The organism is Bradyrhizobium genosp. A (genome assembly GCF_049949275.1).
Lineage (GTDB): Bacteria > Pseudomonadota > Alphaproteobacteria > Rhizobiales > Xanthobacteraceae > Bradyrhizobium.
The window spans coordinates 113,004-228,346 of the sequence record NZ_CP188196.1 but is presented as its reverse complement, the minus strand read 5'-3'; the positions used below and the strand labels follow the sequence as shown (position 1 = coordinate 228,346).

Genomic DNA, 115,343 nt, shown 5'->3' with positions numbered 1-115,343 from the left:
TCGATGTGCTCGACACCGCCTCATTTGACGGCTTTGTCGCCGGCCTTCCCGTATTGCCTGATGTCGTCGTCTCGATCGTCGGCCTGCTGGGCGTCCAGCAAAATGCCGAGAGCGACCTCGCCCACGCCACCACGATCATGCGCTCGAACTACGAGGGTCCGTCGCTGATCCTCGGCCTGTTCGCCGAAAAGTTTCTGGCGCGCGGCAATGGCACGATTGTCGGCGTGTCGTCAGTCGCAGGCGATCGCGGCCGCGCTTCGAACTATGTCTACGGCTCGGCGAAAGCCGGCTTCTCCGCCTTCCTGTCAGGCCTGCGCGCCCGCGCCAGCCGCGCCGGCGTGCACGTCGTCACCGTCAAACCCGGCTTCGTCCGCACCAAGATGACGGAAGGCATGAAGCTGATCGGCCCGCTCACCGTCGACGCGCCGGTCGTGGGCGATGCGATCCTCAGCGCCGTTGAGAAGAAGACCGACGTCGTCTATGTCAGCGGCAAATGGCGTCTCGTGATGCTCATCATCAAGACGCTGCCGGAGGCGGTGTTCAAGAAGCTGAAGTTTTGAGTTTGCAGCCACGGCGGCAGTCTGCTCCCTCGCCCCGTTCTTACGGGGAGAGGGTTGGGGTGAGAGGCCTCTCTCCACACGCGAGGCGGTCGAGAGACCTGTACCCCCTCACCCGGCTTGCTTCGCAATCCGACCTCTCCCCGCAAGCGGGGCGAGGTTAAGAAGAAACCTCACGCGCTCTTGCGCTGGAACTGGCCCGCGGCGCGAAAACGCCAGAGATATTGCGGGGCGATCGCTTCCAGCGAATCGGCCGCAATGCCGAGCCCTTCCAGCGTCAGCCCTGCGGCCTTCGCCGCATCCGACACGACATTGTCGCGTTCGAGCAGCGTGACCTGGTCCGGCGTCAGCTTCAGCGCCCCCGGGGCGAATTGCAGGAAGGCGGCCTTGAGGCGGGCGAGGCGGAACGACAGCGGCACCAGCGTCGGCTTGCGATCGGCGATCTCGACGATGGCCTCGATGATCTCGCGCATGGTCAGCACTTCCGGCCCGCCGAGCTCGTAGGTGGCGCCCGCCTTGGCCTTGCCGTCGACCGCATCGGCAATCGCGGTGGCGACGTCGCCGACATAGACCGGCTGCATCTTGGTCTCGCCGCCGATCAGCGGCAGCACCGGCGACAGCCGCGCCAGCGCCGCAAAGCGGTTGGTGAACTGGTCCTCGGGGCCGAACATCACGGAGGGACGGAAGATGGTAGCCGACGGCACGACCGCCATGACAGCCGCCTCGCCGGCCGCCTTGGCCTTGGCATAGCGCGAGGGCGATTCGGCATCGGCGCCGATCGCCGAGACATGGATCATGCGCGCGCCGACGGCGGCCGCCGCCTTGGCGACGGTCTCGGCGCCCTTGGCCTGGACGGCGTCAAAGGTCTGCCCGCCGCTCTCGGTGAGGATGCCGACCAGATTGATCACGACATCCGAGTCGCGCACCGCCGCCTCGACCGAGGCCGGGTAGCGCAGATTGGCCTGGATGGTGTGGACCTGCCCGACCTTGCCGGAGGGCTGGAGGTATCCGGCCAGTTCCGGCCGCCGCACCGCGACCCGGACCCGATAATCCCGCCGGCACAGCGCGCGGACGACATTCCGGCCCAAAAACCCCGATCCGCCGAAAACCGTGACGAGAGTTTCCAGATTCGATGCCATGAGATCTATTCCTGGGGTGCGTTCCTGCGGGAAGAGTGCGTGTTATCAGGCTTGTATCGGCCCGGTTTGCAATGCGCAATCGGCAAGCCGAACCATGAATTGACAACCGCGTCACCGAACCGTAGTAACCGCCTCCGTGCCCCAAACGGCATGCCCAGGTGGTGGAATTGGTAGACGCGCTGGCTTCAGGTGCCAGTGGCTTAACGGCCGTGAAGGTTCGAGTCCTTTCCTGGGCACCATCGCTCTTCTAAGAGCGTGAAATCCAAAGCAAATTAGCAGATTCAACGGCTTACCCGCTCCTCAGTGGTACAGAAGGGTGGTACAATTGCCGTTGGCTATGTCGCGTCCGTGGAAGCATCCCAAAACTGGAATCTATCAGCTCCGAAAGGCTGTTCCTGACGATTTGCGCAAGATCGTCGGCAAGCGCGAGGAGAAAGTAAGCCTTCAAACCCGCGATCCAGGCGAGGCGAAACAGCGCTTCGCGAAGGCGCTTGCCGAGCTCGAGGCTCGGTGGGCCAACCTACGCGCAGGGCCAAAACTTCTGGCTGAGCGTGAGGCGCATCAACTTGCCCTCGTCGCCTACGATCAGTGGCTGCAGATGTACAGGGATAACCCAAGCCAACAGACCGGTTGGGATGTCGTGGCCGGAGATCGGCTGTTTGGCCCCCCACAGACAAGGGAGCAGAGACTTGCTGCGTCTCAGCGGGTGTTGGATGGCGCCCCGGAATTGCCGGAGGACAAGATTTTCCGGATGGAACAGGCGTGTTTGGATGCCGCTGACGGCTATCTGACGGCCAACGGGACCTTTATCAATTTCGAGAATCGCCGAACCATGGCCCGCGCACTGGGCGCTGCCATGCAGCGCGCCAGCGTACTTTTGACAAAACTGGCAAGAGGCGAAGGCGGATACTCGCCCGATTCCCAAGCAATTCCGTTCCCGCAAAGGAATGCTTCGGCAGAGCGAGGAAAGACAGCCTTAGAGCCTGGCTCCTCGAACGGGTCGCTATCGGCGTTGGTCGAGGATTGGTGGAAGGAGGCGAAGGCCGCCGGTCGCAAGCAGAGTACCTATGAGAGTTATCAGAAATCGATGATGAAGCTCGTGGCCTTCCTGAAGCATGACGAGGCGGGCCGCGTAACGCCGGAGGACATCGTCCGCTTCAAGGATCATCGGCTGCAGGGCGGCGCAAGTGCGAAGACCGTGAAGGATAGTGACTTAGCCGGCCTAAAGACGGTGTTTGGCTGGGCGGTCATGAACCGCCGTATGCACTCCAACCCTGCCGAAGGACTTACCATCAAGGTCGGCAAACCGCGCAAACTCAGGTCAAAGGGATTTTACGACCGAGAAGCGTCCGCCATTCTCAAGCACGCCCGGAATTCTGCTGCTGGGAGAGCTGCTCCGAAGCTGGCGTTGGCCAAACGGTGGGTGCCGTGGTTGTGTGCCTTCACAGGAGCGCGGGTGGGCGAGATGCTTCAGCTTCGCAAAGAGGACGTTCGCCGTGAAGGCAAAGATTGGGTCGTGCACGTGACGCCCGAGGCTGGCCCCGTGAAGACGGACGAAGCCAGAGACGTGGTGCTGCATCGACAGATCATCGAGGAAGGTTTTCCAGAGTTTTATGAGAGGTCCTCAAGTGGCTATTTATTCATCGACCCCAAAGCCGGGGATCTTGGCGTTCGCAGGGCGGTGAAGACAGCGCGGAATAAGGTGAATGCCTTCGTGCGTGAAGTTGTGAAGGACCCGAACGTTGATCCGAGCCATGGCTGGCGCCATCGTTTTAAGACCATCGGCATTGAGCAAGAGGTGGCCATGCGCGTGCTGGACGCCATACAGGGCCACGCGCCGCGCAATGCTTCTGAGGACTACGGGGACGTAACCATTGCTGCGAAGGCGAAGGCCGTCGACCGGTTCCCAAACATAGACGTTAGTTGACGGCTGTGGGCATCTGCAGGATCAAGTCGGCGGCTGCGCTACGGGACACGACGGCCTCGCTGGTGATGGAGGAAGCCGCCGCGGAGTACGGCGAAGTGCCGCTTGACGTCATGTTCTAGGATACTGAAGCTTCCGCGGTATCAGGTCGTGGCGGCCAAGATCCGCGATGGCCGCGTAGGCCGGAAGCGGCAGATGCAGGACGAGATGGCGTAGGATTCATTCGCGAACCCGCAAGCTCGCTGCACCGACGAAGTGGAATCTCGACTCCTTGCGGCTAACCTGCGTTTTGAATCCTCCCGATGAGCAGACTGCTGTTTCTAGAAGGTCGGCAACATGACCGGCTGTTGCTCCCCTGAAAATTCCAGATTCAGCCATTTCTTAACAGCGTGTGGATCGGCAAAGCCGTGGGCGCGCAGGATCCCGACGATGTCGGCTGCGGCAATCACGACGATGGGATGCTGATCTTCCTTGATCTCGCGATACGCCTGACTGTCGATGTAGCTGGTCGTCACAAGAATTCCGAATTGGCGATGACGCAATCTGGATATCAGCCTCGACATTTCGCGGACGCCAACAGAATTCGCTGGGTCGTAACACTTTGCTTCGAGAGCAAAGTTCACAAGGACCGCGCTGGGACCTCTGCCGATCTTCAGTTTTCCTATAGCATCGCGACCGCCATCGCGAGATGGGCGCGTGAGGTCCATGGCGACAATGTCCGGCATCATCATTCTTGCCAGGGCCGTGGCACAGCGCTCGAAGTCGTGAGGTCGGCCTGCGAAGCATTTGTGGATCGCCGAGATCATCGCACGGTCTTCCACTGTCGTTGGAAGCTGCTCTGCCTTGGGACGGTGTTCTATCGTCCGGACGGACTTCAGGGCCCGATAGCGACCTTTCTCCAGCCACTCCACCCATGGCGCCGGCGCCAGATCTAATGATTTGATACCGGTGGCGAGGGCGTCCAGCCAAGCACGCGATATCTTCGAAACGTCCAGTATCGTGAATCGGGCACGGTAATTCTGGAAACGCAGTCCCTTGCTCGTCCGCCAGACCGCTACCAGGTCGTCGTAGTTTTCTATATCGGCGCCACCCGGAACGGCGAGCCCGATGAAGCGGACGTCCCGCCATTCACCGGTCTTCGCGAACACGAAGATCGGTGGAATCCTGCTTCGGTCCGTTGACCCGGAATGCGCATATTCGAAGAATCGTCGCAACAATTCGTTGCCAAATCGAAGTGTTTCGTGAAGGGCACGGCCGGGGCGTTTGTTGTCGCCAAAATAGACGAAGGTGCCGGACTCGCGATCGATCGTATCAGGCCAATCAGGATCATTCAGCGATGAAACGAGTGCAACGAGGTCGAGCGAGTCGAGACTGCCTCGGTATCTGAATCCGCCCTGATTGGACACGCGGAGAAGGAGGGAGATCGGGTCGTCCCCATGGTTGCCCTTGCGTCCGCTTTGATAGACGGCGTCGACAACCAAGTCTGCGCTCGGAAGATCGGCGAAGGGAACGATTTTGCCGATTGGCATGAGGTGCGTCCCAGGAGCAGAAGCTCTCGCGGCATGAATGCGATTGCGAAACGACGGAGACTGCCCGATTCGTCCTATCGCGGAAACATTTTCCGGATCCGGCCTTGGAAAGCGGCACGGTTGCCGCCCAGTCCCCTAGTAGGACAGCGTACGCGCGGTGCTCATGTGGCTAGCGTTCAGCCGACCCGATGCTGAGGTGGCGCGACGCCGTGCGGGGATGAGGTCATCATCAAGGATGTCGCGGCTGCCAGCGCCCAACAGCGAACCGACGACGGCTCGCATCACAGGGGCACAAACGCCATTGCCAAGCACCTTGACCTTGTCGCGGCGGGTGCCCTGGTCCAGCGTGAACTGCACGCCATCCCCGTGCTCATCCTTCAAATGGGTCAGGCCCATGGCCCGCTTGAGCTCCGGCACCTGGAGCATGCGAAGCGTGGGCTGACCATCGATCCACTGCACCAGTCCGAAACGATCTAGTGTCGTGAGCGTCCTGAGCGGACGATCGAGGCGTTGCCAGCCGCCAGCCCGGTCCGAGCCGTAGTAGACGATCAGGAAATCCTTTCCGCGACCCAACTCCGCAATACCACGCTCGACCCGCGCAATCGTCGAGGCTGCTCGTTTTCCGTTATAGACAGGCTCGGCGGCATAGTTGCCCTCGCGCTCCAAAATGCACGATGCATCCCGTGTCGCCTTCAGGCCGGGCAGCGCGATGGTCGGCGTCACCAGCTGGTCGCCAACGATGAACAGGCGGCGTCGGTTCTGAGGAGTTCCGAAGTCGGCCGCGTCGAGAGACCCAATTCGCAGTTTGTACGTCTTTTTCAGAGTTGCGATCAGGTCGTCGAAGCCGGGCCAGTTCTTCATCGGCGTGACATTCTCGAGAACGATCCAACGGGGATCGAGCTTCTTGATGAAGTTCATGACATACCAGCCAGAGCGCTGGCTTTCCTCGTCGACCGGCCTGTTGCCGCGTGCGATCGAGTGGTGGGTACACTCAGGCGACGCAATCAGCATGTCGACCTTGCCGATGCGGCCGAATATCTCGGGTCCGCTCCGGTCGGTGAGTTTCGCGTTGACTACCTTGGCGCTAGGAAAGTTGTCGCCGTAGGTAGCCGCGGCGATGTCCCAGCCGTCCACGGCACCGACCATCGTGAGGCCAGCGTGGCGCGCTCCGGCGCTTCCGCAGCCGCCTCCAGAGAACAGGTCGATGCCCTTCATTTATCCCTCGATTGCCAGTCAAACATATCCATAGGTCGGAACGCTTTACTACCGTCGCAATAACTACTCTTCGTTAAGACGTGCAGCGTCAGCATGAACCCTTCGGCCCTTTGCCTATTGGATGGGTCTGTTCAGTGCATCCCGCACCACCCCCGGGAGGGTCTCATCCGCAGCGAGATCGAACTTCAGATAGATCGCTGACTTACTGGAATCCTCCGCTACGTCGCAAATCTCACCCAAACACTTTGCGCTCGCCACGGCGGCGGCCTTATCGCGGAAGAACAGCTGGATCAACATATCTGCGAGTTTACCTGAGTCGATGTCCGGGGCCTTGCACAAGATGACATCGGCAAAGTCGTGTCCGTTCTCGACGGCCGCTTTTCGAGCAATGAGCATCTGCTCATCAAGGTATTCGGCAGCGAAGTCCGCCAGGAGCGGTTCTCCCTGATTCGTCCTTAAAGCCGAAAATGATGCTTGGTCGTTGAGCTCGATGCCATCGTCAGTCAAAGCGCATGCCCACTCGATGTAGTTTCGCATAAGATTATCCAGGACGTCGGTAAACGGCTCTCAGTTCCCTGCGGGCTCATCCGGCTCCGGCGTTGATGGTGTCTGCATAAGCTTTCGTCCTGCGCGGCGACCTGATCGATCTCAATGAGCATGCCAGGCCCACCAGCCGGACGCCACGCCCTATCGACGCTGTACAGCAAGAATTCTCGCCAGGCATTCGGCGGGGTTTTTCTTGATTTGGTGCTCCCAGAGGCGGACCACCTTCCAGCCCGCGCGGCGAAGGGCCTTGAAGTTTCTTGCGTCGCGCAACCGATTGGCTTCGATCTTCCGCTCCCACTTTTCGGAAAGCTTCAATCGCCAAACCGGGAAACGCCAGCCGTGCCAGAAGTCGCCGTCCACAAAGATGACGACCCGGGCAGACCGAAGTACAAAATCGGGACGACCGCGGAGATCCTTGGCGTGCTCCTCCCAGGACAAGTTGGCTCCCGCCAGCAACTCGGCGACCACCTTCTCCGGCTTGGTGCCTTTGCCCCGGATACGGGACATCAGCGCACTCCGCTTCTCCGGACTCATGATGTCACCGCGATGCAACCTGACCGGCACATTTCCGGGGGAGTACGGATCATTTCGCTTGCCCGTTGCGGAATTCCGTTCAAGCTTTCTCAAGAATTTCTCCAGTCCGACCAACGATATATCGTGATATAAGGTAATATAATGCCTACCGAGGCTTATGAACTGGTGCCGCCGCCAGCACACGCAATGATCGAGTCGTTACGCGGCGTTGGATACTCCACGGAAGCCGCGATTGCTGACATCGTCGACAATAGCATTGCGGCCAAGGCACGTAATGTCCGGGTCCAATTCCATTTTGCTGGACGCGAATCCTGGATCTCGGTCACCGATGATGGGGTCGGCATGAGTGATGCCGATCTCAGGCGAGCCATGACCCTCGGCGGGACTCACCCGTGGTCCATACGCGCCGAACAGGATCTTGGAAGGTTCGGGCTGGGGCTAAAGACGGCGTCTTTTGCCCAGAGCCGCTGCCTTACCGTCGCGACCAAGCAGGTCGGCCAACGGTCTGAGCGATGCTGGGATCTGGACTATATCGCACGACCCGAAATCAACGATTGGCGACTACTGCCGAACGGAAGGCCAGGCACAGCAAAGCTGTTCGAAGCGCTCGACGAAATGACGTCGGGCACGATTGTCCTTTGGCAAGAACTTGATCGGATCACGGCGGGGATGCTTGCGAATGAACCCGCGTCCGAGGACGCATTCCTGACCACGGCAGAAAAAGTCGGCGAACACCTTGGCATGGTCTTCCACAGGTTCCTAAGCGGACCTCGACCGGAGCTGCAGATCTGGTTGAACGGGCAAAGAGTGAAGCCCTGGGACCCGTTCCTCGAAAACCATCCTGCCACGGAGGTCACGCCTGTCGAACGGGTCTATTCTTCTCACGGTGTAATCGAGCTGCAAGGCTTCGTGTTGCCGCACAAAGATCGGTTGACCGAGCAGGAAGCGAGTCTGGCATCCGGCCCCGCGGGGTGGACCGCGCAGCAGGGGTTCTACGTCTATCGAAGCAGACGGATGCTCGTGGCCGGTGGGTGGCTGGGACTCGGCACTCCGCGCGTTTGGACGATGGAAGAACCCTACAAGCTCGCCCGCCTTCGCCTGGAGTTTCCGAACTCAGCGGACAAGGAATGGGACATCGACGTCAAGAAGTCGGTGGCGAGACCACCAAGACTTTTGCGGCGGCGGCTAACCGATTTGGCTGACCAGGTACGAAGCAGTGCAAAACAGGTGTTTGCCCACAGGGGCGCCTATGGACGCCGTGCTGCGGTCCCCGATCTGCAGACTGCCTGGATCGGACGCACGACCAACGGTTCGACCTCCTACAAGATCAATCGTGAGCACCCGGCCGTTCTGCGAGCCGCCGAGGAATCTGGAGGAAAAGCGATCGAGCAGCTTCTTCGCCTCGTCGAAGAAACCGTGCCCATCCAGCGCATCTGGCTCGATACGGTAGAAAATGGCGAAATACAGAAGGAAGCCTTTGCCGAAGCCGCGACGCCGGAGGTCGCAGATCTGGCCAGGACGACGCTCTGGCATCTCGTCACGAAGGTCGGTCTGTCTCGTGCTACAGCTCTGGCGCGCCTCCGCAGGACTGAACCGTTTCAGAACTATCCGGATCTGATCGACAGCATCGCCGCCGAAGATACGCAGTAGGGATTCGTCTGTGAAGAAAACCGCCCAGCAAGCTGCACTTGAATATGCTCAGACGGCAATCGAACGTCATCGCGATGAAACGCCCATCACGATGGAGACGATCGCCTCCGTCGTACAGCAGGTACTGCTTTTGCCAAGTGCTATGCTTGCCGCGATCGAAGTGGACAAGCAGCTACTGATTCGCAGCCTCGAGGAGCGCTACAGCGTCTGGATCGGAAAAGCCGTGACGCTCGAACAGAACGACGACCATCTCGCCTGGCTGACGCCGGAGCGCAAGGTCGAATGGAGATTATGGCCGAGGTATCGACAATTTCTCGAGAAGAGCTGGTCACCAATAGCGGTAGATTCCCTTGAGGACACCACCAACGAAATATTGTCCAGACTCGAGGACCCGGCTCGTCCGGGCGCATGGAGTCGAAAGGGTCTGGTGGCGGGGCACGTCCAGTCCGGAAAGACCTCCAACTACACCGGTCTCATCTGCAAGGCGACCGACGCCGGGTACAAGGTGATCATTGTGCTCGCCGGCCTTCACAACAATCTCCGAAGCCAGACGCAGATGCGGCTGGACGAAGGGTTTCTTGGGTACGAAACGACCCCGCGCGACAATTCGGGTGCCACCCGGATCAATTCCATCGGCGTTGGGGAAATAGACTCCGATCCTTCCATACGACCAGACTACATCACGACACGGGACGAGAAAGGCGATTTCAATCTAGCCGTCGCACGGAAGTTCGGCATTGCCCCCGGCGGAAAGCCTCTCCTGTTCGTCGTCAAGAAGAACAACAAGGTTCTGAAGAACCTCCTGAAATGGATCGATAGCATATTGAACGGTCGCGCCATGCTTGAGGATCCACTGCTCGTCATAGATGACGAAGCAGATCATGCCTCGGTCGATACGAAGGAGCAGTCTGTCGACGAGAACGGCAAGCTTGATGAGGATCATGACCCGACAAAGATCAACGGACAGATCAGGCTGCTGCTGAAGAAGTTCCAGAAGACGGCGTATGTCGGATACACGGCGACCCCTTTCGCGAACATCTTCATCCATGATCAGGGCAAGACCGAACTGCTCGGCGAGGATCTTTTTCCGCGAAGCTTCATCATAAATCTGCCCGCTCCATCGAACTACGATGGGCCGGTTCGCATGTTTGGTCTCGAACCTTCCGGCGATGACGACGGTGTGCCCGCTCTTCCTTTGGTGCGAGTCATCGATGATTTCGCGAGGTCATTGGCGCCGGACGAGACCGAAGGATGGATGCCACCCAAGCACAAAAATGGATTTGTGCCGGCCTATGACGGCAAGAACGAGGTTCCGCCAAGCCTCAGGAAGGCGATCCAGGAATTCGTGCTTGTCTGCGCAGCGCGGCGAGCGCGGGGTGAAATCGCCGTGCATAATTCAATGCTTGTCCACGTGACCAGATTCACTTCTGTGCAAAAAATCGTGCGCGAGCAGGTCGAACTAGAGGTCAAGGCACTCCGGAACAGGGTCCGTCTTGGGGCAGGGTCCGGTGTTGTCCATCAGTTGCGTTCTCTATGGGATTCGAGTTTCGCAACAACGAGCGAGGTCGTCGCGAAACTTCTACCGGATCGGACCTTCAAAAAGATCACATGGGAGCAGGTTGAACCGCATATCCTCAATTCGATTGAGTCGATAAGTGTTCGCACGATAAACGGTACGGCTGGGGATATCCTGGACTATGAAACGCATCGCGAAACCGGATTCTCCGTCATCGCGATCGGAGGCGACAAGCTCGCACGAGGGCTGACCCTCGAAGGGCTAAGCATCAGCTACTTCCTGCGCGCCAGCAAAATGTACGACACACTGATGCAGATGGGTCGATGGTTCGGCTTCAGGCCGGGTTACCTAGACCTCTGTCGTCTCTATACGACTGCGGAATTGAACGAGTGGTTCGTGCATATCACCCAGGCGGCCGAGGAGCTGCGCCGCGAATTCGATCACATGCAGACCATCAATGGCACGCCCAAGGACTATGGGCTCAAGGTCAGGGCTCATCCCACCATGATGGTAACGTCACGTGTGAAGATGCGCAGTGCCACCGAAGTGGAAATCGACTTCGCCGGCGCCATACAGGAGACGATCGTGTTTGATCGCAATCCGACGGAAATCCACTCCAACTTCGTGGCGGTTTCCGGATTTCTCGCATCTCTGGGAGAGCCGAAGGAAATCACTCCAACGAGATTACGTACAGGGGAAGCACCTCATAGATGGGACGGGGCGAGGCTGTGGGCCGGCGTACCCGGCAAGCAAGTCGTCACGCTGCTGCGGGAGTACCGCACCCACAAGACCTCGTACCAGGTCAACTCGCTGCTGCTGGCGGAGTTTATCGAGGGCCAAATCGATCGGGGCGAACTCACTGAATGGACCGTCGGGCTATTCTCTGGTGACGGAACGCTAAAGGAAATTGCCGGCACGAACATGAAGACGGTTCATCGCAGGGAGAACGAACGTTTCATAAAGCGGGAAGTCCAGGTCAAGCAGGGCCGTTACCTCGTTCGCAGGCTTCTCTCGCCAAAAGACGAGGCAATCGACCTCGATGCCGGTGGCTACGATGAGGCACTGGCCAAGACAGTCCAGGAGTGGCATCGGGATCCTGGACGGTCGAGGCGCAAGGAGCCGCCGGAGACGCCGTCGGGCGGGGCGATCAGGCACGTCCGGGGCAGACACCCCGAGCGCGGGCTACTCCTGTTGTATCCGTTGGATCCCGCCGTGCCGCAGGTCGAGACGGAAGAACCCATTTTCGGGATCGGTGTCAGCTTCCCATCCAGCGACAACGCTGCCCCTGTCCGATACATGGTCGACAACATATTCTGGGAACAGGAATATGGAGCTGGCGCGTGGTAGCCATCTCCGACATCTGGACAGCGTTGGCCCAGGAGGGAAGAACAGAACCAGGTTGGCATGCACGCCGGGTCCATTCCCAATCGCCGTGTGATGTAAGAGCGGCCATTAGACCGGACGGGACTGTCGCGGTGCTCTTCGAGGTGCTTTCCAAGTCCATTCCACCTGGCGTAGATCTTCCGGACTGCCTGGGATTCCAACTTTCGATCGAGACAATCGCCCCCGGCCCCGGTGGAATGGCGCGCCTGTGTCTCCTGTTGAAGGACCGCCGTTTCCGCGACGTATTCACAACCCTGGCTGAAGATGTCGGCGCGGCAGTTGCCGCCTCGGCTACCGAGACAACCGGGGTGCGCGCCCTTCTGGCGCGGCTCAGTACGTGGGAACGGTTCATCAGCCGCTTCGGACCTGACCGTCTTTCCGACGAGGAACTTGTAGGGTTGTTCGCAGAGCTCCATTTCCTCAGAAGCGAGATAATCCCAGTTGTTGACCCCGCATCGGGAATTCGTGCCTGGCGTGGACCCCATAGGGAGCCGCAGGATTTTCGCTTCAGGTCTGTCGCGATCGAGGTCAAGGCATCGGCCGCGCGATCACCCAGTGTTTTCCATGTCGCTAATCTGGATCAGCTTGATGCAGGAAGCAGGGAGCTTCTGCTAGTTTATCACGTCATCATCGATCCAATAGCGTCAGCGGGCGAAACACTGCCCGCGATTATCGCAAGCATCAGATCGTCGTTGGCCAACGTTGATGCCGGGGCCGCAATAGACTTTGATGCTTCCCTCATAGAGGCCGGGTACCTCGACGTCCACGCCGAGGCCTATCAGCAATCCTTCTCGGTACGGCAGGTGCGATGGTTCAAGGTAACCGAAACATTCCCGCGGTTGACAAGAAGCAGCGTAGGACGCGGTGTCGCCGAGGCATCATATAGCGTTTCGATCGACGCGTGCCTGGGTCACCTTGTCGAATCCGCGGACGCTCGGACAAACATGCTTGAGAGGCTGTGATGTCGGAAAATGCACAATACTTCCTGAGCGAGATGCAGTCTGAGATTCTGCACCGTTCGAGTGGCCAGGACGGCTCGGAGCCGGATTTCACGGAAAACGTCTTCACTGAATACGTCATGGACCTTTTGTCAGGCGAAATCGGCGTCGTGGAAAATCCGGTCGCCATTCATTTCCTGGGCGAAGTGAACAGGGGGCAGGCGAAGATCAACGGGTATGCCCTGGCGGATGACGATCAGGAACAGGACGCCATCGACCTGTTCGTGTCGGTTTACAAGGGATTCAACGAACCCACCCGAGTTCCGGGAGACGAGATGCGGAAAGCAGCTGAACAGGCGGTCCGCTACTTCGTCGGCGCCCTCGGCGATCTCTACACTAGGCTGGATCCGTCGCAGGACCGATATCGAATGGCGATGCGCATAAACTCGGTCGCGTTGCGATTGAAGCGGGCGCGGCTGTTCATCCTGACTGACGGATTGACCGACCTGGCGCGCGAAAAGCCGAAGAAGCTTCCCATCAAGGACAGCGATATCGAGCTGCGGATCGAGTTCTGGGACATCGAGCGTCTATCGCGGGTGCTTGCGCACGATCGCCCTCAAGAGGAAATCGAGATCGACGTCGCTTCCATCTATGGCGAGGCGATTCCTTGCGTGACGGTCCCGATCGACGGAGAAGAATACGCCGCCTATCTGGCCATAATCCCGGGCAAGCTGCTCTACCAGATCTATGACGAATATGGACCACGGCTGCTTGAGCGAAATGTCAGGTCGTTTCTGCAGGCAAAAGGCAAGGTCAATCGCGGTATCCGGGATACGCTCAAGCAACAACCAGCACGCTTCTTGGCCTACAACAACGGGATCTCCATGACAGCCGATTCGGTTGAGACCGCGAGGCTAGCCGATGGGTCGTTGGGCATTGCACGTATCACTGGACTGCAGATAGTCAATGGCGGGCAGACAACCGCTTCCATCCACCGCGCAGGGAAATCTGATCACGCCGATCTTTCCAAGGTCTTCGTGCAGGCAAAGCTTACCTTAGTTCGGCGCGAGCTGCTCGACACGCTCGCACCGAAAATTGCCGAGTTTGCCAATACCCAGAATCCCATCCAGATGGCTGATTTCTCCGCCAACGACCCTTACCACATCGAGCTCGAGAGGCTTTCCAAGAAGATCTGGACACCCGACCAGCAAGGGCAATGGTTCTACGAAAGAGCTAGAGGCCAGTATTTCGTGGACCTCTCGCGAGAGGGAAGCACCGACGCGAAAGCGCGGCGGTTCAAGGAAACATTCCCGGCACACAGGAGGTTCACGAAGCTCGACATCGCCAAGTTCATCAATGCCTGGGATCAACTGCCAAACGTGGTCAGCATGGGTGGACAGAAGAACTTCGTGCAGTTCACGCAGCGGATGCGGGAAACCAAGGCAAAGTCGTGGGCGCCTGATGAGTTCTACTTCAAGGAAATGATCGCCAAGGCCATCATTTTCAACGAGACAAGGCGCATCGTGGACCAGGCGAAGTTCAAGGATCTGCGCTCCCAGATTACTGCCTACACTGTATCGGCATTGTCGTTCAGGACCGGCGGCCAATTCGACCTCATGACCGTGTGGCAACACCAGCGCCTCTCCAAGCCAGCCGAGGACATGATCGTGATTTGGGCGACCCAGGTCTTCGAGGGAATTCGTGGAAGCGGAGCCGCTCGGGGACTGAGCAATTTCGGCGAATGGTGCAAAAAGCTGGACTGCTGGAAGGCGATTCAGAAGCTCGATCTTACGTTTCCCGAGGCGCTGCCGCAGGAACTCGAGAAGGTTCAGCATAGCGGTGGAAGCTGGGGTGTTGCGCCGACCGAGACCCGTATCGCTCTCGATCCGGACGATCTTGATGCGCACCGTCAGTGCCGACAGATCAGCGCCGAAGAGTGGATTCGCATCATCAGTTGGGGTACCGAGAGCGGTCGTCTTGATCCGAAGCAGCGTGAGATTGCCTCCGAAATCGCCGCGCTGTCAGCGGGTGGCTGGTCCAAGGAGCTGACCCCGAAACGCGCCCGAGAGGGACGCGCGATCCTGAAGCTCGCAATCGACAATGGCGGTCTGGTTGACGCAGTCAGCGCGTGATTTCTAGGCGCCAAACGCGTCATTCCAGGCGTCGGAATCGAACAGCTGCTCGACATCGATCGACACTGCCTGCCGTCCACCATAAGCCTTGCCTGTGGGCAGTTCGCCAGATTGCCATCCGGCTATCGCGCGCGTCGAGTCTTCGGGATTAATCCAGCCGAGTGAAGTCTGGGCGCCTGTTCCTCTCAGCCCTGCAAACAAGGCGCCCAGCACCCCGTTTTCCCATGACAGCTTGCCGCACATGTGCCGTTCGGCGCAGGCTCGATTGAATGCCTGTATGCCGAGATCCGTCGCCTCGTGCTTGATCTGCCAGTCAGCTTCCGGTTGTGCAAGACCAGCCATCACCAGCAGCGCCAGAACGTCGGCTGCATCATGATTGTCGTTCTTCGAACCGGTCGCCCGATTGATCGCGAACCAGCTGATCCAACCAAACAGCGCAAGATGGGTCAGGACGGAAAACATCTGTTCGGGGTCAATGAAGCGGCTGCCAAGCGGCACCCTCCGCTCGGTGCCAATTTCCCAACGCGCCTCCTGCCTCTGAAGCTCCAGCCACGTCGCGGTCGTCGATTCCGGAGCCGGCCATTGCAACGGATCCGCCACCGAAAGCAACGAGCGATACAGATCCGTCGTGGCGTGGGCCTTGGCCCAGATACAAAGAGCCATTTCAAAGGATGGACCCCAAGCAGGATAGTAGGCGGCCGGAGCTCCTCCGTAACGAGCGTAACAATAGGTCCGGCAGTGCCGTTCATCGAGAAGACGCGGCTGCAGCTGTTCCTGCAGCTCGCTGTCGCCGTGGTACAATGCAAACGTCCCAGGCGCGACCCTGCGGAAGCAGGGGTTCGAGATCAAGATTACCCCGATGCTGGATTCCGCGATCGTGGCGTCTCCTGCGGCCGCCAAAACCAGATCCTTGAGATCCGATTGCCTCTGTGGGCCCTCTGTCGACAAGATGTTCGCGAGAAGTTTCCCGATCGTCCCCTCGGAAAAATCATCATCCTTGAACTCGCCACGCTCGAACGGCGGCGCAGGCACGAATTTCGAGGTAACTGCATTCATCGGAAGGCAGGCCAGGATGTTGTCGAAAAGCGGCGCAAACAGATGTGGAGCTTCGTCAGCCTGCATCTGAAAGATACGGGAACCGCAATTGTCGTCGGGATATTGCAGCCTGTAGGAACGCGCCAGCGCGCATATATCGAGCAAGCCATCGGGAAACTCTTCCTTGGCGATGCGATGCATCCGGACCAGCCTTTTGGCTTTCGCGCCAAGGTATCCGACACAAAGATAGCTCTCGAAAAATGCCCAATTCTGGCCTTCGTAGGAGAGGCTATGTCCGGCAGACAAGCCGGTGATTTCACCGAACTGCTCTGGAGTAACAGGCGTGGCGTATCCTTCGGTAACCGCCTGAACCGCTTTTTGGAAATCAACCAGACGGTTCGCGTCGGATTGATTTCGGAACCATCCACCTTGGAAGGAATGGGCAATCTTTGTCACCCATTCACGGATATCGACATGCAGCACGTCGATGGCCAACGCGACGTATGGGTCGAGAAGCCGCGATGCCTCGGAAAGTCGCGCTTCGTTGAGAGAAGTTGCGTCACCGCAAAGGGCTCCCCATGCCGATTCTTGCTCCGCATTTAACAAGGCCTCGAACACGGAGCGGTTTCTCTGCATCTTTTGAAGACGACCGATGGCCTTTTTCTCGACCTGCCGAACGCGCTCGCGGGTGACGTGAACACGAAGCCCGATGTCCCGCAAAGTTTGCGGAGCAGACCCGTCAAGGCCGTAGCGCTCGGTGAGAACCTGGAATTCCTTTTGAGAAAGGCCGCTGAGTATTTCCTGGATCCGCTGGCGCGGCGGCAGTGAATGATCTTCCGCAACCGACGGAACATCATCATCCGAATCCGAACGCACATTTAAAGGGTCGTCGATTCCATCTCGGCTTATTTCGGCATGGTCGGACAGAACCCTTATGGCTTCGTCCATTGTCTTCCGACCGGAATTGGTGGCCGACATGAATTTCTGCTTCACCTCGGTCGGGTCAGAGAGGAAGTCTCCGAGGGTAATATTGTCGAATTCTCCGGACTTCATCAGATTCCACAGGCGCGTGCTGATTTCCGAGTTCGTGAGAATGGCAGTTATGGGTTCATCAAGGACTGCCTGTTGGAATCCGGCGGTTGCGGTCGGCTGGACGGCAAATGAGGCGCCATCCATAGAGTTTTCGGCGACGCTAAGTCCTTCGATCGGCCAAGGCTTTTGGATGAAAAGATCGACAATACTGAGGACCTCCGCGGCCGTTTTCCTTCCAAGGTTTGGGCATTTGATCAGCCTTGATACGAATGCCTCGCGATCAAGAAGGATTTCATCCAAGGTGAATTGGCGGAATACTTCGCGATTGTTTATGAAGCAGTTGTTTAGGCGAACGCTGATGTCGGTCGAGTCGATAAGCCGATCGACGGTCAATGACTCTGCGGGGCCGGGCGGTTCTGAACCGTCGTCGGAAACTGGGTGATCGGGATCGACTGAAGGGATGGCGAGGGGATCCGCCTCCTCAATAGGTGGCGCATTCGCGGTCCATGGAGACGGAAGGCTTGCGGCGTTGGCTAACTTCAGCCGTTGCACAAGCTCGTTTCGGCGCTCTTCGGCCTGACGTTTGCTCTCCAGCATTGTTGCCAGCGGGTCGGATCGCAAGGGGATTCCAGTCGTCGATTTGCCCGTGCAGGGAGGAGTGTCTATTTGTCTCGCCCTGAACGTTTTGGCCCGAGCGCTAAAACCGCTTAGAGGCGGCGAAACGTGCCAATGATGCCACAGCAATCCTCAAGGCGGAAGATGCGCTGGCGTCTTCCAGGAAATTCTTAGTACAGCGATTCCTGCAGCTTTCCGGGAGGTGGAAGTGGCAGAGACGGCTCTTTTTCATCTTCGGTATGCTATTCCGCCGGTCGGAGATCATGCAGATTGATCTTTATGTAGGAAGACGCCGAGTCGTCAGAGAGAACGACCGGCAACCAAACTTCGGTCGGCTCCGCCGAGTAGCCTTTGATACCAGCCACCCTACGTGTAGCCCCATCCATTCGCCTGTCGATCTGCCAGGTTGCGGCTCTCAGAGACGCGCCGGAACGAAATACGTTCGGGATTTCTTGGATCGGAGTCTCGCTCGCGGAGCCCGACCCGAGGGCCAATCCAAATAGTTTCTTCTCTTTGTCTTGACAGAGCGGACAGCCTGAGGACACCGCTATCAATTCGCTGCCTTCGGATAGCTCGTGCTGACAGACTCATGATCGCTTTCGCGGTGCCGCGGTCGCGGCCGGCGAACTTGTGTCCGTGTCACCGTGTCGGGCGCGCGTCGGAGCGGCGTACGACGACCAAGGACACATTGTCTCGGGCGCCGGCCCTGAACGCCCTGGCCGCCAAATCGCGCACGGATCGTAGAGGGGCCTCGACCACTCTCAACGTGCTGCCGATCACCTCGCTGGCGACCATGTCGGTCAGGCCGTCACTGCACAGCAGCAGGGTCTCTCCGGGAGCAAGCGGCGGGTCGAGGGAGATGTGCGGTTCAACCGCGATGGGAAACGAAGAGCCGCCCAAGGCCTGGGTGAGGGCGTGGGACCGGCGGGGACCGATATGGCTGCGCTCGCCTTCGGGGACATCGTCGTGGCTGAGCTGCACCAATTGGCCCGCGCTGAGTAGGTAGCAGCGGCTGTCGCCGATGTTGAATGTGAGTAATTGACCGGCCTTCAGAACGGCTCCCACGAGTGTCGAGCCCATACCGAGCGCTTCCTCGTGTTTCCGCATGAGTTCGTAGAGGTGTCGATTGGCTTCCTCGATCGCTTCGGCGCAGGAGGCGGGATTTGAAAGCCGGGCCATCGCACCAACCAGATAATCGAGCACGGCGCGGCTGGCCATCGCGCCGCGCGCGTGGCCACCCATGCCGTCCGCGATCATCAGGAGGCAGCAATCGCCCGGTGACGTCATGACCATCGGCACGTCCATATCGCCGGTAAGGACACGGTCGTCGATCGCTATAGCGTCCTCATTGTCCGGACGCACGTGACCGCGATGGGTAAAGGCAGCAATGGTCCAGCTTGGCATACTCAAACAGTCGCTCGATCTATTGGGGGCACTTCGGTGGTCTGTTGCACGTTGAGCTGCTTGCGGCCATTGCCGTAACCCATCAGCCGGTTTTAGAGCTGTTCCTTCACTGAGTCCGGGACTTTTTCCAGGGACGGCTTGAAGTTCTTGTATTTCTTCTCGTTCTGTTTGACGCACTCTGCCAGCGCAGAAAGCATCGAACTTCCCCTGGTTTCAAAACTGATCGACATGTTGGGTACGTCCGCGGGCATCACAAGAGTGAAGTACCGGGCATTCCAGAGGGCTTGCGAGAAATTCTTTGGCTCGATTTGCAGGATCAAGATCGTGTTCTTGTCCTTGAGGACGTAATCGAAGTTTGCACCGTCGATGAGACCATTCTTTTGACCGTTGAAGAAGTTCCAGCGCAGCGAGCCTCGGTCGGGTCCTTGAATTTCCCATTCGGTGTCGTGGACAATGGCCCAGACCTCGCCGTCAACGAGGGAGCGATGGATTTGAATGAATGATCCGTCCTTCTTGTTCGCACGGCCGTAACAGGTGGCTTGCCCAGTCTCCGCGTTGGCTCCGCCGAAAACTGTCCACCATTTATCTGTCTCTTTTTCATAGAAGGAGGCTTCCTCCGCGTTGAGATATTCGATCCGAAAGGCCGAGAACAGAAGCGCAACAACAATAGTCAGTCGCAATTTCATTGTTCTTTCTCAACGTGAGGGGGTGGCGCCAAGCAGCTTGGCCTTCAGGCTGTCGAATTCGACCTGGGAAATCGCTCCCCGGACGAGAAGGTCATGAAGGCGCTCCAACTCCTGCACAGGCGACGTAGCGGGCCTAGGTCGGGGATCCACGATCTGAATCTTTTTCACGTCGTTGACGAACAGGTTGAGGCCGGACTCTCCGCCGCTGCTCATAGCGCCTATTCGGTGAGCCGCCCGCATCGCCCACGCCATCGCAACCCCCCATCCGATGATGGTGCCGCCGAAGGCGACATTGATAACAAGGATGACCCACCGGTTCGGGTGGTTGCGCCGGAATGCAACAAAAGTGGGGGCGATGTAGATTGCGCCAATGATCAGAAAAAGGACGCCGATGAAGACGAGATCGTCGAAATGGTCCATGTCAGAACTGCCCGAGATGCCGCTGGAATGTCGAATTTAGTGAGGGATCGACAGGAGCATGCTGATGATGAAGGACGCCACCCAGGCGTAGCCATAAGTCGGCGTTTGGCGCAGGCGCTTCGCCCTCAGGAACAGGTAGACGGGCGCCAGAAGAATTCCGAAGAGCGTGAGCCATCTATCGGCGTAACCCGCGCGTTTCAGTTGCTGCTCGTCTATGAGGCACAGTGTGGCGTTGAGCAGTAAGGGAAGACCCAGAGCGACGAACTGTGCGAAGGAGTGATCTTCGAGGGGATCCTCCATAATTTGCATGTCGCGCCATCCCGCGAGGAAAGCATAGCCGATCGGTGCAATGGCGAGCGTCCAGACAAGACTGTTGTTCACAAAGTTGGACGCGACTGGGGGAGGTGTATCCGGAAGATGCCCAGCTAACTCCGTATTTCGGAGCGGCTGCCAGTCGGCAAGACCCCTGCGCCAAACGGGCGTGTCGCCGCTGATTTTCTCTGCTTCCAACAGCTCCAATAGGTCGGTCGCGGTTATCGGGCCTTTGCGCTGGCCGTTCTCGGTGAAGTACCAATTGCTGGCGCTTGCGCCACCCGCCTCAATTGTATCGCTCATTACCGCCCCAGCTTCCTCGTTCTCTTGGGCATCCCAAGGATGTCGCCGGAGGGGTTCATCCAAAGGCCGCCCATGTTTCGCTTCAGCCCGAAGCGAATGTTGAAATAGGGGCAGTATAATCCGTGTTTTAAAGGACCGCAAAGCCGTCTCTTCTGCCTATGAAGGCGACGGCTCTGGTGGCTTGGAATCTTAGGCGGCTTCGCGTGAGGCGCGGCTTGTCTCAGGAGGCATTGGCGGTGGACGCCGGTGTTGACCGCTCCTACGTCGGACGGATTGAGCGAGGGGTTGAAAACCCGACGGTCGAAACTCTGGACCGGCTCGCGGCTGCTTTGGAGGTTACGGTGGGTGAATTGCTGCTAGCGCCCAAGCACGGTGAAAAGCCTCCGGCGACCCTTAGAAAGGGACGCAAGAAGAAGTGAGGTTTTTCGTGGGCACCATCGGCGGAGTTAGAAAAAGAGCCCCCGGTTGGGGGCTCTTTGAGCTTCGCACCTTGCAAGTCATCAGGCTACGTCACGCTTCCGAGTCCCTTACGTGCCGGTACCCCTCGTCGCTGCTCTGGGAAGATTCGCACGAAGCATCGCAGTTGATTCGTTTCGTAGGTCAGAATGTTTCGGCATTCGTCGGACTCGTCTAAGTGTTGCAAAAGCAATGGTACAAGGGCGACGCAATCGTTGCGGGTTAATCCGATGAAGATCCGTTAGCTTTGAAGGCCGATCCTATGCGGCCAATTCTATTTTGGAGGCGCCGTCTTGAGGAGGCGCGGACGAAGGACTGGGAGCGGATGGCGCAGTCGCCTTCGATACTGGTAAGGCGCCTAATCAGAGAGGCGGCCAAGTTCTCAAAGGGCCCAATCGGACACACCCGTTGCAGATCCTCATCCGAGGATGCACGACGGATGGGTCGCCGGCCGGTCACGTCGAGCCCAGTGAACGGGTCGTAAGCCACGCGACCGAGGCTGAGCGCCCGGGATGAAGCTTAGCATAGCGCGAAAAATCCGGTGATGTGGAATCAGCAAGCCGACTTCGGGGCGGTGCAATGGGAGTGGGCCGTCTGGTGGCGTTCACCTCTCTCCTTTACTCTTTGCGCTGAAGTGCAAAGGGTAGGGGAAGGTAGGGTGGGGAGGGGAGGTGGTGGGCGGATCGGCGGGGCAAAAAATATAGTGGGATGAGCAGCGCCTGCCGGCTGATTTTTTTGCGCCATAGGCGGAGCGATGGCCAACCAGCGCTCATTTAGACAAATAGGCGGTTCGTGCGAGAGGCGTCAGGACATTGTCCGGCGAGGGCCCAGACGTTGCGGCGAAGGCGAGATTGATGACCATAATCACTCCATAATCACTCAATGCCTCGGGCGAGCAGCCCAGATTGCTCCTCGCGGACCGCTGCTCCTTCGGGCCGGTCCTTCTGTCAATACGGGGACTGCGCGGCGAGTTTGTCCGGCCGCATGCGAACGAACCTCGGATGGCGAAACATGCCGTCCGGGGTGAGCATCATGCAACTCACCTCGATCATCTGCCCGACCAGCGTTCCGGCCTCAGCCTCAGCCCAGAGGGCCGCTCGTTCCTCCTCGGAGAAGCCGCTGCCCACATCGCCCTGCGTGGTGGTGACGAACCCCAGCCGTCCGACGTGCTTGCCCCCGCCCTCGCAGAATCCGGTGATTGCGACGTCGTGCGTCTCCTCCGGCTTGACCTTGATCCAGCGGTCATTCTGCCGAAGGACGACGCCCTCGTAACCCAATGATTGGGCGCGGCTGAGCTGGTCGAGGATGTCGTTCACGCTAGGGTCGGTCAGCCTGCCTTGGTTGAGCCGAGCGTCGAGCGGATCGAGCCCATAGAGGTGCTCGCGCAGGATCGGTGGGGTGCCGGGCTTCAGATGTTTCGTGCGGGTCGCCCTGATGGTGTCGCGAAAGGTGCCAACGTACACCTCGCAGTCGCGCGGGCCATCCGTCCACGGCGGGATGTTGTAGAGCTGCTTGTCCGCCCGGCTCAGCCAGCCGTGCTCGTCGTGCCAGATGGCGCGGACACCATCGATCTTCAGCGTTAACAGCCAATCGCCGTTCAGCGCCTTGCCGTTCCATGAATTTGGCTTGTTAATCTCGCGGTCTCTCATCCGCTCTTCACCGGTGTTGTCATCGATCCGGTCTCACCTATTGCGGTGCGCCGGGTCTATGCTGCCAGTCGCGGGATGGTGGGGCAGATGAAGGGAGATGTTCCGCACGCCTATCACATCGTCGGCTGCGGGCCTTGGAATTCCTGCTTGCATCGTCAGCGCCCGAGATAGTCGCAGGCGCAAGGAGCTATTTTTTGAGAGCGACTCGGGCTTTTATTAACTCGACAGTTCGGACATTCGTCGTCGCAGCCGCAGGACCAAGTGTCCTCCCAGACTGCCCCGCAGCCATCGCATTCGTAGTGATTGACGAAGGCGGGTTGGCAGCGGGGCTCGTGCTCCCATTGATGAGGGCATTGTTTCCTTTTACTAGGCAACGATGCGACCCTTGACTCGTGCTTCGTCGGCGTATGCCGAAATCGGCTTGTCCGCGGTGAAATGAAGGTCCCGTTCCACGGGAAGGCCGAGCCGACCTCTGATCTCCTTGATTTCCGTTAGCTGGACATACCCGAGCTCAGGACAATTGAGACCAAGATCGCAGAGGCCAAACAAGCGATCCGGTTCATCCGGGTCGCACTCGGTGAGTAACCACGTCGCGCCCGCGTCAGGCGTGAAGAGTTTGACGACCGGAAAATGATCCCGTTCGCCGGCCAAGGCGTTGACCAAGAGTCGAACCCGATCTTCGACGGTGAGCAGATCTATCTCAACCATGAGAGACCTCCGCAGGGTCGGAGACAGCGGCCTGGCCGTCCGGTTGAGTGCGTCTGGTGCGGGAGCCCGCTTTGCGAGGCCGCGTCTTCCTCTTGGCGTCGGCCGCGGGTGTAGCCATCGCAGAATTCGGTGGCTCGCTGCACTGTGCCTTTGGAGCAACGACTGCGAGCGCGGCATCATAGACGCGCTGGAAGTCGCAGTAGCGTTTCCAAAGCTGGTCCGCCGTCTCCTGGTCGCCTGCCATGTCGATGGCCTCGATCAATGTCTCCAGGGTGAAATGACGGAAATGAACCCTGGTGGGATCATCATCCGCGACCGGAAGCAGCTCGTTGGCGTAGACGCGGAAGGCGGCATCGACGCGCCGGTTGAGGCGGGGCCCAATGCCGATGAACATGGCTCGTGGTGTGATGCCGTGGTCCACGGAGAGCTGAGCCAGCATGTGTTCGCGCATCAATTGTTCGATCGGTGCCGATCGAAGGATGACGCTATCGGGGTTCTTGTAGAGACGAACCTCTTTCAGCGCCTGATCGTAGCGCTCCCGCCATCGGGCCACGGGCCCCGTCATCTCCTCAGAATACTTCACCTCAACGTAGACGATGCCAGCTTCGCCCTCGGGCGTCGTGATATGAACGGCGACGTCGAACGCGGAGCGGTCCGCAAGGAAGCGGTCGTCGCGCCGGCCGGGACTATGCTCGAAGGCGATTCGTTCGACGGAGTGGACGAATTCGGGCAACATTTGGCGGAAGACAGCTGTCGCCAACTTCGTGTCCAGCGCTAGTGGACCGAACGAATTGAAAACGAGCGGCATAGAACTCAACGTATTGCCGATGAGGCGATCCTCATCGATTGCCGCGTCCTCCTCACGAAGCAGAAGTTCACGGAGGGCAAGTAAGTGAATCTGGGGGGAGATGAAGTTCCGCCCGGATTCGGCCGCGTCGGCTCGAAGGTAGGAGCCAAGGTGGCCGCCGCGCTCTTCCACCGCAGCGTTCGGAATGCCTTGATCGCGCATCCACAAAATCTGGAGGAGGCGTGCCGCCCGCCGGAAGCGCGAGTCGATCTCGCACATGCCTCCGAACTGCTGGAGCAGCCGTTCCGGCACCCATGGTGTGCGCGCGAGCTGTCGATATTTGGATAGTCGCCCTCGGATACCTGATGAAGTGTAGGTCGGCGTCGTTGCTTCTGTGTTGGTCAAGGTGTCTCTCTCTTTGTTGTGGCCGTTGTGGCGAGAGAGATTCGGCGAGAAGACGACGATGTTGACGACTAGGAGATTGTGCTGCGATTAAGCTGGCCACAGATACGAGGGCTCGTTTGGCGCCGGATCATACACCTGAGTTTACGGTTCCTTGAGGACCTCGACGCCGTCATCTCGCTCGATTGCTTTGCTGATGTCGAAAGCTTCGGGCTTCTCCTCTTCGGTCCAGTCGACGTTGTCCAGACCGGCGAGGATTCTCCAAAGCCGGTCCAATTCCGAGCCTTGATCGGGTGATGAATGCAAAGGAGGTGCGCAGGTCGATTTCCGGCGGCGCGGCCTAGTACTCGCGGGTTTTCCACGCTCGAAATTGGTAAGGATCGTGAAGAGCCAACTCGCCTGATCGTCGCTGACGAAAGCTCGATCCCGATAGAGTTCGATTTTACGAAGTATGTTCTGCAGGAATCCCGCCTCTTTCGAACTAAGTCGTCCGTCGTAGAGGGCAGTAGTGACGCGTTGTTCCAGCCTCTTAAAGCCGTTCCCGATAATCATGCGGTGCGCTCCAGTTAGTTCGACTAGACGTGATTTGCGATATAGAAACTTGGAGCCGCGTCGCTGAGGTTCCAATCACTGTGGGCGGGACGGTAATTGACCGAGGGGTGTACGGAATTCGGAGATTTCGGATACGCGTCCCTGCGGATTCTCGAAACCTGGTGGACGTCGGAGGGAGGTTTCTGTGCCCGAAGGGCACAGCTTCGCCTGCGCGGGCGAAGCTGCTGTCGATGGGGTGTCCGAAACCCGGAGCCACGCCGTCGGTCAGTCTTTGGATAAGCGCACCCTGTTACGGGTAGGCCGGGGTCATTCTGTCGGCCTTTACGCGCCACTTCATATGACGGGGCTATTGGGCGACAGATCCATTAATCGCGCAACTGCTGTAGGTCGGGAGTCACCGGAGCCTACTCCTGCATTCAGTGTTCTCACTGTTTGCTTTGTCCGATGCCATTCGGTCTTGTCCGCGAGATCCCCATCTCTGGAGGCGCGGAGCCCATGAGGGGCTGGCTATGTATGTCCTTAGCCGGGAATAACGTGGGCGCGATCCGCCGGACTCGGTCCGAGCAATTGCAGGCAACCAGGTGCAGGGGTGCGTGTCTGTCTGTCTGTCTGACCTAGATAGGCCTAGCCCTACCTAGAAGGTATTTTGATACCAAGTCGCTGGCAAGTTGAACATTCTAAGTAATTAACTCCAAAAAATGCGCCCAGCGGCAAGCCGGCCTACAGCATCTGGGGGATCGTCCGGCAGTCCGTCTGAACAAGATGTTGAATAAGTGGAGAAAAGAGATTCATGAGCAAAACCGGGACCGATTGCCAGTGGGCCGTGTCCCCTAACCTAGAGGAGCCACACCGGCTTCTTAAATAATTGGAGGAGGCTTTAATGCCTGCGATCGATCTCTCGACCGATTCGGATCAGTTGGAAGAAATATCACACCTTGAGCAGATCTATGATGGAGAAGAGCTAGCTCACAACCTGGAGTATTCTGGTCTCTTCCCGTACGACCATCCCCGCGTCGAGGCCCTTTACCGGCGCGCGGCCTCGGGCAACGGCCGGCATGCACAAATGCTTCGCGCCTCCGGCATGATCTAACGATCTCTGCTCCCACAACAAGCGCCGCCGCAGCGATCGCGGCGGCGGTGGCAAGTGTCCAAATGCAACAAATTCAGAACAATCCCGGGCCGAGTGCAGCAGCCCCCGCGTCACCATTGTCGCCAGTGACCTCTCTCAACCGCCAATCCAGGGCGATCGAACCAAGCCTTCCTGTCTCGCCAGCCCGCATTGACGAACTTTTTCACGAAGGTGCGACAAACTTCGTGCGCCACTATTTGAACGCGCGCGAAATCGCGGTTCTGTTTGACGGTACCTTGTTTCTTCGCGGCCGCCCAATGCAGGCCATCACCCCCGACGCTATCGATGCCGTGCTTGCCGTCGACGCGCCCAACGTGTCGGACCTACTCGATGAGCTAGTTCTGCACGCCCGCCACATCGGCAGCCCTCTCAAGCGAGGAGATCTCTCAGCCGCGTTGCGTCAGGTCATGCGGCTGGAGAAGCATCGCCGCTACCAATCCGTGCTTCGACCGCTGTTCGATTCCTGCACGTTAATCGAGCTCGAACATGCTGGTGCCCAGTGGCAGCGGCTTGCCAGCCTGTTCGACATGGACGCCGATCTGGCGATCGCCCTCTTCCAGCACTTCTGTTGGAGCGTGAAGCAGAAGCAGCTTCGCCGCACCGTCGTGCATCATTGCATGCCCATCATCTTCAGCACGACGCAAGGCACCGGCAAGACCGTCTTCGTCAAAAAATTCCTCACGCCGCTGCGCGAGCTTGCTACCGACTCGGCGCTGTTCAGCGACCTCGCGGACCGCCGAAGCGCCGACATTTTCCGATTCCCGGTCATTTTGCTGGACGACATGGAGCGGATCCCGACGTCAATGGTGCCGGCGCTCAAGGCCGTGCTGACGTCCGATCGGCTTCGGCGACGCCGGCTCGGCACCTCAGCCTCGGATGCTGTCCGGCAGGCTTGCGTTCCGATCGGGACGTCCAATCAGATGATCCATGAACTGGTTGATGATGACACCGGTCATCGCCGTTTCGCGATGCTCCCGTTTCGAAACGGGGCCACGTTCAAGGGGGGAGACGCGTCGGTGTGGGACACCGTCAACGCGATCGACTATGAGCTGCTCTGGCGCTCGGTCGACGCGTTCGCGCCAAGTCCGCTGCTGCCGTTTCGCGACAAATTGCTCCAACACGAGCAAGCCGCTCCCAAGGCGGCAGGGGTGCTCGGTTGGGTCGCCGACCTAGATCTGGGATCGGAGCTGGTCAGGAATATCACCACTCGTCACGGTGTCCGCGCGCAAGGGCTGCGGGACCTGTTTATCGCGCAGACCGGCATCGAGATCTCGGCCCAGAAATTTGCCAAGGAGATGGAACGCTGCTGCTTGCGCCCCGAAGTGCCGTTCGGCGACAAAATCAAGATCGAAACCGGCGCGGTCTACCGATTAAAGTCCAGGCAATCGCCCGGTGCGACCGACCAGAGCGGACCGGGTAGGCGAGCCACGTCGGAAGTAGGCTCGCCAGCTTCGTCATGTCCGTCAGCTTCGTCATGTCCGTCAGGTTCGTCAGTCCATTCAATGCCCTCGGCTGACGACGACGCCTGCATGGTACCTGAATCATGATGTTGGCCGACAAGTACCGCCCCCGACGGTTCAAGGATGTTTGGGGTCAGGATGTGGTGGTCAAGCAGCTATCGGGGCTCGCTCGAGCGCGGCGAGGCAGTCACCTGTTACTTACAGGAGCCTACGGATCGGGGAAGACGACCCTGGTCAGAATTTTTGCCCGGGCGCTGAACTGCGAGGACCTGACCGAAGATGGCTCGCCTTGCGAGCAATGTCCGTCTTGCCGCGCGAGCGGAGATTGCCTTGTCGAATACGACGTTCCAGGCCGCGGTGGCGACAAGGACGCCATCCGGGCGTGGGTCGACGCGCATAATCGCGAAGCGACCACCACGAAGTGGAAGATCCTGTTCCTCGACGAGGCTCACGCCTTGAAGCCGGCCGCGGTGGATAGCTTGCTCAAGGACGTTGAAGAGCCGCGAGCTGGCGTCCTCTTCGCCTTGGCGACCACCGAACCCTGGGAACTCAAGCCTACCCTGAAATCCCGAACGCTCCCCTTGGAGGTGCGTCCGCTGAGTGCCCCGGACGCCGTCGACTTCCTGGAATCGATCGCGAAGCTGGAGGGCATTTCTTACGATCGAGATGCACTGCTGCTGCTTGGCTGCGTGAAGCAGGGCCACCCTCGCGATTTGCTCAATGGTCTGGGCCAAGTGGCGGGTCTCGGCCGCGGCGTGACCGTTGAGGCGGTCAAGTCGCTTTTCGCGGTCCACGACGCCGAGTCGTTGATCGAGTATTTTCTGGCGCTTGGAACGGGGGATGCGTCCTCACAAATTGCCGCCATGGGACGCTGGCGCGAGCGGCTGAGCTCTAAGATCCAAGCGGTACAGACGCTTCTGACGTCGATACATTACAATGAATTGCTTGGTCGCAAGATCGTCATCGACGCGTTGCTTGATACACTAAGCAACGAGCGGGCTAGGATCCTGGCGGCCTTCTGCTCGCGGCTCGGGGTCAGTGTACCAAGCGAGCTGATCCCGTACTGGACCGTGATGCTGGATTTCTGGTCGCGAGCGCGCTCCATCGACGAGGAAGCCGCACAGCTCCAGCTCTGTCTATTTGAAGATCTCGTAAACAGACGTTTGCAGCATGAAGGGCTGGAGTTCAAGCTCCGAAGTCTCCCGCGCAAGACTGGCGCGCGGTCACAGCTGGTATCCACGCCGCATTCCATCGAGCCGATCGTTGACGCTCCGGCGGCCGATATCGCGCTTGCCGGCCCAGGAGACCAGTACCTTGGACCTGCGCATGTTCGGGAGGTCATCAACAGAGCGTCGGCGTTTGTTCAGCACCATGGCCAGGCTTTGAACGCGGCGTTCACCATCTATCCATCGTGGCGAGCGCGGTCATCTGAAGCCAGCGCTATCGCGGCCATTAGGCGATTTCGCGAGGAGCTGAGCGAGAACTTCTCTCTGGCGAGCGCGCAGTTTGCCAGCGTCACGACGTATGAACGCGAGCTTGGTGGCGTGCTCGGACGCGTGGTCGCGCACTTGCCGGGGCTCGTCGAGTCGCCTGCGGCGGAAGATGCGCTTCATGCATGGTGCGAAAGCCTTCAATCGGACGACGGGGATGGTTTGTTAGTGCGTCTGAACGCGTGCCAAGGTGTGCCGGACGCGCGTGCCATGAGGTTCCATTGGAACTGCGTACTCACGCTTTGTGCCGTGGCCCAAGACGGGGAGGGCGGGTTCGGCAGCGCTCGCCGACTGCTGGATGATCTCCGGGTGCCAAGAGCGCTTCGGAGGCAAACGGGGCCGATACGACACCCCGTGTTGGAGTTTTCCGGCGCCCTGAGCTCGGCCGCGATCGAGGGCGCACGCGCGAGCAACATGGAGTTTCTGTCCGCATTTGACGCTCAAGCATGGCCTTGGATTCGCAAGGGCTGGGAGCGGAACGAATATCTTGATCGGCAACGAGAACTCGAGGAGCGGACGCGAAAGTTGTCGGACATTAAGCGATTGTGGTCGGACGCGGACAAGCGGCGGATCGAAATTGGAAAGCTCGAGGCTAGCTGGAGCCAGGGACCGGAGAGCCGCCCACGACGATGGCGTGGCTGGTGGCTTCAGTAGGGAATCGCCCCATGCTCGACGTCGGATTTCTGCTGGATCCTCCCGTCACTCTCGCACGGCCGCTCGTCTATCGTTATCGAAGCGGTCTGTTGCGCGGATCGGTCAAGAGGTCACTGCGCGCAATCGCGGAGCGGGATGGTGCTGAGGTGGCGCCCTGCACTCCGGTTGAACTGCCCTATCTGAGCGCTGGCGATGGCCTGTTCCCAAGCCTTGTCCTCTGCGATTGGCCAGTCGGGCGCAGCAAGATATCCGAGCTTGACGCCGTCCTAGGAGCCTTGACAGACCAAGACCGCCCTCTCGCTGTGCTCGTTCCAGAAAACCACGCCTTATTCAAGCGACCGTCATGGCCCGACGCCAGAGGAAAGTGCCTCGTAGTTGAGGAGCCGATCGTCTCACCCGAGACGTTGGATGCAATCCTGCGATATCTCGTGCGTGACGTCGCCGTCGCGGTTGACTGCCTATTGGATCAAAAGACATTTCGCGACTATTTCGAGAGGGTTGTCGCGGATGGCGGATGTCTGGACTTGCCTAGTCTCAAGCAAGAGTTCGACAGGGTGGTTCTGCTCCATGTCGATCCGGAAACCGGCATCTTTTCGAACGAGGGCGCGATGGCCGATCGGCGCGCGTCTCGCAACGAGTTGCTCCGACCCCTTCGCGGGCTAGTCGAGTCAAGCGAGCCGCTCATGTTGTCCGATCTGCTCCAAGGCCTCGCCGCTCGATTCCCAAGTGGCCGAACTGGACGCGAGCTAGCGGATGAGCTGGGGAGACTGTCCCAAAATCTCTTCGTGACGATGGCGCGCAAAGCGTCTCGTGGCGGAAGCGGCGGTAGTAGACGAGCGCGAGACACTTCTAACGAACCCGAGCGGCCGAAAACCAGCGTCCTGTTATGGACGGCCGTTCTTTTGGCTTGGACCCCTCGCTTTTGTGCCATCGGATCTCGGGGTTCCGCAATCAGGCCGCTAGCAGACGCAAGTCTCGTCGAGGTCGACCAATTGGGTCGCGAGTTCATCCGCCGATTGCCTCGACTACACGGGGGCGACCCGATGTGTGGCTTGTGGTCGGCGGTTGAGCAGGTCACCCGGCTTGCTCGATCAGAAGGGGAGGAGCCAGAGACCGTGCAAGGAGCCTTGGTGCGGGTCCTGGCGCGAGAGCTGGCAGAGGTGAAACCCGGCGAGCCACGTTGGGTCGCGCGCTTGCGGCTCCTTTTCGCGGACGAGCCCGCGGTGGATGACGACGAGGGCGGTGAACGCGTTCTACCGGAGGCGCACTGCTCTCAAAATGGGCCGACTTCTTTTGAGCAAGTGATCGGACACCAAGTCGCGGTGGATGGTTTGCGCCGACGCTTGCGGCACCCCGAGAACGGCACTCCGATCATTTTGTGCGGGCCAGAGGGCGTGGGCAAGAGAACACTTGGGCGGCTTTATGCAAAGGGTCTCTTGTGCGAGGACACCACGGGCGAGCCACCTTGCGGAACGTGCGAGTCATGCATCGAGTTTGAAGTTGGCCGTGCCCTGGATTTCATCGAATTTGATGCCGGCGCCGCTAATGCCGCCAACTACGTACAAGAGTGCCTGTTATCTGATATCCGCTATGCCTCATTTGCGCGTCATCGACCAATATTGATTGCGAATCCCGACAAGGCCCCGCGTGTGGTCGATATGTGTCTCAAGACGCTCGAGGCCAGATCGGACGTCACCCGTTTTATTCTTACGGTCACGAACCTGGAGGAAATGAGTTTAACGGGCCAGTCGCGTTCGGACATCTATCGCCTCGTGCCACTTGACCGGATCGATGCCGGCCAACTTGCGAAACGTTTCCTCGCGGAAGGTGGAGCGCCGAGTAGCGAGAGGATTGTCGACCTCATCACTGGTTCGGCCGGGGGCCTCCCGCGACGTGTATACGAGGCATGCCGGACCATTCACGTCACCGGCTCAGAAACGGTCGATGATGTCCGTCGCGCGCTGAAGCTGGACTGGGCGAGAGTGGCCATACCCTACTGCAGCACCCTGCTATCACGCGAAAAAATAGATGACGATCGCTTGGCGTTGCCGAGCGGATGGACCGCCTCGGAGGCAGTCAGCCGCATGCTAGCGATGCTCACCGAAATCTATCGGTCCCATACAACTGGACAGATTCAGCACCCAGCCCTCCTGCATCTCGAGGGCGAGTCCCTCCATGAACTCACAACTCTCCTGATGGCTCGCGCCGAGGAGATCGAATTACCGTTTCAAGATCTATGGAGCATGTTGGCCCAACATTGGGCCCGGGCGGAAATAGTTGAACCCATGGGTTTCCTGGAAGCTGCTCTAGAAGCGCGCGTCATGATCGGCGGCGAGGAAGGACCGATGATCTGAAACGGTTGCTTCTTTTAGCGGCTTGCCGGACTACTGGCGCGTAATGAGGAATGGCGGAACAGTTAATACTAGCTGCAAGGCCCTAATCCCGTGCACGTTGCAGTGCGGCTTGCAGCCGTTCTCTTTCCTTTTTCCACCGGTCATCCTCGGCGCGTGACCGCTTCTCGATGGTCTCGAGCTCGGCTTGGATAGCCGCTGCTTTTTTGCCATGCTCGCGCTCGGCCTTGTCCAGTGCCGCTTGCGCTTTGTCCATCGCCTTCTTGCGCCGCTCGCGATCCCTTTCTCGCGCGGCCTCTTCCCGCCGGCGCTCGGCTTCGCGGCGTTTCCTCTCCTCGAAGTCGGCCGCGGCCTTTCGGGATTCTCGTTCGCCGATCTTGAGAGCAGCTCGCTTCACCGGCTTCGGCCGATGTCTCTCCCGCCGAGACCGGTTCTCGCCGGATCCCAGGTCGGTCGGGAGATCGGAGTGCTCGGCGAAGCGCCCGTTCGATCCCGCCGGGCGCTTGAGCACCACGCCTGGCTTCGACATCGTTGCGGCGACCACGTCGGGGTCGTCCGCCTCCTTGGCGACACCCTGATGGAAGAGATTGCTGCCAGCACCCCAGGCGTCGAGCGCAGCCTTCATCGACGGCGCCGCGATCGCGAGATCGTAGAAACCCAGCGACGTCTGAAATGTCTTGAGCTTCCTTACCATGGATGTCGGCAGCCCTGCGGCCTGGTCCTAGCGCCCGCGCGCGATCCAGGTGCCGAGTAGGAACGCGACGAAGAGCGAGGACAATGGGGCCTGCACCGTCACCTTGCGCAGCCGCTCGGCCCAACGCAGTGCCGCCTCGGTCGAAGGCTGGCGCAGCGACCTTCGGGTCCCAGCCGATTCCGTCTGGCCGCTCGGCTGCGGTGCGCCGCCAGCGTCCGGGTCGTCGACCAGGCTAGAGGCTTCGGTCATCGCGGAAGCTTCTTTCACATCCATGCGGTCCTCCTATTCCGACCTCAGGCTGACTTCCGCTGCGGTTTGGCCGCCGGCTTCTTCGCTGCCGTCTCCTTCGGCTTCTTGCCCTCGATCGGCATCAGCATCTCCTTCTGACCACTCGATGCCTTGCGCGGTTTCTTTGCCGGCTTGGCGGCCTTCGCCGGTGCGGCCTCCCGGCCGACGCTCCGCCGCAGCGCCTCCATCAGGTCGACCACGTTGGTCGCCGCGGGCCGCTCCTTCGGAGTGATCGGCTTGCCGGCGCGCTTCCTGTTGATCAGGTCAATGAGCGCTGTCTCGTAGTGGTCCTCGAACTTCTCGGGCTCGAAGCGGCCCGCCTTCTGGTTCACGATGTGCCTAGCGAGATCCAGCATGTCCTTCGTCACCTTGACGTCCTGGATCTCGTCGAAATACTCCTGCTCGCCGCGCACTTCGTAGGGGTAGCGGAGCAGCGTGCCGACGAGACCCTTGTCGAGCGGTTCGAGCGCGATGATGTGCTCGCGGTTGGTCAGCACCACCCGACCGATCGCGACCTTGTCCATCTCGCGGATGGTCTCGCGGATCACGGCGAAGGCATCGTGGCCGACTTTGCCGTCAGGCCGCAGGTAGTAGGGCCGGATCAGGTAGCGGGGGTCGATCTCAGCCTTGTCGACGAACTCGTCGATCTCGATGGTGCGCGTGGACTCAAGCGCGATCTCATCGAGCTCCTCCTTCGTGACCTCGATGAACTGGCCCTTGTCGAGTTCGTACCCCTTGACGATGTCCTCGTTGGCCACTTCCTCGCCGGTGTCGGCGTCGACCTTCAGGTACTTGATGCGGTGTCCGGTCTGGCGGTTGAGCTGGTTGAACGAGATTTTCTCGCTCTCCGAAGTCGCGGGATAGAGCGCAACCGGACAGGTCACCAGGGACAGGCGCAGAAAGCCTTTCCAGTTGGCACGGGGGGCCATGAAACGCGGTACTCCGAAACAAGTGTGGCCGGATTCAAGACGAACGGCAGACCATGGTTCCGACAGCCGGACACAATGCAACACCATTTTTATGGCTAGGGCTCGACTCTCATGTTCTTGTTATGTTCTAGTCGGACATGGCCGATCGACCCGCGAGCTGGCGCATGCCGACCCCCAAGCAAATGGAAAAAATCGTCGCTGGCGTCCGCAAAAGCGTGCCGCCGAAACCCGAATTGGCTCCGGACGATGATCTGCCGCTGGAGTACTGGCGGGCACTTCTGGACGACCCCCGCGCCGAAACCAGGATGGCAAGCCCCTTCGGCGGGACGCTGCGGCTGAGCCAAATTGCTCAACATATTCTGAGGGTGGGCTGCCGCCGCTGCGCCAGGGTGGTCGAGATCCAGAAGGTAGATGCCGCTCGTCTCTATGGTTCGGACGCGCTCTGGAAGGACGTCGGACAGCGGCTGTTGGACAATACCTGCACCCAGCGGACCGGGCGCCACGAGGAAGACGGCTGCTGGCCTGTGTTCGAGTAGTCGCCGGCGCGTCCGGAACTGGATGCCGCCATGGCACCGAAACATCACCCGACGCCCCTCTCCGGAGGAGACCGCAAGGCGCTCACCAAGGAGCTCGGCCGGGCACGCGCGATGACGACGATTCTCGCGGGACAGGCCGCCGAAGCCCGGGCCAAAGGCGAAGCTCCCATCCGTCAGGCCGACAAGTTGCTCTGCGAATCCTGGAACGAGCGCATGTGGGCGAATGGCGGGCCGATTGATCCATCACCCACCGTCGACCAGGCCATCAACGGGGGGCTTTGCCTCCCTCGAGATCGAATGCTCGCGTTGCAAGATGAAACGGGACGTCGATCTGGCGGCGCTGCGCCATCCGCCGACCACATTTGTCCACGACTTGGGCAGCCGGCTCCGCTGCAGCAAATGTGCTAAGGCCGGGCGTCGGCCGTCCGCCACGCTGCTGCAACTGACGTCGCGCTCCCGCATCGCCGCTCCGGAGACTTGATCGTGTGCAATCTTTATTCGATGACAAGAAACGTCGACGCGATCCGTCGCCTGTTCAGCGCGCCGAACAGCGATGTCGGCAACCTGCCATCGATGCCAGGCATTTTTCCCGACTATCCTGCACCGATAGTACGCAATGGTGCCGAGGGACGCGAGATCGTCATGGCACGCTGGGGCATGCCGAGCTCGCGGCGGGCTTTGATGGACGCGACGAAGACGCGCGCTGAGAAATTGCAGGCCAAGGGCAAGACCGTCGATTTCAAGGAATTGCTCCGGATGGAGCCGGATGGTGGCACGACCAACATCAGGAATGTCAGCAGCGCTCACTGGAAGCGATGGCTCGGACCGGAGCATCGCTGCCTGGTGCCGTTCACTTCCTTTTCCGAGTACGACACGATCGACGGCAAGAAAGTGCCGGTCTGGTTCGCGCTGGACGAGACGTGACCTCTGATCGCATTTGCCGGGCTGTGGACCAATTGGACCAGTGTCCGCAAGGCGAAGGAAGGCGAGATCACCACCGACGTCTTCGGATTCCTCACCTGCGAGCCGAACGCGGAGGTCAAGCCCGTCCACCCCAAGGCGATGCCGGTGATCCTGGCGACCGCAAAGGAGTACGAGGTCTGGCTCCGCGCCCCTTGGGACGAGGCGAAGTCGCTGCAGCGGCCCCTTCCCGGACGGCGTGCTGCGGATCGTCGCCACCGGCGAGAAGGAAGACCCGGCACTCGCCGCGTGAGCGAGGCCATTTGGCAGCAAGCTGCCGCCAAATTGGAGTTCGCGGCTGTACACAAGCCGGCGGAACACGTGGACAAGCGGCGGCTCCAGCGATCTCGAATCCCTGCTCTGTGCTAATCGCCCGGAACGAAGCGCGCGGCACAAGGATTCGTCCGGGCGGGAGCGATCTCGATGCTGATGACCAAGGAGAGACGACCGGCGATCCGGACGCTGCGCGGCTGGGCGACCTCTGTGCTGCAGGAAGTCGGCGCTATCCGCGAATGCGAGGAACACGGCTGGATGCAGGATCGCGCCGACCCGCACGCCCGCGATCGCGCCTATGATATCGCTCGTCGGGATCCGCCGGCAGGCGTTTCTCCCGACGAAGCCACAGATTCGATCACAGAGCTCTTGGATTCGGTCGGCGATACCTGCCCCGAGTGTCCGCCCAAGGACTTGGTCTAAACTGCGACGGCTGGACGGCGAACGTCTATAATCTAGGGATGGTCCGGTCCGATCCAGAGCAAGGCGACGCGCCCCACCGCAAGATCATCCATATCGACATGGATGCGTTCTATGCGTCGGTAGAACAGCGCGATAATCCGGACCTGCGCGGAAAGCCGGTCGCGGTCGGCGGCTCGGCAGAGCGCGGCGTCGTGGCGGCCGCGAGCTACGAAGCCCGCAAATTTGGCGTTCGCTCCGCGATGCCCTCGGTGACCGCGAAGCGACAGTGTCCCGATCTGATCTTCATCAGGCCGCGCTTCGAGGTCTACAAGGCGATCAGCCGCCAAATACGAGAGATCTTCGCCGAGCACACGACGATCATCGAACCCCTGTCGCTCGACGAGGCCTATCTGGATGTCACCGAAAATCTTCAAGGCATCCCACTCGCCAGGGACATCGCGTTGCGCATCCGCGAGAAGATCAAGGCAGAGACCGGCCTCAACGCCTCGGCCGGCATCTCCTACAACAAATTTCTGGCGAAGCTCGCTTCCGATCACCGCAAGCCCAATGGTCAGTTCGTCATCGCGCCTGAGATGGGGGCGGCCTTTGTGGAGACGCTTCCTGTAGGCAAATTCCACGGAATAGGCCCCGCAACGAGCGCTAAGATGAATGCCTTGGGCATATTCACCGGTCTCGACATGCGCAACCAAACGCTGCAGTTTATGAACGCGAACTTCGGCAAGTCGGGCTCGTACTACTATTGGATTTCGCGCGGCGTCGACGAACGGCCTGTTCGAGCCAACCGCACCCGGAAATCCGTCGGCGCGGAGAATACGTTCTCGACCGACCTTACCGAAGCCGAGGCGATGGTCGCCGAGCTTGAACCGCTGATCGACAAGGTCTGGCGACATTGCGAATCGGCCGGCACGCGTGGGCGAACGGTGACGCTCAAAGTGAAGTTTGCCGACTTCGAGATCATCACGCGCAGCCAATCCGCCTCTTCGGCTGTGGCCAACCGCGATGGCCTCGCCGAAATGGCCATCGGCCTGCTGCAGGACAACATGCCTTTTCCGAAGCCGGTTCGGCTTTTGGGGGTGTCACTGTCTTCCTTGCAGGTCGGAAATGGTGCGGAGCCGCAACTGGATTTCGGGCTTTGATCCGGAATAGATTCACGGCGGTCGCCAAACCCGCTGCGCAGGTATGCGAAGGGCACTAAGAATCAAATGCTCGAAGCTGATTTAACTTTGGCCGCGATGGCCGAAAGGTTGGCCAAATCCGCCGACTACCGCGTCCTTCGGCGCCTGGTTCACCGCGAGACTTCCACTCGAATCACAGGTCAAAGCACCAAGACAGCCATCCTGCTGGACGTGGAGACGCCCGGCCTTGACCAGCGGAAGGACGAGATCACCGAGCTCGGAATGATCAAGTTCGACTACCAACCCGACGGTCGTATCGCAGGGCTCCGGGACGTCTTCTCGTCATTTAATGAGCCGTCCGAGCCGGTCCCGCCGGATGTAATCGCGCTCGTTGGGATCACGAACGGGTTGGTCGCGGGCCATCGGATAGATGAGGCGGCGGTATCATCGTTCGCAGAAGATGCCGTGATCGTTAACGCCCATAATGCCGGATTCGACCGCAGATTTGCCGAGCGCTACCAAAGCTTGGGGGTGTTCGGCGACCGAGATCGAGCGGAAGCATGGTTTCGAGGACTCGCGCCTCGTTGGGCTTTTGAGGACTCGTCCTCGTGGCAGATCTCGGATGTCGTTGCGCGTCGGCTTGACAGGGAGGCCAGTCTAGGGGCTATTCTCCCGTAGATTGAACTCCTCTCGGCAGCGTAGCTTGCAGTGGGTGAGGATCCAACCGCTGTGACACATCGGCAAAAAGGTCTGATTGCGGTACAGCAGGAAGAACTTGGTGCAGAGGCCAAGGTCCCGACAACTCGAATCGACCTAGGCCCTTTCGCTCAGCATTGCTCGTTCACGCTAGCTGCTGACGCGATCGACTCCCGTTTTTCGCAGGATGCCGCCGAAATCGAATCCGGCAAGCAGGAGAGGCCTCGCTCCCGGAAGAAATCGTCCTTAAGCGCGGGCTTTCGTAATCGAAACAAGAACTCCGTGCGGAATCTTGCGACCGAACGGAAGTACGTGTCGATTTTGCGAGCCGATCTGCATCGCTCTTCGAATTTGGTTACAGGGCTCGAGCTAGAGGAGTCAATTGCCCGCCTTGCACCGGCGCTGGAGCAAATGCGCAGAGCCGTGCACCAGTACGGAGGAATCATTCACCGTGAAATGGGTGATGGGCTTTTTGCCGTGTTCGGGGCCCCGGTCGCTAATGATCTGCATGCGGTCACTGCCTGCATGGCCGCGCTCGAATTGCTGCGCCTGATAGAGGCGCTTGGCGATGATGAGATCCGCGTGCGAATCGGTGTGCATTCGGGCTTGGTAGTGGCCGGCCCGCGACAGCTGGACTACACCAGCATGTATGACTTCGATGGTCCATCGTTGATCGTGGCTGAACGGCTTCAAGCTGCGGCGGAAGCCGGCCAAGCTCTCGCCTCCGAAGCGAGTCGGGCTCTCTCCAAGGACTACATCCGATTCGGGAATGCGGAAAAGCATTCTATGAAGGGCTTTCCAGATCCCATTCTGGTCCATCCCATCCATGGAATTGGCGAACTCTCAAAGTGGCGAGTTACCTTAGGTCGTCGTACCGCAGCATTCGTCGGCCGCGGGACACAACTGTCGCACTTACTTGCGCTCGGAGAAGGTAGCGAAGCCGTAGGCGGTCACATTGCAATCGTCGTCGGTGAACCAGGTGTTGGCAAGTCTCGCCTAGTCCGTGAGGCAGTCCAGGTCTTTTTCCAACGTGGCTGGCAAACGATCGAAGCAGAGTGCAGTCCTATCGTTGGCCATTCGCCTTTTTCTCTTATCAAGAACATTATTGCTAACGCCATATCGTCATTGAGTGAAGCGGAACGAGTGAAGCTCAAGGCGGATTTAGCACCCGCACAGTCAGCAGCAATATCGGTGCTCCTCGAGGGAGCGCCGACGGAAGCTTTCCCGGTCTGGGCACAACTAAGCCCTCGCGCAAGGGGGCGCACAATCGTCGACATGACCTGCGCGGTACTAACTCGCCACATCGAATTGCGGCCGACAATTGTTCTTATTGAGGATCTACAGTGGGCGGACGAGGCTAGTGCACCCGCGGTGGAAGCGATCGCTGCACTGACGAAGCGGTTGCCGGTACTCATTCTTCTGACAGCTCGGACAGGTGATCTGCCGACGTGGACTATGCGTTTGTCCGCTGCGCGTCTGGAACTATCATCCTTGGACCGTAGTGCGGGAATGGCCATGCTCGACCAGCTGCTTGGTCAATCACCTCGCCTTCAGGTCTTAAAGGGAAAGCTCCTGGACCATACGGGTGCAATGCCGCTCTTCTTAGAAGAGGTATGCCGTGGGCTGGTCGAGGCCGGCCAGCTGAAAGGTTCGTGGGGGGAGTTCGAACCTGCGGCACAGCAAGCTGAGTTAGGTGTTCCTGTGACGGTCCAAGGTGTGATCGCCGGCCGTATGGATCGACTTTCACCACGCGAGAAGCGTTTGTTGCAGGTGGCGGCAGCGATAGGGCCGCAGGCGCCAAGCCGTTTGCTCCAGGCCGTCTCGTCGTTAGAGGAGTCCGTCTTCCGGCAAATTCTTACCTCATTGCTTGCAGCAGGTTTGTTGAACTGGTCGCCCCTAGAAGACGAGGGTACGACCTCATTTCCGCACGAATGCATCCGACAAGTGGCCTATGACACCGCGCTAGAGTCCGATCGGATCACGCTGCATAAGCGCATCCTAGCGGAGCTAGACGCCGAAGCGGCAGGTACCGGCCAGGACCTGTCCGCGCTTATGGTACATCACGCGGCTCAGGCCAAGGAATGGTCGCGAACAGCCGAATTGGCGACGGAGATCGCAAGGAAAACTTTTGGACAATCAGCATTTTCGGACGCGAAGCGGTATTTCGAACTTGCCATAGCGTCAGTCGACAAGTTGCCGCCAAGCTCAACTCGAGATGCGACAGCCATCGACCTTAGGATTGAAGCCCGTATGGCCTACGGCAACATAGGCCAGGTGAGCCGGTGGCTCAAACTGGCGGAGGATGCGGAGGCTCGCGCGCTCGCGATTGGTGACCAGATGCGACGAGTTCCTGCATTGGCGATGCGGGCGGCGGCACTAAACTTTTGTGGGACGCCATCAGAAGCAATTGAGGCCGGGCTTTCTGCAGTGCGCGAAGCGGCCGCAGCTGGCCATTCGGGATGGCTTGCCTACGCAGAGTATGGGTTAGGTCAGGCGCGCTTCGTAGCCGGTCAGTACAACGACGCGGTCGACGTGCTGGAGCGGGCCTTTAGAAAATTCCGCTTCGAAGGCGCTTTGCCTCCACCCGGAGGTGGTGCGGCACAAGCTGCCCTGCTTAGCAGTATGATGATTTGTGTCTGCAAGGCTGCTTTAGGTGATGAGGAGGGATCTGCCGCGGCACAGGACAAGGCAGAAGAAATCGCTGCCGAGAACAAAACGCCTCCCGCCAATATCGCTGCCGGCTTCAGTCGTGGAGTGCTTCTCTTGTCGCGAGGGGAGATAGAGCACGCTGAGAAGTCGTTGACTTACTCACTGAAGCTTGCTCGCCAGCACGAGCTCCATTTGTTCGTACCTGTACTTGCAAATCAGCACGGGCTGGCTCTTCTGCAACTATCAAAACCGATGGCAGCCCGTGAAGCGTTCCAGTCGGCTTATGAGGAAGCCGAACTGCTGGGACATCGTTCGGCATCGTTACGCGCACAATTGGGATTCACGCTGTGCGATCTCGCTACTGGATCGCAACAACATACGGCAGCTGAAGCAATCACTCGTTGTGAGCAGCACGCCCGACAAGGCGGGTATCAACCCGTAGAGTTGGAAGCTCTAGTCATAAAGGCCGCGTTGTTTGAACACCTTGGTATGGATGCAACGCATGTGCGCAATGCGGCATGGGAATTGACGAAGAGCCTTGCTGCGATAGGGACGCAGCGCGACGTTTCTCGAATTGTCGCACGCTTACTGCGGACACCGAACTTGCGAAAAGGCGGGCAAAATTAAATTGAGTTAGAGCGTTTGTGAACTACAAGGAGGCAGTATGACTAGAGATGAAGAAGGGTCTGGTAAGCAAGCCGATGGCCTGGACCGGCGAATGGTACTCACGGGGGGCGCAGCCGTGGCAGCAACCACCGCTCTGCCGGTGGCAAGTGTAGCGCAGACCAGCCCGGGAACGCCTCCGCCCGCGGCAACTGAAGCTCTGAGAAGCCCGAACACCGTTCAAATGCTCGGAGCGATCTATAAAGATTTCGGGTATCTAAGCCATTTCAATCAAGACAAATATTCGCCGGGCAACATCAATGACGTTCACGATCACATCCGCGGGTTGAACGGCAAACAACCATGGTTTCCGAATAGGGGCGCTCTCAAATGGGGGCTTTATCAACAGCTCGTGGAACCCGACCTGAAAAAATGGGGCTCAACACCTAAGAAGGGTCAAGTCGCGTTCACCAATTGGCCTGACTTCTCTCAGGAGGCTCGTGATGATCTGGAAAAGCAGCCCGCTGCCTTTGCTGATCCGAAAAACGCGATGAACCCTTTCAACACGAGCCAGGTCGCGAACAATTTCTTAGAGCATCTCGATGAGGTCATTCGGATTGCACTTTGGGACTACGCAATACCGATGAAAATCTATGTTGGATCGAAAGAGGGACGCCACCATGGTTTGACCACTGAATGGCAGCCTGCACCGCCCTGGACGAATTCTCCTCCACCATCAGCTCAATTGTCCATAACCATGAGTTGTCCCGAGGGAGGCTGGGAGGGGTATGCTGTCTGGCGGAATCCATCGCCGAGCGCGGATATCACAAAGTTCGTGGCGACCTGGATAGTGCCACAGAATCCACAGGGGCAGGACGGACAGATCATATTCATCTTCAACGGTCTTGAGAGTGTCTCTGGCACAGACGCGGCTGGCAACAAGGTGACAGGAGGCATTTTGCAACCTGTCCTTCAGTATACTGACTCTGGAGACAACGCTGGATGGTACGTCCGGAGCTGGTATCTTACGGCAGCTTTTGACCCCGCGCAGTATTCAGTTCTTCCGCCTCCGGCAAGCTCTGTCGACCAAGCTCACCTCGCTCTCGAAAATCGCTGCTATTCAGTGGCAGTCCCAGTGAATCCCGGACAAACAATCACCGGCACCATAGAGGGTGGGAAAAACGCAACCACTGGGAAGTTCAACTACACGTGCTCGCTGGACATAGACCACCAGCATCAATCGGTCACCGAGTTGCAGCTCACCGATATTCCCGAGCCCGTTATAGCTGTGTGTGCCGTCGAGAGCTATGGAATAACGACTAAACCCAATGACTACCCTGCCGGTGCCATCACGCTGAGTTCGATCAGCCTGCAGGTGCAAGGCACCTCGGTAAGCCCAATTCAGTGGATTGTGAACAAGAACAACTTGGGCTTGGATTTCAAGACCAGTCACATGATGAGCGGGACCAAGGTAGAGTTTAAATTGGCGTAAGCAGCTTGCAATATTTCGATGTGCAAATTCGATCGTGGCATGTTCTCGCTTCGTCGCGATCACGCATTATCGGGCGCCGCTCGATAATGCGTGATCGCTCCAAAGGACCCAGCGCCGGAACAGGAGCGGAATGTCCTACGCTGGTCTCGGTTGCAGCTATGCAAAGCTATCGTGGTTACCCAGACCGACATTCCCAAGTTCGTCCGGCTTTTCCCCAGCACGTTGGCTCGGTCAAAAAGCGATGGGGGCTCAAAGAAAAGCGACGGAAGTCGCCTCCCTTGAAATGGGGACGAACGTCACGCTGAGAGAGCTTGCACCTGAGAGCGAAGCTTCTTGAGGGCGGCGTCCAATGTGTGGGCGTTTGTCTTGGATGACAAGGATTCTCGGCTCTTGCATCCCAAAAAATAGGAGATCCGCTCGGCGTTTGCCCCACTAGGATGCGGCAGCCCAGTTAAGACTCGCTGCCGGTCCAACAGCCCTCGTCCGGACAGATACTCCAGAGCTCGAGCCGCTTGGGGGCCGAGCGGAAGCCATACTGCTTTGCGCAAGGACAGTGCTTCTTCTACCAAGTACTTGTCGATCATCGATTTGAGTAAGGGCGTTTTCAGCATGTCGGGGTTACCGTTGTAGTTCGATTCGCCGACGAAGACCGGGTAACGCAGAGCGGAGGTGAAATGAACCAACCCGCATGAGGGATCGAAGATCTCAGCGCATGATGCTGCACCAAGCAAAGGAGCTAATCCGATATGGTCGAGCATCGAGACGAGACTTGTCCGCATGGATCCACTGAATCTGCCGGTCTGCTTGGCGAGCCGAGAGGCTTCGCTCTTTTCCTTGCCAGCCCTTAGAGCCGCGGACGCCGCCACGAGTGCGTTTACCGCCTGTGTTCGACCAGGAGTAATTCCAACCACGACGAGCCGCGCGTCAGGAGCGACGAAGTCAAACGGCGCGTAGCAAGTGGTCAGCAATCCGTCACGCGCCAGGGTGAGTTTTTGGAGCAGGTCTACCGCCAGCTCGCGAGGTGTCGCGGTGCCGATCGCCGAAGCGTAACGATCGAAGAGACTTACATTGTTCGAGTCCATGGGGAGGTCTCCAATTCGTCTTGTATTAGGGTCGGTTGAAGCGTCGAGTGCGACGAGCTGCTGTGACCAACCGACCGTTGTCTCCGACTACGATGTAGACGTTTAGCCATGGTTCGACCTGTTGTAGTGAGCGACGATCGCCAAAGTGATGTTCGAGCCGTCTGACTGCAGCCTTGTCGAAGAAGTACCTATCGGCTCCGCCGCACCGCATCTCCGAGCCGAAGCGTTCAAGTAGTTCCACCATGAAGGGTGGGATAGCTCGTTGTGCGAGGCGCACATCAGCGTGATGACTGAGGTTCATTGCTTGGCACCTTCGGTCGCGGCGAGCCCAAGTTCCTGAGCCGATCGAGGTCGAAAGCCAGCTGCGGTCACGATGCCCCAGTTGCCAGCAGAATTTGGGCGCCTCCAGTAAGCGTTCGGCTTCATCCGAGCGAGCGCGTCCAAAGCTTGGCGATAGTCGGTGAAGGTCGTCTCAGATCCCTTCGGTCCGAGTGTGTACTTGCCATTGCGTTGACACTTGGCCGGATCGAACTCCGTTTGATCACTGGCGAAGGGAACCCATAGGAGTTCCCCCCCCAGCGCAGGTTCAGTATTAGACGGCGAAAACACGTCCTCTGATGCCTGTTGCCAAATGGAGGACTTGAAATCACCTCGGGCGTTGAGCCATGTCAGCGCACTGGTTGCGGTGATCCTCCCGTCCTTCACTTCCAGGCCGGAGCCGCTCGATGGTGTAAGCGCATTGCGCATGCTTTTTTGACCGAGCCGCACCAGCGCAGCTAGTTCATCCGGCAGCAGTCCTGTTCCTTCGTCGAGACCAAAGCGAGCTTTGGCCGCCAACAGGGTTCGATCGATCTCTGCAGTCTCCTTGCCTTCGGGCTTACTCGACGCGACTGCAGTACTCACTGCTTCGATGAGGTTCTTAATGTCTGCGAGCGTGCAGGGCCCTCCATCGATGGGCGAGAGCCCAAAAAAGGCGTAGGCGTTAAGGCTTGTGAGCTTCTGAGACAGCGGCAAGTCAAGGAGTTCAATCGGCGTGGTTTCCTCCCAAAGAGTTTTCCATGAGACTTCGAGCATGCGATCCGAGGCCCGGTCTGACAAACCCAGCGTGCCATGCAGACAGGTCATCGCTTTTTTGACCGCCTCGGGATTCAGGCAGAGAGCTTCGAGACGTTCACCTGCGCGGATGATGAGTGCCGCAACGTCGTCCGCTTCGAAATCTTCATAGGCTCGGCCAAACTCTCGAAGCCGCTCAGCGTAGACAGGGTCCATACGATTTTCCCTTCAAAGGAGGAATGATAAGAATGATCCTTCAAGTCTCATAAAGCGCGAGGGTTTGCAAGGGATAAATGACGCCATTTATCCTTTCCAAACCAAAGTCTAATAGGGGGCCGATGGAAGTCTTCAGGCGAGCAGGAGAACGTGCCCCACGCGGGCGAATGCGGGTGCCGCGACGACACAGCAGAATGACACTGTAACGGACCGCCTAAGCCCTCGATACATCGCGCCCGTAGCGGCTCGCATTTATTGCCGGCCAGCCGGCTCGGCCAGTGCGGGCCGCAATGGCTGCAAGATCAACGTGCCCGGACGGCTTGCTATCGAAGCGAACTTACGACGAGGTTGCGGAGCGACCGTTGAGCCATCCGCAAGCCCCGCCTCGGGAGAACACGGCCGCCTCAGTAGGCTCAACGCGACGCCTACCTTTGCATAGCTTTCTCCGCAGATTGCCGGCGCAGGCCCGCTCAACCGGGCCCCTCCCCTTCGAAGGTCAGGGCGCTATGATACATTCCTGGCACAGACGATTCATCATGGCGGGGACTGGCGGATCAGACGGTTAGCGAGATGGTCACTATCAAGCGCTCCGAAATGCGTCAGATCGATCAGGTATTCGGGATGGAGGGCGGCTATGTCCTCGATTTCTCGAACAGGACTTTTTCTGAATTTTTCGAAGACGAATTCGGGATCAACATCTACGACGATAAGTACCACGTCCGCGGCTCGTCGAAGGCCAATCTGCTGCGCGGGTTCATCGACGTTGAGGACGTCTACCTTGTCGGCAAGGCGCTACGAAAGCTTTACGATTATCGCAGCGGCACGGTCGCGCGGGATGCTGCTCAGCTCCTGCCTGAAGACACACAGAAGCAGTTCTTCCACCTCGTAGCGAGAATTGAGTTGGGGGCAAATCCCCCCGTCCTCGGTTCGCTGTCCAACGCCGCTCAGGTCCTCAACTTCGATACTGTCACGCGGGATATCGAGCGGGCGCTGGCCAGCGCGGACAAGGACCCCGAAGACGCGGTTACGGCGGCATGCTCGACCGTTGAAAGCGTGTGCCGTTCAATCCTGATTGAGCTCGGCCTCGGCCTGCCCGAGAAAAAAGACATCAAGGGGCTGTTTGCCGCAGTACGCAAGCCATTGGGGTTGGGCACCGACCGCGACGACCTCGATCCACTAATTGCCGACGATGTACGGAAGGTCTTGAACGGGCTTGCGACCGTTATCGAGGGCATCGGTTCTCTTCGCACCCATGGGGGCGACGCCCACGGCAGGGAGCGGGGCTACACGAGAATTGACCGCAGAATTGCAAGTCTCGCCATACATTCTGCGAGCACCGTAGCGCTGTTTCTGATTGAGACGTGGCAGAGAAGGTATCCGGCCCGTGAGCTCAAACTTCACACAGCGGCATAGCGGCGCGTCACTCTTCCGGATCGGACTCTAGGTATCGATCAAGCCCAAATCTGGAACTGTGATTGGGACGACTAGAACACATTTGTTGCGGACGTCGATTTCGACGACAAGTGGTAATCCGACGGGTATTCCAGGACTCCACTAAGCCACGTTCGGACCATTCTCCACGCGGCTACCAACATTGATCGCTGTGTGTCCCCCGGTAGTGGGGAAACAACTTCCTGGCGGTAGGAAGGAATTGGAGGCACTCTGCTCCGTTCAGACGATTTCTTGTTCGAGACCTCGAGACCCATGCAAGGCGAGACTCTCCCTCGAAGCGGCTCGTTTTAAGGCAACGTCGAGGTCGAGCTCGATCCGCTCACGTTAGCGCTATCCCTGCGGGCCTGGTATGACTTCCGGATCTTCGTCTTCCTCGAGTTTCGTGCCAAGGCTGTAGCTATGCAGACGGGCGCTCCGGTAGCGGAATTTCGACCCTCGCATGACGACGAACTTCAGGCGCCCAGCGATCAGCATCTGGAGGATTGGCCTCAGCGCGTCCGACGGGATGCTTAAACTCGCAACCAATCGTTCCGGATAGGTCTCGATCGCTCCGACGGCGATCGGTTTGAGAACCTTCCGACGCTCCTCCTCCAGGCTGATTGACGGAAACAGCGACACCTCCATGTGGTCGGTCTTCAGTCCGGTCGGCCGCAGGAGCCGGCCCTTGATCTCCACGTGCCGGTGCTCGTGATAGGGATCGAGTGCGTTACGAAGGGTGTTGATCGCCAGCCAATAAGTGAAATTCCAGTTTTCGATATAGACGATGTAGTCAATGATCTCCTCCGTCAGCTTGCGCCGGCGCTTGACCTTTCTGGATGCCTTTTTCGTCGGCTCGGTGACCATCGCGGCGAGCTTATCCGAGTCGCCATCTGCTCGAGAATCCGATCATAGGATGCACCCTTCGCGCACCATTCTGCCAAGGGATGGCCAGCCATCCCTACGGGCAGACAAGATCCGGGTTGATGCTTTGGCTCCGAAGATTGACCGCGATCGGGATCGAAGCGCCCCGCCTTCTGGTTCACGATGTGCCTAGCGAGATCCAGCATGTCCTTCGTCACCTTGACGTCCTGGATCTCGTCGAAATACTCCTGCTCGCCGCGCACTTCGTAGGGGTAGCGGAGCAGCGTGCCGACGAGACCCTTGTCGAGCGGTTCGAGCGCGATGATGTGCTCGCGGTTAACCGGCATACCGGCCATCGCATCAAGTACCTGAAGGTCGACGCCGACACACGATCGCTCTTGATCTGGGAAGGCGCGCCCCAGCGTAGGCTTACAGATCGCTGGTCCTATTGATCGAGCAAATCCAATCGAAAACGTCTCCCAATTTTTTGCGGATATTGGAGGCAGTCTCAAGTCTGATGCGCGAGCGGTTGGCTACAAGGCCGTCTCGATAGTCGGTTGGCTGGCGTCTTTAGTTCGATTGAGCCAACCGCCCGCGCTTCCAAGGGTGAAGCAGGCTATGGCACGGCAGGCTCGATTTTTTGTTGTGCAGGAAGATGCGCCTTGGTCTGGCGCCGCCTATTGCATCTGCCCCACCGCCTTCGAGGTGGCGTCCAGCGATTTCAGGTATTTCTCGTTCTTCTGCGGGTCGGCCAGAAGAAGAACCTTGTAGTTCGTCACCGCGGTATCGATGGCGTTGCGTTGCACGGAATCAAGTTTCCCCTGGCTGCTGGCGCTGCGCGCAAACCCTTCCAGCGCGCTGGTATAGACTTCCGGAGGCGTTTTGGGATCCGCAGTAACGGTCAACGCGTAATTCATGAATGAAGGATCGTAGCGGCTCAGCACGTCAGCGGCTGCAGAACGGGTCTTCGGATCCGCATTGGTATTGAAAAATATCTTGTTTCGGACCAGCGGCCGATAGGTCGGGATGGAGCCGAGAACACCGATAGCGGCGACCTTCGCGTCAGGCGACCCTTCGCTCAAATATCCGAACACACAGGATCGGCCCGGGTTACTTACCGCCTGGGCGCATAACCGCACCGCCTCGGCATCGGTTAGCTCACCCTTCCTTGCGCTTTCCTGAACAGACTTGAGAGCGACCTCGTCGGAGAGCGAAAGCAGTGCTCGCAGGCTCGTCGCGCGGATATCAGGCCGAAGATCCGCCAGCCCCTTGCGCAAGGCGTCGCGAGCGAGTTCGTGCTGTGCAGCCACATATTTGGTCCACGGCGAAACCGTGGCGTCCGGCAGATGATTGCCGGCGTGGTCATCGTGATTTGCCATCACGACCGAATTAGACAACAGATTGACGGCATCGCTTGCCAACCCGGACGCGGGATCGTTCACGAGTTTCGCCGCCAGCGGGAGGGCAGCATCCTCAAACTTGAATGCCAGTTCGGCCAGCGCCTTCTTTCGCTCATCTTCGGCTGCAGCGGCGTTCTCGACGATGCCCTGTAGGCGTGTTATCTCTGCGGCATTTTCCCGATAATACGACTGGAGCCGGGCATCCGGATTGGCGATCGGCGCGGGCTGTGCCGAGGCGGGTCCAGTCGCAAACAGACTGCCGGCGACCGTGAGTGCGGTCAAATGTACGTAAAATTGGCGCCGCCCCGTCATGGTTAGCCTCTCAGGGTGAGACCCTCGCCGCCCCCTTAAAGTCAATATCATCGTAGCAATAGCCGAGCGCAAGGCCTTGGCCCCTTACATCAAGGTAATCAATCATACTACCAGGAGTGGGTTCGATTGGTGCCCCGCTGCTATGGCTGCTTTGCGGCATGGGATGGTTGGCTGGAGGCCACGGCGCCGATCCACCAGCGCTCGAGGCGCTCCACGGCCACATCGCGTCATCCTTGTAGACCCCTTTAGTGAAGCCGAAATCCGCCCCGGTGCCTGGGTACTTGCCTTGAGGAGCATAGGCCTTGTCATCTTCGGCGACAAAGCGATCATGCTTGGCCTGCCAATGTGCCCAAACGCGATCCACATTGGCGTGCAGCAAAAAAAACAGCGGGTCTGCCGGTGATGACGGCGAGCCCAGCCATCCGCCCACCGTACGATGGACGCCCTGATGGAATTGGCTTTCGAGCTGACCGCGGAATACCGAGTATTTTTCGTCAAATTGATTGGAAAGAGATTCGTTCACGAGCGCATTTGTGGGGGGGACGGCGGGTTCTCGGAACAAGCTTCCCAATTCAGGATCTAACCAATGATCGAACCAGGGTCCCGGAGTGAAAGTCTGACCCGGGACAGTCGTCCCCATGAAAGCCGGCACAAAGAGAGCGACCGACGCCCGCTCGAATTTCCAGTAAGGAATGCTGACGGCGGGATTGATCGCCTGAAGCCGCCGCTCGAGATCCAGCACAAAGGCCCGGTGCCACGGCAGAAACAGCGGAGCCTTGTGGATCTCATTGTTGTTTGCCGCGCGGTGCAGTCGCGCGTACGGCACAAATTGCGAATTGGCGGCATCTCCTGCATCGACATCGTGCAGCGTTCGCAGCGCGTTAAACAGATTGCTCACTTCGAGAGCCGTAAGCGCGTCGGCATTCTTGCGGACCCGCACCATCAAGGGAAGTGAGCCGAGGCTTGCGCCATCCTGGGCCTTGGCGACGATCCTGGTATCCTTGGCTCCACTGGAAGGCCTGTCGCCGGCTACCCAGAACGATCGCCAACTTCCGTCGGCCGGCAGATCGATGGTGAGGCTGGGAGTCGGCGCGTAGCTATCGCGGGTCGGCGGCGCGCCCTGAAATATCTGGAACTGGACGGCGCCCCCGCCCGCATCGCTTTCACTCGTAAGCGTTACTGTCTGTGTCGTTGCGTTGCCCGGGGCAGAGGCAAGCCGCGCCCTCGCCTTGACCGGCGTCCAGCACAGATAGTCGTCGTCCCCGGTCGCCGAATCGTTGACCTCGATCGCGACCGATTGGCCGTGGGCAAGCGAGGTACCGAGCGCCATCGCCACCACGATCGCGGGCCCGATTGGCCTTCGAACATTGGCACCGACGAAATGGCGGAACATGACACCTGCCCTCGCGAACGAGAACCGCAAATCGGCTGCACTTTCAAACAACGCCTCTAGTTGCGTCCGGGCGCCACGATCGCAGTGCTTGCTGTCGGCGAGATACCTCCGCTCGCCGGCTTGAAGCGCATAACAGTCCCCATCGCCTTGCCCGGAGCGCCGCTGGCGACGAACCAGAAAGTGTAGGTCGAGCCCCACCTGATCGCATTGGCGTTTTTGTCCTGGTCATAGCTCTTGGTAGACCACGTAACCGCTTCGGCATCGATCTTGGATTGCCATGGATCGTTCGACCATATCTCGCCATTGGAGGCTACCGCCTTGAAGCCGACGCTCGCGGCGTCGACGCCGTTCGCGGGGACGCTGAAGGACTGAACGGCGAGATCGCTGTTCATGTTGTAGACGGTGTAGTCGTAGCGGACTTTGCCCCCCGGCGCGGGACTGGCCTTGGAGCCGATCATCAAATACGTCTTGGCGCCGCCTTCCAGCGTTTCAATCTCGCCCAGCAAGGCGCCGGCGTCCTTCCACGCCGTAATCGCAGGTTGCGTCCTGATATTGTCAGTTTGGAATACGAGGGCCCAGGCACCCGATCGAAGAACGGGCTTTACTTCGCGATAGGTTACATTGTTGCGCGCATTCCCGGCCGCGGCGTCGTCAGCCGTGAGGTAGTGAGCTTCAAGGAAATATCTGGCGGTCGCTTGCTGCAAATCCGCTTCTTCGACAAGCAATACCCGCTCGGCATCCTTGCTCGGGGGATAACCGGTGAGGTCCTGGGCGGTGGCAGCGTCGAACTCAACCGTCGCCGCATTGGCAATCCTGCTTCTCGGACCAAGACGTTCAGGATCGGAATTCAGGTCCTCGGAATAGTAATCGGAGCATCCGGGCCGCAACTGAGTTCCGCCTACACCCGGCTGGCAAACGCGGTTGCCCATTTCAGGAATTTGCGCGCATTGACCTTGGTTGGTGGCAAAAAAGCCATGCTTTATCCAGGATTTCGCGAGTTGCTCCATGCGCCCATCCATCAACCGATAAAAGTTCAGCGTAATGGCAGGATGTTTGGAGGAGCCGGGAGCTGGCGCCGGCGGCGATAGCGCTAGCCAGTTCAGTGGCGCGTCACCAATATTGCAGGAGTTTGTCGAAGCGGTCAGGCCGATCTTCGTACCGACTCGGCTGAATTCACGTGCGTCGTCGACAAAACCAACGATGACATCCGGCCCAGAGGCAAGGCAAATTGTCGGCGCAAGCAAACCAGCGAAGGAGATAGCCCACTTGCAAAGAAATCTAGCCATAATGTTTGCTCCCATAAAACTTGTTGAGACTGTGTGCGGCCCCTCATTTTCTGCGGGGGCCAACGATCAAGTTCGGAACGGTAGTCAAGGTCGCGAGATAGGCAATGATATCCGCCCGGGTTTGCGGATCCGGAGTCTTCAAGGTCATTCGCGTCGTCACGTTCGGCTTCTGAAGAAAGTTGCTGAGAAACACCGGTGGATTCGCCAGAAATGGATCCAGTCGATCGGGAAGCCAGAGCAGCCCGCGCGTACCTGCCTCGACGAAAGCAGCCGAATACTGGAAATTGCTGACCGTTCCGCTTTGGCGTCCCGTCACGCCGAACAGCGACGGGCCAAGCCGGGTCTCACCGGGAAGCGGCGAGTGACAGCTGTTGCACCTGCGTTCAAATTGCCTCTGACCATTTGCTGGATCGCCATCGGCAAACACCGTCGTCGCCGTGACGCCAGCCATAAATGCTATAAGTAATAGTCGTTGAAAAATCATCATGCACCTTAAGGTAGATAGCTCAACACTTCGACTGCGCCCCGTCAAGATCGGAGCGGTAGCCAACCACTGCCGCCAAATTGGGCGGTCAGGCGAAGGCCTTCTCCGGGCGGTCTTCTTACGGGGTGCTGAGACAACTAAAACTATTTAGACATGGTCTTCACTTCTCATAATCTGCTAGGGACGCGCCAACCGCGTTTATCGGCGACGCGGGCGGTCCGTCACTGTAACGGCGCGGTCGACGTTCTGATCGATATCGACCCTACCTTTACGAATTGTTTTGGTGGTTCGCCGGGCTTCCCTTTATGCTGAGCTTGAAAGACGATCCGCAGACCATTGGCGAGTTCTTGGGGGCTCGACAGGCCGAGTTCCGAGAGTACGTCCTTCAGCGGAAATGTAAGCGTCACTGGTGCTAGATTTCCCCCGTGAGCGCCGTGGCCCCCGTCATCGCCGGGCCAGGTGAAGGTGCCGAGTTGCCCTATTTTGACTTGCCGAACTCCTTGTTGGCCGTCAGGCAAAGTCGCCAGTATGTTGAAGCTATAGCCGCCGTTGCGGCCGTCGGCACCAATCTCGACATTTTCGAGGACGAGCCAGGCTGAGGTGATAGCGCCGGGGCCTGCCGGGGCGCCGGCGGTCGTAAGACTATGGAGCTGCGTTTGGGCCGACTGAGGCAGCTTCAGGTCAACTGCCACCGAACTGGCGCCAAGCGGCACCGGATTCGCTGCGGCGACGGTTGCCATCGCTGTATTGGCCGTAGCGCCGGGCATCGGCATCGGAGCTTCGCTCTGGATGGTGGCTGCTGCAACTACGGCCGGTTGAAAGGTCGTAAGCGGCGTTTCGTTGTCGTAAAGATATCCCAGGGAATCTTGGCTATCCACCACCGTGCCGGCCGTCTGCCGCATGTCTCCCGCCTGATCGTACGTAAAACTCTTTTGCCTCCATCCGGCGTCGTTCGGATTGGCGTGACCGGCCGTCTTGGTCCACACGGTCCAGAGGCGGTCAATGTTTGCATGATGCACCCAAAACACTGGATCTCTGGCCGAAGTCAGGATGTTTCCCATGTCGCCGCCGATGAGATTATGGACAGCACCGTGGGGATCCAGCTCCAACGGGATCGAGAAGCACTTCCGCCAGTCCGACGGAGAGGGCGGCAGCAGGACCTTTTGATCGAACGGCGAGCGGGACAACGCACCGCTGTTTACGCTCTCATTTGCCCTGGGGTGCCTGAGCGGATTGGTGGCGTCGCTGCCTTCGGTGAAGATGTTCGGAACGTCGCCGTCTTCATACCAGTTCCAGTAAGGCAGCTCGAACGGGGTCGCCGCGCCGGCCTCTTGGGCGGCACGCTTGAGCGTTGCCTCGAAGAAAAAGAGAAACGGCCGGTGCCAGGAAATGAAGTGCTCGGCCACCGCGGCAGGGCGAAACGGGTTAGGCTTGAAGCGTGTGTGTTCACATTGATTGTAGGTGTTGCCCAGATTGCCAGGGTCGTCTGTTGTGCCGTGAACCGCCGACCAGTAGTACCACCCGAGAGGATCATCCCGATTGGCCTGCGTTCTCGCTTTCATCTTGCCGACGCCAGCACGTAAGGCGACCACTTTCTGAGGGTCTAGGGAGAACGCTTGAATGTTCTGGCGCGTCCTCACCGCGCCGGTTTGGGCTTTGGCCGCGGTCTGAATGAGAACTTCAGGGAGACCGATAAGCGCGGCGTAAGAAAGTATGGCCCTTCGCGTGACAGTCATCTTGGCTCTTCCTGCGAGTTGGGAACGTCAATCGGGGCACCCTTGAGTGATCCAGTCCTCAATCATTTGGATCTGATCATCCGGTATGAAAGGGCCGCCTTTCGGCATGCGCAAAGCAGGACTGTCGATGCCTGTCCGGAGGTCGATCACTAGGTTCGCGGCGGCTCCGTTTTGCCCGATGACTTCCGGTTGAATGAGGTGCTTTCCGTGGCCCGATGCCGCGAGAAGGTTTGCCTTGGTGTCCCATTTGAAAGTCGCGCCGTGGCCCTGCAGATTGGCCGGTCTGCCTTTTGCCTGCACCCAGGCCGCCATAGCTTGGTCGAGAATGCCTTTGACTTGGTCAAAACTCATGTCGCCTCCCTCCGTCACTTCGAGTCGATGACAAACTTCGAGAAAATGTGGCTGACGTTCAGCTTCTTTGGTTGCAGAATAACGTTGCCGCCGATGTCCGTTACCGCTTGCGTATCGTGACAACTGAAGCAGTTAACGAAACTGTTCTGCGTGAACGACTCCATGGCCATGCTGGAGAGCCCGTCTTCGCCCGCGACGATCGCAGCGGGATTGTCTGTATCCATACCGACCGGATTTGCGATCGGCATGTTCGTAGTCAAAAGCCGCGGCTTATCCATCCAGATCGCACCCACAAGTCGATAATTCCTTCGGGTGTCGTCGGGAGCGTTTTGCGCGAATAGCGACGTCACGGACTTGTTGAGATCCGCGACATCTCCGTCCTCATCCGTACCTGATCCGACCGACTTGGACCCGGGGAAAATCCGATAGATCGACGTTTGGACCGGCCTCCCGTCGCTGAGGAACGATTGGGACTTTTCGTCGAACGAGGATGCCATCGTGGCGTCCGAAAGGAATCGATTGGCTGCCGATGCGAGGGTTCCGCCCTTGTACAGAATAAAATTTTGCCCGCTGATCGGACCGTCCACGCCACCAGGTAGTCCGTTATCGACGGAGGGTTGAGCTGCGGCTGCGGGCGCCAGATCGCGCACTCCGTTGGCGTCGACGTGCTCGAACGTCGCCCAGACGAATTCGGGGTGTCCTTCGGGTATGAACACAACGTGAAGTGCGAGGAGCGCGACGGTCTCCGTCCGAGGAGGAGCCGTCTCGTCGATTTCCAAAAGTTGGCCATTGCGCTTTAGCGTCGGGACACTTGCCTCGGCTACGGTTATGTAGTTCGAAGGTACGCTATCTTTTGGAACTACCCGCCAAGCCGATTTAAGCTCAACCGCTCCTTTTGGAAGTTCGAGATTGGGGTCGGCATTCTCGACAGCGGCCTTCGTCGTCAGTTTGTTCGCGCGGACGAAGTCTGCGAACGCCTGGTTCATGTGTATCGCGTAGAAGATCGGTTGGCCGTTTCGATCGATCAATAGGCCCGCAAATCCCGCTTGACGAACCCCCGCGTTTATCGAGCCGGCACTGTTCGGTCCTGGAAATCTCGCCGCGTCAGTGAGAGTGTTGTTGGACCCTTTCAGCGCGCGCGGCGCGACGGCGAGCAAATTCAGCCTCTTTGCGGCGAACCTCGGTGCGGAAGCGGACCCAAACAGATCACCGATAGTCGGGTAAGAGAGAAAGGCCGGACTTCCGTTCGTAGGCTGGACAGCGAACAGGAAATTCTGCCAGGCCGGCTTGTAGAAGACGCAGTCCGGCTCCGGATGAGGCGGGGGGCGCTCGAAAGTAGGAGGCGGCGTGCGCGGCAACCAGTTTAGGTCGGCTAAACAGTCTGCGTGACTTGGACTTGGCAGGAGAACCCCAAGCGCGATCAAAACGGAGCAACGGAAAGAAATGAAAAGAAACGCATTCGAGGCCACGACAACCTCCAAGATGCTAAAGAAAATAAGTTTGCCCAGTCGCTGAAACCGGCCACGCGCTTAAGCTTACGAACGGGGACTCCGTTGTAAGCGGAACGCGTCCGTCAAATCGAAATCCGTTCGAAAGCCAGCACAGACCAAGTTTCAACGCTGATATAAACTACCAACAATGCGATTGTTATGCCGTTGTGCGGCAATTTTCAATTGTATTTTTGAAGAAGATCCAAAAGTGCTTGCGCCTCTCGAGACGGTTGTTTCTCGCCTCTCAGATCATTGGCTGCTCAAATTCGGCAGCGGGCGTTCGCCCCATCGATCGGCCGGCCGCACCAACAAGTTTCGATTTTGGTCCTCCAAGTAGGATTATGAGCGGCCGATGCGGTTCCGCTTCGAATGCCTGAAGACAGCAAACGGAAAGTTGGCTCGAAAGCTACGCGTAATTGGCGCAAGAGACATATCCGCCTTCCGAAACAATGTGTTCTAAAAATAGGAAAGGGACTTGGGCAAATGATGCGTCCCGCGCCGAAGCGCGTAGCCGCTGGCAACGTGCACGCGCCAACCGATTCGGTGAGCTAACGGTCGGTCACCGCCTTGGAATGCGCGATATCGGTCCTCCAACACCGACATTTGGACCGTATCATTTTTTGTACGACGAGACAGGTTCCTTGTGGTCTTTACATTTCTAGGTTGTTGCGACATCCTCCAGCGCCGGGATGGGGGGCAAAATGAAAAATGTACTCGCGTTGTTCGCCGCACTTGGCTTGTGCGGTTGCGCGTTGCTTCCTTTGGACGAGCGCCACGGCGCCGCGACGATCGAGACGTTCAAGCAGAGCATTCAATGCGAGGTCGCGGCCGTCGCCACAGACCCGCGATATGCAAACTTTCAGCTGTCGAAATGGCTGGTAAAGTCGTCGCTGGATATGACGCTGATAGATACCCTGTCCGGAGATGCGAAAGCCACCGTTCCCATCCCGAATCCCACGCTTCCCAACATCTTTCCGAACGGGTCGCTCAGCGGAAAGTTCACGCATACTGGCCACGTGGATTTCGCCGTCTCGATTCCAGAGGCGATCTCAATCTATGGCGACAATTGTCAAGGACCGGACCCGTCCCAGACTCACCTTGGCCTTGCGGCCTGGATTGCCGCAACGCTTGATCAGATCCGGCCCGAGAACCACGGAGGACTGAGTTACACCGTCGATGTCGACGTGGTCGCCAGCGTCGGGTCCCGATTTGGATTCGTCTTCAGCATCGTCAACACCGTGGACTCCGGTGCCGGCTACACGCGCGAGGGCGTACATCACCTCGTCGTAACGATGTCGGAGCCGACCCCGCCGTCCGGACCGCTAGCAGTTCGGGTCGTCGGGCCGGTACGTGTGGTCGACAACAAACCGGCAAGACAGCCGGAGCGGCAGCCTGACGCATCGTCAGGTCAGCAAGGCGAGGTCCCTCCCGCGCCACCACCCGTCGCGAGTAAACCGAGAGTACGGCGGGCGCCGCAATTCCCCTCTCGTAACCCAGCGCTCGAAGATCCCAATTTGAACAGGATGCTTCAGCAACAGGCTCCGGTCAGGCTCGCCCCGGGCACCGTGTTGAGATGACCGTCCTATTCGACTGAAGGCGGTTGCGTGCTCTCCAAAACGACCGCGCGGCCTAACCCTCTCACGAATTGCTCCTTCAGGACGCCCTGAATTTTCACCTTCTTACCTAGGTAGTCGGCTTGGGTCGGCGGGGCGCTCTGTTGGTCCTTCGGTGGCCGCTGTACCTCGAGGGGTGTCTTGAGTCGCACGATGACCGATTCATCCGAACCGGGTTGCTTAATGACCAGCCGGGAATTCGTGAAGTAGTTGGTGCCCGCATTTTCAAGCACACCCTCGACTACGAGATTGTTGTTCAAGAGTCTGTCTTTGTTTCGGATCACCTGCGACGGGGTGAGTGCTTGGGCCGAGTCGGTAGGGCCGGATGTCTGACCACGCGCGAAGGCCGAGGCTGCGAGGATCAGAACGAGCCCGGTGAAGCTTGTGATGCGGCCGAGCATGCCAAATCTCCTCAATGAACCCATTGACAGAGCCATCGTTTTAAGGTTGCGTCACGTCCATACTACAACGAGTTTCATGGTGCGCGGATGGGTTTGTCATGCGCAAATTTCTCCTCGTCAGCTTCACTTTTGCCGCGATGGCCGTTTCGACGCCGATCGTATGGGCTACCGAGCCGCCGGCGGGTGGAGGCGAATATCCGAACACGGAATTCGCCGATCGTTTCCGTAGGTTTACCACCAAACGGGGCTTCCTGAACCTCACAAAATCGATTGTGGCCAATCGCGTCGCCGTGGAGACAGGCATACTGACCGTCGACGCGGCGGATGAACGTGGAGGTACCCTGATCAGGGGCCGCAGGTCGATCCCCGTGATCGCGCTCAAATACAAGGACACGGCGCAAGACCCCTATTCGGTCTCCGATCTCGAGCAGGAGCTGTTCAAGGGTCCTTGGCTCACCGGCACCATGTCGGATTTCTACAAGCAGATCTCGTACGGGCAGTTTTCTGTGGAAGGGCAAGTGCTTCCGTGGTGGAAAGCAAGCAAGCCGGGGTCCTACTACGAAGGCGTCGTGCAGGAACAGCAGCAGGGCGGCGTCACGAAGAAGATCCCCTGCAATGGCATGTGCCCGACGGCAAAGCTTGGCGAACTGCTCGTCGCCGGGCTTACCGCCGCCGAAAAATCCCTCGATTTCTCGAAGTACGACAACGATGGTCCCGACGGTGTACCTAATTCCGACGACGATGACGGTTACGTCGATTTCGTCGCGTTCGTTCATCCGGGACGAGGAGGCGAGTGCGGTGCTCCCGACGGCCAGGTCAACAACAACATTTGGTCGCACCGTTTCCGGCTCACGGATCTGAACGGCAAGGACTACGAGACGAAAGCGAAGGCGAAAGATGGGCGCCGCATTAGAATAGACGATTACGTCATCATGCCTGCTCTGGATTGCGACGGAAAACGCATGATCGAAATCGGCGTGTTTGCTCACGAGTTCGGCCATGCGTTCGGTCTTCCCGACCTCTACAACACCGGCAGGCCAGCTAAATCGCAAGGCGTGGGCAACTGGGACCTCATGGGAGCGGGGTCCTGGGGAGGCGACAACAAGACGCCGGAGCGGCCGTCACATATGTCGGTGTGGTCGAAGGCGTTTCTCGGTTGGGTATCGCCGCTCGTAGTGACGGAGGATATGACACATGCGACGCTTCGGCCGGTTGAGGACTTCCCGGACGCATTGAGGATCAACGTTACCAACGACGTCTATTATCTCCTCGAGTACCGTTCGAAGAGAGGCTTCGACGATTCCTTGACGGGTCCTGGCGTCGTCATATGGCGGATCAATAATGCGGTGACCCAGGTCGGTTTGCTCAACAACACCGTAAACAACGATCCCAGCAACGAAGGCGTGGCGGTCGTTCAGGCCGACGGTTTGCTCCAGCTCGAAGACATCAAGCAGTCCAACAGAGGCGACGCCGGCGATCCGTATCCGGGTACTTCGAACAACATCGCTTTCGAGAATGGCAGCAAGCCCGCCAGCACCGGCAAGATCGCGATCTGCAACATCAGCCTGACTGCGGCAGCCGCATCATTCGACGTCCATGTCGGGTCGGGCTCTTGCCAGAAGTAGGTGCAGCGGGCAGATATTCCGTTAGCCCGCACGTCTTCATTCGGCGAGCCGGACTAAGTTAATCTCATTCCCGGGACGAAATCGAACAATTCGCTCCACGGAATGGTTGCGGTGTCGCCCGTGGTTTGGTCGATCATGATCCCGGGTCCCGCGGGAGAGCAGAAGAACGGCCTAACGCGATGGTCGTCGTTCTCGTAAAGCACCCTGATATGCGACGCGTCCTGCGGTGGCACAGTGACCTTTCGAACTCTGTTCGCCTCGAGTTCATCTCTATCGGAGCACAGCTTGACAAAATTCTGCCTCCTCCACTTTCCGGTCAGCCAAGGCGCGTTCTTATCCGACCTTTCGACGACGTCTTCATAGATGCTGACTGCCTTCACAGGGTCGAGAATGCCTGCCGCCACGACGAGCCCGTCCAATTTCGGCACATACCTCGACGAGGCGATGAGCCGATTCTTTATCGCGTTCGGGTTTTCGATGCCGAGCGACTTTATCAAAGCTGCGGTGAACGAGACGTAAGGGGCCGCTACCGAGGTTCCAAAATTCTTGACGCTCGCACCTTGTCTGGATGTCTGAACGATCGCGCAGCCAGGCGCGGCAATATCGACGTATTCCGAAGAAAAATTCGAGAAATTCGCTCGGCGCCCATCCGGACCGTGCGCAGCGACAGTGATGGCCTGATCCTGCAAACGCCCAAGCTGGCCACCGAAGAATGCGGGGTAAAGCGGCTTAATATTGAGGTCTTGCCCTCGATTTCCGGCGGCTATGACGAGGAGAAGGTTCGGATAACCTCTCGCGGCGGTGACGACGTTGTCCATACTGTTGGGTGAGCCGACGCTGAGATTGACGATGTCCGCGTAGCTCGAGGCATACTGAAGGCCGCGCAGAATCGAGCCCTCGCGAATTTCAAATTTATTCTGATCAGCCAGGACCAGGTTGACGACCTTCAGACGAAGGTGCTGTGCGAGAACGGCCTGTTGCTGCCGGGTCCTTACTCCACCCGTTGCGAGATCGGCGACGTACCACCCGTGCTCGGCGGCCTCGTAGTTGGCGGCGGGTGCGATCTTCCCCAAGCCGCGCGCATCTATTCCGTACACGTCGTCGATGAAGCCGTTTCGGTCGTCATCGACGTTGTTGTTCGGAACTTCGAGCAAGTTACGTTCAAGCAACTGAACGGGAATTTCTGCCGAAGGCAATTCGACGCCAGTGTCGAGAACCGCTATGCGGGCCGGCTTTACGGTCGCGCCGGCCGCCTCCAGGGCCAGTCTATTTCTCGCCAAGGCCGCCAAAACCGCCCCCTCGTTGATCGGCCATGCGGCATTGGGGTCGGCCGTGCTGCAATCGGATTTGTCGACGAATCCTGTGACGAAGTTCAGCGGTTTGATGAGCTCAATGTCCTCTACTCCGGGAGCCGCGGCCTGCGCTTGCACGTTCGGTGGGGCGGCAGCGGTCGTGGCGGTAAGTTTTTCGAGCTGATTGACGACGGTTTCGGGCGGGGGAGCGGCTTCGTTCAGCTGAATTGTCGTGAACTTGCTAACGACGGGCAGCACGACTTGCTTCGCGTCCTTCGGATCATCCAAGTTGAGGTCCGGATTGAGAATGCGGACTAGTTGTCGAATGGTCTTGTTGCACCGGAGGTCTTTATCGTTGGCCCCGCAAGGCTTCAGTACGGCCTCGGAGTCGGTGCCTATTTCTCGCTGGATGACTGTGTCGATCGTGTCGTTCGGTCTCAACGGTACTTTGGCATCGCGAGCCCATTGCACGCATCCAGGCACAAGGACGTTTCGTGGCCTGTTCACCGGCGCTCTCTCGAAATTCACGCCGTTGAGCTTGTAGAACTCCTCCTGATAGGTATTGGACAGACCGCCGCCACAGAATGCCCTCATGAACGTCTCGGGTTTGACGCCGGCAGGTATCGTCAATTCCTTAGGTTTCGAAACGCCCGCTAGGTATTGGACCGCCTGATCGGACAGCGCTGACGTCGCGCGAACGGTCACCGTTTGAGTTCGGCCGGCCGAGGTTGCCGAAAAGAAAATCAATATCGAAACCGCGACCGCCAGAAACCTCCTCATCTGCATCCATCCGGCGCGTTGGGCAAGCCACAGATACGCTGTTCGACTGCAAAATCCGACCATTGTTTGATCCAAGCCATCGCCTTGTCTGTCGTCAGGCTTGACATGTACGAGCGCCGCTGCGACGGGGACACCCGAGAGTTGACAGAAGCCACTACTCTGGCGGAGGACATGTCGCTTTCGATGAATGCGGGGCCTCCGCTGTCTCCGCGGCACAGGATCGCATCCTCGACGACCGTGGCAGTTGTGATGATGCTGTTCGGCTCATGGGGCAATTCACCTGGCAGTGCCGTCACCGGAGAATTGCCGACGCGGTATATGTCGTCGACTGGTCCGGTGCCGCTTATGCTGACGCATCCAAAGCCGGTTAAGCGAAGATACATGCCGACCTTGAGAGCCTTGGGGTTGGTGTTGATGCTCTCGTAAGGAACACCCGGTACCGGCTGTGTCATCCTGCATAAGGCATAGTCGGCGCTCGGGTCCGTGGGATAGTCGGGGTGGTGGATACATGCTCCAGAATAGGGCACGCCCTCGACTTTGATGGAGGCCTCCTGTCCCGGCCCGACGCAGTGCGCAGCGGTCAGCAGAGTTTGTGGCCCAATCAGTGTGCTCGTGCATCCGTGTCCCGTGGACTTCGAATAAAAGGAGGCGCGCCATTCGGTGGGGTCTGCGATTTCCGCGTTTCCAAGCCGTGGGCCAGTGGAATCCTGAGCCAGCTCGCCGACCGACTGAAACGAGATGCCGCCCGAATTTGGCGGCGTCATCGTCATAGGCGCATCGGCGGCATTTGCGTGGAAAACGGGAATGGCCACCGACATCAATGCCAGCGAGAACGCTGGAACGTACCTGGCTGCCCGAAGCGTGAACCATACGACAAGGAAAAACATCTGCAATATCGTCGGAAATGAAATGAACCGGCGGAATGTAGCACATTCGGGTACAATATCTAGTTGCATTCTGTGAGTCGGACTGCCATAGGCCCTAACCACTTGATGATTGAAGGTGTTGGTGGATCGCGGAAATAACCACCGATCGCTCGCCGACGCAGGACGCGACCCGCTCGACCGATCCGGCCCTCACGTCTCCCACCGGCCTTGGTGCTCGCGGGTGTCGAACGTGCCGCTGCTCGAGCTCATTCAGCGTATCTTTCGGGTTGGCGGCTCGAGCGGGTCGACTACTCGATGAAGGTGGGGTTCCGAAAGGTAATCTCGTGGCGCGCTGCCCACGAGCACGAGCCGGCTGGCCTTCGCCGGCCATCTCGATACCGTCACCGACGCGGGCTGGACGACCGAGCCGTTCGCGGCCAACCTCGAAGGTGCCATGTTGGCGGCGGCGACCGGACTACCTCAGGATGTCGGCCGTTGATGGTGCTTACAGCGGACGAAGAATCCAAAGGCGTGGAGTGCGCGAGGTTCTTGGCCGGAGCGAAACGTTGCGTGAGTTTCGACCGCACTGCTTCATCGTGGTCGAGCCAACGAACTTTAGGCTCGTTCGGGGACATCGCGTTGACGTCCAATTCGTGTGTCACCGTGCACGGACGCCAGGCTCGCTCCTCGACCGGCAAGGGATTGAACGCCAATATCAAGCTCATTCCGTTCCTGACCGAACTCCGACGGATCCTCGCTGCAAAGTGCGGGAAACTGAGGATGCGCGCACCTTTCTGGGTGCGCTGCTCCCCCAAGTGCCTAGAGCGGGAGCATACTGACTGAAAAGCGCGGCAAATCAGGTTCCGCGAGCGCCCGTCGCGAGGAAACGGTCCGCTTTGAATGGAGCGCGCGGCATTCGACGAGTTTCTCGCCGATGTCGGTCTCGCCTCAGTGTTCGACGCGGCGTCGAGTCAGGGGGCAGGAAAAATCACGCTGCACAACACAGCTCCTTTTCTGATCAATGCGGAAGTCGAGGCAATTAAGAAGTCTCGTGCTTGGCGGCTGCGCTCATATAACGAGTACCGGGAGCGCTTTGGGTTGCAGAAGTTAACATCTTTTGATGAGCTGACGGACGATCGAAAGCTGCTGATGGAGCTCAATACGCTGTACGGGCATGTCGATCGCGTCGAACTGCTTGTCGGTCTCTTGGCTGAAAGCGACGAGGACACGGTGCTCGGCAGGCTGATGACCCTGATGGTCGGCGTCGACGCTTATTCCCAGGCACTAACCAATCCTCTGCTTGCGGACACCGTCTACAACGAAGACACGTTCACAAAAATCGGCCTCGAGAGTATTGCGAACACCTCTTCGCTCGCGGATATTGTCCATCGCAACAAGGTTGCTGCCAATGCAAAGGTCGCCTTCGCGGGCGAGGATCCGCCCGGCTCCTACGGCTGTCCGCTGGTTGGGCCGCGTGGGGCCTGCTCGACTTCTCCTTCATCAGCGGGTGGTTGGAATTCCTTCGGAAGCGTCAGCGCAAATACGGAAAGACAGCTTTTAAGACAAATCTATTTGGCCCGACGATCATCGCACTAGATTATCGCGCCATTGTGTCCTTGTTTGCCTCCAAAGACTTGGTGCAAGACCATCCGGTCGCCGGTTTCAAGTTCCAGCTTCCACCGCTAGCGTTGGTAGGCAATGTATCGCCCAGCATCTATGAGGCCGGACCGGAACACGATAGGCCGAAAGCCCTATACCTCGATTTATTGAAGACGCGTTCGACAACTCTCGCGGCCTCTTTCGATGCGGTTGCAGACGAATTCTTCAAGAAATGGGCGGCAAGGGAAACCTTCAACTTCCGCGACGAGATCGAGGATTTCGTCGTCGTGCTGATCTTCGAGTGGATGCTCGGCCAGCGACCGGTATTGGCCGATGTCCGTGAGCTCTACAGCGCCATATTCACGCACACCTTTCTATCGGTCACGCGCTTCATTCCCGGATCTGCCTATTCTAGAGCACTGAAGATCTTTCCAAGGCTGCTGGACTTCGTGAAGCAAACGCCGGCGTTCCCCCAGATCGTGGAGCTTGCCAAGGCTCACGATATCACTGACGAGGATGTGCTCGCCAAGCGGCTGACATTCTTGTTTGGGATGAATTCCTTTCTTGGAACACAGTCACTCCTGAAGTCGATTGTTGGAGAGTTTGGGCAGAGACCGAAACTGCGAAAGGACTTGTGCGACGAAATGGATGCGGTGATCGGGTCGGATCCGAGGATCGCTGACCTGCGCTGCCTCAACAAACTAAAAATGCTAGACCGTGCGCTACGCGAAATTCTGCGGCTACATCCGCCCGTATTTTTCATCGCTGGACGCGCGACTCGCGATCGCATCCTGGATTCGAGTTCAGGAACATTCCGCATTCGGAAGGGTGAACTGGTGCTGGGTGTGCTACCGTTGGCGCAGAGGGACGAAGCGAATTTTCCGCGGCCCGACGACTTCAGGTTCGAAGACCCACAAGCCTCGCAACATCTGATTTGGCCGCGCGGGCTTCACGACGCAGTCGTCGGCCCGCAGGACCGGACCTGTCCAGGTAAGGACCTCGCGCTGGTCATCGATAAACTGTTCTGCATTACCCTGCTGCGCAAATGCTCGTGGCAGCTGAAGCAACCGCCGACCTGGAACACTAAATATTTCAGCAATGTCCCTGCTCTCGAGGGAGACCTAAGTGTCGGCGGGTTCCAATATCGCGAATTTGGAGCTTAGGTGGAGGTGCTTGTGTTAGCTCACGGCGGCGGCAGGTAAGACTGCCGAATGAGGTACCGGTGTGGCTTTCCGGGGGGTGAGTTCACTCCTTCAGATCCAAAAGACAAATCGGGCTCTCGGTCGAACGATGCTTCTAGCTTGGCCTACCTTCCCCTCCTGACCTGCGTGAGGTTCGCTTTGGGGATGACTTGGCTTGACCTTCGAGAGCAGAGGTGGCGGCCTCCGCGCCCGCGAGAATAAGGGTGGTTGCGATCTTCGCGTAGGCTTCTCGGGTGAGGCCCTTGCCCTCGCGATACCAAAGAAAATGCCAATTCAGCATCGCGAACAGAGACATGGTCAGCGGCGTCAGCGCGTCGCGCCGGTTTGCTAACGACGGTATTGCCCCCGCAATCGCTTCCGAGACGATGGCAACGAGTCTTCGTTCCAGCGACTTGAGGACCTCTTGTTGCGCGGGGGGCAGGAGCTTCAGGCTCGAGATTTGAACCTGGTGCTCGGCATCGGCGCCGCGATAGGCGTCGAGCAATGCCGAAGAGATCGCGAATAAGCGTTCCCCCGAGCTGCCGGCCGATCGGGAAGCAGCTTCGGCAACGTCGAGAAGATATTTCAAGTGATGGTCCAGGATATCGAAGAGAACGTCAACCTTGGAACTGTAGTAGTGGTACATCAGCGCCTTGGAGACACCGCAGGCCTCCGCGATCATCGCAGTCGATGCGCCGCCATAGCCGTTTTCCGCGAACAAGCGCGCAGAACGCGCAAGAATGCTCAAGCGCTTTTCTTCGTAGTCGCTTGCTCGTGGACGGGCCATTTCACCTCGGGGGGCAGCGATAGGGGACTGGCACAGTGGCATTGACCGTCCGACTGGTCAATTTTTCTTCAACCTCTTTCACAGGGTTGACTCGTATCCTTGGCTACGATCGGTCTTAGCAACCGGATGCCGGGACAAATGCACGCAGATCAACCTCTTGCAGGATAGCAAACGCGCTTGGTTGAGATACAGCTATCCGTCCTTCAATTTCCTGATCGATTGCTACCGCGGTTCTAAGCGGAATTCGCTGCACCCCCGCTTATCGCGGCTTCGCCCGTGAATTTTGGCGGACGTTTTGCAATGAAGGCGTCTACGCCTTCGGCGTAGTCAGGCGTGCGACCTGCCTCGCGTTGCAGGTCGCGTTCCAGGTCAAGCTGCGAATCGAGGGTGGCGGTCGCGGAATGGCCGAAGGCGCGCTTGATGAGGGCAAGGCCCTGGGTAGGCTGACTGGACAGATGAGAGGTGAGCGCTTCGGCTTCGCCGCGGAGCTTGTCATCGTCGACCGCGCGCCAAATCAATCCCCAGCTCTCGGCCGTCTCGGCGGAGAGGGGATCGCCGGTCATTGCCAGGGCTTTGGCGCGCGCCTCGCCGATCAATCTCGGCAGAAGCCAGGTTCCCCCCGAGTCGGGCACTAGGCCGATTTTGACAAATGACTGGATGAACTTGGCTGAACGCGCGGCGAGAACTATGTCGCAGGCTAGGGCGATGTTGGCCCCCGCACCGGCGGCTGTGCCGTTGACGGCGCAGACCACCGGCTTGTTCAACGAACGAATACGACGAATGAGCGGATTGTAGAAGCGCTCGATGGTGACCCCGAGATCAGGTGGGGCATCGCCGGCAATATCGCTCAGATCTTGGCCAGCGCAGAAGGCGCGTCCCGCGCCGGTCAACAAAATTGCACGGCAGCCGACATTTTCAGCCGCTTCGTCGAGCGCCTTGGCAAGCGAGCGGTGCATCGGATCATTGAACGAGTTGAGCCTGTCGGGCCTGTTCAGGGTGACGATGCGCCATGCTCCGCGGTCATCGATCAGGATTGAACCCATGGTGTCCTCCCTCGCTGTTTCAAGTAATTCAGCAACTTTCGCTTGAATTAATCGATCGGTCGGTTAATTAATAGCTGCGGCGGGGCGGAGTCAATCGGAAGACCGGCGGAGATTGACCGTCGGCATTGAGCGACGATTGGGAGGAGATCGATGACTATCAACTTGCAAAGCCTTGCGTTTGACCGTTGGGTCACGCCGACCGGTGGTTTTGTCGACATTCCGAGTGCAATAGACGGCCGAGCCGTCGCGCGTCTGTCGAGCGACGGATTGGACTTTGCGGGGATGGAGAACTATGCGCGCAGCACCGGCGGTTCCGCCCTGCGCGAGCTCACCTTCCATGCGCGCGCTGACAAGTTGCGTGCGCTGGCGGCCCATCTCGGCCAACACAAGGAAGTGCTCTACCGGCTCTCCGCCGATACTGGCGCCAACAAGCGCGACAGTGCCATCGATATCGAAGGTGGGATCGGCACCTTGTCAGCCTATAGCTTGCATGGGCGTCGCGATATGCCCGATGAAAAATTTGTCGTCGAAGGCGACGTGCAGGGGCTCTCGAAGGGCGGCACGTTCGTCGGCCAGCATCTACTTTCGCCCTTGCACGGGGTCGCGATCCATATCAATGCCTTCAATTTCCCCTGCTGGGGGTTGTTGGAGAAATTCGCGCCGGCGTTTCTCGCGGGCGTTCCCGTGATCGCAAAACCTGCAACGGCGACCGCTCATGTAGCTGAGGCCTTGGTGCGGTTGATGCACGAATCCGGGATCCTACCTCCTGGCAGCCTTCAGATGATCTGTGGCTCGGTCGGCGATCTGCTCGATCATCTCACCGGACAGGATGTGGTGTCGTTCACTGGATCGATCGAAACATCGGAGAGGATCCGCAACCACCCGAATATTGCGAAGCATTCTGTTCGTTTCATTGCCGAGCGGGATTCGCTCAATGCGAGTGTGCTTGGCCCCGACGTGACTCCGGAACAACCGGAGTTCGCCCTGTTTATCCGTGAAGTCGTGCGTGAGATGACCGCGAAGACCGGCCAGAAATGCACCGCGATCCGGCGGATCCTGGTGCCCAAGGCGCAGGAGGCTGCGACCATGGCGGCCTTGAAAGCTAGTCTGGCAGAGGTCCGGCTCGGCGATCCGCGTACTGATGAGAAGGCAATGGGGCCCTTGGTGAGCAGAGATCAGCGCGCTGCCGTATGTCGTCAGATCGCAAAGCTTCAAGCTGAGGCGGACATCGTTTTTGGCGATCCTGGGAAATGTGAGGGAGAAGGGATCGATGCGGAAAGCGGCGCCTTTATCTCCCCGGTTCTCCTGCGCGTCATCGACCCTTTAACAGCACAAAGGGTTCACGACACTGAAGCATTCGGGCCAGTCGCGACGGTGATCGCCTATGATGGCATAGGCCAGGCCGTCGATCTCGTCAGGCGCGGCGAGGGCAGTCTTGTGGCATCAGTGTTCACCTACGATCGCGAGGTGGCGGAGGCCATCGTGCTGGGCATCGCGCCCTATCACGGCCGTGTTCTGATTGTTGATAGAGATTGTGCAAAGGAATCGACGGGGCATGGTTCGCCGTTACCCGGCCTCATCCACGGGGGACCCGGGCGCGCGGGAGGCGGCGAAGAGCTCGGCGGGTTGCGCAGTGTCTACCACTACATGCAGCGCACCGCGGTGCAGAGTTCGCCTGGCCGACTGTCGGCATTGACGGGAGCCTGGTGCAAGGGCGCGGCGACGCCTCTTGCGGACGTTCATCCCTTTAAGCGCAACTACGATGAACTCGTTGTCGGCGATACTATCGAGACCTCCAGCCGTCCGATCACGCTTGATGACATCGAGCACTTTGCGGAATTCACCGGCGATACGTTTTATGCCCACATGGATGAGGTGGCCGCGAAGGCGAATCCGTTTTTCCCAGGGCGCGTTGCGCACGGCTATCTCATCCTCGCATTCGCAGCCGGGCTTTTCGTCGATCCGGCGCCGGGACCGCTCCTGGCGAATTATGGTCTCGATAATCTACGGTTCCTCAAACCAGTTTCTCCAAACGATAGCATCAGGGTACGTCTAACGGTGAAGCAGAAGTCACCCGCCCGAAAGCCGGAGTATGGCGAGGTGCGATGGGATGTCGAGGTCATCAACCAAAACGGCGAACCTGTTGCTCGCTACGATCTTCTCACCATGAGCACGCGAGCAGCATAGGTTCATCCGCGAACCCCGCGATAGAGCCGAAAGCTCCGACTTTATCGCGGATCCTGTAGCGCAGATTTGAGCCGGCTTTCCGCTCTTGGTATCATTCTTCGCCGGCCTCATCGGGCGGAGGTCGCGCGTGTCGCGGCTGAGGGTCTTGAGGTTCGCTTTGCTGAGAAGCTCCAGGCAGCACCGTCGGCGCCGCGTTGAGCCGATGAGACGGCACCGCATCAACCGATAGAGTAGTCGCGTTTGGGATTGTCGCGCTCATTGTGCTTGAGCCATGCATCGTCGAATTTGGTGGTGCCCATTCTGTAGGCTTAGAGCAAACAAGCCGCCACGAGCCGAGCGCAATGCGAGCGGATGCTTCAGCGCACCTTTGAGCGCTTCCGCGCCGCAGCTTGGGGTCTGACTTCGGGACCCATAAAAATGTGTCCCAATTGCCCAGCAATATCGTCGATCGACATTTCGCCCTTTCGATCATACCACTGATACACTGAGTTCGCAGCGGCGACTAAAGCGAAGGTCATAACCGTAGGTGATACCGGGGGCATAAGATCGGCGGCGCGCAGTTTCTCGATATGCCTGCGATACAACTCGAAAATCTTGCGCTCCTTCAAGCGCACGTGGCGCGCATATTCTTCGGCTAGAAGCTTGCGGTCTTCAATGAGAAGTTTCACTTCTTTCGCGTAGTCGCGGTTGATGGTGACGTGGCGCCTAAGCGCCGATCGTAACGCCGCCACGAGGTCTGTAGGGGCGTCCAGCTCTTCTTTGATGGATTGCAAAGCCATTTCAGTAAAGCGGTCAAGTATGCTGAAAAAGATCTCGTCCTTGTTCTTGAAATGGTAGTATAGCGCTGCCTGCGTAAAGTTCAGAGACTTGGCGATTTCGCGCAAAGCTCCGTTTTCAAAGCCGCGCTCGTAAAAGAGGTCGGTGGCCACCCTCAGTATCTCTTCGCGGCGCTCGACGCCATTGCGGACCTGCGAAGGGGCGGGGGCGTGTTCGGCTGGCTTCTGGCGCAATTTGTGCATATGCGATCTGTATAGTTGCTGCTCGCGTGACCGGCAAGCGCTCAAACAGGCCCCCTTGCGCCTTGGCAGACCGGTCCGGCAACGGTCCACATGGCGTCGCCCCGGAGATCGAAGTCGGTCCGCCGAACTGAACCGTTTTGAGCATCTGCTGCGATCCCGCGCGACCCCGAGGAGGGTACATGGACGCGATCACGATCAGAGCCTTTCGCAATGGGCGATCGCCCGGCGTGTCGTCTTGCGGCAGGCTCTCGAGGGAGAGAAGAACACGAGCAGCCTGTATTCCCGGTCCATCAGACGAAGTCCTCGAACAAGGCGCTGGCCGACGGTTCATCTTGAATATTCTCGACGCGCTCCATGAAGCGGTCTAGCGTCTCGGACCGTATCGTTCGTCGAGCGTGGGCAGCGCAATCTTCCAATTTGATGCGCAACATGTCGTTCGGGATCGGGTTTGAAGGCCCTCCGAGCGGCCTTTCGCTGCTCAGCTTGATCGTTTCACCCGAAACGGTGTGGACCGCGAGATCGGTGCGGCCGACGACTTCGCCGGTGCGATTGCGTGCATCCGAAGCGACATGGATCCGATCTGCGAGCGCGAGTGTTCGCCGATCCGTCAGACAGTCGTGTGCAGTTGCTCCGAGCCCTGCGCGACCCGTCAGCAAAGTGGTCGCAACCATGAAATGAAGCGAGAATTGCGCAGCAACGCTCGTCTGGGGTCGCAACTTCGCTTCGCGCGGGCAGCCGACGAGATGATAGACCTCGGGCGAGACGGTGAGATCAACGCGCTCGATCTTTTCGGAGTCGAGAATCCCGTATCTTGCATGAACGATTCTCGCGATATCAATCGCGGCATGCGTGCAACGGCAGGCAGCATAAGGCTTGACAGCGATGCGCGTACCCTCGAATCTCGTGCCGAGCTCGGTGAGGAGCGGGCTCAAATCATGCTCGGGCTCAAACGCCGTAAGATATCCGTAGCGGCCGACAAGGAATTCCCTGGGGCCGGTGACCCCAAGCTTCGCCAGCAAGCAGCTGGATAGCGCGCCGTGACCGGTATTCCCGAATTGCACGCGCAGCGCCATCGAGCCATCAAGCACGCACTGCGCGTCGCCCGCTCCGTAGGAAGCCGAGATGCCGAGGGCATGGAGCGTTTGTTCCTCGTCCAGGCGCAGCGCAGCGGCCACTCCCGCAGTCGCTGCAAAGATGCGGAAGACATTGTTGCGACCGGTCTGCATTGCGTTCCGCGTGATCGAGAGGCCGAAGCGGATCTTCAGGTCCTGCGCGATCACCAGGGCGCGAACTAGATCCCGACCCGACAAAGGCGCGATGTCTCCAGACGCGAGCAACACCGGAAGCACTGCCGCGGTTGGGTGAAGTGGCAGCGTATCGGTACAGTCGTCCAGTTCGAGTGCCCTCATTTGGGCGCCGTTGATCCATGCGGCGACGGGAGCAGAGGTGCGTCGCCCAGTCCCATAAATGTGTGCTTCTGGATTCCCGCCCCAGCGTTCGGCAAGGGATAGCATCGCGTCTATGCCATCGGCGTTCCGGCCGGCAATAAGGGCCGCTATTCCGTCGGCGATGCTGCGCTTCGCAACCGCAATCGCCGGCTCCGGAATCTGCTGCTCCGAACACGTCGCGACATGGCGAGCGATCGCCTGTTCTGGCGTCATGACGAGCGAACTCCTATTGCGAGACGACCGCGTCTCTCAGTTCGCACACAACTTACCACCTCACAGCTTAACAGTCGATCAGTAAGTTATTGCCATTTGTTTGGCCCCGCTTCATAGTCGGGGGCTCGGTTGTAACGTCGATTGGAGATCGGAAGGGCTATGCAGCAGGACAATAGGGATATCTGCGTGGAGCGCGTCGCAGGCGTGATGTGGATCCGCCTTTCCCGCCCACAGGCGATGAATGCGCTCAGTCCTGCCATGCTGGATGTTATCGGCGATGCGATCGACGCCGCGGCGAGCGACGACGGCGTGAGATGCGTCGTGTTCGTCGGCGAAGGCAAGGCATTCTGCACTGGCGCGGACCTCTCCACCGTTCCGGGTGGGGAGAGCGGCCTTGAGGCCTTCGTGTCCAAAGCTTCCTTGACCATGAGCCGGATCGAGGCGCTGGAAAAGCCCGTGATCGTCTGTCTGAACGGGGTTACGCTCGCCGGCGGTTTGGAGCTGGCTCTGTGCGCCGATATCGTGGTCGCGTCCGCATCGGCGCAAATCGGAGACGGCCATGTCAATTTCGGGCTCTTGCCCGGCGCAGGAGGCTCTGTACGGCTTGCGCGCGCGATTGGTCCCGGACGCGCGCGCTATCTCCTCTACAGCGGTCTGCGCCTGTCAGCGGTGGATATGGAACGGTGGGGCTTGGTGCAGCAGGTCTTCGACGATGCCGAAGCGCGCCAGCGAACCGCCGCCCTCGCCGAGCGGATTGCTGGGCACAGTCCGCTGGTGCTGCGCCAGCTTAAGGCGCTTGTTCGGAGCAGCCTCGGCGGCGGGATCGAAACGCTCTTGGCGGAAGAGTTGGCGGCGAACGTCGCGCACGCCAGCTCGCGCGATATGCAAGAAGGACTCGCGGCGTTCGCCGAGAAGCGCAAGCCGGTTTTCGTGGGTCGATGAGTTGGCCGACTTATCCACTACGGAGGGGCGTAAGCGGACCGCGCGGTGCTTCGGCGGCATGCCTTCGGAATCCGCCGGACTTCAAGGCGCTGCCGCTCGGCCGGATCGCCCACACGGCAGGCCGATAGGGCTGCGCGCAAGGCCTTGCATCTCAGGTGTCTTGAGGGAGTAGACAGGAGGCGGTAATGCAGTCCCTTGATGGCAAGATCGCGATCGTGACGGGCGCTGGGCGCGGGATAGGGCGCGCGATCAGTATCGAACTCGCCGCGCACGGTGCGACCGTGTTCGGTGCAGCGCGCAGCGCCGGCCAGTTAGAGGAGACGCGCCAGATCATCCAGGCCGATACGCGAGGAACATTCGTCCCAATCCCGCTCGATGCCACGCGGGAAAACGAGGTCCAGCACTGCTTCTCTGTTGCCGAAGCGCAGGGGCCAGTCGACATCCTCGTCAACAACGCGGGCGGTGGGGCGCCGGCGGCCCTCCTCGACGTCAGTTTAGCCGATTGGGAACAACAGATGGCGGTCAACGTCCGCAGCATGTTTCTCTTCACCCGCGAGGCGGCGCGCGTGATGCTTCCGCGTCAGCGAGGTGACATCGTGAACCTGTCGTCGCTGGCGGGCAAGAAGCCGATACCAGGCTACGCAGCCTACACTGCGTCCAAATTCGCGGCAGTTGGGTTCAGCGAAGCGATCGCGCGCGAATTGCGGAAAGGGGGTATCCGCGTGCTCTCGATCTGCCCTGGAGCCGTGGCGACGGACATGCGCAAGCAGGTGGCGCGGGAAGAAAATCCGGAACTGATCACGCAGCCAGGCCAGATAGCATCGCTGATCGCCTTTTTCCTAACACGGGGCGTCGGGGCGCGCGACCTCTCGTTCGATCTCTTCTGAGGAGGATTCAAGGAACGAGCCGATGCCCGGCCAGTACCGACAACAACGTCTCTTTCTTTTGCTTGACACTTAACGGTCGTTTAGTAACTTAGGCTGGTACGCTAGAGCTTCGCCGTCGCAGGTTCCCGGCAATCGAGAAGCAAACTGAACCTGCGGCCGACCGCCACACAAAGGAGCATCGATTGACCTCCTCTCTTCCGAATATCGCGGATGCAACCGCGGCAGAACCGCTGCCCTTCATGCCGGAACTGTTCAAAACCACGGCCGAAAGGGGCACTGTTCTCATTGCCGGGCGCTGTGCACGCTGTGGAACGTATTCCTTTCCGCGCCGCTCGATCTGCTCGCGCTGCGGTCCGGGCCCGAACGTGATTCCTGCCGAACTCGACGGTCAAGGCCGGGTCTACGCGAGCACGGTCGTTCAAGTGCCTTCGCCCGTGGGGCTGAAGCCACCGTACGCTTATGGCTATGTCGATCTCGACGCCGTGCCGCTGAGGGTTTTTGGTCTTTTCGCCAAAACGGAGGCGAAGGGCATGAAACCTGGAACACCCGTGAAGCTCATCGCCGAACCGCTGTATCCCGATGCGTCAGGCCGTACGCTTCTCGCTTACAAATTTGCGCGTGCAGAAGGAGGAGAGACATGAGGCCGGTCTACGTTGTGGGTGTCGGCTCAACGACTTTCGGCAAGCACCTCGATCGCAGTCTCCGCAGCCTGGGTGCCGAGGCGGTCGGCAAGGCGCTGGCCGATGGTGGTATCGATCGAAATGAGATCCAGGCTGGTTACTGCGGAAATGCGTTGGGAGCCATGCTCCAGGAGGAGACGGGAGTCGGCCAGCACGTCCTCTGGGAAGCGGGCATGGCGGGCTTGCCCATCATCAATGTCGAAAATGCCTGTGCTTCCGGCTCGACCGCACTCCATCTTGGCTGGCAAGGCGTGGCGAGCGGTCTCTACGATGCTGTCATAGTCTTTGGAGTCGACAAGGCGGTGATGCCCAAGGGGACGCCCCTCAAGGTCGGCGCCGCCGACATGGAAGTGCGCCTCGGCGATATTTTCCCAGGCTATTTCGCGATGGTCGCTCAGAAGCATATGGAGCTCTATGGTACGACGCTCGAACAGCAGGCCAAGGTCTCGGTCAAGAATCACGACAACGGCTGCCTCAACCCCTATGCCGAGTTCAAGAAGCCATTGACCATCGAGGAGGTGATCGGCTCCCCCATGATCGCGGAGCCGATCACCCTCTTCTCCTGCTGCCCGAACAGCGACGGTGCGGCCGCGGCCGTCCTCTGTTCCGAGGCGATGATGCGCCGTCTGGGCGCGCGCCCCATTCGCATCGCCGCCTCTGTGCTGGCGACGGGGCTATACGATAACCAGCGTGATTTTACGCGGTGGGAGATCGAGGAGAAGGCCGCCCAGCAGGCCTATGCGCAAGCAGGCCTGGGTCCGAACGATCTGTCGCTGGTCGAGGTCCACGACGCCTTTTCGATCTGCGAGATCGTCCACTATGAAGGACTCGGACTCTGCGCGCGCGGCGAGGGCGGGCGGCTGATAGATGAGGGGGCGACCGCTATCGGCGGCCGCATTCCGGTCAACCCGAGCGGCGGTCTACTGGCCAAGGGCCACCCGATTGGCGCATCCGGGGTGGGACAGATCGCGGAGATCACGTGGCAGCTTCGCCGCGAGGCCGCTGGTCGCCAGGTCGAAAACGCCCGCGTCGCGCTTGCCCAGATGATGGGTGGCAGCAAGGAAGCCGACGCTCGCGCCTGCAATATTCACATCCTGATAGCGGAATAAATGGTCAACGGAGTAGAAGATGGACGAAGCGCGCTATCGCGAGTGGTTTCCTAAGGTCAAAGACCTCATCTGGAAAGATCTGCCCCAATACATCGACCGCATCGAGCGTCAGGGACACATTCCTCACAGTGAGGTGATCCCGAAGCTGGCCGCGCTGGGACTCTATGGTTGCTTAGTCCCCGAAAGCTATGGCGGGCTCGGGCTTACGGTGAAGCAATATGTGCCCGTGCTCATCGAACTATCGAAGATGTATGCGGGCCTGCGCGGTTATCTCCATGCGCACGTGTCGGCCAGCAAGCTACTGGAGTTTGCCACAGACGAGCAGAAGGCGCGCTTGTACCCCGGCGTCGCCAGCGGAAAGATCCAGCTCGGCTTCGCCCTGACCGAGCCCGACAACGGTACAGGGATCGATATCTCGACAACGGCGACCCGCCTGGGCGACATCTATCAGGTCAATGGTCGCAAGCATCTGATCAGTAACTGCGACATTGCCGACTATCTGATGCTTGTCTGCTATACGGACCGGAGCAAGGGGCCGGAGGGTATCAGCGTCCTGTTGCTGCCGAAGGATGCTCCCGGCTTCACGTGGGATCCAGTCGGCGGACTGATGGGCTGCAAGGGTGCGGAGCATGGCCGGTTGAACCTGGACAATGCGCAAATTCCTGCCGCGAACCTGCTGGGCGGCGTCGAGGGCAAGGGCCTGCACCACGCGCTCGAAGCACTCGAGGAGAGCCGGGTCTTCATCGCATCGACATCGTTGGGTACGGCGGAGCGAGTGATGGAGCTTTCGCTGCAGTATGCGAAAGAGCGCGTCACCTTCGGGAAGCCGATTGCGACCCGAGAAACCATTCGGACCTATCTGGCCGAGATGGCAACGGACATCTATGCGCTTCGGACCATGCTGACGGACGCGATCGGCAAGCTCGACCGCGGTGAGCGCATCCCGGCCGAAGCGGCAATGTGCAAGCAGTTCGGTGCGGAGGCCGTGTGTCGCGTCACGGACCGCGCGCTCCTCATTCATGGTGGCGTTGGCTATACGACGCAGCGCGACATCGAGCGCCACTATCGCGATTGCCGGATCAACATCATCGAAGAGGGTACGCCCTCGATCCAGCGTACCGTCATCGCCAGAACCTTCCTTGATGGCTATCGGTTCCCGGACTTCGGAGGGCAACTCTAGATGCGCGTTCTCGGCGATATTGCGCGGCTCAACGCCAAACGCTTCGGCGACGAAACGGCCTTGATCTTCGAGGAGCAAGCGCTCAGTTTTTCTGAGCTAAACGCTTGCGGTGACGGGATCGGCCGCCGGCTGCTCGAGATGGGCGTGCGGATAGGTGACCGGGTGGCCCTTCTCGCCGAGAACTGTCTTGAATTCTTCCCGATCTATTTCGGGATCATGAAGATCGGTGCTGTGATGGTGCCGCTCAACTATCGCTGCACCGTCGCCGAACTTGAGCACATGCTGCGCGACAGCACCCCATGCGTGCTGTTTCACACTTGCGCCCTCGCGACCCAGGCTCACGCGCTCTATGGGCGGATCGACGCCGGCTTCCGACTGGTCGAGATCAGTCGTGCGCTTCTGGATACGCAGGCGCCGCCAGTGGACGAGCTTCCCGCAGATTTTGACGAGCGCGCCACCGCCACCATCATGTACACCAGCGGTACAACGGGCACGCCCAAAGGCGCAATGCTGCCTCATCGCGCGCTCCTGGAGGGAACAGCTGCCACGGCGCTGGCCGCACGCATTCAGCAAAGCGATCGGGTCGTCGTAACCGTCCCGTTGTTCCATGGTGGCGGGATGTATGTCGTGTCGCATCCGCATCTCTATGTGGGTGCGTCCATCGTGCTCACCGCCCGTTTCGAGCCCGACGAACTATTCGACCTGATCGAGCGCCGGGGCGTGACCACGTTTTTCGGCGTGCCGGCTCAATATGCCGCGCTGCTCGACCGCCGCGCGCAAACAGACGCCCGCACTAGTCTGCGGAGCGCCTGGTATGGCGGCGCTCCGATGTCGACCGAACTCACAAGACGGGTACAGGCGCTTTGGCCCGGTGTCCAGTTTCAGCAATGCTATGGACAGACGGAGACCACGCTGATCTCCGTTCTCGGGCACCAGGATCATGATCGTAAGATGCACACTGTCGGACGCGAACTTCCGCATCTCGAAGTCCGGGTTGTCGACGAACAGGGTGATGATTGTCCCACTGGTGTGATTGGCGAGATCGTAGTCAACAAAAACGCCGGCATGACTGGTTACTTCAACAATCCTGTGCAGACGACTGAAACCATTCGCGACGGCTGGATCCACACGGGTGACTTGGGCTTCATCGACGGAGATCGCTTCCTGACGCTGGTAGATCGAAAGAAAGACATGATCATCAGTGGCGGTGAGAATGTCTATCCAAAGGAGATCGAAGAAGCGATTTTTGAGCGCGAAGGCGTCGTCGAAGTGGCGGTGGTCGGTGCGCAGGACGCCAAATGGGGCGAGGTTCCTGTCGGCTTCGTTGTAGTAGGCAAGGGGAGCGGCATCACTGCATCCGAGCTGCAATCATGGTGCGAGGAACGGCTGGCGCGATACAAAGTCCCGCGCCAATGGCGTTTCGTCGACGAGTTGCCCAGGACAGCCAACGGCAAGGTTCGGAAGACCGCGCTCCGCGACCTGTTGCGCGAGTCGGTCACCACAACTCCAACGAGCTGATGAAGGCTCCTCAGCGATGACCCAAGCGGAGAAATCAAGATGGACATTCGGGACAAAGTGGTTGCGATCAGCGGTGGTGCTTCCGGACTCGGTGAGGCGGCTGCACGCCATTTCCTCGCGCTTGGCGCAGGCGGCGTCGTCGCACTGGATCGGGACGCCGCTCGCGGTGCGGCCATCGCAGCAGAGCTAGGGGACAGGTATCTTCCCTTTGTTTGCGATGTGAGCGATGAGCAGGCCGTGCAAGCCGGCATCGACGCAGGAGTTGCACGTTTCAGACGGATCGATGTCGCGATCGCTGCGGCAGCGATCGGAGGTCCCGCCAAGCTTCTCAGCCGCAAGGGTCCGATCCCCATGGATCGCTTCGATGCGGTCCTCAAGGTAAATTTGTACGGCACCGTACATTTGGCGCGTTCTGCAGCGCTCGCGATGACGCGCAATGAGGCTAACGAGGATGGTGAACGCGGTGTCATTATCAACCTTGCCTCAGGCGCGGCGTACGAAGGCCAGATCGGGCAGATCGCGTACAGCGCATCCAAGGCAGCAATCGTCGGTATGACGCTGCCGCTGATGCGTGAACTAGCTGAGCACGGAATACGTGTGACGACAGTCGCGCCAGGAGCTTTCGACACTCCGATGTACGAGCAAGCACCACCTGAGGTGAAGCAAGGCATCGTCTCGGTGTCCCTGTTCCCCAAGAGGATGGGCAAGGCTTCGGAGTTCGCGCTGTTTGCGGAAGAGATCGTGCGCAATCCGATGCACAACGGCCGGAGCTATCGCTTCGACGCCGGTCTCTATCTCCCGGTCTCGTGAGCAGATAGCTGCGTTGAGCAGAGAAAATACAGGCTTCCGGCATCTCTCTAACCGCCTCGCGCGCGTCATGCACGACGTGGATGCGCGTGAGGCGCTTCCCTCGATCTTGTCAGAGGATCGCATCAACTCGGTTCTATTGTTGACCAGCCGCTCGCTGCTGCATTCGCCCCTTGTACGGTCGCTTCGCGCTAACGTTCGAGTGGAGACCACGGTCTACGGAGGATGCCGACCACATTCCCCCTCGACTTGTGTGTTGGAAGCGATTGCGACGCTGAGCAACTGCCGTCCGGACGCAATCGTTGCCATTGGTGGCGGGTCCGTGATCGATACCGCCAAGGCAGTCGCGATCGCGCTGTGGCGCAACATCGGTTCGCCGGACCGTCTATCCGAGCTCCTCGGCCGACCCCCACGTGTAAATTCGATGGACGGCGAGCCAGGCCCGCGCATCATAGCCATTCCAACCACCTTGTCCGCGGCCGAACTGTCTCCCGTGGGTGGCATGCTGAACGAGACGACATCCATTAAGGAGGTGGTGGGTCATGAGTACGCAATTCCCCGCAGCATCATCTACGATCCCCGTGCCCTGGTCGATACCCCTCGCGAAATACTGCTCGCTTCCGGGGTAAAGGCTCTGGATCACGCCGCGGAGACGCTTTGCGCTGTGAGCGGAAATGCGTTCGCCGCTCCCTTAGCCGAGCGAGCTGTCCTGCTTCTAGGTCGATCGCTACCATTGATCGCGAACGCGCTCGACGCCGGGGGGGAGCCACCCCTTTCCTCCTTAGGCGAAGCGCAACTTGCGTGCTGGATGTCTGTTGCGGGGCCGGCTCACGGGGTGTCGGTTGGTGCCAGTCATGCGATCGGCCATGCGTTGGGTGCGGTTTGTGGAGTTGCGCATGGCCTCACGTCATGCGTCACGCTGGCGCCTGTGTTGCGCTGGAATTTCCGATATAGCGCTGAAGCGCAGCACCTCATAGCCAAGACATTGTCTGGTGGGAGCGACCAAGATGCTGCCGCGACGGTCGAATGCTTTGTGCGTGGCCTCGGCCTTCCGTTGCGCCTATCCGAGATCGGCGTCGACCCCGACAAGTTCGTCGGCATAGCGGAGGTTGCATTCGCCGACCATTGTACTGCGACAAATTGTCGACCCATCGTATCTGTTAACGATATCGTCGAGATACTCGAGATGGCAGCCTGACGCATGTTCCCGCCCAATGTCCGTTGGGGCTGGCACTCGACGATTGCTCGAACAGCGCTGCGCGTGTTCCTCCAATCGGCAGCGGCTTGACGTCCGCACCGCCATCTCAACTCAAGGGACAAGAGTGCTTCCGCTCAAGCCACTTCGCCCATTGCCAGAACGGTCATGATTTGTTAACTTAACGGTCGGTTAGTCAATTGGGAGTGCCGCAAAATGAGCGCAGAACGCGTAGCCTTCTTCGGTGCAGCGATAATCCTCTGATTAAAAATTCCTAGCGGAGGGCCGTTGGCCGCCGACTACACGTCACGCACCGGCAGGAGGAAGGTTTCAGATGAAATTCATTCAAGCGATCGTGGCCGCGGTCTGCATTTTTCCGGTCCTGACGGAAAGTGCAATGGCCGAAAAGAAGTATGATCCAGGCGCTACCGACTCGACGATTAAGATCGGAAACATCATGCCTTATAGCGGCCCGGCGTCGTCCTACGGCGTCATGGGAAAGGTCGAGGCAGCATACTTCAGGAAGCTTAACGATGAGGGTGGCATCAACGGGCGAAAGATCGATTTCATTAGTTACGACGATGCGTACAGTCCTCCAAAGGCAGTTGAGCAGGCACGCAAGCTCGTCGAAAGCGATGAAGTTCTCCTGATATTCAGCTCGACGGGAACGCCGTCTAACGCCGCAATTCAAAAGTACATGAATGCCAAACGAGTACCTCAGCTATTCGTTGCGTCATATACAGAAAAGTGGAACGACCCGAAGAAGTTTCCCTGGACCATGATGGGGCCAGGCACGACATATTATAGAGAGGGCAACATATTCGCCGCGTACCTGGTGGGGGAGAGGCCTCAAGCGAAGATCGCCGTGCTGTATCAAAACGATGATGCTGGAAAGGAGGCTCTTAAGGGTCTGAAAGCCGGATTGAAAGACAACCTCGCGATGCTAGTCGCGGAGAATTCCTACGAGGTGAGCGAGCCGACAATTGACTCGCACGTCGTCACTTTGAGGGCTTCGGGTGCGGACACTCTCATGATCTTTGCCACGAATAAGTTCGCAGCGCAGGCCATAAGGAAGGTCGCGGAGATAGGTTGGAAGCCTACTCAGTTTTTGCCAAGCGTCGCATCGTCGATTGGAGCCACACTTAAGCCTGCTGGGATCGAAAACGCACAAGGTATTATATCAGCGACCTTCCTGAAGGATACGTCCGATTCCAGGTGGGATGAAGACCCGGGGATGAAGCGCTATCGCGAGTTTATGGCGCGATATATGCCCGAAGGGAATCTGAACGACAGCGTGCTATCACTCGGCTACCTTTCGGCGCAAGTCCTTGAGCAGGTTCTCAAGCAAGCAGGTGACGATCTGCGACGGGAAAACATCATGAGGCAGGCAGCCGATCTAAAGGAGGTGCAGTCGGACATCCTCCTGCCTGGGATTACGATTAGCACGTCGCCTGATGATTTCGTACCAATCAAACAGATGCATCTGGTGCGGTTTGAAGGAACGCGGTGGGTCCTGTTTGACAAAATCATCAAATCGGAGTCGCGCGACTAACGCAGTTGCAGGATTTACTTTTCCAGGGGGCTCTGTACCTCACGCTCGCTCAGCAACCGCGATGGTCTGAATTGTGTGTAGCAGGATCCCCTCGATACAGGTCAAGATACGTCGTCGCGCAATCGCCTGGCTTCGACCCAGCGTCCGCGAGCAAAATGCCTCCGCTGGCAACGTTATCTTCCGCCTGTTCCGCCGCGCACCCGGGACTAAACGGTCGCTCGTTAACGAAAATGAGGAATGATGGGAGGATTGATAATGCCACAAGTCACCGTGCGGGCGGGAGCGACCGTTCACTACAACGACGAGGGCGAAGGCCTTCCGCTGCTTTTGGCGCATGGCTTCATGCTTGACGCCAGCATGTTCGAGCCGATGTGTCCGATCCTGCGCGAGCGCTGCCGCGTCATCACGTGGGACGCCCGCGCGCATGGGGCGACACGCTATGACGGCCAGCCCTTCAGCGAATGGGACAATGTAGACGACCTTATAGCACTCATGGACGCGCTCGGAATCGAGCGCGCTGTTGTCGGCGGCCACAGCCAGGGCGGGTTCATCGCGATGTCGGCAGCTTTGCGGGACCCCGATCGCGTGATGGGGTTGGTGCTCATCAACACTACACCGCACGGCCAGGCGGAAACTTCCTTCGCCGATCTAAACGCTTTCATGGCCGAGTGGCTTCGGACGGGACCAACCCGAGCCTTGTGCGAAGCGCTCGGCGCCATGGTGTTGGGCGGTGTCGGCCTAGAGCCATGGATCAAGAAGTGGATGGCGCAACCAGCGGAAGCGCTGATGAACCCGTTCAGGGCCGTGGTTGAACGAGAGGACATCTCCGACCGGCTCGCGAACATCAAGGCGCCAGCGCTTGTGGTGCATTCTACCGCGGACGTGGGCATTCCGCTCGATGAGGCTCATGCCTACGCCCGCCAGCTTCCTGGAGCTGGGCCGGTCTTTGTAGTCGAGGGAGCACCACATGCGAGCTGCTGCACGCACCCAGAACTCGTCGCCCGGGAAATCATCCACCATCTCGATCGCGTCGAAGCTGCCGCAGCGCCGGCCAGCAACGAGCGCGAAGCTTAACCAGCGATATCCGAAGAGAGAAACCACTTGAGCGCTGAATTTTCCGGCAAGGTCGCAGTCGTCACCGGAGCTGCAAGCGGCATTGGACTGGGGCTCGCGCTCCGGGCCGCTGAACTTGGCATGAAAGTCGCTCTCGCCGACGTCGAGGCTGGGCCGCTGGAGGACGCCTTGGAACAAGTGCGGCGCGCCGGCGCGGAAGCGATCGCCCGGCGTGTGGACGTGAGTGATGGCGACGCCGTTATGGCTCTTGCCGCGACGGTGGAGGCCGAATTGGGACATCCCTGGCTCGTCTGCAACAACGCCGGGGTGAACAAGTTCAAGCCGCTCTGGGCGGTCACCGAGGCCGAGTGGGCGTGGATCGTTGGCGTCAACATGTGGGGCGTCATCCACGGAATACGAGCATTCGCGCCCGGGATGGTCGTCCGCAACGCGGGTCATATCGTCAACACCTCCTCGGCGGCAGGCCTCTACGCCACGCCCGGCGCGGGGCCTTATGTCGCCACCAAGCACGCGGTGGTCGGCCTGTCGGAGTGCCTCTACCGCGAATTTGAAATGGCCGGGATCGATGTCGGCGTGAGCGTGCTCTGCCCGAAACTCGTTGCCACCAATATGATGACGGCCACGCGCAATGAACCGGGCGCAACCGCGAAGCCTGCACCCATAGATATGTCGCGTATCCGGATCCCGTTCTCGCATGGAGAGCCAGACGTTCAGACGCCAGCCATGCTGGCCAACAAGGTTTTCGATGCGGTGGAACATCGCCGCTTCTGGATACTTTCCCACGTCGACTCCATGCGAGACACCGTCGTCAACCGCTTCCGTCAGGCTGTCGACGGCCGGAATCCGGACGACAGCAGCGCCGACCGTCTCTCGTCCTTCTTGGCCGGCGTGCGCTCGGGGCTGCTCAAGCCGCCCCCAGACAACGGCCGGCCGTGAGAGCGGACGCGCGAACCTGCGGCGGAGGCGCGCGCTGGCAACAAGCGAGCTGTAGATCACAGGTCTCCAGACGCTTCCGGCGATTTTGTCAGCGTACGCAAACTGTGACACGGCTGCGGGGCGGGTTAACCTCGACGTCAGGGAAGCCGTACCAGGCTTTCAACCGCAGGCGCCGCTCGGCCGCCGCGTATCGGCGCGCAATCGTCTGGCAGGTCCGTGCTGAACGAGCCGCCGAGTTCGTGGACGCCATCGATAAACGCGCCCAGCCGCGTCATCGCACCGGTCGGGAGATCATGAACGACAATCACCGATGAGTCGCGGGTTTGAACGTCGGACAAAGCAACAACGTCCCAGTCATTGGGGCGCTCCCAATCTCGTGGAACGCTGTTCCATAGCGCCAGAGTGAACTTTTCCCGACAAAGATAGTCGAGCGCCGCTGCATGAAGGAGCCGATCGTTGATCTGTCCCATTCCTGCGAATGGCCGGAAAAGGCGATGGGACGCTCCGATCTTATTCAACCTATCTTGCGCCAAGGCAATTTCTGCCACCGCTTCAGCGTCGCTGGCGAAATCACCCAGCAAAGTCTCATGATGAAAGCTGTGATTGGCCACGATATGGCCTTCTGCGTGCGCTCGCTCGGCCAATGCTCGATATTCAGGTTCGTCCAGCCGCTTACCGATCACGAAGAAAACCGCTTTGATATTTCGCTCTGCTAGAGCGTCGAGTACCGTCGGAGTTACATCCGGGTACGGACCGTTATCGATTGTCAGTACTACCTTCATTATCTCGCTCGCGGTTCCAAGCAAGCCCAAACCGCCTCTAAGCGATCGCGACGGGCGATACGCCGGGCTCGCGCTTGATCAGGTCTCAGTACTTCAAGCTGTATTGGGCGGTATATTATCTTATTCGCTGACCGGACGGTCAATTAAAATGTGATACTCCCTCGTCATGCGCCTTAGCCGCTCCTCCGCGTCGGCGCTCGCCATTGCAATGAACGATTGCCGGTCTTTTTCAACGGAATCGGCCGAAAGCGGACCTTCTCTGCTCCGCCGCTGCGCGCTGCTAAGTACTCCCGGCTCGGCGGCCCGAGCGAGCCCTTTTGTACGTCTTGTCAGCGCTACCAGGTTCGACACCAGTCGACCAGGCGCGGACCAATGTATCGATAGCGTAGCGGACACGCTTTGCGATGGCGTTCGAGGATGGAGGACCGGCCACGCCTAGGCTCTGGCGCAGTTCGGCCATTCCAAGCCACGCTCCGATCAGCTGCTCGGCCGCGAGTTCAGGATCATCGATCGCTAGAACGCCTCGCTCGGTCAGCCCCTTCAGGAACCCAGCGACCTGCTTCAGGAGTTCGCCGCGGCCTGCGGTGTAGAACACGTTCGCCAAACGCGACTGGTCCGCAGCGCATTCCGCCATCACCCGGGTCTCTCTAACGACCTCCGGGCGCGTGAGGACCGACACGGTCAGTTCTCCGAATTCGGCGAGCCGCTCCAGCGAGAGGTTCAGGTTCGACTCAACCGGGAGGTCGGGGAGGCGTATGGTCTTCCTCATGCGGTCGAAGACGGCGGCAAGCAGGGCGGGCTTGTCCCGGAAGTTTGCATACACGGTCATCTTCGACACGCCGGCGCGCTCCGCGACCAAGTCCATGGGCGTCGCAGCAATACCGCGATCAAGGAAAAGATCGTACGCCGCATCGAGAATCGCCTCGAGTTTGGCGGGGTCACGAGGCCGGCCGCGGCCCCGACGTTTGCGTTCGACTGACATCACCGACTCGTGACACATGAATTACTGGACATATTAGTCCACTTAATTATTTTATGGACGAGAGCGTATAGCAAATAGCGGCCCGTCCGGCAAGGCGCGGTCGGCCTTTCTACCCGAACAGTCGTCCCGACGGAGGCCGGCATCAATCGCCGGCGGAGCGGCGAACAACATTCTGATGGAGAACGACAATGAACGAAGCTCAATTCACCGCCGTTGTTAGTTCCGAGCAAAACGCAACGCGCGCCACGGCTAAGTCCGTGCTGATCATCGGACCGGATCCTCGGTACATCGATTTTTCTGCACCGTATCTTCCACCGGGTATGACCGCGGAGAAGATTACCGCCGGCGTGGACGGCGCACGCGATCGCCTCGCCGACGCTGGCTACTGCGTCCAGGTATTGCTCACCAAGAATGAGGAAACCGTCGAGCAGCAGGTTTCCGACGCTTTGAAGGAAAGGAGCTACGACGTGACCGTCGTCGGGGTCGGTCTACGCACCCTGTCGCCGATGGCGGCGCATTTTGAGCGCCTGATCAATGCCCTTCACGAGAAAGCGCCGAGGACGAAGATTGCTTTCAACTCGAAGCCCGACGACTCCGACGCGGCCGCGCTCCGGTGGCTGTAACGAGAAACTACCTGGAAGCATCCCGGTAAAGACGAGCCGGCGCCCTCGAACAGTCGCGCCGATCACTGATGCGTGGCAGGCTCACATGCTGCCCGCACGTCTATCAGGAGAACATCATGACAGAACAGATCACGCAGCGGCCATCACCGAAAGGAAGCGTGATGGTGCATGAGTTGAACCATCGTGTCGATAACGAAGTTGCGGCCGCCATCGGCGTTGCGTTTCTCGCCGCAACACGTTCCGGCAATGACAAGCTCTCCGCGATGGATCGGCGCGCCGGGTTCGACGCTAAAGACGGCGAGCACTTCAACACCCATTTCAACGTCAGCAGCGAAGGCGTAAGACAACAAAAGGCAGCCAAAGCCCCGCCTCGAAAACGCATTCTATCTGCAGCAGCGGAGCTGTTTCTCAGATACGGCATTGCCCGCGTCAGCGTCGTGGCGATTGCCAAGGCAGCCGCCACTGCCAAGGCGACGCTTTACCGTCATTTCGCTTCGAAGGACGAACTCGTTGCAGAATATTTGCGCGAGTCTGCCAAGCGGCTCGATGCTTGCTGGGTAAAAATTGGGCCCCCAGGCTCTGCCAGTGCTCCTTTTCAACTCGGCACCCGGCTCGCGGAGATGGCGGACGGTATTGTGAGCGGATGGGCGTGCCGGCTCACTAATGCGGCGGCGGAGTTGAAGGAAAAATCCCATCCGGCACAGCGTGTGATCAGGGCGTACAAGGCCCTTCAACGCATACGGCTCACTCGGCTGTGCCGCGCTGCCGGGCTCCGCAATCCGTCCATGCTAGCGGACGCGCTGCTCCTGCTGTTCGACGGCGCCTGCATCATGGCACCGAGCGTCGGTCGTATCGGCCTCAGCTCCCGCTTTCTGCTCCTGAGCAAAGCGATGATTGCCGCGCACGCGAAGGCACGATCGGCGCGGAGCCAGATGCATCAGCCCTAATCGGGAGGTCGAGATGGGTATTGTTCGATTTGCGCTGAAATTTCCTTACACGTTCTACGTCCTGGCCGCCTTCATCGTGTTTCTCGGCGTGTCAGCCATCACGGTGATGCCGGAGGACATTTTCCCGGAGATCAATATCCCGGTGGTGTCGGTGATCTGGCAGTACACTGGCCTGAGCGTGCCGGAGATGGAGCAGCGGGTCACGACCTACGGTCAGTACTCCATCAGCTCCAGCGTGTCCGGCATCAAGAACATGGAGGCGCAGACGCTGAACGGCATCTCGGTGCAGAAAATCTATTTCCAGCCCGATGTCAATCTCGACCTCGCCATCTCGCAGATCGTCGCGGCGACGAATGCAATCCGCGCCCTGATGCCTACGGGCATCCAGGCGCCGATTGTAGTGTCGTACAACGCCTCAAGCGTTCCGGTACTGCAGCTCAGCCTGAAGTCGGACCGTCTCAACGAGCAGCAGCTCTACGACTACGGGATCTACAACCTGCGCCAGCAGCTTGCCCCGGTTCCGGGCGTGACTTTTCCGGCGCCCGACGGCGGCAAGGACCGACAGATCATGGTCGATATCGATCCGCTGAAGCTTCAGGCCAAAGGCCTGACCCCGACAGATGTGGTGAACGCGGTCAGTGCTCAGAATCTGACTCTGCCATCAGGTCTCGCCAAGATCGGTGACACGCAATACACAGTGCGCACCAACGCGATGCCCGTGAGCATCACCGATCTCAATGATATTCCGATCAAATTTGTAAATGGCCAGACGGTGTTCCTGAGGGATGTCGGCCAGGTGCATGACGGTTGGGCCGTGCAGCATAACATTGTCCGCAACGACGGTCGGCGTTCCGTCTTGCTGAGTGTTCTCAAGAACGGCAATGCCTCAACTGTTGCGGTCGTTAATGGGGTCCGCAAGGTCCTTGACATTGCCCGCGCTGCGGCGCCTCCAGGCCTCTCTATTAACGAGCTGTTTGATCAATCGAAGCTCGTCACCGCATCGATCGCTGGCGTGCTCCGGGAGGGCGCGATCGCGGCGGGCCTCACCGGACTGATGATCCTGCTATTTCTCGGGTCTTGGAGGTCGACCCTGATCGTCTTGATCTCGATCCCGTTGTCGATCCTGACGTCGATCGTGATCCTCTACTTCATGGGTCACACGCTCAACACCATGACGCTCGGCGGCATGGCGCTTGCGGTGGGCATCCTGGTCGATGATTCGACGGTGACGATCGAGAACACCCACCGGCTGCGCAGCGAAGGCATGAGTCTCGCCGCAGCGACCCTGCACGGCTCCGCCGGCATTGCGGTGCCAACGATGGTCTCGACGCTCGCGATCAGCTGCGTATTCACGTCGGTTGTGTTCCTCGAAGGGCCCGCAAAGTTCCTCTTCACACCACTCGGGCTTGCGGTCGTGTTCGCCATGCTGGCGTCCTATGCGCTCTCGCGGACGTTGACGCCGGTCATCATCGGCCTGCTGCTCAAAAATGAGCACCACGACAGGACCGATGGCTCAGGTAACTGGTTCGTGCGTTTTCACCAGCGCTTCGAGCGCGGCTTCGAGCTGTTCCGCGGGGGTTACGTGCGGGTGCTGGCGATGTTGCTCAAACGGCGCCTTATCGTTCCGGTTGTCGCTGCGCTGATGCTCACGCTGGGCGGCATCATGGCGACATTGGTTGGCCGCGACTTCTTCCCCGACATCGATGGCGGACAGATCAAGCTCCATGTCCGCGCACCGGCGGCAACCCGCATCGAAGCGACCGAGCGCATTTTTCAGGAGGTCGAGGACAAGATCCGCGAAGTGATCCCAGAGCGCGATCGCGATCTGGTCGTCGATGACATCGGCGTGCCGCAACGCGCCTACAACCTCGCCTTCACCGACGGCTCGACCATTAACGTCAACGATGGCACGATTCTGATATCGCTCAAGGAGGGACACGCGCCGACGGCTGACTACGTGCGCAAGCTCCGCGAGATGCTGCCGGCCGTATTTCCATCCGCGACCTTTTATTTCCAGGCTGCCGACATGACTACGCAAGTCCTCAATTTCGGATTGCCGTCACAGATCGACGTTCGCGTCGTCGGCCGCGACCGGACGACCAACAAGCGCGTCGCGGAGGAGCTGCGCCGCCGCCTCGCGGGCATTCCGGGTATCGCGGACGCCCATTTTCAGCAGGAGCTCGATGCGCCGGCCTTCATGGTGGACATTGATCGGTCGCGGGCGCTGCAGCTTGGACTCAACGCGCAGGCCATTGCCAATGATGTCAATACCAGCCTCAGCTCGTCAGAGCAGGTCGCGCCCAATTTCTGGACCGATCCGGTCGCCGGCATTCCCTATTACATCGCGGTTCAGACGCCGGAGCACCTGGTGAGCTCGCTCAACGAGATTGGCAACACGCCAGTATCGACCGCGCTCGCCTCCAACGGCCCGCCGATACCAGGGTTGTTGAGCAACGTGGCGACGCTCAAGCGCGACAGCGTTCCGACCAATCTGAACCAGACCAATATTCAGCCCGTCTACGACATCTATGCCGGCGTACAGGGCCGCGATCTTGGCAGTGTTTCCAGCGACATCGGCAAGATCGTCGCCCAATTGCAGAAGGAGCTGAAGCCCGGCAACACGATCCGCGTTCTTGGACAGATCCAGAGCATGCATGATTCCTTCCGCGATCTGGGCATCGGACTGCTGTTTGCGGCCGTGTTCGTTTACCTGCTGATGGTCGTCAACTACCAGAATTTTGGTGACCCCCTTGTGGTGATCCTGGCGCTGCCGGCCACGTTCTGCGGCATCGTCACGATGCTGTTCATGACAGGCACGACGCTCAACGTCCCCTCGCTGATGGGCGCGATCATGGCGGTTGGCGTCGCCTCGGCGAATTCAATTCTTCTGGTCACATTCGCGCGTGAGCAGCAGCTCAAGGGGAGGAGTGCTTTCCGGGCCGCCCTTGACGCTGGCCGTACCCGAATCCGCCCCGTGCTGATGACGGCAGCGGCGATGATCGTTGGCATGATCCCGATGGCGATCGGCGGCCCCGGTGAGGAGCAGAATGCCGCGTTGGCGCGTGCCGTGATCGGCGGACTGTCGTTTGCCACTCCCACCACCCTGCTGATCGTACCCTACCTGTTTGCCATGCTGCGCAAGCGCAACGACGGCGTCGCGGCCTATGGCGTGTTCGAGGACCTCCCCAATGAATGATGTGTTTCGCCCCCACAGAAATGACGTGATCGACCGGAAGAGATTGGACGGCCCCACGTTCCACCGCGAGCCCGAGAAGCAGCCAGGACAGCGCACGCCTGTGCGCCGCCGACGGGGCGGGCGTCTGTTTGCGCTTGCTGGATCTGTGTTGCTTGCTGGTGGCCTCATGCTGGGCGGATGGGGAGACTATTCGCTGAAGCAGGAGGTCAAGGCGACGGCAAGGCGCGAGCGCGATTTCGTGCCGAGCTTGAGTGTCGCAACCGTCGAGGCGAATCCCGCAACCGTTTCGGTCAGCCTGCCGGGCACGACCGCCGCATTCGCTGCCGCGAATATCTTTGCCCGCGCAACCGGCTATATTGCGAAGCGCACTGTCGACATTGGTGACCGCGTCAAGGCAGGAGACCTGCTGGCGGCACTCGCGGTGCCGGAGCTCGATGACCAGATTTCGCAGAACGAGGCGACGCTCGCACAACTCAAGGCCGTGGTACAAAAGGCGGAAGCCAACGCGACGCTCGCGCAATCGACTTGGGACCGCGACGCACCTCTTGTCCAAAAAGGATGGGTTACTCCGCACCAGGGTGATATTGACCTGCAGACTGTCAAGGCTGACGAGGCTGCTGTCAGCGTCGCGCAAGCAAATGTTACGGCGCAAGAGCGTCTGCTCAAGGTGCTGCGTCAGAACCGGGCCTATGCCTCGGTCGTCGCGCCGTTCGATGGCGTCATCACTCAACGCAATGTCGACGTCGGCGCGCTGGTGCATGGCAACGAAAACACTGGCACCTTCATGTTCGAGATCATGCAAAAAGACGTGATTCGGGTTTGGGTCTATGTCCCGCAGGACGCAGCATTCGGTGTTACCCCGGGCGTTGATGCGACTGTCCGAGTGCCTGAACTGCCGGATCGCCAGTTTCCAGGCAAGGTAACCCGGATCGCCGACGCGCTGCAGAGTGGCACCCGCACGCTCTTGACCGAAATCGATATCCCAAATCCGGACGGAGCGCTGCCGCCCGGAATCTATTGCTCGGTCGAGCTCAAGGTACCGCGCAAGGCGCCCAGCCTTTTGGTACCGGCAGATGCCATCATCTTCAACCGCAAAGGAATGCAGGTAGCTGTCGTCAACAATGGCAAGGCGGAGCTGCACAACATCGGACTAAAGCGCGACTTGGGCACGCAGGTGGAAGTGGACAACGGAGTAAAGGCCGGCGATCAGGTGATCCTCAATCCGCCGATCAGTCTCACCGACGGCAGCAAAGTTCAGGTGCGGCTGGAGGCGCCGCACACGTAGGCTGGTCAGAAATACTCGGGAGGCCTTTCTTCGTGAGACGCAAGGAGGCCGACATGTTGCTTCATCCGCCAATCGTAATTCTGGCAAGCGCTTTCACCGGTTGCCGTTTCCGACGCCGTGCCGAACTTCGATATTGTGAGAGTGCCAGATTGAGGGCGGGTCGACAGTCGAATTCGACGGCTGCTCGCAGAACGAAGGTGCTGCCCTTCAGGAACTCGTCGATGCCGGCCGCATCGATCTCTGCGGCGCGTTGATCATTGCCGGCCGCAGTCTCGGCGTGCCGTCGACGGCGGTCGTCGCCGCCGCCATTCAGGTGGCCCAGGCCTGCCGGGCCGTCAGCGACGGTGGCTTCTTCGATCTGGCCGATGTGACGCTAGTCAATTGTCGTCGCGCGACAGGCCGTCGGCACGCGTTGGCCAAGCCGGGAACTCAGGGTGTCGGTCGACTTCCTTGGCGAGAATTCAGAGAAAATCGCCGAGACCCTGAAGGGAGCGGGCGCGGAGGCCGTTCGGACGAAATGAGCCGAGCCATGCCAGACTGTCCCAAGCCGCTTTCAGGCTCGGTCTCGCTGCCCGGCAGTGCGTGTCGGTTGGCGATCAAAGCAGGGTCGACACGGGCACAGTCCAGTGGTACAAGCGTCGGACTTGGCGCGGAGTTAAGTGGCTGGTTTTGCTATAGTTTGACGGATCGGGTTCCAATCCTTTCCTGGGCACCATTTTGCGGGATTTGGTCCCCAAATCGGGCTGCTTTCAATCAGTGGAGATAGCCGGGCGGCGATCCAGCGATTGCCCGCCGCGACGGTCCCCGGTCGCATAAATCGAGCCCATCTCCCCTCAGACCACGCTCATCCCCGCCCTCTTCGCCACCGACTTCTGCACAAAATACATCGCGACCAGCGTAATGAGCGTCGTCGTGACGACGACGTAGCCGATCCGTTCGAAATGGAGCAGCGAACCGTCAGGTTGTTGCGAGATGATCGCAGCCGCGAGCACCGAGCCGAGCCCGCCGGAGAATTGCTGCAGCGAGGCGCTGACCGCGCTGAACGAGCCGCGCTGGCTCTGATCGGGGATCGCCGAGATCAGCGCCTGCGACGGGATCATGCGCGAGAAGATACCGACGAACAGCAGCACGTTGACGATGATCGCGGTCACGAGCGAAACGTGGCCGAGATGGGTGTAGATTAGCACCATGACGACGGTCATCGCGCAGCCGAACACGAAGGTCGGGTACTTGCCGAAGGCGTCGCTGGCGCGGCCGACCAGCGGCCCGGTGACGATGCTGAACAGGCCGGAGACCAGATAGATCGTCGGCAGATGCACGATGTCGATGCCGATATTGTTGACGGTGAAGGCGCTGGAATACGGCATCAGCATGTAGCCGCCCGTCGCCAGCAATGTCGTGACCGCGAAGGCCAGCGTGTAGCGCGGCTGTCCGATCGTCGCGATGAGATGGTGGAACGGGTTCTTGTCCTGCTTCATTTTGAGATGCGCGTCGACCGGCTCCATGGCGTAGGCGATGATAGCGATCGCCAGGATCGACAGGCCGATGATCGCAAAGAAGCAGACGTGCCAGCTCCAGTGATTGGCGAGAAACAGTCCGGCCGGAACGCCCAGCACCTGGCTCGCGGCGAACGCCGTCTGCACGAATCCCATCACGCGGCCGCGCAGATGCAGCGCGAACAAATCGGTGACGATGGCCAGCACGATCGAGCCGATCACGCCGCCGAACAATCCGGTCACGATCCGGCCGAGCAGCAGCACATGGTAGTTCTGCGCCAGCGCGCAGAGCAACGTTCCGAGCGTGAAGCCGACATAGAAGAACAGCAGCAGCCGCTTGCGGTCGAACCGGTCGGCAAAGCCGGCGGCCAGGATGCCGGACAATCCGGCGCTGAACGCGTAGGCCGACACCGCGACGCCGAATTGTCCGGCGGTGATGTTGAGCGAGGGCATCAGGATGGCGCCGAGCGGCGACATGATGATGAAATCGAGGATGATCGTGAACTGTGCGAACGCAAGCAGTGCCACGAGGAGTGACTGGTAGCGCGTAAAACCGCGCTGGCGTCGCTGTTGATCGTCGATCGGCGCGGCGAGCGTCTGGTCTGTCATGACACCTGCATGGTGAACGGGGCGCGGGAAGCTGGGCTCAGATAGGGTGGGCGCGGGGCGATTTCCACGGGCGCGAGGCTCAAGTTCCGCTGGTATATCGAGCGCGCGCCGGATTGTGGGATCCCTGCAACAGCCTGGCGGCGGTCCCTCTCAGCCGCCGTTCGCCCAGCCGAATTAAGCCGCCCTTAGCGAATGCTCCCTAAGCTCGCGGCCGTCCATTTTCCTGCTCCCGGCCTTCCCAGCCCTTGGGCCGGCCGTGTCGCGGTCAGTCAGAGCGTTTTCGGATGGAGCAGCCCGTCAGGCAGTACGATCGGAGCGAGGCCGCGCCGCAGGCCGCGTCTGCGCCCGCGCGTACCCTCGTCATCGATCTCGAAGGCGCGCTGTTGCGTTCGGAGCTGTTGATGGAGGCGCTGTTCTCTGCCCCTGCGCGCATGCTGGCCCGCTTCGGCGCGGGCGGACGCGCAGGAATGGCCGCGCTCACGGCTATTCTGGCGCGCGCCGAGCTCGACTACGCCCAGCTTCCCTATGATGCCGACGTGCTGAACCAGGCGCTGGCGGCGCGGGCGCGCGGCGCCAGGATTTTTCTCGTTGCGGGCCGTTTCGCCAATCATGCAGCTAGCATCGCCGCGCATCTCGGTTTTGACGGCGTCGTTGCGCCGGCCGATCTTGCTGCGGGTGATCATCTGCCGTTCGATCGCACTTCGATCGAGCGTATCGAGCACCGAGACAGCGGTCGCGCGAGCCTGAAGACCTGGGCGAAGGCGCTGCGAATCTATCAATACGCCAAGAACACGCTGGTGTTCGTGCCTGTCATCACCGCGCATCAGCTGAATGTCGCCACGCTCGGCACCACCCTGCTGGCGTTCCTGGCGTTCTCGGCCTGTGCGTCGGGCGCCTATCTGATGAACGATCTGCTCGACCTCGCCGCCGACCGCCAGCATCCGACCAAGCGCCATCGCGCGCTTGCGGCGGGCGACTTGCCGATTTCGTCGGCGCTATCAGCGATCCCTGCGCTGTGGCTGTTCGCAGTCGCCTCAAGCCTCTGCATCTCCGCCACCTTCCTCGGCGTGCTCGCCGCCTATCTCGCCACCACCATCGCCTATTCGCTCGTGCTCAAGCGCAAGATGCTGGTCGATGTCGTCACACTCGCCGGCCTCTACTCCTTGCGCATCGGCGCCGGCGCGGTCGCGGCCGGCGTCGTGCTGTCGGAATGGCTGATGGTGTTCTCGCTGTTCGTGTTCACCTCGCTCGCGCTGATCAAGCGCTTCAGCGAGCTCAGCATGCGACAGGGCGAAGGCCTCGCCGATCCCTCCAACCGCGACTACCGCATCAGCGATCTGCACATCATCGCCGCGATGGCGGCCGCGAGCGCCATGAATGCGGTGACGGTGTTCGCGCTCTACGTCTCGTCCTCCGCGGTGACGCCGCTCTACAGCCGTCCCTGGATGCTCTGGCTGCTCGCGCCGCTGCTGCTGTACTGGTTCGGGCGCGCCCTGATGATCGCGCATCGCCGCGAGATGCCCGACGATCCCATCATCTACGCCTTCCGGGACGGCGCGAGCCGCACCACCGTGGCGGCGATGGTCTGCATCATGCTGGCGGCGATCTGATGAGTCTTTCGACGTCGAGCCTGGGCGCGGCGAGCCGGAAGAGCTCGCTGGCGCTCTCGCCCGCGATCGTCGAGACTTTGGTGATCGCGGCGTTTGCGGCCGTGGTGTCGCTGCTGCGCACCGGTTTCGTCTTCGGCATCGAGAACAATCTGTTCCATTTTCCGATCGTCGCCGGGCTCGGCAACGAGCCGCAGTTTCACGATGACGCGTTCATCCAGTCGCTGCGCTATTTCGCCTCCGGCGTCTGGATCCTGCTCAACGACGCGCAGAAGGATGTGACGCGGACCGAAGTGCTGTTCTTCGTCCTGAATTACCTGTCGCGCGTGCTGTCCTTCATTGGCTTCCTTTGCTGCGCCTCGCTGCTGGGCGTCGTCACGCGGCGCGACAAGATCGTCTTCAGCCTGATCCTGTGCGCGATCGCGTTCCTCGACGGCTATAGCCGGGCCGGCGGCATGGGCGGGCTGTTCGTGAACTATTTCACGCATTCCGAGATCGCCAACGGCACCGTCCTGCTCGCCATCTATTTCGCGGCGCGACGGTGGTTCATGTCGGCGGCCATGGCCTGCGGGGTCACCTTCTTCGTCAATGCGTTCGTTGCCGTCTGGCTCGCGCCGCTGCTCGTTCTCGTCGCGGCCACCGCGATGCTCTCCGGCGAGACGACGCTGCGCGCCGTCTGCGGGCGGACCTTTGCCGGGCTGGTGATCTCGTTGCCGATGGCCTATCCGGTCCTGCATGCCGTTCTCGGCAATCCCGAATTCGGCAAGCCGCCCGGCTTCGACTATCCGGCCTATCTGCGCGAATATTATGCCGGCCATTCGCTGATCACGGCGGTCGATCTCGACAGCATCCTCGTGATGGTCGCGGTGATCGCTGCCGGCACCGCCGCATTGGCGTGGTTCGGCGCCCGGGCGCGCGCGTTGCAGGCGGCCTATCTCGGCGCGATCCTGGTCTACGCGCTCGGCATCGTCATTCCATTCGTCTCCGGATCGAATCTCGTCCTCAATCTTCAGCTGCTGCGTTCGGGGACGCAGATATACCTGCTGGCAGGACTGGCCGTAGCGGCGCTCGCAACCAACTGGCTGAGCCGCGACCGTGCGCTTGTCTTCCTTCCGGGGTGCCTGGTGGTGCTGTGCCTCGGCATCAACGGGATCGCCATTGCGCTCGTCGTTCCGCTGGTAGCGGTCATGGTCCTGCTCACGGGCGCGAGGCGGTCCGTGACGGACGACGCACCGGCCTCGCACCGCCGGTTTGGCTACGCGGCGCTGGCGCTGGCAGCTCTGGTGCTGTGGCCGCTTGCGGTCTGGCAGAACGTCGCCCTCAACCGCCTCTTCGACGACGCGGTCGGCGAGTGGCGGGACGTCGGCAATTGGGCGAGCGCTGCGACGGCGCCCGATGCGATCTTCCTGCCGCCGCCCCATCGCCCGGAAACCACGACGGCGGATCCCGCGGATCTCGCGCTGGCGCGGGCGACCATCTTCGAATTCGTGGCCCATCGTCGCATCTGGGTCGACTACAAGCGCGGCGCGGCCGCGATGTGGACGCCGTCCTACTATCGAATCTGGCATGACCGGATGATCGAGACCGAGGCGCTCGCGTCCCACACCGCGCGACTGGCCTACGCCGCGGGGCACGGCATCGGTTACGTCGTCGATCGCTGCGAGACTTTGTCCTCGCAGCAGGACGTGGTTTTCCGGACCCGACGGCTCTGCGTTTCGGCGGCCGAACGCGCGCCGGCCGGTTGAATGCGGCCGCCATGCTTGCGCCGGCCGCGGCCGGCGGCTACATCGCGGCGCGCAGGGCAGCTGGCGGATATTCGACCGGGCCAGCCCTCGCCAGTTGCCGTTTCCGGCATTAATTTGATCCAGCGCCGATTCGATTGAGGGTTTGAAACGCCATGACCGTACGCCTGCATCGCGGCGACCTGCCTGACCTCACCCGCTACACCGGCGCGGTGGCGATCGACACCGAGACCATGGGGTTGAACCCGCACCGTGACCGGCTCTGCGTGGTCCAGCTGTCGCCCGGCGACGGCAGCGCCGACGTGGTGCAGATCCCCAAGGGCCACACCGACGCGCCGAACCTGAAGGCCCTGCTGGCCAATCCCGCCATCACAAAGATCTTCCATTTTGCGCGGTTCGACGTCGCGGTGCTGTACCAGACCTTTGGCGTGATGACCGGGCCGATCTACTGCACCAAGATCGCCTCCCGCCTGACCCGCACCTATACCGACCGCCATGGCCTCAAGGACCTCGTGCGCGAGGTGCTCAATGTCGACCTCTCCAAGCAGCAGCAGTCCAGCGACTGGGGTTCCGACAGCCTGACCGAGCCGCAGCTCGCCTACGCCGCCTCCGACGTGCTGCATCTGCACGGCTTGCGCGAGCGGCTCGATGCCATGCTGGTCCGGGAGGGCCGCGCCGCGTTGGCCAAGGCCTGTTTCGACTTCCTCCCGACCCGCGCCCTGCTGGATCTCCAGGGCTGGGAGGAAGAGGACATTTTTGCGCATTCCTAGGGTTTTCTCCTCTAGGGGACTGTCCCATTGCGGTGGCACCCTCTCCCCAGCCCTCTCCCGCAAGCGGGAGAGGGAGAGGCTGCCGCCCCGTTTCGGACACTTTCGTAACGGCCTTTCGCGGGCTGCATATTCCTGAGGTCGCGGGTACAATGGGGCGCCCTCGATTGGAGCCTTCTGACCAGGCAAGCGATGCCCCCGGAGCAGCGGTGAACTCGGCCCAGTTTTCAACCTACGACGCCGCGCTTGCGGCGAAGTTTGCCACCGCGGCGCGCCACAGCCGCCTGGTGCGAATTCTGCGTATCGCCGTGCCGGTGACCGTGGTTCTGGCGATGGCCTCGATCGTCGCGGTCTCGACCTTTCTCAACCCCTTCTCCATGATCCCCGTGAAGGTCGATTCCGGAAATCTCGTGGTGACGGGCACCAAGATCACGATGGAATCGCCGCACCTGTCCGGCTTCACCCCGGATCAGCGGCCCTACGAGCTCTGGGCCAAGACCGCGACGCAGGACATCACCGACCCCGACCATGTCGACCTCAATGACCTCAGGGCGAAGGTGCTGATGGAAGACCAATCGACCCTGCTGCTCGATGCCCGCACCGGCCGCTTCGACAACAAGCAGCAGCAGCTCGATTTGCACAAGGACATCTTCCTGCGTACCTCGACCGGCTACGAGGCGCGGTTGAACTCGGCTTTCGTCGACATGGGCAAGGGCACGGTCTCCTCCGATGAACATGTCGACGTCAAGCTGACCAACGGCACGCTGACGGCCGATCGCTTACGCATCACCGAAGGCGGCGACGTCATCCGCTTCGAAGGCAATGTCGTGATGCATCTGGACAAGATCAGCACGGATGACGCGACGCCCGCGCCGGTCGAGCAGCCCGCGCCGCCGCCGGCGAAGTCCAAGAACAGATCTGCGAACTCAAAGTGATTTTCATGGCTCATTTTTTTCCGCGCAACGACGGCAAGCGTCGCGCCATCGTCGCGGCCATCGCGCTTGGCGGCGCTGCGCTGATTGCGACGGGCGCGGCCGTCGCGCAAAGCACGATGCAAGGCGTGCCCAATGCGATGCAGGGCTTTTCGCAGAACCGCGATCAGCCGATCCAGATCGAGGCCGCTTCGCTCGAGATGCGCGACAAGAAGAAGGAGGCGACCTTCGCGGGCAATGTGAAGGTCGTGCAGGGCGACACCACCATGACCTCGAAGACGCTGGTGGTGTTCTACGAATCGAGCAGCGACAAGGCCGCCGCGCCGCAGGCTGAGCCGGCCAAGGGGGCCAAGGCGACCAAGGCCGCGCCGATGCAGTCGGCGACGCCGGGACCGGGCGGCGCCTCCTCGATCAAGCGGCTGGAGGCCCGGGGCAACGTCGTCGTCACCCAGAAGGACCAGGTGGTGACCGGCGAGACCGCGGTGTTCGACACCAAGACCAATCTCATCACCATGCTTGGCGGTTCGGGTCGGGTGGTGCTGACGCAGTGCCAGAACGTGCTGCGCGGAGATCGCCTCATGGTCGACATGACCACCGGTGTTTCGCGCGTGGAAGCCGACGACGGCAAGGTGCAGGGCGTGTTCATCCAGACCCAGGGCGGACAGAACGGCAAGTGCGGGACGCCGGTAGCCCCCGGTGCCGGCTCGCCGCTGCAATTGCCGGGTGGAAGTAAACAAAAGTAAACTCAATGGCTTGGCCTTGATGCGGCCGATCCGAGGTTGAAGCTTGCCCGGCGAGACTGTATCTAGCGCGCAGGGCTTTCGAAGCGGGGCCCGCCGCTTTTCGGGCGTGTTTCTCTGGGCATGAGACATCCCTTCATTCATGCTGCGTCGGCGAAGCGATAGGCCGGCGCGGCAGACCGCGCGAGCACCGCGCAGGATCGTTAGAAGGCTAGAAGGCGGGGATGGTCGATCTATTCAGCATGTTCCGTCGGCGCCCCGCCAAGCGCGGCCGGCCAGGATTTGCCCGTCAGGACATCGCCGCGCTCGGTGACAGCGTCGGTGGCCTGGTGGCGAGCCCGGTGCGGGATGCGCCGCCGATTGCGCGTGACCAGCCCATGCCGGCCTCCGACCCCTATGGCCTCGAGGCACCGCCGCGGCCGCGGCCGGCGGCGGCACAGCCGCCCAAAGCCAAGCCCGCCGCCAAGACCAATGCGAAGTCCAACGGCTCGGGGGGGCCACAGCTGTTGCGGCGGCCGGGTTTTCTGGCTGTGCATAGCGTGGAAAAGAGCTTTGGCAGCCGCCAAGTGGTGCGCGGCGTCAGCATCTATGTGCGGCGCGGCGAAGCCGTCGGCCTGCTCGGCCCGAACGGTGCCGGCAAGACCACCGTGTTCTACATGATCACCGGCCTGATCAAGGCCGATCGCGGCGCAATCGAGCTCGACGGCCACGACGTCACCAAGCTGCCGATGTATCAGCGCGCGCGGCTCGGCATCGGCTATCTGCCGCAGGAAGCCTCGATCTTCCGCGGCCTCACCGTCGAGCAGAACATCCGCGCCGTGCTCGAAGTGGTCGAGCCCTCGCGCAAGAAGCGCGAGCAGCAGCTCGACTCGCTGCTCGACGAATTCAACATCACGCGCCTGCGGAAATCGCCGTCGATCGCGCTGTCCGGCGGTGAGCGCCGCCGCGTCGAGATCGCGCGCGCGCTGGCGACGCGTCCGAACTACATGCTGCTCGACGAGCCCTTTGCCGGCATCGATCCGATTGCGGTCGGCGACATTCAGGACCTGGTCCGCCATCTCACCAATCGCGGCATCGGCGTGCTGATCACCGACCACAATGTGCGCGAGACGCTCGGCCTCACCGACCGCGCCTATATCGTCTATGCCGGTGAAATCCTGACGGAGGGGAGCCCGGACGAGATCGTCGCTGATCCGGATGTTCGTCGCCTTTACCTTGGCGAGGAATTCCGCCTCTAGCCCTTTTTTCCATTTCGTCAAGGCGTGTACATCGGGCCAGGACTAAGCTAAGCAAGAATCGGACCAATTTTCGGGAACGGTTCTTGTTAGATGGCGCTTTCGCAGAGATTAGAGTTCCGGCAATCGCAGTCGCTGGTCATGACGCCGCAGCTGATGCAGGCGATCAAGCTGCTGCAATTGTCCAATCTCGATCTCACGACCTTTGTGGAAGAGGAGCTCGAGCGCAATCCCCTGCTGGAGCGGGCCAATGACGAGGCCCCCGTCGAAGCCCCGGCCGAGGCCGGCCAGTTCAGCGACCACGATGGCGATGATTCAGGCAGTCAGGGTGCCGATGACGGCTTTGGCGGCAGCGGCAACGCGTTCGAGCCCGGCCAGGAAGAATGGATGAGCAAGGATCTCGGCACCCGCGCCGAGATCGAGCAGACCCTGGACACCGGCCTGGACAACGTCTTCTCCGAGGAGCCCGCCGAGGCGGCGGCGCGCAACGCGCAGGACGTCGCGCCGACCACCTATACCGAATGGGGCGGCGGCGCCTCCGGTGACGAGGATTACAATCTCGAAGCCTTTGTCGCGGCAGAGATGACGCTCGGCGATCATCTGGCCGAGCAGCTCTCGGTTGCCTTCGCCGGGCCGGCGCAGCGCATGATCGGGCAGTATTTGATCGACCTCGTCGACGAAGCCGGTTATCTGCCGCCCGATCTCGGCCAGGCGGCCGAGCGGCTTGGCGCAACGCAAGCCGACGTCGAGGGCGTTCTTGCCGTGCTGCAAAAATTCGATCCGCCCGGCGTCTGTGCGCGCAATCTGAGCGAATGCCTTGCGATCCAGCTTCGCGAGCTCGATCGCTACGATCCGGCGATGCAGGCGCTGGTCGAGCATCTCGATCTCCTCGCCAAGCGTGACGTTTCCGCTCTGCGCAAGCTCTGCGCCGTCGACGATGAAGACATCGCCGACATGATCGGCGAGATCCGCCGGCTCAATCCCAAGCCCGGCATGAAGTTCGGCTCGGCGCGCCTTCAGACCATGGTGCCTGATGTCTATGTCCGCCCGGGTCCCGATGGCGGCTGGCATGTTGAGCTCAACAGCGACACCTTGCCGCGCGTGCTGGTCAACCAGACCTACTATTCCCAGCTGTCGAAAAAGATCGGCAAGGACGGCGACAAGTCGTATTTCACCGACGCGCTGCAGAACGCGACCTGGCTGGTGCGCGCGCTCGACCAGCGCGCCCGCACCATCCTGAAAGTCGCAACCGAGATCGTGCGTCAGCAGGACGGCTTCTTCACCCATGGTGTCGCGCATCTGCGGCCGCTGAATCTCAAGGCGGTGGCGGACGCCATCCAGATGCATGAATCCACGGTGTCGCGCGTGACCGCCAACAAATACATGGCGACGAATCGCGGCACATTCGAATTGAAATATTTCTTCACGGCGTCGATCGCTTCGGCCGACGGCGGCGAGGCGCATTCGGCCGAAGCCGTGCGCCACCACATCAAGCAGCTGATCGATTCGGAAGCGCCGTCCGCGATCCTGTCGGATGATACCATCGTGGAACGCTTGCGCGCTTCGGGCATTGATATTGCCCGCCGCACGGTCGCGAAGTACCGCGAAGCCATGCGCATTCCGTCCTCGGTGCAACGCCGCCGCGACAAGCAGAGCGCTCTTGGTAACGTCCTTTCCACCGCAATGTCCGATCGCTCCCGCAACACCGAACCGGCCTGATTGCGCTGGCGCGAAATCGCGCTACTCTCATCCCCCGCATCGCGACCGATCCAAGCTAGGCCCTCAAACCAAGCGAGGCATCACATGACTCTTCGGATTTCGGGCAAGAGCGTTAGCGTCGGCGAGGCCCTTCGCGGCCGCGTGACCGACCGGACCGAAGAGGTCCTCCGTAAATATTTCGACGGCAATTATTCCGGCCACATCACCCTCTCCAAGGACGGCCTCGGCTTCCGCACCGACTGTGCGCTGCATCTCGATTCCGGCATTACGCTGGAAGCCGATTCGAACGCGCAGGACGCCTATGCCAGCGCCGACCAGGCGCTGATCATGATCGAGAAGCGGCTCAAGCGCTACAAGAGCCGGCTCAAGGACCGCTCGGCCCGCAAGGCCCATGTCGCCTCCGCGGCGCTGGCTGCGCTGGACGCGACAAGCTACGTGCTGGAGGCGCCGGGCGAGGGCGACGACGAGGATGAGGTCACCGGCTATAGCCCCGTGATCATCGCCGAGGCGACGACGTCGCTGAAGCAAATGTCGGTCAGCGAGGCCGTTATGGAACTCGACCTCAGCGGGGCACCCTGCCTGGTATTCCAGCATGGCTCCTCGGGCCGGGTGAACATCATCTACCGCCGGGCCGACGGCAATGTCGGCTGGATCGACCCGCCGGGGGCCAAATCGGGCGGCTAGGGCACCCCGTATCAACCACAGCCCTTAACAATGACCGGGGCAAAGCCGCACGCGGGAGTTGGCACCGGGATTGCGTTGGAGTAGAAGCGCCCCACATCAGGACTTACCGGACCTTGGCTAAGTCCGCCTCCTGCTTCACCTTCTTGACGCCGGCCGGGCTCGATCTGATCGAGACGGCCAATTCGGAACCTGACGGTTTAATTCACCTCGGAACACTTCCATGCCGATTACCGATCTGGTCGCGCCCGAGGCGATACTTCCGGCATTGAAGGTCAACAGCAAGAAACAGGCGCTCCAGGAACTCGCGGCCAGGGCTGCCGAGTTGACCGGGCAGAACGAGCGCTCCGTGTTCGAGGTGCTGCTCCAGCGCGAGAAGCTCGGCACCACCGCGGTCGGTTACGGCGTCGCCATCCCCCACGGCAAACTGCCCAAGCTCGAAAAGATTTTTGGCCTGTTCGCCCGGCTCGATCGCCCGATCGATTTCGAGGCGATGGACGGCCAGCCGGTCGATCTGGTGTTCCTGCTGCTCGCCCCCGAAGGCGCCGGCGCCGATCATCTGAAGGCGCTCGCCCGCATCGCCCGCCTGCTCCGCGACCAGGACATCGCCAAAAAACTCCGCGCCTCGCGCGACGCGCAGGCGATCTATTCGGTGCTGGCGCTGCCGCCGGCGACCGCGGCTTGATCGTCCGCAATTCGCTGTCGTGCCCCGGACGCAGCGCAGCGCTTCTTCAGCGGTGCGCTGCAGAGCCGGGGCCCATCTCGCCGCATTGTACCGTGTTGCTTTCTGGGTCCCGGCTCTGCGCCGCAACGCTTCGCGCTGCGTCGCGTCCGGGACACGAGAGTGAGTGCGCTGTAGCCTCACACGCCGTCATTGCGAGCGCAGCGAAGCAATCCAGAATCTTTCCGCGGAAGCACTCTGGATTGCTTCGTCGCAAGTGCTCCTCGCAATGACGACGCGGAAACATCATCTCTCAAAATGAAGCGGGCGCGCCTTATAATCTCCGCCGGCGCCGCTCGCGCCCTTCAGCAGACCGTCGGCAGCAGGCGCCTGACTTCGTCGAGCAGTTCAGGAATCGCGGTCTTGTCACCCGCGAGGTGCTTGAGCAGCGCGCTCTGGAATAGACCGTCGAACAGCGCATAGAGCGCGGCTGGCGACGACGCCGGCCGCTTGCCGCCGAGCTCGGCATAGCGGGAGGCGATGCGCCAGATCATTGCCTCCAGGCTCTTGTCGATCTCGAGTACATCCTTGCGAAACGCCGCCTCGAACATCGCCTGCGAGCGCAGGTCGTACCAAAGCCGGTGCATACGGGCTTCGTTCTGCAGCGTTGCTGCGAGCTTGGCGAGGAAACCCTCCGTCAATTCGTCGCGGCTCGTTGCTGTCACGACGACATCGTCATATCGCGTCACGCACTTCGCCTTGTAGTGGCGGACGCAGCAGCAGATCAGGTCGAGCTTGTCGCTGAAATAATAGTGGAACACGCCGTGCGTGAACGCCGAGTTCTGCGCGATTTCGCGCAGGCTGGTGCGCGCGAAGCCGAGCTCTCCAAGCGTTTCGAGCGCGGCCTCGGCAAGCTCGACGCGTCGCGCGTTGAACTTCTCGTCGCGCAGCACCTCGGCCGCATCGGCCACACGCCGGGCCGCCCCCGTCACCTGCCGCGCCATCTCGTCCCTTCCTCAGTCCCGTTCGTTCAAGGACTTATACCGCGTCGACCGCGGAATGCTCCATCCCCTCACAACCACTTCCCTTGACGACTGTCAAATTCGTTCTTGACAAGTGTCAAGATTCTGGCGGAGGTTCGCACCAAGAATTTGGACAGTCGTCAAGACGTCCGACCATGGAGGAACGCTTCGCTGGGTGCCGCCGAAAGGCCTGCGCCCATCGACCTGGTGCGCGCCGATTGGCGCAGCACGAATCGATCAATCACCAGCAACGGAGGAGTGCGTCATGAGTGGGAAGAGCCTTGCAGGCAGGAAAGCCCTGGTCACCGGTGGTGCTAGAGGAATCGGCGCGGCCATCGCGCAGGCATTGGCGCGAGCCGGCGCCTCGATCATGATCGCCGACATCCTGGAGGAGGCCGGCCGCGCCAGCGCAGCCGCGATCGCGAAGGAAGATGTTGCGACGGGCTTCGTCCAGCTCGACGTCACCGACGACGCTCAATGGGAGCGGGCGGTTGCCGCGACGGTCGCAACCCTCGGCGGCTACGACATTCTGATCAACAATGCCGGCATCGAGATCACGTCGCTGATATCCGAGGTCAAGGCCGAGGACGCGCGGCGGATGTGCGACGTCAATATCGTCGGCACCGTGCTCGGCATGAAGCACGCCTTCCGCGCCATGCGCCCGGGCGGGCCGGCCGGCAAGGGCGGCGCCGTCGTCAACATCGCCTCGGTTGCGGCAACGATCGCCTTCCCGAGTATCGCGGTCTATTCGGGCACCAAATCCGCGGTCGACCGCATGACGCGAGTCGGAGCGATGGAAGCCGGCAAGCTCGGTTTCGGCGTGCGCGTGAACTGCATCTATCCCGGCCTGATCCCGACCGACATGGGCATGCAGCTCGCCAACGACATCGTCAAGGTCGGGCTCGCGCCTGACGTCAACGCCGCGGTCGGCTCGGTGGTGGAGCAAACCCCGCTCGGCCGTCTCGCCGAGGTCACGGACATTGGCGATGCCGCGGTGTTCCTGTGCTCGAACGAGGCGCGTTTCATCACCGGCATCGGACTGCCGGTCGATGGTGGCATGGGCATGTGACCTGCGACCGGAACCAAGAATCAATTGGGAGGATACGATATGAGTGCGAAGAAGCCCGTCATCGTCTATGGCGCGTCCGGCTACACTGGCCGGCTGGTCTGCGAATATCTGCGTGAGTACAACATCCCCTTCATCGCCGCAGGCCGCAGCGCCGAGAAGCTCAACGCTGCAATGAAGGCGAACGTGGCCGGCATCGAGACCGCCGACTACGAGGTGGTGGAAGTACCGCACACCGTGAGCGCGCTGACGGAGTTGTTCAACGGCGCCTCAGTGGTGCTCAACACAGTAGGCCCCTTCGCCAAGTTCGGCGGCGAGGTGGTGCAGGCCTGCTGGGCTTCCAGATGCCACTACACCGACACTACCGGCGAGCAGGACTGGCTGATCACGCTCGAGCAGGAGTGGGGCACGAAGTTCGCCAATGCAGGCCTGCTGTTGGCGCCGGGCATCGCGCAGATGTACACCACCGGCGAGATCGCCGCGCAGCTGTGCCTGGAGACGCCCGGTCTCGACACGTTGGATATCGCCGTGTTCTGGGGTGGCAGCCCGACCATCGCATCGACACAGACCATCCTGGTCAACGCCGCGATGGCCAAGGCCTACTACCTGGAGCAGAACAAATACGTCGAGCATCAGCCCGATGCCGGCCTCTACAACCTCGCCATCCCCGGCCAGCACGAATTGGCGCTGGCGCTGCCCTGGGGCGGCACCTCGCATCCGGTGTGGTTCAAGCGCGATCCGCGCGTGGCCAACGTGAAGGTGCTGGGCGGCGTGTTCAACCGCGCGCTGATGCTGGGCGTGCCGCAGATCGTCGCCGCCGCGCTGGAGGCGACCAAGGACATGAACCCCGACGACCGCTACGCAGCGTTGGCGCAGACTGCGGCCGGCGTGATGAACACCATGCCGCCGCGCGAGAACCCGCGCGTCAACAAGTCGATGGATTCGGTGCATGCCTCCGGCCCGTTGGGGCGCGCGCACTGCGTCATCAACGGCAACAGCAACTACAAGCAGACCGGCTTGCTGCAGGCCTATGCCGCGGCGCACCTGCTGCAGCAGCCGCCGAAGCGCGTCGGCTTCGCCTCCGGCTGCCAGGCATTCGGTCACCACGAACTGCTCGGCCAGCTGCGCAGCTTCGGGCTGGTCAGCAAGCCGATCCTCACCGTGCATGACTGACGACAATCGCGGGTGGCGCGGTCGCGCGTCACCCGCCAGCCGTTTCGGGGATTGATCATGCGCTTCATCGATTACCTCGACAAAGGCGCCTCGCTCGGCGCCGATGCGCCGTGCCTGACCATGGACGGGCGCGATCTCAGCTATCGCGAGGTGCAGCGGCTGAGCTACCGGGTCGCGCGCGGGCTCGTGCGATCGGGGATTGCTGCCGGCGAGAAGATAGCAATCCTCTCCGGCAACGATCCGGTCGCGTTTGCCTGCGTGTTCGGCATTTCCCGCGCCGGTTCGGTCTGGTGCCCGATCAATCCGCGCAACGAGGCGGCCGAAAACCGGATCATACTCGACCAATTCGACTGCAGCCTGCTGCTGTTTCATTCAAGCTTCGCGCCGATGGTCGAGGCGGTGCGTGCAGAGCTGCCGAAGTTGCGCGCCCTCGTCTGCCTCGATGCCGAATTATCCTTCGCGCCATCGTTCGACAGCTGGCTCGCCGGCCTCGCCGACGACCACTATCAACGCGAGACGGTCGACGGTCTCGCGATGATTCCCGGCACCGGCGGCACCACCGGCAAGCCGAAGGGGGTCATGCTGTCGGGCCGCAATATCGAGGCGATGACGGCGCTGACGCTGATGGGCTATCCCTTCAAGGGCCGTCCGATCTATCTCGCGCTCGCGCCGCTGACTCACGCGGCCGGCGTGCTGTGTTTCCCGATCATGGCGCTCGGCGGGCGCATCGTGATCATGCATCACCCCGACATTGCCGAATTCCTCGATCTGATCGAGCGCTATCGCGTCACGCACACCTTCCTGCCGCCGACCGTGATCTACATGCTGCTCGATCATCCGAAGCTCGACTCCGCGATGCTCGGGTCGCTGCAATGCTTCTGGTACGGCGCGGCGCCGATCTCGGCCGCGCGGCTTGCGGAGGCGCTCCAGCGCATCGGGCCGATGGCGCAGTTGTTCGGTCAGACCGAAGCGCCAATGATGATCTCGATGATGGCGCCGGACGAGCATTACAATGCCGACGGCACGATCGCGATGGAGCGTCTCGCCTCGGCCGGGCGGATCAGCCCGCTGGTGCAGGCCGGCATCATGGATGGCGACGGCAATTTGCTGCCGACCGGCGCACGCGGCGAGATCGTGGTCCGCGGTTCGCTGGTGATGGAGGGCTATTACAAAAATCCCGAGGCTACGGCTGAGGCCTCCGCGCATGGCTGGCACCACACCGGCGACATCGGCTATATTGACGACGACGGCTACCTCTACATCGTCGATCGCGCCAAGGACATGATCATCACCGGCGGGTTCAACGTCTACTCGATCGAGGTCGAGAACGCGCTGCGGGCGCATGAAGCGGTGCAGGATTGCGCCGTGATCGGGCTGGCGGACGAGAAATGGGGTGAGCGGATCGTCGCCGTGGTGCAGCCCCGCGCCGGCCAAAGCGTCGATGCGACGGCGCTGGCGGCCTTCGTCAAGCTGCGGATCGGCAGCGTCAAGACACCGAAGCAGATCGAAGTCTGGGACGATCTGCCGCGCTCCAAGGTCGGCAAGGTGCTGAAGCCGGATATTCGTGCGCGGCTGGCGGGTCGCTCAGGCGACTAGCAAAGGCGCTCAACGTTGCTACGGTCTTGTTTCTTTTTGGAGCCCGGGAGTGCCGGCGGTCACTGCTGCTGGAGCAACAGCACCCGAACAGCGGATGCGCTCTCGTTCCTTCGAGTTCTCTACGGATGTTTGTCAACTTCCTTCGACCCCCGCGCCTGCCTTGAGAAGCGAGAGGGTACAGACCGATCCTCTTTCAAAACCGACGCACGAAGTGCCGCGATCTTCGAATCGATTTCCTGGGCAGACACTTCGACTCTCAGCTTGTCCTGAATGAAATGGAGCCGCGCGTCGCAATCGCGGATGAGTTCGGCCCAGGTTTTGACCCACACTTCGGAATTTGCCGTCTTCAAGAATAAGCCAATTGGCCGGTCTTTTTGCGTTATTCTAGGGGTGATGGAAGAATCATATTCCCCCGTGACAAGAAAGAACGTCCACTGCGTATCTGTGTGGGAGTAGTCTGGCTGAGTCATCAGCGCATTTACGTAGTCTTCTAACTGGTCGAGCTCTGCCCGCCCAACTCTTAGGGACGGCCGCTTCAATTCAATCACCATAAACTCGCGCTTGGTTTGGTCAGGGTGCGGCACTACTCGCCCCAAGAAATTATCTAACCGAGCGGAGGCCCCGTCTGCTTTCCTGACTCGCTTTTTTGGAACCTTGCTACCAAGCTCTTGCGATACTCGCTCCATTACGCGGGTGAGCCCTATCTCCGACAACGCGATATGAAACCGCTCCCCGAACATCCACGTATTGTCTCGAATGACGACATCGAGTTCGCCACGCTCCCTAATGGTGTGTCGATAGTCGGGATTGAACACCATCCCCTTCAGAACCTCCAGTGCCACTACGCGGTCCGCTATCAAACTAGAAGCAGTAATGATATTTCCGAGCTGGGTCTTTTCCAGGAGAGACGAGAACTCGTCCTGTCTCGTTTTCGGCAGGTTCACGACCGCACGCAAAATTGTGGATAGGGAATCAGGATTGTGCCTGATGGCTTCTTTGAGGAAAGTGAGTGTCATCTTCCTCAGCGAGGTGTCGGCTCTAGTGAAATCTCTCGAATAAGAGGACACCGCGTAGGTAGCGATTTCGAAAACCTGCCGTTCTTTTCTTTCGATTTCGTCTCGCGGCTCGCCGTCGTACGGGTATGCTCCTTCTGCCCTAAGCTCTTCGATGAGACCCTTCGAGCGATCTGCCTGCCTCCGGCGGAAATAATCCGTAAGTGCGTCCCGTATGTAGGTTATCAGGTACGAGAAATCCGGGTCAGTAAGATCGTCCAACTCAAGAAGATTGGCGTCCGCGATCTCTTGGAAGAAAGAGGAATAGGCGTAGGCCGAATATTCAAATCCCGGTGCAACCACGTTGGCAGGCTGCGAACCAAGTACAATCCCGTTCTCGCCTCCCAAATGTATGCGACGGCTCTCGACGTGCGAATTCCACTCAACTACTGAAATCGACAAATCACGGACTGTACGATGAGGGCAGACAATCGTCTCAGTCGGAAAATCGTAGGACGCGGCAATTGTATCAGCAGGCCGTATCTTCTCGCCATTGTACGAGATCGAAACGGATGGATATCGCAGGAGGTACGGGGCGAAGACTGTACTTAGCTGCAAGAAGGCGTTCCTTGATGCAAGCCAGTCAAAGGTTTCCTTTAGATTGGAGAGCACCACACGTGTACCCGTGTGATCTTCCGAGGGCGGGAGCACGTCTGAGACCGCCGACTGTCCGAGAGTGTCAGATCGGATTTCAATGCGGAGATCAGATAGCTTTCCATCGGCCTCGAACGTCGAGTGCCAAACAGCCTGTTGCGCCAGCGAATAGAAACGGAGTCTACCTCGACCTTCCTTGCCGTGTAGGGCCCGCTGTGCCCGTTGACGAGAAGCATCCTTTTTCCATGAGTCGCCGAGGTTGGAAAAATCCTTATTCGCGCGGACAGGCGTTATGCCTGCCCCATCGTCGAGAATACTTATCGATTCGATGCCGCCGAGGGCGTTGAACGCGAAGCTCACTACCACATTCGTCGCATTGGCATCCAAACCATTCCAGACAAACTCAGAAATTGCCTTTATCGGATCGCGGGTTTTCGCCACCTTTTCCAGGTGGTCTTGCTGTGCCGTCAGGGTAAGTATTGTCATTGAGACACCTGCCAAAATTCACGAAAAGATCGCTGAATTGCGTGGCCTCGAGCCGGCAACAGACGTATTTCCTGCGGGAATGGAGACCAGCAAGCGTGGTAATTTCGAGCCATCTAATCCCTACAAATATATGATTCTGTTTGGGTTTATTGTATATTGTGGAGCGCAGCTGGCATTCGCCTAATCCACAACGAAGCGTATGCCCATTGCAACTTGCGGGGAAGATGTGATCGATTCTACAACAACTCTAGCGGGAGAGTGCCATTCCTGATCAATTTGCCCTCCTAGCAGAGTGGATGCACGGGACCGTGCTTAACCGGTCGCGTCAGACGCTGTTCGACGACAAGGCGATAATTGCGAGCGACGTAGGCGTGCTGCGAACCGAAAATCAGGACCGCGTAGCTGTGCTGCGGGTTTCAGACGGGCCCAGGCCGTTTGTATGCTTCGCCCTTAGCGACGGCATGGGCGGGATGAAGGATGGCGGACCCTGCGCGACCGTTACAATTGCGGCCTTCTTCTCTTCATTAATCGCTGCATCGGAGATAGAGCCCCAACGCAGACTCCATATGTCGACTAATGTGGCGAATGAGGCGGTCCATAGACAGTGGCAAGGTCGCGGCGGGGCTACGCTATCAGCCATTCTGATTGAAGGCAGCAATTCCGTTTACGTCTCCAACGTAGGCGACAGCCGTGTTTACGCGCTGGACGCCGAGTGGACAAGATTGCGCCGTCTAACGGTGGATGACAATCTAAAAGAGGCGTTCGGTGGCGCAGACCGAGGACTTGTTCAGTTCATCGGCATCGGCAAATCATTGGTCCCCAACGTCCAGCATGTCCCTCCAGGGTCAGACTCCTTCTTTATAACTTCGGACGGTGCTCATTACTTTGACGAGAAAATATTCGAGCAGCTATTGGTCCACGCAACAGAACCGCTCCGCGCCACTGACCGACTGCTGGCGCTGGCCCGTTGGTTAGGCGGTCCCGACAATGCATCCGTTGCGGCGCTCACCTTATCGAACCTCATGAATAAGCTCGGCCGGGAAAGTGGCTCGCTCCCCACGGTTTGGAGCGGGCACTCTCAGCTGCACCTGCAACGTTTTGAGACCAAGGCGCCCACGTCAGATTCTCCGCCTAGCCAAACAGCAACCGACGAGCAGGACCGACCAGTCGCGGCAAAGCCGCGAACCGTAGGCAAGCGAAAGATCAGGCTTTCGAAAAAGGCTGCTCAAGGAGATCAGCTCGAAATCAAGATTTCCTCCGATGAGGGTGAGGATGCCGCTGATAGCTAACCGGTATGAGCCGACAGGAAATGCCGTATGGGGAGGAATGGGCGAACTGAACGAGTGCGAGGATAAAAACCTATCTCGCAAAGTAATGCTCAAACGTGTTCTTAAGCAGTCTGACCTTCCGCGCCTGTTAGACGAACAAAAGGCACTCATACGACTGCGTTCGAAGCACGTAGTTCAATTGTTGGACGTGGTGTCGTTCACGTGGAACGGTCAAGACATACGCTGCCTCGTGCTGGAGCACATCTCCGGCACCGACCTGGACAAGCTCAAGTTCTCTCCAGGTGAGAACTATCAAAAAACATTGTGGCAGATCGCTACAGGAATTTCTGAGATTCACGCTGCGGGAGTAATTCACCGTGACATCAAGCCTCAGAATATACGGCGTGACGGCAACGGGATTATCAAGATTTTTGACTTCGGGCTCGCGAGAGAGGCGGGAAAGGACGATAAAACAAAGAGCATAGCTGGCACCATAGGTTACATGGCGCCGGAGCTATTCGGTACAAAAACGATCTCGTTTACATCCTCCATCGACTCCTTTGCTTTCGCCCGTACTGCGCTCGCCCTTCTTGGGATTCAGCCGCACAATGAGAAGCCAAAAGCAATCGTGCCTGGGTCAATTATCGCAGCCCAACCCACACTAAATCCAGAGTTGGCACGGACCCTTGAAGCGTGTCTCGATCTTTCTCCGGCAAGCCGCCCTTCGATGTCGGATGTTGCGAAGCTGTTAGGCCGCGATCTACTCCGCGACAAGCACCGCGCTCGCTTGGGAACACAGACAAATGCTCATGAACTGAACGCGTCTAAGCGCACGGTCAATCTGGCTTTCCAAAATCAAGGAAGCCTCTCAATCAGATACGACGGGTATGAGTTCAAGATTACTGCGCTCACGGGCGATGTTTACGTGAACAATGCGAGAGCGACGGTAGGCATGTCTATGCTGTCAGCGTGTGTTATAACTATCGGCTCTTCAGCGCCAAGGGCCTTCGTTACTTTCGACATATCCAATCCAGAGGTCATGGCATGATTGAGCCCGGGACTGAGCTGGCTTCACGATACGAAATTATTTCTTACGTGGCCTCCGGCGGCATGCAGGATGTCTATAAGGCAAACGACAAGCTGACAGGCGAGATAGTCGCCCTGAAGACACCGCAAGCTGGGCAAGCGAATAAGAGGTTCAAAAAGAGTGCTGTCTTGTCCGCGCGGATCAACAATTACAATGTCGCCAAGACGTTTGATTACTTCGAGGTTGGGAACGCATGCTATCTCATTGAGGAGTACGTTGAAGGCACGACTTTAGAAGCCGCGACACTGGACGTCTTTCCTCAAATTGATCCGCACTTGGCGGCTTATTTGATGCTCCGAATTTCTAAGGGATTAGCAGCATCGCATCATGCTCAGGTAGCACACCGCGACCTAAAGCCTAGCAACATCCTCGTGGGTGCGGGCCTCTCTTCGGTCAAAATAACAGATTTCGGCATTGCGACTCTGGCGGATGAACTCTTTGAGGAAGTCGCAAAGAGCGGAGACTTGACGCGTTCGACATCTGGAACAGTGAAAGGCGCCCTACCGTATATGGCACCCGAGATGATTTTTCGAAAGCCGGGAGATCATGTTGGAAGCGAGGCCGATATCTGGTCCCTTGGGGCGCTCATGTTCCGACTAATGACCGGAGTCTATCCCTTCGGAGAGGGCATGATGGTGCCGGTAAACGTTGAGAAGAGGCAACCGCTCGTATGGCCTAATTTCCTGACTGGAAAAGCGCAATTCGCGCCACTCTCAAATTCCCTCACTGCTATCATTGAGAAATGTCTCGTCCACGACAAGACGCAAAGACCGCAAGCCGCAGACCTTGTGCGCTCTTGCGAAGAGTTGTGCTTCCATTTCGCGCCCCGTGAGTTTGGAGTCGTCAGCGAGGTAAAGTGGTCAACCGGCTTCGTAAGGTCGTCGAGTGGCGAGAAAATCTTCTATCACAAGGACAGTCTTTACGGATATTTGAGGGCTCAGGTCGGAAGCAAGGTGGTCTTCAGCGCTCATCAAGGCTCTCCATTCCCTCGCGCACATCCCATCGTTGTTTGCCAGTAGAGGCGCCTCAGTTGAGTCCTCTCCTGCGACAGGACTATGGCGCATAGGTTTTCAAGGTACTATGCGCCCAAGCTCTCGGTAAGAGCCGGTGTTGAAGGTGGCAATCGCATTGAGGCGGTGAAGCGCTTCGCGCCTTCCTCCCCCGCAACCGGCAGAGGCTGAAGGGCCCGCGACCCGATCGAGGCAATCTGAAGCGGCCTCAATTCTGGAAAAAGTGCGTGTCCAAAACAAACGGGCACGTCTTCGTGCGAAGGCATGCCCGTTTGAAACTCTATTCCTGCGACGCGCGCGCGCTCAGTGCACGCTCACGGCTTGCAGCTCGTTGCTCCAGGCGTTGGCGACTGCGGCTTCGCGGCTGTCGGTCAGCATGATCGGCGTGCCGTCGGCGGAATGGAGCGCGAACAGCTTGAGGCCGGGCGCAATTTTCGGCGCCTCGGGAAACAGGCCGGGCACATCCTCGGAGCGGATCTGCTTCACATAGGCGATATGGCCTTCGCCGAGGGTTGCCAGCGTCTCGGGCGAGACGGCCTTGGCTTCGTATTCGAACGCAACATGACCTTCACTCATGGTCTCGACTCCTCTCTCGAAACTAAGCGGTCGAGTCCGCTACTCGTTCCATTATTCGTGCTCATTGATAGCGATTGTCTTAACGATCCTCTCCGGTTCAGGCCGGGCAAGATCGACCGACAACAGCCCGTTCTTCAGATCCGCACCCAGCACCAGCATCCCCTCCGCCAGCACGAAGGTGCGCTGGAAGTGGCGCGCGGCGATGCCGCGATGG

General features: G+C 59.8%; 95 protein-coding genes, 1 tRNA gene and 3 pseudogenes (2 of these 99 cut by a window edge). 57 read left to right on the top strand and 42 right to left on the bottom strand.

Annotated elements, in window-relative coordinates; translation table 11 throughout:
- A protein-coding gene (locus ACP2YP_RS00985) for an SDR family oxidoreductase (RefSeq protein ID WP_426421806.1) crosses the window boundary here: on the top strand, positions 1-560 show its 3' portion. 181 nt of this gene lie to the left of the window's left edge; only the last 560 of its 741 coding nucleotides appear in the window; its start codon lies off the left edge, out of view; the stop codon is at positions 558-560.
- 170 nt (positions 561-730) lie between these two features.
- Here the strand turns inward: ACP2YP_RS00985 and ACP2YP_RS00980 are convergent, their stop codons facing one another.
- Positions 731-1,696: a complex I NDUFA9 subunit family protein gene (locus ACP2YP_RS00980; RefSeq protein ID WP_426421805.1), complete on the bottom strand. Its 966-nt coding sequence runs from the start codon at positions 1,694-1,696 to the stop codon at positions 731-733.
- 152 nt (positions 1,697-1,848) lie between these two features.
- On the opposite strand from ACP2YP_RS00980, the gene ACP2YP_RS00975 reads away from it, so the two are divergent.
- The 3 genes from ACP2YP_RS00975 (at position 1,849) to ACP2YP_RS00965 (ending at position 3,742) form a co-directional block, all read left to right on the top strand.
- A tRNA-Leu gene (locus tag ACP2YP_RS00975) sits at positions 1,849-1,935 on the top strand.
- Between the two features lie 164 nt (positions 1,936-2,099).
- Positions 2,100-3,623, top strand: a complete 1,524-nt coding sequence (locus ACP2YP_RS00970) for a tyrosine-type recombinase/integrase (RefSeq protein ID WP_426421804.1) — start codon at positions 2,100-2,102, stop codon at positions 3,621-3,623.
- Positions 3,620-3,742, top strand: coding sequence for a hypothetical protein (locus ACP2YP_RS00965; RefSeq protein WP_426421803.1), 123 nt, complete (start codon positions 3,620-3,622; stop codon positions 3,740-3,742). Before ACP2YP_RS00970 ends, ACP2YP_RS00965 begins: the two co-directional genes overlap by 4 nt.
- 198 nt (positions 3,743-3,940) lie before the next feature.
- Here ACP2YP_RS00965 and ACP2YP_RS00960 read toward each other — a convergent pair whose 3' ends face one another.
- The 4 genes from ACP2YP_RS00960 to ACP2YP_RS00945 all read right to left on the bottom strand — a co-directional run bounded on the left by ACP2YP_RS00960 (position 3,941) and on the right by ACP2YP_RS00945 (position 7,537).
- Positions 3,941-5,149 (bottom strand): restriction endonuclease, encoded by a 1,209-nt coding sequence (locus ACP2YP_RS00960; protein WP_426421802.1) that lies wholly within the window; start codon positions 5,147-5,149, stop codon positions 3,941-3,943.
- 135 nt (positions 5,150-5,284) lie between these two features.
- Positions 5,285-6,364: a DNA cytosine methyltransferase gene (locus tag ACP2YP_RS00955; RefSeq protein WP_426421801.1), complete on the bottom strand. Its 1,080-nt coding sequence runs from the start codon at positions 6,362-6,364 to the stop codon at positions 5,285-5,287.
- A gap of 114 nt (positions 6,365-6,478) precedes the next feature.
- A complete protein-coding gene (locus tag ACP2YP_RS00950; protein ID WP_426421800.1) occupies positions 6,479-6,901 on the bottom strand; it encodes a hypothetical protein in 423 nt (140 codons plus the stop codon).
- 150 nt (positions 6,902-7,051) lie between these two features.
- A complete protein-coding gene (locus ACP2YP_RS00945) occupies positions 7,052-7,537 on the bottom strand; it encodes a very short patch repair endonuclease (protein WP_426421799.1) in 486 nt (161 codons plus the stop codon).
- Positions 7,538-7,585: 48 nt separating this feature from the next.
- Between ACP2YP_RS00945 and ACP2YP_RS00940 the strand changes: the two genes are divergently transcribed.
- The 4 genes from ACP2YP_RS00940 to ACP2YP_RS00925 are packed head-to-tail and all read left to right on the top strand — an operon-like array spanning position 7,586 to position 15,063.
- Positions 7,586-9,094 carry an ATP-binding protein gene (locus ACP2YP_RS00940; protein ID WP_426421798.1) on the top strand — a complete coding sequence of 503 codons (1,509 nt, stop codon included), beginning with the start codon at positions 7,586-7,588 and terminating at the stop codon, positions 9,092-9,094.
- A gap of 10 nt (positions 9,095-9,104) precedes the next feature.
- The gene (locus ACP2YP_RS00935) at positions 9,105-11,957 is read left to right on the top strand and encodes a Z1 domain-containing protein (RefSeq protein WP_426421797.1); all 2,853 of its coding nucleotides are present in this window, start codon (positions 9,105-9,107) and stop codon (positions 11,955-11,957) included.
- On the top strand, positions 11,951-12,955 hold the full coding sequence (locus tag ACP2YP_RS00930) for a PD-(D/E)XK motif protein (RefSeq protein WP_426421796.1): 1,005 nt from the start codon (positions 11,951-11,953) through the stop codon (positions 12,953-12,955). The genes ACP2YP_RS00935 and ACP2YP_RS00930 overlap by 7 nt, the downstream gene beginning before the upstream one ends.
- The gene (locus ACP2YP_RS00925; protein ID WP_426421795.1) at positions 12,955-15,063 is read left to right on the top strand and encodes an AIPR family protein; all 2,109 of its coding nucleotides are present in this window, start codon (positions 12,955-12,957) and stop codon (positions 15,061-15,063) included. The genes ACP2YP_RS00930 and ACP2YP_RS00925 overlap by 1 nt, the downstream gene beginning before the upstream one ends.
- Positions 15,064-15,066: 3 nt before the next feature.
- Here the strand turns inward: ACP2YP_RS00925 and ACP2YP_RS00920 are convergent, their stop codons facing one another.
- The 5 genes from ACP2YP_RS00920 to ACP2YP_RS00900 all read right to left on the bottom strand — a co-directional run bounded on the left by ACP2YP_RS00920 (position 15,067) and on the right by ACP2YP_RS00900 (position 20,870).
- Positions 15,067-17,751 (bottom strand): sigma factor-like helix-turn-helix DNA-binding protein, encoded by a 2,685-nt coding sequence (locus ACP2YP_RS00920; protein WP_426421794.1) that lies wholly within the window; start codon positions 17,749-17,751, stop codon positions 15,067-15,069.
- A gap of 633 nt (positions 17,752-18,384) precedes the next feature.
- Positions 18,385-19,149 carry a PP2C family protein-serine/threonine phosphatase gene (locus tag ACP2YP_RS00915; RefSeq protein WP_426421793.1) on the bottom strand — a complete coding sequence of 255 codons (765 nt, stop codon included), beginning with the start codon at positions 19,147-19,149 and terminating at the stop codon, positions 18,385-18,387.
- A 92-nt stretch (positions 19,150-19,241) separates the two neighbouring features.
- Entirely contained in the window at positions 19,242-19,835 is a 594-nt protein-coding gene (locus tag ACP2YP_RS00910) for a hypothetical protein (protein WP_426421792.1), read from the bottom strand.
- A 9-nt stretch (positions 19,836-19,844) separates the two neighbouring features.
- Positions 19,845-20,255 carry a superinfection immunity protein gene (locus ACP2YP_RS00905; protein ID WP_426421791.1) on the bottom strand — a complete coding sequence of 137 codons (411 nt, stop codon included), beginning with the start codon at positions 20,253-20,255 and terminating at the stop codon, positions 19,845-19,847.
- Positions 20,256-20,291: 36 nt separating this feature from the next.
- Entirely contained in the window at positions 20,292-20,870 is a 579-nt protein-coding gene (locus ACP2YP_RS00900; protein ID WP_426421790.1) for a DUF4339 domain-containing protein, read from the bottom strand.
- 158 nt (positions 20,871-21,028) lie between these two features.
- Between ACP2YP_RS00900 and ACP2YP_RS00895 the strand changes: the two genes are divergently transcribed.
- Positions 21,029-21,289, top strand: coding sequence for a helix-turn-helix domain-containing protein (locus ACP2YP_RS00895; RefSeq protein WP_426421789.1), 261 nt, complete (start codon positions 21,029-21,031; stop codon positions 21,287-21,289).
- Between the two features lie 984 nt (positions 21,290-22,273).
- Here the strand turns inward: ACP2YP_RS00895 and ACP2YP_RS00890 are convergent.
- The 4 genes from ACP2YP_RS00890 to ACP2YP_RS00875 all read right to left on the bottom strand — a co-directional run bounded on the left by ACP2YP_RS00890 (position 22,274) and on the right by ACP2YP_RS00875 (position 25,424).
- Entirely contained in the window at positions 22,274-22,975 is a 702-nt protein-coding gene (locus ACP2YP_RS00890) for a hypothetical protein (RefSeq protein WP_426421788.1), read from the bottom strand.
- Positions 22,976-23,341: 366 nt separating this feature from the next.
- On the bottom strand, positions 23,342-23,683 hold the full coding sequence (locus ACP2YP_RS00885; protein WP_426421787.1) for a DUF2958 domain-containing protein: 342 nt from the start codon (positions 23,681-23,683) through the stop codon (positions 23,342-23,344).
- Positions 23,676-24,875, bottom strand: coding sequence for a PGN_0703 family putative restriction endonuclease (locus tag ACP2YP_RS00880; RefSeq protein WP_426421786.1), 1,200 nt, complete (start codon positions 24,873-24,875; stop codon positions 23,676-23,678). Before ACP2YP_RS00880 ends, ACP2YP_RS00885 begins: the two co-directional genes overlap by 8 nt.
- A 141-nt stretch (positions 24,876-25,016) precedes the next feature.
- Positions 25,017-25,424 carry a hypothetical protein gene (locus tag ACP2YP_RS00875; protein ID WP_426421785.1) on the bottom strand — a complete coding sequence of 136 codons (408 nt, stop codon included), beginning with the start codon at positions 25,422-25,424 and terminating at the stop codon, positions 25,017-25,019.
- An 880-nt stretch (positions 25,425-26,304) separates the two neighbouring features.
- On the opposite strand from ACP2YP_RS00875, the gene ACP2YP_RS00870 reads away from it, so the two are divergent.
- The 4 genes from ACP2YP_RS00870 to ACP2YP_RS00855 all read left to right on the top strand — a co-directional run bounded on the left by ACP2YP_RS00870 (position 26,305) and on the right by ACP2YP_RS00855 (position 32,511).
- Complete coding sequence (locus tag ACP2YP_RS00870) at positions 26,305-26,514, top strand: hypothetical protein (protein ID WP_426421784.1); 210 nt, start codon at positions 26,305-26,307, stop codon at positions 26,512-26,514.
- A gap of 62 nt (positions 26,515-26,576) precedes the next feature.
- Positions 26,577-28,100 carry a VapE domain-containing protein gene (locus ACP2YP_RS00865; protein WP_426421783.1) on the top strand — a complete coding sequence of 508 codons (1,524 nt, stop codon included), beginning with the start codon at positions 26,577-26,579 and terminating at the stop codon, positions 28,098-28,100.
- On the top strand, positions 28,097-30,157 hold the full coding sequence (locus ACP2YP_RS00860) for an AAA family ATPase (RefSeq protein ID WP_426421782.1): 2,061 nt from the start codon (positions 28,097-28,099) through the stop codon (positions 30,155-30,157). The genes ACP2YP_RS00865 and ACP2YP_RS00860 overlap by 4 nt, the downstream gene beginning before the upstream one ends.
- A 1,223-nt stretch (positions 30,158-31,380) precedes the next feature.
- Complete coding sequence (locus tag ACP2YP_RS00855; RefSeq protein WP_426421781.1) at positions 31,381-32,511, top strand: hypothetical protein; 1,131 nt, start codon at positions 31,381-31,383, stop codon at positions 32,509-32,511.
- 82 nt (positions 32,512-32,593) lie between these two features.
- On the opposite strand, the gene ACP2YP_RS00850 is transcribed toward ACP2YP_RS00855, so the two are convergent.
- The 3 genes from ACP2YP_RS00850 to ACP2YP_RS00840 are packed head-to-tail and all read right to left on the bottom strand — an operon-like array spanning position 32,594 to position 34,419.
- A complete protein-coding gene (locus ACP2YP_RS00850) occupies positions 32,594-33,202 on the bottom strand; it encodes a cell envelope biogenesis protein TolA (protein WP_426421780.1) in 609 nt (202 codons plus the stop codon).
- Between the two features lie 27 nt (positions 33,203-33,229).
- Positions 33,230-33,475, bottom strand: coding sequence for a hypothetical protein (locus ACP2YP_RS00845; RefSeq protein WP_426421779.1), 246 nt, complete (start codon positions 33,473-33,475; stop codon positions 33,230-33,232).
- Positions 33,476-33,495: 20 nt separating this feature from the next.
- Positions 33,496-34,419 (bottom strand): Ku protein, encoded by a 924-nt coding sequence (locus ACP2YP_RS00840; RefSeq protein WP_426421778.1) that lies wholly within the window; start codon positions 34,417-34,419, stop codon positions 33,496-33,498.
- Positions 34,420-34,556: 137 nt separating this feature from the next.
- Here ACP2YP_RS00840 and ACP2YP_RS00835 point away from each other — a divergent pair, with 137 nt between their 5' ends.
- The 8 genes and pseudogenes from ACP2YP_RS00835 to ACP2YP_RS00800 all read left to right on the top strand — a co-directional run bounded on the left by ACP2YP_RS00835 (position 34,557) and on the right by ACP2YP_RS00800 (position 43,166).
- Positions 34,557-34,955 (top strand): hypothetical protein, encoded by a 399-nt coding sequence (locus ACP2YP_RS00835; RefSeq protein ID WP_426421777.1) that lies wholly within the window; start codon positions 34,557-34,559, stop codon positions 34,953-34,955.
- A gap of 30 nt (positions 34,956-34,985) precedes the next feature.
- Positions 34,986-35,436 (top strand): annotated as a pseudogene (locus ACP2YP_RS00830) (hypothetical protein).
- 2 nt (positions 35,437-35,438) lie between these two features.
- Positions 35,439-36,168 (top strand): annotated as a pseudogene (locus tag ACP2YP_RS00825) (SOS response-associated peptidase).
- A gap of 170 nt (positions 36,169-36,338) precedes the next feature.
- Complete coding sequence (locus ACP2YP_RS00820) at positions 36,339-36,611, top strand: hypothetical protein (protein ID WP_426421776.1); 273 nt, start codon at positions 36,339-36,341, stop codon at positions 36,609-36,611.
- Between the two features lie 38 nt (positions 36,612-36,649).
- Complete coding sequence (dinB, locus tag ACP2YP_RS00815; protein ID WP_426421775.1) at positions 36,650-37,747, top strand: DNA polymerase IV; 1,098 nt, start codon at positions 36,650-36,652, stop codon at positions 37,745-37,747.
- 66 nt (positions 37,748-37,813) lie between these two features.
- Positions 37,814-38,404 (top strand): exonuclease domain-containing protein, encoded by a 591-nt coding sequence (locus ACP2YP_RS00810; RefSeq protein WP_426421774.1) that lies wholly within the window; start codon positions 37,814-37,816, stop codon positions 38,402-38,404.
- Positions 38,405-38,455: 51 nt separating this feature from the next.
- Complete coding sequence (locus ACP2YP_RS00805) at positions 38,456-41,698, top strand: ATP-binding protein (RefSeq protein WP_426421773.1); 3,243 nt, start codon at positions 38,456-38,458, stop codon at positions 41,696-41,698.
- A gap of 37 nt (positions 41,699-41,735) precedes the next feature.
- Positions 41,736-43,166, top strand: coding sequence for a hypothetical protein (locus ACP2YP_RS00800; protein ID WP_426421772.1), 1,431 nt, complete (start codon positions 41,736-41,738; stop codon positions 43,164-43,166).
- 296 nt (positions 43,167-43,462) lie between these two features.
- Here the strand turns inward: ACP2YP_RS00800 and ACP2YP_RS00795 are convergent, their stop codons facing one another.
- A complete protein-coding gene (locus tag ACP2YP_RS00795; protein WP_426421771.1) occupies positions 43,463-44,248 on the bottom strand; it encodes a hypothetical protein in 786 nt (261 codons plus the stop codon).
- A gap of 297 nt (positions 44,249-44,545) precedes the next feature.
- A complete protein-coding gene (locus ACP2YP_RS00790; protein ID WP_426421770.1) occupies positions 44,546-45,517 on the bottom strand; it encodes a hypothetical protein in 972 nt (323 codons plus the stop codon).
- 570 nt (positions 45,518-46,087) lie between these two features.
- Between ACP2YP_RS00790 and ACP2YP_RS00785 the strand changes: the two genes are divergently transcribed.
- A complete protein-coding gene (locus tag ACP2YP_RS00785) occupies positions 46,088-46,930 on the top strand; it encodes an abortive infection family protein (RefSeq protein WP_426421769.1) in 843 nt (280 codons plus the stop codon).
- 369 nt (positions 46,931-47,299) lie between these two features.
- Here ACP2YP_RS00785 and ACP2YP_RS00780 read toward each other — a convergent pair whose 3' ends face one another.
- The 9 genes and pseudogenes from ACP2YP_RS00780 to ACP2YP_RS00740 all read right to left on the bottom strand — a co-directional run bounded on the left by ACP2YP_RS00780 (position 47,300) and on the right by ACP2YP_RS00740 (position 55,928).
- The gene (locus ACP2YP_RS00780; RefSeq protein ID WP_426421768.1) at positions 47,300-47,812 is read right to left on the bottom strand and encodes a hypothetical protein; all 513 of its coding nucleotides are present in this window, start codon (positions 47,810-47,812) and stop codon (positions 47,300-47,302) included.
- A gap of 143 nt (positions 47,813-47,955) precedes the next feature.
- Positions 47,956-48,147: pseudogene (locus tag ACP2YP_RS00775) on the bottom strand (Ku protein); the annotation flags it as partial.
- 339 nt (positions 48,148-48,486) lie between these two features.
- Complete coding sequence (locus ACP2YP_RS00770; RefSeq protein WP_426421767.1) at positions 48,487-49,521, bottom strand: hypothetical protein; 1,035 nt, start codon at positions 49,519-49,521, stop codon at positions 48,487-48,489.
- 10 nt (positions 49,522-49,531) lie between these two features.
- Positions 49,532-50,914, bottom strand: a complete 1,383-nt coding sequence (locus ACP2YP_RS00765; protein ID WP_426421766.1) for a tyrosinase family protein — start codon at positions 50,912-50,914, stop codon at positions 49,532-49,534.
- A 56-nt stretch (positions 50,915-50,970) separates the two neighbouring features.
- The gene (locus ACP2YP_RS00760; protein ID WP_426421765.1) at positions 50,971-52,200 is read right to left on the bottom strand and encodes a hypothetical protein; all 1,230 of its coding nucleotides are present in this window, start codon (positions 52,198-52,200) and stop codon (positions 50,971-50,973) included.
- A gap of 43 nt (positions 52,201-52,243) precedes the next feature.
- Positions 52,244-52,687 carry a c-type cytochrome gene (locus ACP2YP_RS00755; protein ID WP_426421764.1) on the bottom strand — a complete coding sequence of 148 codons (444 nt, stop codon included), beginning with the start codon at positions 52,685-52,687 and terminating at the stop codon, positions 52,244-52,246.
- A gap of 218 nt (positions 52,688-52,905) precedes the next feature.
- Positions 52,906-54,420, bottom strand: a complete 1,515-nt coding sequence (locus ACP2YP_RS00750) for a tyrosinase family protein (RefSeq protein WP_426421763.1) — start codon at positions 54,418-54,420, stop codon at positions 52,906-52,908.
- Between the two features lie 27 nt (positions 54,421-54,447).
- Positions 54,448-54,771 carry a hypothetical protein gene (locus tag ACP2YP_RS00745; protein WP_426421762.1) on the bottom strand — a complete coding sequence of 108 codons (324 nt, stop codon included), beginning with the start codon at positions 54,769-54,771 and terminating at the stop codon, positions 54,448-54,450.
- A 14-nt stretch (positions 54,772-54,785) separates the two neighbouring features.
- A complete protein-coding gene (locus tag ACP2YP_RS00740) occupies positions 54,786-55,928 on the bottom strand; it encodes a hypothetical protein (RefSeq protein ID WP_426421761.1) in 1,143 nt (380 codons plus the stop codon).
- Positions 55,929-56,962: 1,034 nt separating this feature from the next.
- Between ACP2YP_RS00740 and ACP2YP_RS00735 the strand changes: the two genes are divergently transcribed.
- Positions 56,963-57,838, top strand: coding sequence for a hypothetical protein (locus tag ACP2YP_RS00735; protein ID WP_426421760.1), 876 nt, complete (start codon positions 56,963-56,965; stop codon positions 57,836-57,838).
- 5 nt (positions 57,839-57,843) lie between these two features.
- Here ACP2YP_RS00735 and ACP2YP_RS00730 read toward each other — a convergent pair whose 3' ends face one another.
- Complete coding sequence (locus ACP2YP_RS00730; RefSeq protein WP_426421759.1) at positions 57,844-58,275, bottom strand: hypothetical protein; 432 nt, start codon at positions 58,273-58,275, stop codon at positions 57,844-57,846.
- Between the two features lie 98 nt (positions 58,276-58,373).
- On the opposite strand from ACP2YP_RS00730, the gene ACP2YP_RS00725 reads away from it, so the two are divergent.
- Entirely contained in the window at positions 58,374-59,900 is a 1,527-nt protein-coding gene (locus tag ACP2YP_RS00725) for a M6 family metalloprotease domain-containing protein (protein ID WP_426421758.1), read from the top strand.
- A 53-nt stretch (positions 59,901-59,953) separates the two neighbouring features.
- On the opposite strand, the gene ACP2YP_RS00720 is transcribed toward ACP2YP_RS00725, so the two are convergent.
- Both ACP2YP_RS00720 and ACP2YP_RS00715 read right to left on the bottom strand, forming a co-directional pair.
- Positions 59,954-61,972, bottom strand: coding sequence for a S8 family serine peptidase (locus tag ACP2YP_RS00720; protein WP_426421757.1), 2,019 nt, complete (start codon positions 61,970-61,972; stop codon positions 59,954-59,956).
- Positions 61,969-62,859: a trypsin-like serine protease gene (locus ACP2YP_RS00715; protein ID WP_426421756.1), complete on the bottom strand. Its 891-nt coding sequence runs from the start codon at positions 62,857-62,859 to the stop codon at positions 61,969-61,971. Before ACP2YP_RS00715 ends, ACP2YP_RS00720 begins: the two co-directional genes overlap by 4 nt.
- An 879-nt stretch (positions 62,860-63,738) precedes the next feature.
- Here ACP2YP_RS00715 and ACP2YP_RS00710 point away from each other — a divergent pair.
- On the top strand, positions 63,739-64,434 hold the full coding sequence (locus ACP2YP_RS00710) for a peroxidase family protein (protein WP_426421755.1): 696 nt from the start codon (positions 63,739-63,741) through the stop codon (positions 64,432-64,434).
- Positions 64,350-65,600 carry a cytochrome P450 gene (locus ACP2YP_RS00705; protein WP_426421754.1) on the top strand — a complete coding sequence of 417 codons (1,251 nt, stop codon included), beginning with the start codon at positions 64,350-64,352 and terminating at the stop codon, positions 65,598-65,600. The genes ACP2YP_RS00710 and ACP2YP_RS00705 overlap by 85 nt, the downstream gene beginning before the upstream one ends.
- Before the next feature lie 133 nt (positions 65,601-65,733).
- Here ACP2YP_RS00705 and ACP2YP_RS00700 read toward each other — a convergent pair whose 3' ends face one another.
- Together ACP2YP_RS00700 and paaG are read right to left on the bottom strand one after the other, a co-directional pair.
- Positions 65,734-66,366 carry a TetR/AcrR family transcriptional regulator gene (locus ACP2YP_RS00700; protein ID WP_426421753.1) on the bottom strand — a complete coding sequence of 211 codons (633 nt, stop codon included), beginning with the start codon at positions 66,364-66,366 and terminating at the stop codon, positions 65,734-65,736.
- Between the two features lie 272 nt (positions 66,367-66,638).
- Positions 66,639-67,448: a 2-(1,2-epoxy-1,2-dihydrophenyl)acetyl-CoA isomerase PaaG gene (paaG, locus tag ACP2YP_RS00695; protein WP_426421752.1), complete on the bottom strand. Its 810-nt coding sequence runs from the start codon at positions 67,446-67,448 to the stop codon at positions 66,639-66,641.
- 150 nt (positions 67,449-67,598) lie between these two features.
- Here paaG and paaZ point away from each other — a divergent pair, with 150 nt between their 5' ends.
- Entirely contained in the window at positions 67,599-69,635 is a 2,037-nt protein-coding gene (gene paaZ, locus ACP2YP_RS00690) for a phenylacetic acid degradation bifunctional protein PaaZ (RefSeq protein WP_426421751.1), read from the top strand.
- A gap of 356 nt (positions 69,636-69,991) precedes the next feature.
- Here the strand turns inward: paaZ and ACP2YP_RS00685 are convergent, their stop codons facing one another.
- On the bottom strand, positions 69,992-70,564 hold the full coding sequence (locus ACP2YP_RS00685; RefSeq protein WP_426421750.1) for a TetR/AcrR family transcriptional regulator: 573 nt from the start codon (positions 70,562-70,564) through the stop codon (positions 69,992-69,994).
- A 380-nt stretch (positions 70,565-70,944) separates the two neighbouring features.
- The gene (locus ACP2YP_RS00680) at positions 70,945-72,315 is read right to left on the bottom strand and encodes an MmgE/PrpD family protein (RefSeq protein WP_426421749.1); all 1,371 of its coding nucleotides are present in this window, start codon (positions 72,313-72,315) and stop codon (positions 70,945-70,947) included.
- Positions 72,316-72,474: 159 nt separating this feature from the next.
- On the opposite strand from ACP2YP_RS00680, the gene ACP2YP_RS00675 reads away from it, so the two are divergent.
- From ACP2YP_RS00675 to ACP2YP_RS00625, 11 genes are all read left to right on the top strand, one after another.
- On the top strand, positions 72,475-73,257 hold the full coding sequence (locus tag ACP2YP_RS00675; RefSeq protein WP_426421748.1) for an enoyl-CoA hydratase/isomerase family protein: 783 nt from the start codon (positions 72,475-72,477) through the stop codon (positions 73,255-73,257).
- A 185-nt stretch (positions 73,258-73,442) separates the two neighbouring features.
- Positions 73,443-74,144, top strand: coding sequence for an SDR family oxidoreductase (locus tag ACP2YP_RS00670; protein WP_426421747.1), 702 nt, complete (start codon positions 73,443-73,445; stop codon positions 74,142-74,144).
- A 182-nt stretch (positions 74,145-74,326) separates the two neighbouring features.
- Entirely contained in the window at positions 74,327-74,785 is a 459-nt protein-coding gene (locus ACP2YP_RS00665; RefSeq protein WP_426421746.1) for a Zn-ribbon domain-containing OB-fold protein, read from the top strand.
- A complete protein-coding gene (locus tag ACP2YP_RS00660; RefSeq protein WP_426421745.1) occupies positions 74,782-75,933 on the top strand; it encodes a thiolase family protein in 1,152 nt (383 codons plus the stop codon). The genes ACP2YP_RS00665 and ACP2YP_RS00660 overlap by 4 nt, the downstream gene beginning before the upstream one ends.
- Positions 75,934-75,952: 19 nt before the next feature.
- A complete protein-coding gene (locus tag ACP2YP_RS00655; protein ID WP_426421744.1) occupies positions 75,953-77,113 on the top strand; it encodes an acyl-CoA dehydrogenase family protein in 1,161 nt (386 codons plus the stop codon).
- The gene (locus ACP2YP_RS00650) at positions 77,114-78,631 is read left to right on the top strand and encodes a class I adenylate-forming enzyme family protein (protein ID WP_426421743.1); all 1,518 of its coding nucleotides are present in this window, start codon (positions 77,114-77,116) and stop codon (positions 78,629-78,631) included. It abuts the gene before it with no gap.
- 39 nt (positions 78,632-78,670) lie between these two features.
- Positions 78,671-79,441 carry an SDR family NAD(P)-dependent oxidoreductase gene (locus ACP2YP_RS00645; protein ID WP_426421742.1) on the top strand — a complete coding sequence of 257 codons (771 nt, stop codon included), beginning with the start codon at positions 78,671-78,673 and terminating at the stop codon, positions 79,439-79,441.
- A 13-nt stretch (positions 79,442-79,454) separates the two neighbouring features.
- The gene (locus ACP2YP_RS00640; RefSeq protein WP_426421741.1) at positions 79,455-80,636 is read left to right on the top strand and encodes an iron-containing alcohol dehydrogenase; all 1,182 of its coding nucleotides are present in this window, start codon (positions 79,455-79,457) and stop codon (positions 80,634-80,636) included.
- Between the two features lie 331 nt (positions 80,637-80,967).
- Positions 80,968-82,185: an ABC transporter substrate-binding protein gene (locus ACP2YP_RS00635; RefSeq protein WP_426421740.1), complete on the top strand. Its 1,218-nt coding sequence runs from the start codon at positions 80,968-80,970 to the stop codon at positions 82,183-82,185.
- 237 nt (positions 82,186-82,422) lie between these two features.
- Complete coding sequence (locus ACP2YP_RS00630; protein ID WP_426421739.1) at positions 82,423-83,259, top strand: alpha/beta fold hydrolase; 837 nt, start codon at positions 82,423-82,425, stop codon at positions 83,257-83,259.
- A gap of 27 nt (positions 83,260-83,286) precedes the next feature.
- Positions 83,287-84,195 carry an SDR family NAD(P)-dependent oxidoreductase gene (locus ACP2YP_RS00625; protein WP_426421738.1) on the top strand — a complete coding sequence of 303 codons (909 nt, stop codon included), beginning with the start codon at positions 83,287-83,289 and terminating at the stop codon, positions 84,193-84,195.
- Between the two features lie 137 nt (positions 84,196-84,332).
- Here the strand turns inward: ACP2YP_RS00625 and ACP2YP_RS00620 are convergent, their stop codons facing one another.
- Both ACP2YP_RS00620 and ACP2YP_RS00615 read right to left on the bottom strand, forming a co-directional pair.
- Complete coding sequence (locus tag ACP2YP_RS00620; protein ID WP_426421737.1) at positions 84,333-84,977, bottom strand: polysaccharide deacetylase family protein; 645 nt, start codon at positions 84,975-84,977, stop codon at positions 84,333-84,335.
- Between the two features lie 280 nt (positions 84,978-85,257).
- Positions 85,258-85,959: a TetR/AcrR family transcriptional regulator gene (locus tag ACP2YP_RS00615; protein WP_426421736.1), complete on the bottom strand. Its 702-nt coding sequence runs from the start codon at positions 85,957-85,959 to the stop codon at positions 85,258-85,260.
- Positions 85,960-86,147: 188 nt separating this feature from the next.
- On the opposite strand from ACP2YP_RS00615, the gene ACP2YP_RS00610 reads away from it, so the two are divergent.
- The 4 genes from ACP2YP_RS00610 (at position 86,148) to ACP2YP_RS00595 (ending at position 92,010) form a co-directional block, all read left to right on the top strand.
- On the top strand, positions 86,148-86,582 hold the full coding sequence (locus ACP2YP_RS00610; protein WP_426421735.1) for a hypothetical protein: 435 nt from the start codon (positions 86,148-86,150) through the stop codon (positions 86,580-86,582).
- A gap of 116 nt (positions 86,583-86,698) precedes the next feature.
- Positions 86,699-87,529: a TetR/AcrR family transcriptional regulator gene (locus tag ACP2YP_RS00605; protein ID WP_426421734.1), complete on the top strand. Its 831-nt coding sequence runs from the start codon at positions 86,699-86,701 to the stop codon at positions 87,527-87,529.
- Between the two features lie 13 nt (positions 87,530-87,542).
- Positions 87,543-90,725 (top strand): efflux RND transporter permease subunit, encoded by a 3,183-nt coding sequence (locus ACP2YP_RS00600; RefSeq protein WP_426421733.1) that lies wholly within the window; start codon positions 87,543-87,545, stop codon positions 90,723-90,725.
- Positions 90,718-92,010, top strand: coding sequence for an efflux RND transporter periplasmic adaptor subunit (locus tag ACP2YP_RS00595; RefSeq protein ID WP_426421732.1), 1,293 nt, complete (start codon positions 90,718-90,720; stop codon positions 92,008-92,010). The genes ACP2YP_RS00600 and ACP2YP_RS00595 overlap by 8 nt, the downstream gene beginning before the upstream one ends.
- Before the next feature lie 833 nt (positions 92,011-92,843).
- Here the strand turns inward: ACP2YP_RS00595 and ACP2YP_RS00590 are convergent.
- A complete protein-coding gene (locus tag ACP2YP_RS00590) occupies positions 92,844-94,115 on the bottom strand; it encodes an MFS transporter (RefSeq protein ID WP_426421731.1) in 1,272 nt (423 codons plus the stop codon).
- A 284-nt stretch (positions 94,116-94,399) separates the two neighbouring features.
- Here ACP2YP_RS00590 and ACP2YP_RS00585 point away from each other — a divergent pair, with 284 nt between their 5' ends.
- The 9 genes from ACP2YP_RS00585 to ptsN all read left to right on the top strand — a co-directional run bounded on the left by ACP2YP_RS00585 (position 94,400) and on the right by ptsN (position 104,223).
- Positions 94,400-95,725 carry a UbiA family prenyltransferase gene (locus ACP2YP_RS00585; RefSeq protein WP_426421730.1) on the top strand — a complete coding sequence of 442 codons (1,326 nt, stop codon included), beginning with the start codon at positions 94,400-94,402 and terminating at the stop codon, positions 95,723-95,725.
- Entirely contained in the window at positions 95,725-97,467 is a 1,743-nt protein-coding gene (locus ACP2YP_RS00580) for a hypothetical protein (RefSeq protein ID WP_426421729.1), read from the top strand. The genes ACP2YP_RS00585 and ACP2YP_RS00580 overlap by 1 nt, the downstream gene beginning before the upstream one ends.
- 152 nt (positions 97,468-97,619) lie before the next feature.
- Complete coding sequence (locus ACP2YP_RS00575) at positions 97,620-98,234, top strand: ribonuclease D (protein ID WP_426421728.1); 615 nt, start codon at positions 97,620-97,622, stop codon at positions 98,232-98,234.
- A 206-nt stretch (positions 98,235-98,440) separates the two neighbouring features.
- Positions 98,441-99,166, top strand: a complete 726-nt coding sequence (lptC, locus tag ACP2YP_RS00570) for an LPS export ABC transporter periplasmic protein LptC (protein WP_426421727.1) — start codon at positions 98,441-98,443, stop codon at positions 99,164-99,166.
- A gap of 5 nt (positions 99,167-99,171) precedes the next feature.
- Positions 99,172-99,906 carry an LptA/OstA family protein gene (locus ACP2YP_RS00565; protein ID WP_426421726.1) on the top strand — a complete coding sequence of 245 codons (735 nt, stop codon included), beginning with the start codon at positions 99,172-99,174 and terminating at the stop codon, positions 99,904-99,906.
- A 221-nt stretch (positions 99,907-100,127) separates the two neighbouring features.
- The gene (lptB, locus tag ACP2YP_RS00560; protein ID WP_426421725.1) at positions 100,128-101,141 is read left to right on the top strand and encodes an LPS export ABC transporter ATP-binding protein; all 1,014 of its coding nucleotides are present in this window, start codon (positions 100,128-100,130) and stop codon (positions 101,139-101,141) included.
- Positions 101,142-101,231: 90 nt separating this feature from the next.
- Positions 101,232-102,857, top strand: coding sequence for an RNA polymerase factor sigma-54 (rpoN, locus tag ACP2YP_RS00555; RefSeq protein WP_426421724.1), 1,626 nt, complete (start codon positions 101,232-101,234; stop codon positions 102,855-102,857).
- A gap of 84 nt (positions 102,858-102,941) precedes the next feature.
- Positions 102,942-103,541, top strand: coding sequence for a ribosome hibernation-promoting factor, HPF/YfiA family (gene hpf, locus ACP2YP_RS00550; RefSeq protein WP_426421723.1), 600 nt, complete (start codon positions 102,942-102,944; stop codon positions 103,539-103,541).
- Between the two features lie 220 nt (positions 103,542-103,761).
- Positions 103,762-104,223 carry a PTS IIA-like nitrogen regulatory protein PtsN gene (ptsN, locus tag ACP2YP_RS00545; protein WP_014438750.1) on the top strand — a complete coding sequence of 154 codons (462 nt, stop codon included), beginning with the start codon at positions 103,762-103,764 and terminating at the stop codon, positions 104,221-104,223.
- Between the two features lie 341 nt (positions 104,224-104,564).
- On the opposite strand, the gene ACP2YP_RS00540 is transcribed toward ptsN, so the two are convergent.
- On the bottom strand, positions 104,565-105,203 hold the full coding sequence (locus ACP2YP_RS00540) for a TetR/AcrR family transcriptional regulator (RefSeq protein WP_426421722.1): 639 nt from the start codon (positions 105,201-105,203) through the stop codon (positions 104,565-104,567).
- Between the two features lie 283 nt (positions 105,204-105,486).
- On the opposite strand from ACP2YP_RS00540, the gene ACP2YP_RS00535 reads away from it, so the two are divergent.
- The 3 genes from ACP2YP_RS00535 to ACP2YP_RS00525 are packed head-to-tail and all read left to right on the top strand — an operon-like array spanning position 105,487 to position 109,056.
- Positions 105,487-106,290 carry an SDR family NAD(P)-dependent oxidoreductase gene (locus ACP2YP_RS00535; RefSeq protein WP_426421721.1) on the top strand — a complete coding sequence of 268 codons (804 nt, stop codon included), beginning with the start codon at positions 105,487-105,489 and terminating at the stop codon, positions 106,288-106,290.
- Positions 106,291-106,329: 39 nt separating this feature from the next.
- A complete protein-coding gene (locus ACP2YP_RS00530; protein ID WP_426421720.1) occupies positions 106,330-107,460 on the top strand; it encodes a DUF5938 domain-containing protein in 1,131 nt (376 codons plus the stop codon).
- Positions 107,461-107,517: 57 nt separating this feature from the next.
- Positions 107,518-109,056 (top strand): AMP-binding protein, encoded by a 1,539-nt coding sequence (locus ACP2YP_RS00525; protein WP_426421719.1) that lies wholly within the window; start codon positions 107,518-107,520, stop codon positions 109,054-109,056.
- 119 nt (positions 109,057-109,175) lie between these two features.
- Here the strand turns inward: ACP2YP_RS00525 and ACP2YP_RS00520 are convergent, their stop codons facing one another.
- Entirely contained in the window at positions 109,176-111,188 is a 2,013-nt protein-coding gene (locus tag ACP2YP_RS00520) for an ATP-binding protein (protein ID WP_426421718.1), read from the bottom strand.
- 296 nt (positions 111,189-111,484) lie between these two features.
- Here ACP2YP_RS00520 and ACP2YP_RS00515 point away from each other — a divergent pair, with 296 nt between their 5' ends.
- Genes ACP2YP_RS00515 through ACP2YP_RS00505 form a run of 3 tightly spaced genes read left to right on the top strand, consistent with a single transcriptional unit; the run spans position 111,485 to position 114,562 of the window.
- Positions 111,485-112,477, top strand: coding sequence for a PP2C family protein-serine/threonine phosphatase (locus tag ACP2YP_RS00515; protein ID WP_426421717.1), 993 nt, complete (start codon positions 111,485-111,487; stop codon positions 112,475-112,477).
- Positions 112,478-112,514: 37 nt separating this feature from the next.
- On the top strand, positions 112,515-113,504 hold the full coding sequence (locus tag ACP2YP_RS00510; protein WP_426421716.1) for a serine/threonine protein kinase: 990 nt from the start codon (positions 112,515-112,517) through the stop codon (positions 113,502-113,504).
- Complete coding sequence (locus ACP2YP_RS00505) at positions 113,501-114,562, top strand: serine/threonine-protein kinase (protein WP_426421715.1); 1,062 nt, start codon at positions 113,501-113,503, stop codon at positions 114,560-114,562. Before ACP2YP_RS00510 ends, ACP2YP_RS00505 begins: the two co-directional genes overlap by 4 nt.
- Before the next feature lie 294 nt (positions 114,563-114,856).
- On the opposite strand, the gene ACP2YP_RS00500 is transcribed toward ACP2YP_RS00505, so the two are convergent.
- Positions 114,857-115,129, bottom strand: a complete 273-nt coding sequence (locus tag ACP2YP_RS00500) for a DUF1150 family protein (protein WP_200470844.1) — start codon at positions 115,127-115,129, stop codon at positions 114,857-114,859.
- A 51-nt stretch (positions 115,130-115,180) separates the two neighbouring features.
- Positions 115,181-115,343 carry the 3' portion of an Hsp20 family protein gene (locus ACP2YP_RS00495; protein ID WP_426421714.1) on the bottom strand. It continues 263 nt past the right edge of the window, so only the last 163 of its 426 coding nucleotides appear in the window; its start codon lies off the right edge, out of view; the stop codon is at positions 115,181-115,183.

Coding starts and splice junctions, on each gene's coding strand:
- ACP2YP_RS00980 (WP_426421805.1), bottom strand. CDS start 1,696: ATGGCATCGAATCTGGAAACTCTCGTCACGGTTTTCGGCGGATCGGGG.
- ACP2YP_RS00960 (WP_426421802.1), bottom strand. CDS start 5,149: ATGCCAATCGGCAAAATCGTTCCCTTCGCCGATCTTCCGAGCGCAGAC.
- ACP2YP_RS00955 (WP_426421801.1), bottom strand. CDS start 6,364: ATGAAGGGCATCGACCTGTTCTCTGGAGGCGGCTGCGGAAGCGCCGGA.
- ACP2YP_RS00950 (WP_426421800.1), bottom strand. CDS start 6,901: ATGCGAAACTACATCGAGTGGGCATGCGCTTTGACTGACGATGGCATC.
- ACP2YP_RS00940 (WP_426421798.1), top strand. CDS start 7,586: ATGCCTACCGAGGCTTATGAACTGGTGCCGCCGCCAGCACACGCAATG.
- ACP2YP_RS00925 (WP_426421795.1), top strand. CDS start 12,955: ATGTCGGAAAATGCACAATACTTCCTGAGCGAGATGCAGTCTGAGATT.
- ACP2YP_RS00915 (WP_426421793.1), bottom strand. CDS start 19,149: ATGCCAAGCTGGACCATTGCTGCCTTTACCCATCGCGGTCACGTGCGT.
- ACP2YP_RS00910 (WP_426421792.1), bottom strand. CDS start 19,835: ATGAAATTGCGACTGACTATTGTTGTTGCGCTTCTGTTCTCGGCCTTT.
- ACP2YP_RS00905 (WP_426421791.1), bottom strand. CDS start 20,255: ATGGACCATTTCGACGATCTCGTCTTCATCGGCGTCCTTTTTCTGATC.
- ACP2YP_RS00900 (WP_426421790.1), bottom strand. CDS start 20,870: ATGAGCGATACAATTGAGGCGGGTGGCGCAAGCGCCAGCAATTGGTAC.
- ACP2YP_RS00895 (WP_426421789.1), top strand. CDS start 21,029: ATGAAGGCGACGGCTCTGGTGGCTTGGAATCTTAGGCGGCTTCGCGTG.
- ACP2YP_RS00890 (WP_426421788.1), bottom strand. CDS start 22,975: ATGAGAGACCGCGAGATTAACAAGCCAAATTCATGGAACGGCAAGGCG.
- ACP2YP_RS00885 (WP_426421787.1), bottom strand. CDS start 23,683: ATGGTTGAGATAGATCTGCTCACCGTCGAAGATCGGGTTCGACTCTTG.
- ACP2YP_RS00875 (WP_426421785.1), bottom strand. CDS start 25,424: ATGATTATCGGGAACGGCTTTAAGAGGCTGGAACAACGCGTCACTACT.
- ACP2YP_RS00870 (WP_426421784.1), top strand. CDS start 26,305: ATGCCTGCGATCGATCTCTCGACCGATTCGGATCAGTTGGAAGAAATA.
- ACP2YP_RS00865 (WP_426421783.1), top strand. CDS start 26,577: ATGCAACAAATTCAGAACAATCCCGGGCCGAGTGCAGCAGCCCCCGCG.
- ACP2YP_RS00860 (WP_426421782.1), top strand. CDS start 28,097: ATGATGTTGGCCGACAAGTACCGCCCCCGACGGTTCAAGGATGTTTGG.
- ACP2YP_RS00850 (WP_426421780.1), bottom strand. CDS start 33,202: ATGGTAAGGAAGCTCAAGACATTTCAGACGTCGCTGGGTTTCTACGAT.
- ACP2YP_RS00845 (WP_426421779.1), bottom strand. CDS start 33,475: ATGGATGTGAAAGAAGCTTCCGCGATGACCGAAGCCTCTAGCCTGGTC.
- ACP2YP_RS00840 (WP_426421778.1), bottom strand. CDS start 34,419: ATGGCCCCCCGTGCCAACTGGAAAGGCTTTCTGCGCCTGTCCCTGGTG.
- ACP2YP_RS00835 (WP_426421777.1), top strand. CDS start 34,557: ATGGCCGATCGACCCGCGAGCTGGCGCATGCCGACCCCCAAGCAAATG.
- ACP2YP_RS00820 (WP_426421776.1), top strand. CDS start 36,339: ATGCTGATGACCAAGGAGAGACGACCGGCGATCCGGACGCTGCGCGGC.
- dinB (WP_426421775.1), top strand. CDS start 36,650: ATGGTCCGGTCCGATCCAGAGCAAGGCGACGCGCCCCACCGCAAGATC.
- ACP2YP_RS00810 (WP_426421774.1), top strand. CDS start 37,814: ATGCTCGAAGCTGATTTAACTTTGGCCGCGATGGCCGAAAGGTTGGCC.
- ACP2YP_RS00800 (WP_426421772.1), top strand. CDS start 41,736: ATGACTAGAGATGAAGAAGGGTCTGGTAAGCAAGCCGATGGCCTGGAC.
- ACP2YP_RS00795 (WP_426421771.1), bottom strand. CDS start 44,248: ATGGACTCGAACAATGTAAGTCTCTTCGATCGTTACGCTTCGGCGATC.
- ACP2YP_RS00790 (WP_426421770.1), bottom strand. CDS start 45,517: ATGGACCCTGTCTACGCTGAGCGGCTTCGAGAGTTTGGCCGAGCCTAT.
- ACP2YP_RS00785 (WP_426421769.1), top strand. CDS start 46,088: ATGGTCACTATCAAGCGCTCCGAAATGCGTCAGATCGATCAGGTATTC.
- ACP2YP_RS00780 (WP_426421768.1), bottom strand. CDS start 47,812: ATGGTCACCGAGCCGACGAAAAAGGCATCCAGAAAGGTCAAGCGCCGG.
- ACP2YP_RS00770 (WP_426421767.1), bottom strand. CDS start 49,521: ATGACGGGGCGGCGCCAATTTTACGTACATTTGACCGCACTCACGGTC.
- ACP2YP_RS00765 (WP_426421766.1), bottom strand. CDS start 50,914: ATGTTCCGCCATTTCGTCGGTGCCAATGTTCGAAGGCCAATCGGGCCC.
- ACP2YP_RS00760 (WP_426421765.1), bottom strand. CDS start 52,200: ATGGCTAGATTTCTTTGCAAGTGGGCTATCTCCTTCGCTGGTTTGCTT.
- ACP2YP_RS00755 (WP_426421764.1), bottom strand. CDS start 52,687: ATGATGATTTTTCAACGACTATTACTTATAGCATTTATGGCTGGCGTC.
- ACP2YP_RS00750 (WP_426421763.1), bottom strand. CDS start 54,420: ATGACTGTCACGCGAAGGGCCATACTTTCTTACGCCGCGCTTATCGGT.
- ACP2YP_RS00745 (WP_426421762.1), bottom strand. CDS start 54,771: ATGAGTTTTGACCAAGTCAAAGGCATTCTCGACCAAGCTATGGCGGCC.
- ACP2YP_RS00735 (WP_426421760.1), top strand. CDS start 56,963: ATGAAAAATGTACTCGCGTTGTTCGCCGCACTTGGCTTGTGCGGTTGC.
- ACP2YP_RS00730 (WP_426421759.1), bottom strand. CDS start 58,275: ATGCTCGGCCGCATCACAAGCTTCACCGGGCTCGTTCTGATCCTCGCA.
- ACP2YP_RS00725 (WP_426421758.1), top strand. CDS start 58,374: ATGCGCAAATTTCTCCTCGTCAGCTTCACTTTTGCCGCGATGGCCGTT.
- ACP2YP_RS00720 (WP_426421757.1), bottom strand. CDS start 61,972: ATGAGGAGGTTTCTGGCGGTCGCGGTTTCGATATTGATTTTCTTTTCG.
- ACP2YP_RS00715 (WP_426421756.1), bottom strand. CDS start 62,859: ATGTTTTTCCTTGTCGTATGGTTCACGCTTCGGGCAGCCAGGTACGTT.
- ACP2YP_RS00710 (WP_426421755.1), top strand. CDS start 63,739: ATGGAGCGCGCGGCATTCGACGAGTTTCTCGCCGATGTCGGTCTCGCC.
- paaG (WP_426421752.1), bottom strand. CDS start 67,448: ATGGGTTCAATCCTGATCGATGACCGCGGAGCATGGCGCATCGTCACC.
- paaZ (WP_426421751.1), top strand. CDS start 67,599: ATGACTATCAACTTGCAAAGCCTTGCGTTTGACCGTTGGGTCACGCCG.
- ACP2YP_RS00680 (WP_426421749.1), bottom strand. CDS start 72,315: ATGACGCCAGAACAGGCGATCGCTCGCCATGTCGCGACGTGTTCGGAG.
- ACP2YP_RS00675 (WP_426421748.1), top strand. CDS start 72,475: ATGCAGCAGGACAATAGGGATATCTGCGTGGAGCGCGTCGCAGGCGTG.
- ACP2YP_RS00670 (WP_426421747.1), top strand. CDS start 73,443: ATGCAGTCCCTTGATGGCAAGATCGCGATCGTGACGGGCGCTGGGCGC.
- ACP2YP_RS00660 (WP_426421745.1), top strand. CDS start 74,782: ATGAGGCCGGTCTACGTTGTGGGTGTCGGCTCAACGACTTTCGGCAAG.
- ACP2YP_RS00655 (WP_426421744.1), top strand. CDS start 75,953: ATGGACGAAGCGCGCTATCGCGAGTGGTTTCCTAAGGTCAAAGACCTC.
- ACP2YP_RS00650 (WP_426421743.1), top strand. CDS start 77,114: ATGCGCGTTCTCGGCGATATTGCGCGGCTCAACGCCAAACGCTTCGGC.
- ACP2YP_RS00645 (WP_426421742.1), top strand. CDS start 78,671: ATGGACATTCGGGACAAAGTGGTTGCGATCAGCGGTGGTGCTTCCGGA.
- ACP2YP_RS00635 (WP_426421740.1), top strand. CDS start 80,968: ATGAAATTCATTCAAGCGATCGTGGCCGCGGTCTGCATTTTTCCGGTC.
- ACP2YP_RS00630 (WP_426421739.1), top strand. CDS start 82,423: ATGATGGGAGGATTGATAATGCCACAAGTCACCGTGCGGGCGGGAGCG.
- ACP2YP_RS00620 (WP_426421737.1), bottom strand. CDS start 84,977: ATGAAGGTAGTACTGACAATCGATAACGGTCCGTACCCGGATGTAACT.
- ACP2YP_RS00615 (WP_426421736.1), bottom strand. CDS start 85,959: ATGTCAGTCGAACGCAAACGTCGGGGCCGCGGCCGGCCTCGTGACCCC.
- ACP2YP_RS00610 (WP_426421735.1), top strand. CDS start 86,148: ATGAACGAAGCTCAATTCACCGCCGTTGTTAGTTCCGAGCAAAACGCA.
- ACP2YP_RS00605 (WP_426421734.1), top strand. CDS start 86,699: ATGACAGAACAGATCACGCAGCGGCCATCACCGAAAGGAAGCGTGATG.
- ACP2YP_RS00600 (WP_426421733.1), top strand. CDS start 87,543: ATGGGTATTGTTCGATTTGCGCTGAAATTTCCTTACACGTTCTACGTC.
- ACP2YP_RS00595 (WP_426421732.1), top strand. CDS start 90,718: ATGAATGATGTGTTTCGCCCCCACAGAAATGACGTGATCGACCGGAAG.
- ACP2YP_RS00590 (WP_426421731.1), bottom strand. CDS start 94,115: ATGACAGACCAGACGCTCGCCGCGCCGATCGACGATCAACAGCGACGC.
- ACP2YP_RS00585 (WP_426421730.1), top strand. CDS start 94,400: ATGGAGCAGCCCGTCAGGCAGTACGATCGGAGCGAGGCCGCGCCGCAG.
- ACP2YP_RS00580 (WP_426421729.1), top strand. CDS start 95,725: ATGAGTCTTTCGACGTCGAGCCTGGGCGCGGCGAGCCGGAAGAGCTCG.
- ACP2YP_RS00575 (WP_426421728.1), top strand. CDS start 97,620: ATGACCGTACGCCTGCATCGCGGCGACCTGCCTGACCTCACCCGCTAC.
- ACP2YP_RS00565 (WP_426421726.1), top strand. CDS start 99,172: ATGGCTCATTTTTTTCCGCGCAACGACGGCAAGCGTCGCGCCATCGTC.
- lptB (WP_426421725.1), top strand. CDS start 100,128: ATGGTCGATCTATTCAGCATGTTCCGTCGGCGCCCCGCCAAGCGCGGC.
- rpoN (WP_426421724.1), top strand. CDS start 101,232: ATGGCGCTTTCGCAGAGATTAGAGTTCCGGCAATCGCAGTCGCTGGTC.
- hpf (WP_426421723.1), top strand. CDS start 102,942: ATGACTCTTCGGATTTCGGGCAAGAGCGTTAGCGTCGGCGAGGCCCTT.
- ptsN (WP_014438750.1), top strand. CDS start 103,762: ATGCCGATTACCGATCTGGTCGCGCCCGAGGCGATACTTCCGGCATTG.
- ACP2YP_RS00540 (WP_426421722.1), bottom strand. CDS start 105,203: ATGGCGCGGCAGGTGACGGGGGCGGCCCGGCGTGTGGCCGATGCGGCC.
- ACP2YP_RS00535 (WP_426421721.1), top strand. CDS start 105,487: ATGAGTGGGAAGAGCCTTGCAGGCAGGAAAGCCCTGGTCACCGGTGGT.
- ACP2YP_RS00530 (WP_426421720.1), top strand. CDS start 106,330: ATGAGTGCGAAGAAGCCCGTCATCGTCTATGGCGCGTCCGGCTACACT.
- ACP2YP_RS00525 (WP_426421719.1), top strand. CDS start 107,518: ATGCGCTTCATCGATTACCTCGACAAAGGCGCCTCGCTCGGCGCCGAT.
- ACP2YP_RS00520 (WP_426421718.1), bottom strand. CDS start 111,188: ATGACAATACTTACCCTGACGGCACAGCAAGACCACCTGGAAAAGGTG.
- ACP2YP_RS00515 (WP_426421717.1), top strand. CDS start 111,485: ATGCACGGGACCGTGCTTAACCGGTCGCGTCAGACGCTGTTCGACGAC.
- ACP2YP_RS00510 (WP_426421716.1), top strand. CDS start 112,515: ATGGGCGAACTGAACGAGTGCGAGGATAAAAACCTATCTCGCAAAGTA.
- ACP2YP_RS00505 (WP_426421715.1), top strand. CDS start 113,501: ATGATTGAGCCCGGGACTGAGCTGGCTTCACGATACGAAATTATTTCT.
- ACP2YP_RS00500 (WP_200470844.1), bottom strand. CDS start 115,129: ATGAGTGAAGGTCATGTTGCGTTCGAATACGAAGCCAAGGCCGTCTCG.